The sequence below is a fragment of the Lacinutrix sp. MEBiC02595 genome, assembly GCF_053601555.1.
The window spans coordinates 1-115,343 of the sequence record NZ_JBSHNU010000124.1; the positions used below are offsets into that span (position 1 = coordinate 1).

Here is a 115,343-nt window from a genome sequence, read left to right on the forward strand (position 1 = left end):
TTGAAGCGTTCTAAGGCTTTAGTTTCAACCTTTTATAGCCTGAAGTTTTTTCCAAATTCAATGCCTGTAGTTTGGTTTTTGCGTTAAGGATAGTAGCGATATCCTTTTTGGCAGTAATGAAACGTATACTTTATAAAATAAGACTCCTTATATATAGACTACTTCTCTACTCTATATATAAGGTAACAAAAAGATATAGCGGATAGCCTGACGTTGGTTCACTCTTTAGTTAACCAACGGAACGCACTGAAAATTACAAACCAAAACGCACTCCCTTCATTATTACTCAAAAAAAGGATGCACTACTCCTATTATATAACCCATTTCAATAGCTTGGGATTTATAAATTCTAAATTTATACCTATATATATATTGTGAGTGAATTTTTATACTATTATATTTGTCACTTACATTTAATATTACACAATGATACAGATTACTTTGCCTGATGGGAGCATAAAAGCGTTTGAAGAAAACACTACTCCTATGGATGTAGCTAAAAGTATTAGCGAAGGTTTGGCTAGAAATGTTATTTCGGCTAGTTTTAACGGTACAACCCTTGAAACTTCGACCCCGTTAACCACCGATGGATCTTTGATTCTTTATACATGGAACAACGATGAAGGTAAAACGGCATTCTGGCATTCTAGTGCACACGTACTAGCGCAAGCTTTAGAGAGTCTTTATCCTGGAATAAAACTTACTATAGGTCCAGCGATTGATAATGGATTTTATTATGATGTAGATTTTGGAGAACATATTGTTTCGGAAAAAGACTTCAAGTCTATTGAAAACAAAATGATAGAGATAGCTCGTGGTAAACATGAGTTCAAAATGAGAGACGCTTCTAAAGCAGAAGCTTTAGCTTTATATAAAGGTAACGAGTACAAAACGGAATTAATAGAAAACCTAGAAGATGGTACTATTACTTTTTGTGATCATGATACATTTACGGATTTATGTCGTGGTGGACACATACCAAACACTGGAATTATAAAAGCAGTTAAAATACTTTCTGTTGCGGGTGCATATTGGAGAGGTGATGAAAAGAACAAACAACTTACACGTGTGTATGGTATTTCATTCCCAAAGCAAAAAGAACTTACTGCATATTTAGAATTATTAGAAGAAGCAAAAAAGAGAGACCATAGAAAACTGGGGAAAGAATTAGAACTTTTTACATTTTCTCAAAAAGTAGGTCAAGGATTACCATTATGGTTACCTAAAGGAGCTGCTTTAAGAGAACGTTTAGAAGATTTCTTAAAAAAGGCACAAAAGAAAGCTGGTTATGAAATGGTAATCACGCCACACATTGGTCAGAAAGAACTATATGTAACTTCTGGACACTATGAAAAATATGGTGCTGATAGTTTTCAACCAATAACGACACCTAAAGAAGGTGAAGAGTTTTTACTAAAACCAATGAATTGTCCGCATCACTGCGAGATATACAATAGCATGCAATGGTCTTATAAAGATTTACCAAAACGTTTTGCTGAATTTGGTACAGTATATAGGTACGAACAAAGTGGTGAATTACATGGTCTAACTCGCGTACGAGGTTTTACGCAAGATGATGCGCATATCTTTTGTACTCCAGATCAATTAGACAAAGAGTTTAAAGATGTAATAGATTTAGTTCTTTATGTTTTTGGTTCTTTAGGATTTGAAAACTTTACGGCACAAGTATCTTTAAGAGACCCTGAAACTCCTGAGAAGTATATTGGAAGCGATGAAAACTGGGAAAAAGCAGAGGCAGCAATATTAAATGCAGCAATAGACAAAGGTTTAAATTATGTTATAGAAACTGGCGAAGCCGCTTTTTACGGTCCGAAATTAGACTTTATGGTAAAAGATGCGCTTGGTAGACAGTGGCAATTAGGAACCATTCAAGTAGATTACAATTTACCAGAACGTTTTGAATTAACCTACAAAGGTAGTGATAACGAGCTACACAGACCGGTAATGATACATCGTGCTCCTTTTGGAAGTATGGAACGTTTTATAGCTATTTTATTAGAACATACTGCGGGTAATTTCCCACTATGGCTGATGCCAGACCAAGTAATTGTACTATCTATTAGTGAGAAATATGAAAAATACGCGAAAAAAGTTTTAAGTCTGCTAGAAAATAACGAAATTCGCGCATTGATAGACAATAGAAATGAAACGATGGGTAAAAAGATCCGAGAAGCGGAGATGAAGAAAATCCCATATATGATTATTGTTGGTGAAAATGAAGAGCAAGAAGGTAAAATCTCTGTTAGACAACATGGAGGAGAAGATTTAGGCATGATTAGTGTAGATGCATTCTCGGAAATTGTTGCGACAGAAGTAAATAAGACATTAAAACAATTTTAAAATAATAAGTTTAACTTAAATAGAAAAGTCATAGCAATACGTAGAAGAAGATCATCCTCGCCTAGAGTAATAAAAGAGGACCAACACAGAATTAACTCTAAAATTAGAGCTGAAGAAATTCGGTTAGTAGGAGATAATATTGAAGTAGGTGTATATAAAACAAAGCAAGCTTTAGCAATAGCAGACGAACAAGGTTTAGATCTTGTAGAAATCTCGCCTAAAGCAATACCACCTGTGTGTAAAGTTATGGACTACAAGAAGTTTCTTTATGAACAAAAGAAACGCGACAAAGCTTTAAAATCTAAGGCAACAAAAGTTATTATTAAAGAAATAAGATTTGGTCCTCAAACGGATGATCATGATTATGAATTTAAGAAGAAACATGCCGAAAAGTTTTTAAAGGAAGGAGCTAAATTAAAAGCTTTTGTATTCTTTAAAGGACGTTCTATAATTTTCAAAGAACAAGGACAAATTTTATTATTAAAATTAGCTCAAGATCTGGAAGAATTAGGGAAGGTAGAACAAATGCCAAGATTAGAAGGTAAACGTATGACTATGTTTATCGCTCCAAGAAAGAATAAATAGACAATAGTGTATACTATTGCATATGTGCTAAAACGAGTTTAGCATAAAAATAATAAGCGAAATTATAAAACCTAGGAAAAAAATGCCTAAAATGAAAACAAAATCTAGTGCCAAAAAGCGTTTTAAGCTTACAGGTACTGGTAAAATTAAAAGAAAGCACGCCTTTAAAAGTCACATCTTAACAAAGAAGTCTAAAAAGCGTAAGCTTAAATTAACTCATGATGGTTTAGTACATAAAGCAGATGAGAGAAACGTTAAAATCATGTTACGTATAAAGTAATATCGTTTTAATAGGTTAATACCAATTAATAACCCTGGAGTTAGGCAAACTAAAAGTGTCATTAAATTGATCGCCTACTACAAAAAACAATTAAAATTATGCCAAGATCAGTAAATTCAGTAGCAAAAAGAGCCAGAAGAAAAAAGGTTCTTAAGCAAGCAAAAGGTTACTTTGGACGTCGTAAAAACGTTTGGACAGTAGCAAAAAATGCGGTTGACAAAGCGATGCAATATTCGTATAGAGACCGTAGAGTAAAAAAGAGAACATTTCGTGCACTATGGATCACGCGTATTAACGCAGGAGCTAGAGAACATGGTTTATCTTATTCACAATTCATGGGAAAAGTAAAAGCTAACAATATCGAATTAAACCGTAAGGTTTTAGCTGATTTAGCGATGAACAGCCCAGAAGCGTTCAAAGCAATTGTAGATAAAGTAAAATAAGGCATTTGCCTAAATAATAACATATTTCGCTTATAAAGAAATCCGAATCTTCATTGATTCGGATTTTTTTTTGCCTTTTTTCAAAACTTCATAAACAATCGTATTGAAATATAATAACTATCTTTCGGTATAAAACAGCTTTCTCATGAATCGTATTTATATCCTTTCTATTCTATTACTATCCTTTACCATCACAACTTTTAGCCAAGAAGCCAAAGAGAAAGAAAAAGCCACTTGGGATGTTTCGAATCCGGAAGGTAATTGGGATTTTAAAGAAATTCCTCTTTCCACAAATGAAGGCACTTGGATGAATCTAGATGTGAGTCCGGATGGTTCTAAAATCACATTCGATTTACTTGGTGATATCTATATTATGCCTATTCAAGGAGGGAAAGCTACCATTTTAAGAGCAGGATTGCCTTTTGAGATTCAACCCCGTTTTAGTCCGGACGGCAAACAAATTTCATTTACAAGCGATGCTGGCGGCGGAGATAATATTTGGATTATGGATATAGATGGAAGCGACGCTAAACAGGTAACCAAAGAAAAATTCAGACTTCTTAATAATGCTATTTGGACTCCAGATGGCAATTATCTAATCGCAAGAAAACATTTTAGTTCGAAAAGATCTTTAGGCGCAGGAGAATTATGGATGTATCATAAATCTGGCGGAAGCGGATTGCAACTAACAAAAAAGAAGAATGACCAACAAGATGTTAATGAGCCTAGTCTGTCTTTGGATGGAAAACATTTATATTACAGTGAAGATGTTTATCCTGGCGGTTTTTTTCAGTATAACAAAGATCCTAACAAACAAATCTATGTTATAAATGCATACGATATGGAAACTGGTAAAACCGAAAGAATTACTGGTGGACCTGGTGGTGCAGCGAGACCACAAATTTCAAGAGATGATAAAAAGCTAGCTTTCGTAAAACGGGTTCGTACAAAAACAGTATTATATATTCATGATTTAGAAACTGGTGAAGAATGGCCAATTTATGATACATTAAACAAAGACCAACAAGAAGCTTGGGCTATTTTTGGTGTGTATACAAACTTTAATTGGATGCCAAATAATGAAGATATTGTGTTTTGGTCTGGTGGAAAAATAAACCGGATTAATACCAATACCTTGAAAGTTACTAGTATTCCGTTTCAAGTGGACACAACTATAAAAATTGCCAAGGCTATCGAATTTGATACACCTGTTGCACCAGATACTTTTGACGCTAAAGTGATTCGTCATTTGGTAACATCACCAGACGAAAAGACCGTTCTTTTTAATGCGCTTGGTTATTTATGGACTATGAAAATGCCAAAAGGAACTCCGAAACGACTCACTAGTGGAACCGATTTTGAGTTTGAGCCTAGCTTTTCTCCCGATGGGAAAAACATTACTTATGTTACATGGAATGATGAAAACCTAGGAACTATTCAAACCATCTCTGCAAAAGGAGGAACTCCTAAAAAATTAACTAAAGAAAAAGGCATCTATAGATCACCTGCTTATTCTGCAAATGGGAACCTTATTGTTTTCAAAAAGCAATCTGGTAATACAGCACAAGGAAGAGCTTTTACAAAAAAGGACGGCTTATATACGATGGATACCAACGGAAATAATATTCAGTTTATAACTAAAGAAGGAGATTTCCCTATTTTTAATGCAGAAGAAAACCGCGTAATGTATCAAAAAGGCGGTATGTTTTTTGGAGCCATCACCAAAGAATTAAAAAGCGTAGATTTAAATGGAAAAGACGAACGTATTTTAATAAAATCGGAACACGGAAATAGAATCGTTCCTAGTCCGGATGGAAAATGGATTGCATTTATCCATCTGCACAAAGTATATATGGCGCCAATGCCACACGCAGGTAAGACTATAGATTTAAATGATACCTCAAAATTTGTACCTATTACGCAACTTTCCAAAGATGCAGGTATCAATTTACATTGGTCTTCGGATAGTAAAAAAGTACATTGGACTTTAGGAAACACTTACTTTACTGCGGAAGCTTCGGAAGAAACCAAATTAACAGAAACAGGAATCCAAATTCCGCTTACTATAAAAACAGATAAACCAGAAGGAATAATAGCTTTGAAAGGTGCCCGAATTATTACTATGGAAGGCGATCAAGTTATTGAAAACGGAACCATTGTAATAAAGAATAATAGAATTGAAGCTATTGGAAGCGCTTCCGAAATCCCTATTCCGTCTCAGGCAAAAATTTATGACGTTACCGGAAAAACGATAATGCCAGGAATGGTAGATGTACACGCACATATTGGTGCATTCCGAGCAGGATTAACTACACAAAAGCATTGGCAATTTTATGCAAATCTAGCGTATGGTGTTACTACTTCCCATGATCCTTCTGCAAATTCGGAAACTGTTTTTGCGCTTTCCGAATTACAAAAAAATGGGACTTTAGTTGGACCACGCCTCTACTCTACTGGGTTTATATTATATGGTGCAGATGGTGATTTTAAAGCAACTATTAATAATTTAGAAGATGCGCGTTCTTCTATTCGACGCACAAAAGCATTTGGTGCATTGTCGGTTAAAAGTTATAATCAGCCAAGACGAGAACAACGTCAGCAAGTATTACAAGCCGCTCGCGAAGAAGGTATATTTGTAGTTCCTGAAGGCGGATCTACATTTTATCATAATATAACGATGATTATGGATGGCCATACTGGCGTCGAACATAATATTCCGGTTGCTCCTGTTTATAAAGATGTTTTAGAACTTTGGGGAAATAGTAATGTTGGTTATACACCAACACTTATAGTAAACTATGGCGGATTAAATGGGGAAGTATATTTCTATCAGAACACCAAGGTTTGGGAAAACGAAAAGTTACTAAAGTTTATGCCTAGGAGTATTATTGATTCTAGATCTAGACATCGTACTATGGCACCAGAAGAAGAGTACAAAAACGGTCATATTTTAGTCTCTGAAACCTGTAAAGCGCTAGCGGATGCAGGTGTAAAAGTAAATCTTGGAGCGCATGGACAGTTACAAGGTCTTGGTGCACACTGGGAATTATGGATGCTACAACAAGGTGGCATGACTAACCATGAAGCACTAAAAGCTGCAACTATACATGGTGCAGATTATTTAGGAATGCATGCAGATATTGGTTCTTTAAAACAAGGAAAGCTTGCCGATTTAATTGTGATGGAAGATAATCCGTTGGAAGATATTCGAAATTCGGAGAGTATTATTTACACCATGATTAATGGTCGTTTATACGATACGGAAACGATGGATGAAATTGGAAACTATTCTAAAAAGCGAACACCTTTTTATTGGGAAAACAACAAATACAATGCAGGTTTTCCTTGGAATGAAGATAGTGCGAGTTTTACCCGAGGTGCTTGCGGCTGTCACTTAGGCACACATTAAAAATTAATAAAACCGAATCTTAATGGATTCGGTTTTTTTTGTTATACTATAGAAAACAAATTAAACAATATATGAAGCAGGTAAAAATGGTTATTACAGATATGGATGGTACCTTATTAAACTCCAATCATGAAGTTAGCCACAGATTTTTTGATGTTTTTAAACAATTAAAAAAGCAGAACATTTTGTTTGTTGCAGCTAGCGGAAGACCTTATTATAGTATTATCACAAAACTAGCGGCTATTAAAGAAGATATTATTATTGTTGCCGAAAATGGTGGATTAGTTTTAGAGCAAGACAACTTACTTTTATCTAATGCCATTGCTAATAAAAAACTGGCTAACCTTTTTACTATTGTAAATAGCATAGAAAACACTTTCCCGATGTTTTGCACGAAACACCAAGCGTATATTAAAAGAGCTTCAGAGGATATGATTCAATTGTTTTCGGAATATTATTCGAACTATACCATTATTGATTCTATGGACGAAATTAAAGATCCCGTGATTAAAATTGCGTTGTATCATGCTACCAATTCGGAAGCGAACATTTATCCTTTTGTAAAACATTTATCTCCGGAATATAATGTTGTTGTTTCTGGTAATCATTGGGTAGATATATCGGAAGCAGAATCTAACAAAGGGCATGCTTTACGTTTTCTTCAAAAAAAGCACGATATAAGTCCGGCAGAAACGATGGCCTTTGGCGATTACAATAATGATTTTGAAATGTTACAAGGTGCAAGTTATAGTTATGCTATGGAAAATGCCCACGAAAATATTAAAGCCATTGCTAATTATCAAACTACCAATAATGATGATTTTGGTGTAGAGCGTGTTTTAGAGGAATTAGTTTCCAAAGGCAGTTAATACTACATGCCTTCCGGAAGCATGATTTCTATGTTCACAAAGATAAATACCTTGCCAAATCCCTAGGTTTAATTTTCCGTTTGTTATTGGAATTTGAACCGAAGTGCCCATTAAAGATGCTTTAATATGTGCAGGCATATCATCTACTCCTTCATACGTATGTTTGTAATAGGGCTGATTTTCTGGAACCATTTTATTGATATGGCTTTCAAAATCTAGTCGAACTGTTGGATCTGCGTTTTCGTTTATGGTTAAACTAGCGGAAGTATGCTTTATAAAAACCTGTAATTGTCCGATTTGGATTTCACTAATTTCTAAAAAAGAAGCTTCTATCTGTTCGGTGATTAGATGAAAACCTCTGGAATAGGATTGTAATTTTATTTCCTTTTGAAAAAAATGCATAAAAACGGATTGTGTTTACTATTTAGATTCTTCGGTAATCTCGTCTATTGCAAACTTAAATTCTTCCCAATTAATGAAACCATCACCATCTTTATCATATCCTTCAATAAGTTTAGAGGAAACTAATCCGCGAATAAATCCGTTAATTTCTGCTTCTTTAAGCAATTTTACGATTTCACTTTTGGAAAGTTTACCATTACTATCTTTATCAAAGAAATGAAAAGCTTCTTCTGGAGTGTTAAAATTGTTTGTAATTAGGATTTGAATTTTGTTTAAGATAATTTCTTTAGTTGCCATATTATTGTTTTTTCAAAAACAAATACTCTCTAAAAACCATGTATTGAAAAATAATATAAAACAGTGCATTAAAAATCCAAATATCAATGTATGGATTTTCATATAATACTAAATCTAAGTTTCCGAATAAAAAAATAGTTATACTACAGCATAAATATAAAATTAAACCAATGGAAAAATTAAAATAATTATGTTGTACATCTAGGTTTTTAATAATAAAAGACAAAGCATAGGCTACTAAAATTATAGATGTAGAAACAATTTCATAGATATTAAAACCCCAAAACAACTGCGGATTGGAATAATACATGCTAGCTAAAATGCATATCTGTATACCAAAAACGACAACTATTAATTGTTTCCATCTTTTTTCTTTAAAAAGCTTATAAAACAGGGCACTTAAAAAAGCGAATTGAAAAACAAAATAGAAATGCGAAATAAATAAATTCAAATTAGGATGTAGAAACCCAATAATATGGCACGTAATTTCTATTACAGACAATGCTATTAAGTATACTAAAAAGACGTTATAAACTTTCTTTCTAATAACACCATCTTTTACAAATAAAATCGTGTTACCTAATAAAAAAGCTAACCCAATCAAACTAACAAGGAAACCAAATAATAAATTCATGATCTAGGGTGTATTTTTAAGCTTTTGATTCTTATTACAGGTACGGAAAGCTATTCCGCTTTTCTGTATCCATATAAGTAAGTAGGTGGTGCAAATTTATGTAAATAAAAGAAATATACTTAAAAATATACGAATTAAAAATAAATGCACTCGAAGGCTGCATACTTAATTGTCATGTTGTGTTTGTTATATTTCTTCTATAGTTGAAGTTTTGTTAGGATTTGCGTTAAGGATTGTAGTGGCATCCTTTTTTTATGTTTGTTCCTCTATTTTGCTTGGTATTTGCAAAATAGGGGAATAATAAGTAAAAAAAGATATAACGAAAAGCCTGCCAGTTCTTGCTCTTCTTAAAAAAGAGCGAGAATAGAACGCCATTATAATATTATAAAAAAGATTAAAAAAAAACAGTGACATATATCTATGACACTGTTTAATAATATAGGGAATCACTTCAATAATTGATTATTGATTAATAGCGGATGCAAAGTTAATTGTTCTTTGCATATATCTAATTAAATAGATTTAAAGTGCAGCAGTTTGTATGTAAACGACATTTTACATTGTTTTCTAAGCACAAAAAAGGCCGTATTGCTACGACCTTTTTCTACCTACAAATGATTAATGCTATTGTTTAATCACTCTCTTCGAAATTTCCCCAAACCTCGATTTTATTTTTAACAGATAGATACCTTGACTAAAATTAGAGAGATCTAAACGATTGTTCTCTTGATTGTAATTTTTATGTAATAATGCACGCCCATTCATATCATATACCGCTACTTCAAAGTCTGTATTTAATGTGTTTGAAATAGTAAGTACTCCGTTTGTTGGATTAGGATATACACGAATGCTATTTTGCATGTCGATTTGATTAACATCTAATGTTTGACTAGCTATAACTTCATTAGAAATGGTAGAACAATTAGATTGCCCATTCAATACAACTCTAAATTTAAGCATGGTAAGTGTGTCTAAATTGTCTCCTGCAAAAGTTAAAGTCTGCGTTGTTGCACCAGAAACATCTGGATCTGTTAATGAATCATCTAATTCCATCCATCCTTCTGGAGCAGGAGAACCATCTGGTGCTTCTCCTGTTAAAGAATACTCCCATTGGTATGAAGCAACACCTGAAGCTACAATGCTAAAAGACACAGTATTATCTGTATCAGAGAATGTTTGATCTTGAGGCTGCTCTACAATCAACGCTTGTGGAAGCATTGGAGAACCCGCTAAAAAATTACCTGTTGTTCCCGTTAATGGAAAACCTATTAACGTACCACTTATTGCATTTGAAGATGCATTAGTAAGCATAGACTCTGCTGTATTATCTTGAGCATTATCTCCTTGGTTAAATGGATAATATGCAACTAAGCCAATTTCACTAGATTGTAATTCACAATACTTAAAGTGGTCAATTTGCGATGCAGTTCTTGCAACATCCCAGATTCTAACTTCGTCTATATCACCAATGAAATCTTCTGTTCTAGCATTACCGCCAATTACAAAATTAGAAGATACATTTCCAAATGCGCCATTTGCAGTTGTAGAACTTATCAAAACTCCATCCACATATATACTAACCGTAGATCCATCATAACTAGCAGCAACATGTTGCCAAGTATTGGTTATTACTGTATTAGATGCTGTAACCGTTAAAATTGAAAAACTTGGTATATTCAATGCAACAACATAGTTATTACTATCTCTTCTTAATAGCATTTGAAATTCACTATTATTTGTTGGGTAAGAATAGTTACCAACAATAGTACCTAATCCTGTATTTGATTCTGGTCTAACCCAAGCCTCAAGCGTAACAGTATCTTCTCCAACAAAATGCGTTGTTAAATGTGTACTTAAATCTACAACATCTAATCCGTCAAAATTTAAATGTGTAGCTGGTAACGGATCATTAACGGTTACAACAACCTCTTCTCGTTCACTTTCGCAACCTGCATCATTTGTACTAACTACCCAATAAGAAGTATTTCCTAATGTTGCAGTACTTGGTGTTAGTGATGCATAATCACTACCTCCTGTTGCTACTGTATACCATAATAAACCAGTACCATTAGCGGCTGTTGTAGCATTTAATGGAGTGGCTGTATCGCCTTGATTATAGATTATTGGTGTTGTAACTGTTGGTGCATCTGGTGCATTATTAATAGTTACATTAACAGCAGTTCTACTACTTTCAATACCATCTATGGTTTGAGAAACGTAATAAGTTCCTGTTGCTAATACCGTTGTTGTGCTTAAGGCTGTACTTTCTGTTTCACTAATATACCACTGTAAGTTAGTTCCTGTTGCTTCTAAATTTATAACTGTTGCTCCCACGCAATATGCTTGATCGTTGGCTGTTGGGGCATCTGGTGCTTCTATAACAAAAGTTTTAAACCATAAATCAAAACTATTAATGGTAGTTCCATCTAAACCATACAGAAGACCATCTGCATAAGCAGCACCGCTAGTTAATGCAAACCCAATTTGTGTTACTCCATCTACTGCTGTAATATATGCGGTATATAGTTGTCCAGAGGTGACATTTACTGTTGTTGAAATAGAAATTTCATATTCGGTGTCCGATACAGTAGTTAATGTAAATGCTTCCGTAGCTAAAAGTGTCCCAGAATTACCTCCTCCTTCATAAATCTTTAACTCACAAGCCAAAGGAAAACTAGGAAGATTATAATATTGAAAATTAAATTGAGATAATGTACCATCCAATCCTGCTGTAAAGCCTTGTCCCCATCCTTCACGATCAATAGCAAAAGGACTATCGGTATTCGATTGATCAAGTGTTTGCCCATAAGACATAAATTGGCATAAAAATACCAATGCAAAAAAGTAAAATTTTAATTTCATAAATAATAAATTTGTTAGGTTATTAAGGACCACAAACGTAACCTATAATCCATGAAATACAAATAACAAGGGTTGAAATACATAACTATGTATGTAAACGACTACTTAAAATATTTTGAGAAGGATCTAGACAAAGGAATTTCTAAGCCATCTATAACGACTAATGTTGCTGTAATTCGCTGTACTTTAGAGGTATTTACCACATAAGACCTATGTGTTTGCGCAAATAATTTTGCTGGCAACATTTCTAGAATAGTACTTAGGGATTTTCGTACCGTGTACCGTTTTGAAATAGTTTGAATATTTACATAATTACCATCTGCCATTATATATTTAATATCGTTATAATCTAAACTAACCGTGTCATAGCCATCTTTAAACTGAAAAGTGTGTGTTTCTTTTTTCCGAATCGCCAAACTAATAGCTGCCAGTACATCCACTTTTTTTATAGGTTTTGTTAAATAAGCTTCCGGATTGGTGCGTAATGCTTCGTTCATCAATACAAAATCATGTTGCCCAGTAATAAAAATAACCGTTGCATTATCTTTTTTAGTTTTAGATAGCTCTATTCCTGAATTTCTACCATTCAAATTAATATCCATTAAAATAATATCGGGTAAAAAGGTATTCATTTCTATTATAGCAGTCTCTTTATCATTAGCCATTTTTATATTTTTGAAGTGTTCTTCTTGTAGCATTTCGAAAATATAATCGGCAATAATAATTTCATCCTCAACGATAAGGATTTTGGTGTTTTGTAAGCTAAGCATTATTAATTTTTTTTTCCAATGAAAATTTAAATCCGGTACTGGTTTCTATTTGATATTTAACCTTTAATTGTCGGCAGAGTTTATCTATTAGTTTTGGAGCTATTGTTTTATTCATTGCGGTTTTTCCGTTATCGGAATAATTGAAATATAACACATCGTTACTATAAGTTAAATCAAAATTAATTTCTTTGTATTCCTGATAATCAAAAGCGTGCTTTATAGAGTTTATACATAATTCGGAGAGTAACAATCCTAGATACATAGCGTAATCTGTATGGATTTCTACAGACGTTATATTAAAAGTTGTTTTAATGTTATTTTCTTTAAACAAATCAAAAAAGCTAAGTTGCACATCCTTAAGATAACTACTAATATCTATTTTTCTTTTATCTTCATTTTTATACAAATGTTTATGTAAAGTAGAAATAGCCTCGACTTTGGTTAGTATGTTTTTTAGTTGAAAACTCTCTTGTCTAGATGTTTTTTTTAATTGGTTTGAAATAAGAATAACTACCAATTGTAAATTATTATTAATACGATGATTGGCTTCACTCAATAAAAACTGATTTTCTTGAGATAAAGTTTGCAGACGTTTATTGCTGTTTTTTTCTTTATTTAAAAAATAAGCGATTAAAAAAGCAACAACAATTACACATAAAAGAAGACCTACACTGACCAATAGTTTTGTTTTGTTAGTCGCTAAAGCCTTGTTTTTGTTATCTATTTCAAGCCTGTTAATTTTAATTTGATTTTCTTTATCTGTTAGTTTGTATTGCGCTTCTACATTTAATAACAATTCCTCCTTTTGTATTTCATTATACTTCGTAGTAAGTTCCAATCTGTCTTTTAAATACTCGTATGCTTTTTCAGTATTATTAAGTCTAAAATACAAGTTTTGAATATTCTCATTAAAGATTATTTCATTGTATAATAAGTTATTATTTTTAGAAAAATCTGCTGCATATAAAGCCGTTTTCAATGCTTTGTCTAATTGATTGCTTCTTGCTAAAGCCATAATATAACTTATGTAAGCATCTGCTTCCTGTTGCTCCATATTATTACTTTTTGCCAATTCAATAATTTCCTCTAAATAGCGTATTGCCGTTTTATAATCTTTTTTACGTTCATAAACACCTGCAATCTCAAGTAAAGAATAAAACACATTATCTTTGTCCTTTATTTTTTTTGATAACTCCAGTGATTTATTGGCATAAAAAAGTGTTGAATCTTGTATATGATAAAACTCTGTAAAAAGTGCTGCTTTACGATTGTAATATTTAGCTAAATAAAGATCTTCCACCTTATTCTTCTTTAAAATAAGTGCTGCTTTATCAAGCTGAGCTGCAGATTCGACTAGCATAGTTCTCTTTCTAAAAAACTCTGCCATTTTTACATGATATAAAAACTTTAACTGCTTATCATCAATATTTTTAATGCTCTCAAAAGCCTTAATGTAATAATCACTAGCTGTATCATAATCTAGTTTTAGTTTATAAACTTCTGCAAATCCTAAAAGCAAATGAATTTTCTGTTCCTCACTACTAGGTTCTATTAAGCGTTTAGCGTAATAGGTCATTGCTTCCACTAGTTTATTTTCGGAAATTAAATTTTGACCAAAATCTACAATTTCATCCTTTTGAGAAAAGGACAATTGAAACATAAGCAATGAAATATAAAGAAAAAGATATCTCATACTAGGTTTTCTGCTTCTTCTTTTTAGCTGCAGGAAAGAGTACATTATTTAAGATAAGTCTATAACCTGGTGAAGTTGGATGTAAGTCTAATTCGGTTTTAGGATCCCCAACGCGATGGGTATAATCTTCAGGATCATGACCTCCATAAAACGTAAAAAATCCTTTTCCTTTTATACCATGAATGTACTTTGCTTCGCCATTGGTTTTATTTTCCCCCATAACCAAGACGTTACTTTTAATTTCTTCGCGTGTAAAAGAAGTGGTTTGCCCCATAAAACCTTTAACCAATGCCGTGTGGTTTTGACATAACATACTTGGAATTGGATCCCATTTTGCAGAGTAATCCATCAGTGTAAAATAATCTACGGTTTTGGCTATTTTCCGTTTTTGCGTCATATCTATACTAGAAAACTCATATACATTCGGACTTTGTTCTAAGGTATAATCCTTAAAAGCAAAGGTTTTACTGTAGTCAATTTTATTTTGATAATTGGCATCGCTTCCATCGCCATCAAACATAGGCTCACAAATATCTAATCCTTGCGCAGAAAGTGCAATATCAAAACTATCTGTTGCACTACACATAGCAAACATAAATCCGCCACCAATTACATAGTCTCTTATTTTTAAGGAAACGGCTAATTTTTCTTGTGAAACTTTATCATAACCAAGTTTGGTTGCTAGTGCTTCAGCTTCCTTTTTTTCTTCAATATACCAAGCTGCAGTTTTATATGCTCTATAAAATTTACCATATTGCCCTGTAAAATCTTCATGATGTAAATGCAACCAGTCATATAATAAAAGTGCATCCCCTAAAACTTCTTCATCATAAATGGTTTCATAAGGAATTTCGGCATAGCTCAAAACCATAGTTACTGCGTCGTCCCAAGGCAATTTTCCTTTTGGACTATACACCGCAATTTTTGGTGCTTTTTCTAATACGACTGCTTCCATGTTTTTACTCGGACTACTAATTTCTTCGAGAATACTTTCCGCTTTAGCGTTCGATAATATTTCGAAAGAAACGCCTCGTATTTGACATTCTCGTTGAATTTCCTGAGTATCTGGCACAAGAAAAGATCCGCCTCGATAATTAAGAAGCCATTTTACTTTTAATTGCTTTTCTAAAGTCCAATAGGTAATTCCGTAGGCCTTTAAATGATTTTTTTGCGTCTCTGCATCCATAGGAATTAGGATGTAAGAAGCGTAAGCTTTTGTAAATAAAAGTATTAGAAATAATGTGATTATTTTTTTCATTGGAAGAAAGGTACTTAAAAATATTCCGTTTAAACCTGCATTAATACAATTTTAACCAAGTACGCATTTATACTGCATATTTAAGTAATTTGTTATAGTGTGGCATACATTCTTTTAATAGTAGTTCTAAATGTTTCGGAAAAGTTTCCGTCTTTGGTTTATAGGCCAAATACCCTGTTGATTTATGAATATTAGCATACCAATATTTTGCCCAAACACCATCTTCTGATCTAGCTCCCGCTTGCCAATACAACATATTTTCATCAAAAGGAATACCTATAAAATCGCATAAGGAGGTTAATACCTTCTTCGGATTTAATAGTACTCGTTTCGAGTCTAGCACAATTGGTTTAATGTTATTTGCTTCAAAATAATCTAATAATTCGGTGTGTTTAGCATAACCAACATCCTCCAAACTTGGGTTTTCAATCACTTTATCAAAAGACGGAAGCATTTCATGAGGATCGCGCGTTAGCATGACATGATACACATTTTCGCCTTTCATAAAATCCCTATTGACATCCAACAAATGATGTGTCATATTTTTAAAAAAGAGGACGGGACTTTCTGTATTCGTCATCATTTCTTCTATCACTTTATTACCATCCTCTTCTAAAGCATTTAAAATATCTTGGGTTCCTGGATGGTATTCTTTAGCATCTGTATTCCTTAAATAATGTGCATACAACGGTTCATCAAAAACTTTGGTGTCTTCCCTTTGCGCAAAGCTATACATTAAAGTGGTTGATATATTTCTTGGTCCAGACCACAAACAGATGCGTTTACTAGTTGCCATCTGTTACTTCTTTATCAATTAATTCATGATATAAACCACTTAATTTTCTTGTAAAATCACCATACGACTTCTCTCCTATTATTCTACCATCAATTTTGGTAACAGGCGTTAATCCTCCAAAAGTTCCAGTTACAAAAGCTTCGTCTGCACCATACACATCAAACAACGAAAAGTCCTTTTGGTGACAAGGAATATTATTTATTTTGCAAGCTTCAATAACTTTTGCTCTAGTAATACCATTCATACAGTATTGTCCGGTAGACGTATACACCTCTTCGTTTTTAATAATAAAGAAATTGGTTGCATTACAAGTTGCAACAAAACCGTTAGCATCTAGCATCAAAGCTTCGTCTGCTCCAGCTTCAATGGCTTGAATAAGCGCTTGTACTTCGTGCAGTTTACTATGGCAATTTAATCTAGGGTCTAGATAATCTGGAGATCCACGACGAACCGTACTTGTAAATAAAGTAATTCCTTTCTCTTTACTTTCTGGTGAAGCTTTTTTGTATTCTGGTAAAATAACTACATTTGGTCCAGAAATAGTTAATCTAGGATCTTGCGAAGGTGTTTTTTTTATTCCTCTAGTAATCATAATACGCACATGTACATTGTCTTGCATATTATTTCTGTTTAAGGTTTTCCATACTTCTTCAATCAACCCTTCTTTAGTAAAAGGAAATTGCATACCAACAGCTGCAGCAGATTGCCACAATCTATCTAAATGATCTGTAAGAAAAACGAGAACACCTTGATGTAAACGCAATGCTTCCCAAATGCCATCTCCAACTAGATAACCACTATCTAAAACCGAAATTTTAGCGTCTTCTCTTTGGAAGAATTCTCCGTTAATATAAATTTGAATATCTTTGTTTCTGCTGTCTTCTACAGCATTATGTGTACCATGAACCATGAACTTATTATCTTTTTAATTTTGAAAATTAAAGATAATGAAAAACGTGGTAATTCGTCTAAGAAATTAAATCAGAAATCTTTTTGGTACTAGGAAATTGCTCAAAGATAATTTTAAGAAAAACAGTAATAGGAATAGCCATTATAAGACCTGGAATTCCCCAAAGGAAACCCCAAAACATTAACATTATTAAGACAGTTATAATGTTTATAGAGAATGATTTGCCCATAAAAATTGGTTCTAAAATGGCACCAAACAATACTTGAACTCCAGTAATAGCGATTACAAAGAAAAACAAAGTACTTGTTGGATCTAACTCGATAAACGCAAAAATAGAAAGTGCAATTACCGCAATAAAGGAACCTACCATTTGTACAAAATTAATTACAAAGGCAAAAAGCCCCCAGAAAATAGGGAAACTAACATCAAAGAAATAGCAAGCCAAACCGGTACCAACTCCTGTTAAAAAGCTAACTAAAAACTTTACTTTTATAAAGGTGTTTAGTTCTTTCTGAATTTTACCATAGGCAAGTAAAGAAGTTCGTTTTTTCTTTAAAACCATTTTATTTAAAACATCTTGCATATTAATAGACTCTGCTAATAAGAGTACCACGAAGAATGCCGTCATGAGTAACATGGTTAAAAATTGGCGTAAAAAACCAACCGTTGTACCAATATTTTCTTTTTGAATAAATTGCGCTAAGATGTTTTTATCTTTTTGCATCTCTACCCCAAAAGTATTTTCTAAATATAGGGCTGCATCATTTATTTTAACTTCCGCCTTGTCAAAAAAAGCAGTATCACTCGCCATAATTTGTTTGCTAGACAATTTAATAAGCTCTACTCCCATTTTCACTCCTACAGCGATTAATAAAACGACTATAATTATGCTTAATATTTTTGGGACTCTACGTTTACCTAACCAACGCATTACTGGTAAAAACAACAATGCAATAAACATAGCAAATACCAAAGGAATAAATATAAAAGACAATACTTTTAATAGATAAAACAATATAGGTATCACTATAATTAATAGTAGTATGTTGGTAGTTCTGCGTTCGCTTAACATGTAGGTTTTTATTTTTCTATTTGATTTAGCTATTAAAAAATCAGTTTAAAATGGTACATCATTATCATCAAAATCATCTGGAGCACCAAATGCATCACTTGGTGATGGTAAATTTTCAGATTTAAAAGTATCATCATTTGCGGCTGCATTCATTTTAGAATGAAACTCAAAAGGCGAATCAAAATCGTCCAGATTATCAAACTTACCTAAGTTTCCAATAAACTTTAAACGTATATTTTCTAGTCCACCATTTCTATGCTTTGCAATAATAAATTCGGCTTGCCCTTCTGTTGGGGAGCGTTCTTCATCATCCCATTCATCAATTTTATAATATTCTGGTCTGTAAATAAAACTCACAATATCTGCATCTTGCTCAATTGCTCCAGATTCACGTAAATCGGATAGTAAAGGTCTTTTACTTCCTCCACGTGTTTCTACAGCACGCGATAGTTGTGATAAAGCAATTACCGGAATACTTAATTCTTTTGCTAATGCTTTCAAGTTTCTAGAAATCATAGAGATTTCTTGTTCCCGATTTCCACCGTGGCTACTACCACCAGTCATTAATTGCAAATAATCTACCATGATCATTTTAATACCATGTTGGGATGCTAAACGTCTTGCTTTTGCACGTAAATCGAAAATTGAAAGGGATGGCGTATCATCAATAAACAAAGGTGCTTTTTCTAAACCTTTTACTTTAACGTTTAGTTGTTCCCATTCGTGTTTTTCTAATTTCCCTGTTCTTAGTTTCTCGGAAGACAATCCCGTTTCACTAGAAATCAAACGTGTTATTAACTGTACGGAAGCCATCTCTAGAGAGAAGAACGCAACAGGTACATTTTGATCTACAGCAATATTTCTTGCCATAGATAAAGTTAATGCTGTTTTACCCATACCTGGACGAGCAGCAATAATAATTAAATCGGATGGTTGCCAACCAGAAGTAAGTTTATCTAATTTATTAAATCCAGTAGCAATACCACTTAAACCTTCTTTATTCGATATTTCTTCAATTTTCTTTTTCGCCTGAATTACTAAATCTTGCGCTGTTTCACTCGATTTTTTAATATTTCCTTGCGTTACTTCATATAGCTTCGATTCTGCTTTGTCTAATAAATCGAAAACATCTTGTGTTTCGTCATAGGCATCTTCAATGATTTCTGAAGAGATTTTTATTAAACTACGCTGAATAAATTTCTGTAAAATAATACGTGCGTGAAACTCAATATGGGCAGAAGAAGACACTTTTTGTGTCAGTGAAATTAGATAAAAATCTCCTCCAGACACATCTAGCTTTTGATTTTTCTTTAATTGGCTTGAAACGGTTAATAAGTCAATTGGTTCACTGTTTTCAAACAGTTGAAAAATAGCTTCAAAAATATGTTGATGTGCTTCTTTGTAAAAAGCATCTGCACTTAAAATATCAATAACTTCATCTACACCCTTTTTATCGATCATCATTGCCCCCAGCACAACCTCTTCTAAATCAAGAGCTTGCGGAGGAATTTTCCCTCTTTCAAGATTGATTAATGTACTCTTATCGACTGGATAGCCTTTTACTTGATTTGGTTGCTTCATGTAAGCGAATGTAAATAAATTGTTGAGATATTAGTACGTATAAAGATAGTTCAATCTTCACAGGTAGTTAACATTTTAACTGTTAATAAGTAATAAATATTGTTAATAAGCATAAAAAAAACTGAAGCGTATGACTTCAGATTTTTTCATTAAGTGGTTTTATAAGGACTAGCCTTTATAAACACCTATGTTTGAGTATTTTTCCATACGTTGATTTACTAAATCTTTTGGTGATAAGTTTTTAAGCTCTTCAAAAGTTTTAAGAATAGCAGTACTTACAGAAGAAAACGTTTTTTCTCTATCTTGATGTGCACCACCAAGTGGTTCTTTAATTATTTCATCTACAATACCAAGCTTTTTCATGTCTGTTGAAGTAAGCTTTAATGCATCTGCAGCCTGTTCTTTATATTCCCAGCTTCTCCATAAAATAGAAGAACAAGATTCTGGTGAGATTACAGAGTACCATGTATTTTCAAGCATTAGCACTTTATTTCCAACACCAATACCTAATGCTCCTCCAGAAGCACCTTCACCTATAACAATTGTTATAATTGGCACTTTTAGCCTTGTCATTTCTAGTATATTTCTAGCAATAGCTTCTCCTTGTCCACGTTCTTCTGCTTCCAAACCAGGATATGCTCCAGGAGTATCTAATAAAGTTACTACAGGAATTCCGAATTTTTCGGCAGATTTCATTAAGCGTAGTGCTTTTCTGTATCCTTCTGGATTTGCCATCCCGAAGTTTCTGTATTGTCTAGTTTTTGTATTGTATCCTTTTTGCTGACCAATAAACATAAAGCTTTGGTCTCCTATTTTACCAAGACCACCAATCATTGCCTTATCGTCTTTAAAGGTTCTATCTCCATGAAGCTCTAAAAAAGATTCGCCACAAAGTGCTTTAATATAATCTAAAGTATATGGTCTGTTAGGGTGACGTGACATTTGTACACGTTGCCATGGCGTTAGGTTTTTATATATATCCTTTTTGGTAGCTAAAAGCTTTTTCTCAATTTGCTTACAAGTTTCTGTAACATCTACATCACTTTCTGTACCAATAATTTGGCATTTTTGCAATTGATCTTCTAGCTCTTTTATAGGTAGTTCAAATTCTAAATATTCCATTTTTGAATTTAAGTTTAATTAATAGTTAGTGTGCAAAATTACGTATTTTTTTGTTTACTCTTTTATCTTCTTTGCTTTTAAAGCTTTCCAATTTTTCAAAATGCCGTTAAGTAGCACTACTCCAAGAATTAAAGATGCGCCATAATAAAAATTATTTGTCATTTTTTCTTTTTCAGGAAAAAGTAAAATGGCTAAAATAATACCGTAAATAGGTTCTAAATTATAGGTAAGAACAACAGTATATGGACTTATATATCGCATGACATGTACAGAAGCTATAAATGCATAGGCCGTACAAATAGATGCCAGAATGAATAAGTACATATAATCAGATGCTGGCAATTGAAAGAATGCAACGGAAAAACCATCATAAAAGACTAAAAGAAATATGGTTATAAAAGTGACTCCGCTTATAAACTCGTAAAACGAAATGCTTGTTGCAGAATACTTTTCTAAAAACTTTCCGTTTAGTACTGCAAATAATGAGGATAAGAATGCGGAAGTGATACCTAAAATAATTCCGGTAAGGTATTTCATTTCGCTTTGCGTGATAATGCATACTCCTAAAATTACAATAAGACCAAATACTATTTCGTACCAAATAACTTTTCGCTTATAGATTAATGGTTCAATTAATGAAGCGAAAAAAGCGCCTGTGGAAAACATGGCTAATGTTATAGAAATATTGGAAGCATCAATTGCTCCAAAAAAAGTAATCCAATGTAAAGCTATAATAACACCTGCAAAAGATAATTTTGCAATTGCGCTTAAGGAAAGTTTAATCTTCGTTTTAGAGACTGCAATGTAAACACCTACTAATATGGTTGCCATTAGCATTCTAAACCAAACTAATGGTACCGCATCCACCGTAATTAACTCGCCAAGTATGGCTGTAAATCCAGCAATAAATACGAGCACATGTAAATGCAGGTAGTTTTTTAGCTTATCGTTTAGCATTATATAATAAGTATGTAGCTAAAATACCAAATAGAATATTAGGAAACCAGACTGCTAATATTGGTGAAAAGTCGGATTGTGCCGCCATCACTCCAAAAATTTTATCAAAAAATACAAAAACCATGGCAATACAAATACCAAAGGCAAGGTTTACTCCCATTCCACCACGACGTTTTATAGAAGAAACAGCAACTGCTATAATGGTTAATATAAATACGGAAACTGGTAAACTCCACTTTCTGTATTGCACTAATTTATAGCGACCAATATTAGAAGAACCTCTTTTTTCTTCTTTTGCAATAAACTTTGTTAAATCACCATAAGTAAGAGTTTCTGCGATATATTCAACAGGAGTTAAATCTTCTAAATCAAAAGAAAACAAGGTGTCTTTTCTTCTTTCTTTTACTAAGATATCATCATGTTCTCCAATAGTTCTTTTTACATATTTAATCATTCTATATGTAGAATCTTTTTCAATAAAACGTATGTTTTGCGCTTCTATTTTATAGATCATTTTATCATTTTCAAAATGCTCTAAAGTAAAGTTATGCCCAAGTTTTTCTTTTATATTAAAACTACTTACATATATATAATCGTTGTCGTTAATCTGCCTAAACACATTTTTGGTATTTGCGGCACTTTTTCCTTTTTTAAAATATTTAAAATCAAAATCATTAAAACCTTTACTTGCTTCTGGCGCTAGATATAATCCTAAGATTAAAGCAAAGACTGCTACTATAGAAGCACCTATTAAATAAGGTCTTAAAAATCTGGTAAAGGAAACTCCGGAGCTTAAAAAGGCTACTATTTCTGTATTATTAGCTAGTTTGGAAGTAAAAAAGATAACCGATAAAAACAAAAACAATGGAAAAAGTAAATGTGCAAAATAAACGGTAAAGTCTACAAAGTAAAGTAGGACTTCGCCTAGTGGCACGTCATTTTCAAGAATTTTTCCAATTTTTTCGGCAAGGTGCACTGTTATTCCAATAGGAATAAAGAGTAGCAACATCATGAAAAATGTAGACAAATAGCGTTTTAGTATGTACCAATCAAGTATTTTCATTCTCTCCCAACCTCTCCAAAAGAAAGTGTTTTTAAGTGTTTAAATTGTTATAGACGTTTATCCATTTGTTTTACCATCATATCTTTCCAGGTTCTAAAATCCCCTGCTAATATATGTTTTCTTGCTTCACGAACCAACCACATATAAAAACCTAAATTATGAATGGTTGCTATTTGTTTTCCTAATAACTCATTCACATTAAACAAATGCTTCAAATATGCTTTACTGTATTCGGTATCTACAAAAGTAATTGCCATTTCGTCAATTGGAGAAAAATCGTCTTTCCATTTGGCGTTTTTCATATTCATTGTTCCATGCGCTGTAAACAACATACCATTTCTAGCATTACGAGTTGGCATTACACAATCAAACATATCAATACCTAAAGCAATGTTTTCCAAAATATTAATAGGTGTACCAACGCCCATTAAATAACGAGGTTTGTCTTCCGGAAGAATTTCTGTTACTACTTCTGTCATGGCGTACATTTCATCAGCTGGTTCCCCAACAGAAAGTCCGCCGATGGCATTTCCTTCTGCTCCTGCGTTTGCTATATATTCTGCCGATTGACGACGTAAATCTTTATAGGTACTTCCTTGAACTATTGGAAAAAATGTTTGTCCGTAATCATATTTTAAAGGTGTTTTCTCTAAATGGTTTATACATCTATTTAACCAACGATGCGTCATGTGCATAGAACGTTTGGCGTAGTTATAATCACAAGGATATGGTGTACACTCATCAAAAGCCATGATGATATCTGCACCAATACTTCGTTGAATTTCCATTACATTTTCTGGAGTAAACATGTGCATACTTCCATCTACATGCGATTTAAATTTAACACCTTCTTCTTTAATTTTTCTATTTGCGGAAAGAGAATACACTTGATAACCACCTGAATCTGTTAGAATATTTCTATCCCAATTCATGAACTTATGTAATCCTCCAGCTTTTTCTAAAATGGTTGTTTTTGGTCTTAAAAACAAATGATAGGTATTCCCTAAAATAATATCTGGATTAATATCGTTTTTTAACTCACGTTGATGCACTCCTTTCACAGAAGCTACCGTACCAACAGGCATAAATATTGGCGTTTCTATTACACCATGATCTGTTGTCATGACTCCTGCTCTTGCACTACTTTGTGCATCTTTTCCTTTTAATTCAAATTTCATCCTAATATATTATGAAGTGGCAAATATAATTAACTAAACAAGATACCATCTTAAACATTTAATAAAATTACAATTTACGTTACATTTCAATCTCGATTTATACCATATTAAAGGATATAAACAATTGCAAAAGAAAATAATTACTTTGTATCTTCGTTTTAACAAGAAATCACTAAAACGAATTATTATGAAAAATATCTTAATTACAAGTCTTTTGCTTTTTGCCTTTATCTTTAATTCAAGCGCACAACAAGGAACCGGATTTGGTTTAAAAGCAGGTGTAAATTACAATGCTAACGGAAAGTATGTTGCATCCATTACTTCAAACTCAGAAAATCCAGAAAGAAATGTTGGTTTTCATATTGGGGCTTTTGGTAAAGTAGGAGATAAAATATTTTTTAAACCAGAACTAGTATACACGAAAACAAAAAGTGATTACGATAGTGATGACTTTACTATGCAAAAATTAGATGCACCGCTATTAATTGGTGTTAAGTTTTTAAAGTATTTTAATGCTTTTGGAGGACCATCTTTACAGTACATTTTAGATACAGAATTTGATGGCGTTGCTATTAGCAAGGTGGAAAATGATTTTACGGTAGGTCTAAATTTTGGTTTTGGAGTAAGCTTAAATACAATAGGAATAGATTTAAGATATGAAAGAGGTTTTAGCGAAAACGAGGCTACTTTTGTTGGCAACAACGGTTTAGACGTTAGCCGAATTGATACTAGACCAGACCAACTTATATTAAGTCTTTCTATTTTATTATAATCTAAAATAGATACAACAACAAAAAGCCCACTTTTCTTTTGAAAAAGTGGGCTTTTTTATTTAAGCTGTTTTATGCTTTCTTATTCTGGATATGTATCATCTAAATAATCTGGTGTACCATTACCATTAGAATCTATAGCTCTAAAGGTTTTTAAAGTAAATCTAGCATTACTATTGCTGTAATCTATATCGATAAGCACTTCATCACTAGCTATTTGAGTACTATTATCAAAGAAATATTGCGCGTCTTCTCTTAGTGTAAATGGCATACCAGTATCATCTAAGGTATACGATTTTACTTCGATTTCATTTATAGTATTAATACCATCACCATCATCATCACCATCAAAAAAGTTAGGAGCAGTATCTCCATTTGTGTCGTCATCAAAAACATCCGAATTACCGTTTAAATCTTCTAAAAATGAAGGAATACCATCACTATCGTGATCCATTAAAACACGATCATATACGCTAAATTTAAAAATAAGCGGCGTGTAATTCGTTACATCTTCTAACACTTGGTTAAAATAAGCAAGTCCTGATGGTAAAAAAGCTGCACCAATACCATGATTATGATATGCATCCGTTCCATCTCCAACCGCACTAAAACTAGTAGCTGTTTTAAACTCAATCAAAGCTTCTTTAAAACCGGTAACAACACCTCCATTTGCTACGCTTGTTAATTCAAAATTTGTAGGATTTATTGCGTCATCAAAGACAAGTCCTTCTGTGGTACTTCCTTCATAAGTAACAAATACTTCATCTATAAAGTGTACCTCATCTCCTAGACCTTGTCTAACTTCTAAATAATACATTTTATAAAACAAACCTTCTTCAGAAGGATCTTCAACCATTTTAAACTTAAGTTCTGGTCTGTCCATTATAGGCGTTTTACTAGTATCCTCTGTAAGTGCTGTAAAAACAATTTCAAAATTATCATTTGCAGTACTACCATATGGTGCCGCAAAATCAAAATCGACATAGTTATAAAAATGCGTTTCTAAAAACGTTTCAATTTCTAATAGATCTTCTCCATACACTTCTGTTCTGTCTCTTAGTGCCACTGTATTTGTACTATCATCATCTGGAGTACAAGATGCTATTACAATTATTAATGAGAATACAATTAATGCAATTTTTCTTAATTTCATTTGTGCGTTTTATTTTTCTTGTTGCAAATGCAAAACCTCTTTTGCTTGTTTATTGGAAAACAAAAAAATAAGGTTATTTCAATATTACTTTTTTTTTGCCTGCAAGATACAATTTTAAACTAATTTTGCACAAGAACATTAACGTAGTTTTTTATAATAAATTGGATGCGAATAGATAAATTTTTGTGGTGTGTAAGATATTTTAAAACAAGAAATATAGCAACAACAGCTTGTAAAAAAGGGCACATTAAAATTAATGGAGATGCTGCAAAACCAAGTAGAGATGTTTATGCTACAGATATTGTTGAAGTACGAAAAAACCAAATCAACTATAAATTAAAAGTTAATGATATACCTCCAAATAGAGTTGGTGCAAAACTGGTAGACATTTACCGAACAGATATAACACCAAAAGAAGCTTTTGAAGCACAAGAACTTTTAAAATATTCTAAAGAGTACTACAGAAAGAGAGGAACAGGAAGACCTACTAAAAAGGACAGAAGAGATATTGAAGATTATAATGAAGAAAATGAAGATTAAAATTATTACATTTAAATAATCTCATTTATCTTTGAAAAAACAACTCTAAATTATGGTTAGCAAAAAAAACAGCATTCTAACGCACGAAGAAATAAATCATAAAATTAAGAGAATTGCTTATCAAATTTATGAAAGCAATGTTAATGAAGAAGAAGTTGTTTTGGCAGGAATAGATAGTAATGGTTATATTTTAGCGAAGAAATTAAAAACAACATTATCTAAAATATCGACAATAAAACCTATTTTATGTAAAGTTATTATAGATAAAAAAAATCCGTTAAGCAAAATCACCACTTCCATTCCAGCCACAGATTACACAAACAAATCTGTTATTTTAATAGATGATGTACTAAATAGTGGTACTACTTTGGTTTATGGTGTTAAACACTTTTTAGATGTACCATTAAAACAATTTAAAACTGCGGTATTGGTAAATAGAAATCATAAGAAGTATCCCGTAAAAGCAGATTTTAAGGGGATTTCGCTTTCTACCTCATTACACGAACATATTGATGTTGTTTTAGAAGGAAATAATTTTGAAGCTTTTCTAAAATAACTGTTCCTGAATAGATTCTAAAACTTCATTTTCTTTTTTATTCGCATCCACAGTAAATTCTGCTTGAGAATAATATGCTAGCCTTTCGAAAAGGTGCTTTCCAACAAACTCCATTAATTCTTCTTTTGTTTTAAGATGTGCTATTAGTGGTCTCTTATCTGTTTCGCGCAACACTCTTTCTACTAAGTTTGGTATGGTAACTTGTAAGTAAAGTGTTTTAATATTAGAATCGTTTAAAAGTAAACTCATGTTATTACCATAACAAGGTGTTCCTCCTCCTAAACTAATTACCGTGTTTGTTTTAGTGGCAACTAGTTGTTTTAAATAATCATGTTCTTTTTTCCGAAAATAGATTTCTCCTTTGCTCGAAAACAATTCCTTAATGGTTGCATTTTCTTCTTTTTCTATAAAATTATCTAAATCTAGAAACTCATATTCCAAAATATCTGCTATTTTCTTCCCAAAATAGGATTTTCCAGAGGCCATATACCCAAGTAAAACTATTATCATATTGACGTTATAAATTGATTATTAAAAACATACATAATTGCTTTGCAAAAAAACAAAAAAAAAATAAAAAAAATTAATTAAAAGCATTGTTTTATTAATAAAACCTTCTATATTTGCACCCTCGTTACAGCGAGCCAAAATGACCTGGTAGCTCAGTTGGTAGAGCATCTCCCTTTTAAGGAGAGGGTCCTGGGTTCGAGCCCCAGCCCGGTCACTAAAAAAGTTAAGCAAGTGCTTAGCTTTTTTTTTATGTATTTCGCTTTTTTAATTTTTCGCATGTCGCGGAATTGGTAGACGCACTACCACCTAAAAAGTATTGTTTTATTAATAAAACTTTCTATATTTGCAACTTCGTTACGGCGAAACAAGAATGACCTGGTAGCTCAGTTGGTAGAGCATCTCCCTTTTAAGGAGAGGGTCCTGGGTTCGAGCCCCAGCCCGGTCACCAATCGGAATATATTCCGAAACGTAAACCTTGATAATCATATGATTGTCAAGGTTTTTTCATTTTAGAACATCTTATTGCCTAGCCCATCGCAATCTATAAAGAGCTCCATAACCAACACGCTAACAAATCATCTAATAACTAAAAACGTATTGGGCTAATCTATTGCTGTTTTTCAACAAAATAGCGTTGTGTTTTTCTTTCATATACGTTCCTTTAGATTTTAATATCGGTGTTCCTTTCTTGTTCTATTAGTCTATTCCTCTGGTGTAATTCTAAATTACAGGATCCCTTCCTACTTCTCTAAAGCTTCTTAAGCCATTATTTCCGGATAACATAAATAACAACAATACATGTAACCATGTGGTCACATGTATTCATAAAAACCTTATATTGGTAAAATAAAGAAGATGTAATCGTAAAAACACTTCCGTATTAAAGGAAACAAATCACAACAATTAACCTAGTATTACTAAGAAATTTTATGGAACCTACTTTTTTAGAAGCAAATAATAATTTTGATTATACCTCAGACGTTATAAGGAACTTAATAGAAAAGATCCATAATGACGATTCACAAATCTCTTCCTTTGATTTTACGCTAAACGCGTATTATTACATACGAGATACTTGGCCATATAATCCATATCGATTCAGTTTAATTGAAAAAGATTGGAAAGCATCCGAAATTTGCACACGTACTTCCGGACATTGCCTAGATAAAGCGATCCTTTTAATAAGTGTTTTACGTGCTAAAAACATACCTGCACGTTTAGGTTTGGCGAAAGTAAAAAATCATATTGCTGTGGAAGATATTGTTGAAAAGTTTGGCAATGATGTATTGGTACCACATGGTTATGTTGAAATATTCTTAAACGATAAATGGGTAAAAGCAACTCCGGCTTTTAATAAAACACTATGTGAAAAATTAAATGTAGCTCCCTTAGACTTTGACGGCGTAAACGATTCTCTATTTCAACCTTTCGATAATTCGGGTAATACGGCGTTTATGGAATATTTAGAAGATTATGGAACCTTTGACCACGTACCGCTTTTATATATGTTCGATTTAATGAAGGAAACCTATCCTGCTTTACACACCAATAATATTGAATTAGGAATGGTATTAAACCTAAAGGAGTTATAATGAAAAAAGATAGAACTGCGACCGAAGCAAAAATATATGAAAGTTTTTTAAGTCTTTTGGAAGAAAAAGGACCACAAGCAGTTGGCATCAATGCCATTGCAAAAAAGGCTGGTGTTTCTAAAGAACTTATTTACCGTTATTTTGGTGGTATCCAAGGATTACTTCTACATTTAGCCCAAAAAGGCGATTTTTTCCAATCGTTATTAACCCTTCAAAATAATGATTTAGATACAGTTGCTAGCGTTAAGGAATTTGCTAAAGCAGGTACAAAAGAGCTTCGTAAAAACAAACTAACACAAGAGATATTACGTTGGCAATTGTTAGAAAACAATGATGCAACTCGTGAGTTATTCAAGTTTAGTAATCAACAAATGGATAAAGTACTCTCCATTTCAGATAAAAATAGCTCGCTTAATCATGCGCTTCAACTAATGATTGGTGGCTATGTCTATCTTACGCTCTTATCTAAATTCAATAAAACTTTTATTACTACGGATTTAACCGCTCCAGATTCTTGGGATAATTTTGATAAAGCGCTAGAAAAAACAATTGATTTATTTAACAAATAGTTTTTTGCCATCGCAAAGAAGCTATTCCTAATACTTTCCAAAATTATTTGTTTTCAAACACTTTTAAAATTTCAAATGATTTATATTTGTCCTTGGATATAGATACTATCTAATACGTTTCATGGTTAAGCTATACTGCTTAACTTTTTTTATATTAAATAGTAATGCGCACGTGGCGGAATTGGTAGACGCGCCAGCTTGAGGGGTTGGTGGACATTAGTTCGTGGAAGTTCGAATCTTCTCGTGCGCACAAATTTAATCCTTGTTTTCCTTACCGTATGAGGATTTCAAGGATTCCATCTTTAACACCTTTCTATTTTAGTAAATCATCCAGTATTTCTCTAACTTTTTCGCTATTCCAATTTGCAGCACCTTCCTTATCTATTATTATTTCCCCTTCCTTATTGATCAGAAATGTTCTAGGAATACTAGAGATTTCAAATTCTGAAGAAATACTCAAAGGCGTATACACATTAAAAGAATAGTTGTTTTTCGATACAAAGCTATTGATGACTTCCTTTTTTTCATTGGACACAAATAGAAACACCATCTTATCTTTATAAGCATCATGCAACTTTTGAAGGTTAGGCATTTCAGCAATACAAGGCGGACACCAAGTAGCCCAAAAATTGATTAAAACGACTTTGCCTTTAAAATCGTTAAAGTCCACAACATTCCCTTTTGCGTCTTGTAATTGCCAACTCGTATAGTTTATAAATACGGTATCCTCTTCTGCTTCTACCGAAGGACTAAACAAAGCCAATCCTTTATGCAACATTACTTGAATAGGTTTTCTTGTTTGCGGAAGTATCATTAGAACAATGATTACAAAAAAGAGTATATTTTTAAGTTTTAATTTATTCATATTATAAAAAAAATGAAGCGTTATTTATAAGTAAACAACGCTTCAAATCTAACAAAAAACAAGGATTAAACCTTTAATATTTTTATCTAGTTACCGATCCTGAAAGAGAAACTACAGGTCCTGCTCCCATTGCAATTGCGGTATGGTTCATTGCGTCTGCAGGAACCATGTGTGCTAATGGTTTTAATGTAAATGGTGCTGCACTGTTATCTGGGCTAGGCTCTACAGAAACAACTATTGTTGCTCCTTTTAAGTCTGTAGGAAACGTCATTCCTGCTGGTGCATTTTGTAAAAAGTCTTCTCCTGGATATCCTGGACCATTTCCAGCATCTCCTTTAAATGGAGAAGTAGCTGCGTTGTCATCTGCCATTGCAGCATCTGTAAAAGTTCCTGTACTTACTGGAGTTCCATTAATTACAGCCCAACCTTCATATTTCCATCCATCTGCAAGTGTTGGTAAGTCTAAACCAGTTACTGCTGTTCCTGAAGTATTATCTAAAAACCAAACACCGCTAGCTTCATTAGTATCATCCATATCTGTAGGCGTTGCTAAAATGTAGGTTCCTGTTGCAGAAGAAAAATCTGCTACTAAATTAGAATTTACATTTGCCGAACTTCCTGAAAAATCTCCAGCTAAAATTTTTGTTGCTGCTGGTGCAGGATCAGGATCTACTGCTGGCTCAATAGACAATACAAATGTAGTTGCCGCTGTTAATTGTGTAGCATCTACAGTAAAGGTCTTTGGAAAAATTACGTCTGTAAAAGTTCCTGTAGAAACCGGAGAACCGTCTACAATAATCCATCCTTCATAAACGAAATCGGATCCTAATGTTTCTAAACCTGCAAGGTTTAATGTTAAATCTGCTGTTGAAGGAGTGCTGTTGTTATCATCATCACTACTGCAAGAAGTGGCAAAAATCCCTAATGCCATCACTGCTAAAATTGTTTTCTTAATCATTGCTATATAATTTTTATTATTTATAGGTCAAAATTACATACCAAAACAACAATAAAATGTTAGCTAGCTAACACTACGCACTTTTTTTATACATTCTTATTTCTTTTCTATTGAAATCTAACACTTTTTCTTCTTTTAATTCATTTAAAAGAATATTCAATGTAGGTCTTGAAGTGCCTATTAACGAAGCAATATCTTTTTGGGTGTACGGATGTTTAATGACATGATCTCCTGTTTTAGGACAGTTATAACCATATTCATCACATAATTCATTTAAAAATTCTTTTAAACGCGATTTGGTATCTTTAAATAAAAGTAGCTGTAGTCTTCGTTCTAATTTCTGAAATTTAAATCCGATAAACTTATATATTTTAAAACTAAAGGTTTGATTGTCTCGCATTAAATCATGCATGGTATCTACACCAATGGGACAAATGGAAGTTAGATTATCTACCGATTGTGCAAATTCTTTTCTAGTGATTTGACCTAAAATGGCTTTTTCTCCAAATAATTCCCCACGAGTTAAAATAGCTTTGACTACCTCTTCTCCATCTTCATTGTAGTAACCAATCTTTACTTTTCCTTTTTCAATGAGATATACTTTATTGGCGGAATCTTCTTCAAAATAAATATAATCCTTCTTCTTATAAGCATCAAAATTATGATCTTTCTTATAGGTTTTGAATTTATGAGGACATAGTACTTTAAAGAGATTTACATCATCAAAAAACCAAAGTGAGTTCATATTATTTTATTTAAAGGATTTGATTAACAGTCGGGTTTTGGCATAAAAACTTACAAATACCCCAAAAAAAACTCCTAAATTACTTTAGGAGTTTTTAATACACGTATCGTATTTAAAAAAACACGTTAAGAGTTATTTTCTTTCTTAATTAAATTTAATGCAGAACCTTCATTGTACCAATCAATTTGTGGTTGGTTATAGGTGTGATCCAACATCACCATATCTTTAGATCCATCTGCGTGAACAACTTCTAATGTTAATTGTTTTCCTGGTGCAAATGCATTTAAATCTGTAAAGTTGAATGTATCATCTTCTTGAATTAAATCGTAATCTGCTTCGTTAGCAAATGTCAATCCTAACATCCCTTGTTTTTTAAGGTTTGTTTCATGAATTCTTGCAAAAGATTTCACAATAACTGCGGCAACACCTAAGTGTCTTGGTTCCATAGCAGCATGCTCACGAGAAGAACCTTCTCCGTAATTATGATCTCCTACTACAATCGTTTTAATACCAGCAGCTTTATATGCTCTTGCTACATCTGGAACGCCACCAAAATCACCAGTTAATTGATTTTTAACAAAGTTAGTTTTCTTACCGAACGCATTTACAGCACCAATTAAACAGTTGTTCGAAATATTATCTAAATGCCCTCTAAAACGTAACCAAGGTCCAGCCATAGAAATATGATCTGTAGTACATTTACCAAAAGCTTTAATTAATAGTTTCGCACCATCAATGGTATTTCCTAAAGGTGTAAATGGAGTAAGCAATTGTAAACGCTCTGAAGTTGGGCTTACCGTAACTTCAATTCCACTACCATCTGCCACTGGTTCAACAAAACCTGCATCTTCTACTGCAAATCCTTTTGGAGGTAATTCCCATCCTGTTGGCTCATCGAACATTACTTCTTGACCTTCTTCGTTAATTAATTTATCTGTTAACGGATTAAAATCTAATCTTCCTGCAATTGCAATAGCGGCAGTTATCTCTGGAGAAGCCACAAAAGCGTGCGTGTTTGGATTACCATCGGCACGTTTCGCAAAGTTTCTATTAAACGAGTGTACAATACTATTTTTTGGTGCGTTTTTAGGATCGCTATATCTCGCCCATTGCCCAATACATGGTCCGCAAGCATTCGTAAATATCTTAGCGTCTAATTTTTCAAAGATTCCTAAAATACCATCTCTAGCAGCTGTATAACGTACTTGTTCGGATCCTGGGTTAATACCAAGTTCCGCTTTCATTTTTAACCCTTTATCTAAAGCTTGTTGCGCGATAGAAGATGCTCTGGATAAATCTTCGTAAGAAGAGTTAGTACAAGAACCTATTAAACCCCATTCTACTTGTAAAGGCCAATCATTCGCTTTCGCTTTTTCATTCATTGTTTTACCAACTGGCGTGGATAAATCTGGAGTAAAAGGTCCATTTAATAATGGTCCTAATTCCGATAAGTTAATTTCAATAACTTGATCAAAGTATTGTTCTGGATTTGCATACACTTCTGCATCTCCTGTTAAATATTCTTTCACTTCATTTGCTGCATCTGCAACATCTGCTCTATCGGTAGCACGTAAATAACGTTCCATAGAGGCATCATAACCAAATGTAGATGTGGTAGCTCCTATTTCTGCTCCCATGTTACAAATCGTTCCTTTTCCTGTACAAGACATAGAGATCGCTCCTGGTCCGAAATATTCTACAATTGCACCTGTTCCTCCTTTTGCAGAAACAATACCAGCAACTTTTAAAATCACATCTTTAGGTGCTGTCCATCCCGAAAGCTTTCCGGTTAACTTCACTCCTATTAACTTAGGGAATTTAAGTTCCCAAGCCATTCCTGCCATAACATCTACAGCATCTGCTCCACCAACACCAATAGCAACCATACCTAATCCACCTGCATTTACGGTATGTGAATCGGTACCAATCATCATTCCTCCTGGAAATGCATAATTTTCAAGCACTACTTGATGAATAATACCTGCTCCTGGTTTCCAAAAACCGATTCCGTACTTATTAGAAACGGAAGCTAAAAAATCAAACACTTCACTACTTACCGAGTTTGCGTGTTTTAAATCTGTTGTTGCTCCGTCTTTCGCTTGTATTAGGTGATCACAATGTACCGTAGTTGGCACTGCTACTTGTGGTTTACCTGCTTGCATAAATTGCAATAAAGCCATTTGTGCAGTGGCATCTTGACAAGCAATACGATCTGGCGCAAAGTCTACATAATCTTTTCCTCTAGTGAATGCCTTTGTAGGACTTCCATCCCAAAGGTGATTATATAATATTTTTTCTGAAAGTGTTAACGGCTTACCAACAACTTCACGTGCTTTATCTACACGTTCTGCCATTTGAGCATAAACCTTCTTGATCATATCAATATCGAATGCCATAGTATTTTGTTTTTAATTTTATCCTACTAAGATACAAAATGTAGCATGACTTTAAAAACAGAATTAACATATAAATAATGATACTAAAATAAGTTTTTTCTATGCAGAAATTGTGCGAAATAGGAATAGTTAAATTTTTCCTTTCTGGGAAGCTTTAAAACAGAAAAAATCAAGATTTAATATTTTGGATTTGGATTGTCTTTTTATTAAAATAAATTCTAAAAACATCCTTAATGAGCTACACTTGGTATCGTTAAAGGGACATTACTCGGACGCTAGAATTAGTGCGTTAAGGATTTTATATTTCCATAACTATAAATACTCTTTTACCCTATTTTATATTTTAAAAAAAAAATCTAAAAACACCCCTAAAGTCGCCTCTAGGGGACATTACTCATACTCTAGAATTAGTGCGTTAGGGATTACTCATTTATTCTATTTTATTAAATAGGTATTCGTGAGTGTTTCACAATTGCACCGGCATCCTTTTTTTATATCTCAAAATAAATAATATGGAACTAAAAGTATACAGATTTCTTTGTTGTTCACTTCTTGCAAAGACATTAAAAAAAAGATATAGCCCTTCGACTGCACTCCGGATAAATTACAAGCCCGACCCTTGTGGTAACGCCCACATTATTTTTCTTTCCAAACGAACTAGAACGCATAAAAAAATCCCAAGCCTAAGACTCGGGATTTTGAATTATTATAATGCAATCTGTTGCTTATCGCACTAATTGTTTTGTAGAAGGCTTGAATTTTGTTAAAACAATTCCATCTACAGCAGCTTCATATTCTGCCATAGTAGGCGTTCTTCCTAAAATTGTAGATAAAACTACAACTGGCGTAGAAGACAATAAAGACTCTCCTTTTTTCTCTCCAGAATCTTTTACAACTCTACCTTGGAATAAACGTGTGGAAGTTGCCATTACGGTATCTCCTGGTGCCGCTTTTTCTTGGTTACCCATACATAGGTTACATCCTGGACGCTCTAAGTATAACATGTTTTCGTATCCGGTACGTGCTTCTCCTTTAGGTGCATTGTCATCGAACTCGAAACCGGAGTATCTTACTAATACTTCCCAGTCGCCTTCTGCTTTCAACTCATCCACAATATTATAAGTAGGAGGTGCAACTATTAAAGGAGCTTTAAATTCCACTTTACCATATTGCGCTTCCACATTTTTCAACATTTGCGCTAATATTTTCATATCTCCTTTATGCACCATACAAGAACCTACGAATCCTAAATCTACTTTTTTAGTTCCTCCATAGTAAGATAACGGTCTAATATTATCATGTGTATAACGTTTAGAAACATCATCATTATTTACATCTGGATCCGCAATCATTGGTTCCACAATTTGATCTAAATCAATAATAACTTCTGCATGATATTTTGCGTTAGCATCTGGTCTTAAAGAAGGTTTCATACCCGTTTTAAGCTCTATGATTCTAGTTTCCGCTTTATCAACTAAACCTTTAAGTACTTGTTTAGCATTGTCCATTCCTTTTTCAATCATGATCTGGATACGACCTTTTGCAATCTCTAAAGATTCAATTAAGGTATCATCTTCAGAAATACAGATAGAAGCTTTTGCTTTCATCTCTGCTGTCCAATCTGTAAAGGTAAAAGCTTCATCTGCAGTAAGTGTTCCAATGTGTACCTCAATAACACGACCTTGGAATACGTTTTCACCACCAAATTGCTTTAACATTTGTTGTTGTGTTGCGTGTACCACATCACGGAAATCCATATACGATTTCATTTCTCCTTTAAAAGTAACTTTTACAGATTCTGGAATTGGCATAGAAGCCTCACCGGTAGCCAATGCTAAGGCAACAGTTCCTGAATCTGCTCCAAAAGCAACACCTTTAGACATTCGTGTATGTGAATCTCCACCAATAATGATATCCCAATCTCCTACGGTAATATCATTTAATACTTTATGAATAACATCTGTCATTGGGAAATATTTCCCTTTAGGATCCCGACCAGTAATTAAACCAAAATCGTTCATGAAGCGCATTAATCTAGGAATATTCGCTTTAGATTTATCATCCCAAACCGAAGCGGTATGACAACCAGATTGGTACGCACCATCTACAATTGGAGAAATAACGGTAGCAGCCATCATCTCTAATTCTTGAGAAGTCATTAAACCTGTAGTGTCTTGAGAACCTACAATGTTAACCTCTGCACGAACGTAAGAACCAGCATGTAAAGTTGCTCCTGAAGTTCCTACTGCATTTTTATTAAATATTTTTTCTACTGCTGTTAAACCTTGACCTTCAATAGTCACTTCTTTAGAAGTGGCATATACTTGAGGAGCTTCAATACCTAAGGTTTTTGCCGCAAATGTTTGTAATTTTTTACCAAAAACAACAGCATAAGAACCGCCTGCTTTCATAAACTCCATTTTTTGTGGTGTAAATGCTGCAGAAATATCTTTCAATTCTTTATCGCCGTTATATAATTTTTTTTCTTTTGTATTTATGGTAAGAATTGTACCTGTATCTACAGAATACATTTCTTTTAATATTGGTTCCCCATCTTCATCACGAATCGTATTTCCTTCTGCATCTTTTTGCTGTACCCAGTTTTTAAGATCTAAACCAATACCTCCTGTTACACCAACTGTTGTTAAGAAAATTGGAGCAATACCATTAGTCCCTGCAATTACTGGAGCGAAATTAATAAATGGTACATATTGACTAAAAGGAACACCTGTCCATAAAGCCACATTATTTACACCAGACATTCTAGAAGAACCAACTCCCATGGTTCCTTTTTCTGCAATTAGCATAACACGCTTATCTGGATGTTGTTCTTTTAAAGCTAATAATTCCTTTTGCATTTCTTTATTATGCTCGAACATACATTGCCCATGTAATTCACGATCGGATCTGGAGTGCGCGTCTCCTCCTGGAGATAATAAATCGGTTGAAATATCACCAACTCCGGCAACATAAGTAACTACGTCTATTGTTTCGTCTAGCTCTGGAAGCTTTGTAAAAAACTCTGCCTTAGCATAACTTTCTATAATGTCTTTTGCTATTTCACTACCATTTTTGAATGCATCTTCTAAACGCGTAGTATCTGCTTCGTATAAGAAAACTTGTGTTTTTAAAACGGCTGCAGCTTCTTTTGCGATAGCAGCATCTGCTCCTAAAGCTAAGTCTAATAATACTTCGACGGAAGGTCCACCTTTCATGTGAGACAATTGCTCTAAAGCAAACGTAGGTGTAATTTCTTGGACTACAGATTCTCCTAAAATGATTTCTTTTAGAAACTTTGCTTTAACACCTGCAGCACTTGTGGTACCTGGTAAAACATTATAGATAAAAAAGTTTAGAGATTCTTCTCTGTCTGCATTATCGACATCTTTAATTTGAGTAATGATTTCGCTAAGTAATTCAGCTCCATCTATTGGCTTTGGATGAAGTCCTAATTCTTTACGGTCTTCAATCTCTTTAATGTAATCTTTATACGTGTTCATATAACTAGAATAATTCTTTTCAATCTTAATTAAATGGAATTTTATTTTGAGAAAATGTCATGATATTTCCAACAGATTCACCTATTTCATCAATATCTTTAACTATATCCATGACAAAACCATATTCCTTAAGATTTAGGGTTGATTGTTTTTTTTAATATCAAGCGAAATTACAAAATTTAGAAGAGTTTAAAAAATATTTAAAGATATGGGAGAATGATTAAACATAATCCAATAAAAGCACCCATTTAGGATATAGGATTGCGAATATGATAATCTGTGAGGTAAAAAATAGTAAATTAATAAATGAAACTAAAAATAATGCTAAACAAACTATTTACAACGATTCTAAATTAATATACAAGGTAAAGTTTTAGAAGGAAAGCAGGTAATATGGCACTATAAAAGAGTTATTAAATAGCATATATTAAAACAAGCTTTTAATTATTTGCTCTTCAGAGATCCCTTCTGCTTCCGCTTTATAATTTTTTATAATTCGATGACGTAAAATACTGGTAGCTACGGCTTGAACGTCTTCCATATCTGGAGAAAATTTACCATTTATAACGGCATGTGTTTTTGCTGCTAATATTAAGTTTTGAGAAGCTCTTGGTCCGGCTCCCCAATCGATATAATTTTTCACTAAATCTGCTGCTGTATCACTATTTGGTCTAGTTTTAGCCACCATTTTTACCGCATATTCTATGACATTATCTGCAACAGGAATACGACGAATAAGCTGTTGAAAACCAATAATTTCTTCCGAAGAGAACAAAGTATTCACTTTTACTTTCACATCCGACGTTGTCGCTTTTACCACTTGAACTTCCTCTTCAAAAGATGGATAGTCCAAATGTATAGCAAACATAAATCTATCTAATTGTGCTTCTGGTAACGGGTATGTTCCTTCTTGCTCAATAGGGTTTTGTGTAGCTAAAACAAAATATGGCAAACTTAATTTATAATGGTGTCCAGAAACGGTAACTGCTCTTTCTTGCATTGCTTCTAAAAGCGCTGCTTGTGTTTTTGGTGGTGTTCTATTGATTTCATCTGCTAAAATAATATTAGCAAATATTGGTCCTTTTATGAACTTGAAGTTTCTGTTTTCGTCTAGAATTTCACTACCTAATATATCGCTAGGCATTAAATCTGGTGTAAACTGTATTCTTTTAAAATCTAATCCTAACGTTTGTGCAATTGTATTTACCATTAGCGTTTTTGCCAAACCTGGTACACCAATTAGAAGCGCATGTCCTCCTGAAAATATAGCTATCAGGATTTGGTTAACGACTTCATCTTGCCCTACAATGACTTTGGCAATCTCTTGTCTTAAGTCTTTATATTTCTTTACAAATTGTTCTACAGCTGCTACGTCAGACATATTATTTCTTTAACCAGTTACTAGAAAAATCGCAATCTCTATGTGCTCCATTAATCTTAATATAGGTGTCTTGGATTTTTTCATCTTGCCATTTCTCAATAGCATTGAAACGTTTTTCTGTTAATGCAAGTTCTTTAATTTTTAAATAGTCACGTGAGTAATCTGCTTCATGCTCATCCACTCTATCTGTAACACGTAATATTTTAAACTTAACTTTTCCTGTTCTGTCTTGTTCTGTTTGCACTAAACCTACTTCGCCTTCTTTTAATTCTTGAATTAGCGTATATAATTCGGTATCAATTTTAGTTAATTCGAAATTATAATCTTGCGTTGCTGGGTTTATTAAAAATCCACCTTCGCTTCTAGTTTCTTTTTCATCACTATATTTTCTAGCTGCATCCTCAAAAGTAATCTCTCCACTTACTATTTTTTGGCGTACATCTTCTAGTGCTTCTTTAGCTTCCGTAATTGCAGATTCTGAAACTTCAGGGATAAGTAGAATATGACGAACATCAAATTCTTGTCCTCTAATTTTTTCTAATTGAATAATATGGTAACCAAAGTCGGTTTCAAAAGGGTCTGATATTTCACCTTCTTGTAATGAAAAAGCAATATCTCTAAATTCTTTTACCATTAATGGCTTTTCTCTATTTAAAGTGTATAAACCACCTTTTGCTATAGATGCTTTATCATCGGTATACAACACGACTTTAGAACGGAAACTTGCTCCATTTTCTAAAACGTCTGATTTAAATTCTTTAAGTCTGTTGATTACTTTTTGTATTTCTTCTGGCGCTATTTTTGGTTCCATTACTATTTGAGACACTTTAAGCTCTGTTCCAAATGTTGGTCTTTCGTCTACTGGTATTTTATTAAAAAAGATTCTTACTTCTTCTGGAGTAACTTCCACTTCATCAATAATGCTACCTTGCATACGTTTCGCTAGCTCGTTACTTTTATTAATCTCAAACATTTCCTCTCTAAAGCTCTTTTCGTCGTCTTTTTTGTAAAAGTCAAGAAGCTCTTGCATATCACCTCCTGTTTGCGATAAAAATTGTTGTATTTGATAATCTACATTGCTTCTTATTTCAGCATCTGAAACATCAATACTATCTTGTACTGCGTGATGCGCATATAGTTTATTTTCTAAAAGAGAACCAAATAACTGACATCTTGGAATATCATCTGTAGATACACCTTGTGCTTTCATTTGTAAAATGGTTTTATCTATATCCGATTCTAAGATAATATGTTCTCCAACAACCGCAGCTACGCCATCAATTTTTGTTGCTTGATTCGCCATAAATGACTTTACGCTATCGGTTGCAACTTCTTCCTTTATTGGATCTTCTAGGATCTCTTGAGCAGTTAATACATTGGTAATTAATACTGCTATACTTAATATAAATAGGTGTTTCAATTTATTTGTAGATTTCAAATTTCTTGTTTGTAATTGCATCTTTAGTAATATCCTTTTCTAATTCTCTTATTCTTTCTAATTTCCTTTTATTAATAACAATTTGGTCTATTGTTGGCTTTACATACTCTAAAGGAGCTGTACTGTTTTGCAATAGTACGTCATTAATTTGCATCAAATATAAACCTAATGAATCTTTGAGTTGTATAAAATTAGATTTTTTTAACAGTTCATCTTTATTATCTGTATTAATTACAGGTATTTTACGTACTATTTGATTCCATCTTATCCAAATAGAATCATTTAAGGAGTAGGATTTAAATTGAATCGATATAGAATCTAAGTCTCTTTTATCTTTTGTATCAAACCTTCTCAGTTTTTTAGCTATTTCAATGGCATCTGCTTCTTTCATTTTTTCATCCAAATTAATATAGCGAAACATAATTAGCTCTTCGTTTAATTTAAAAGCTTCTTTATTATCTTCATAATAAGCGGCAGCTTCTTCTTTGGAAACTACGGTATCTAAATCTCTATTTACTAATGCTTCTAAATAGGCTTTAGAGTATAAATCATTTTTATATTGTTCTACTAACCTATTATATTGATTCAGTTTTGTTTCGTTTAAATTCAATTTTGCTCCTTGTACTAATAATTGCTGCGTTGCCCAACCTTTAATATAATTATTTACTAAAACAATACTGTCTTCTTTAGATGCATCAGAAGAAATCAAATCTTGTATATCTTCTTTATACAAATAAGCATCTTTTACTCTGGCTACCGGAATTCTATTATCTGTTTCCTTGAAAAATTCACAAGAAAACAATAGAAATATAGCGGTAAAAAGAAATATGTAGGATTTAAATTTCAATTATTTATTTAATTTAGATTTCACTATTGTTAACACTTCTTGATTTATAGAAACGGGATACTTGTTTTTTAATTCTAGTAACCAGTTTTTTTCTTTTGCATCTTGAAAGTCGCTAGATACTTTACCTTTGGCTTCCTCCAATGTTTTGAATGCTTTTGGAAGCACTTCATTAACTTCTACTACAACAAAAGAACCATTATGATTACATACTTTGGATACGCCTTTTTTAAACGAAAAGCCTTCTGGCAATGCTTGATGCTCTGCATCCATTAATCCAGAAGTAAATATTACATGAACTTGGTCTTTAGTATTGACGGTGCTTTTTATTTCTTCAATGGTTTTTCCTTTTTTAAGTAATTTAGATACTTTATGGATATCTTTCTTTTTTGCGGAAGAAGCAACAACTGCATTTACACGCTCATTAAAAAAGTAATTCTCTTTGTTTGCAGCATAAAACGCTTGCACTGCTACTGAATCATTAGCCGCAGCTTTCCATATTTCATTGTCCATTAAATCAAACAACAACAAGCCATCGCGATATTCCCCAAGAATGTTTGCGAAATCTTCATTTTCAAATTCTAGATTTTCTTCTTGGTAAGCAAGAATACTTTCATCTAAAAAGGTAGCATACGCATTTGCTACGATATCTTTAAAAGGCAATTGTTTTACACTTTTACTTCGTTGGCTTTTAATTAAAAAGTTCGCAAAATCAGAATAGGTAAATTGCTTGTTTTCTATTTTTACAAAAGCTTTCTCTGTTTCAAAGCCTAATGGTGCTTTCCATTTACCATTATAAAATTCGGTATTTAAAATCGAAGTAAAATATGCTAAATCGGAATCTACATTAGATATTGCATAACGCTGTTTTAGCTTATTTATTCTAGAGGTACTTATTAATTTAGATCTACTATCTCGCTTTACTTTTGCCTCTAACGTAGCCTTCATATCTTCAAAAGGGGCCGTTTCTATTTTTTTAATAAGTTTCATAACGTGCCAACCAAAATCAGATTTAAATGGCGTGGTATATGTTCCTTCTTTTTCTATAGCGAAAGCTTGATCTTCAAATTCTTGAGAACGCAGCTCTCCACTAGAAAAAGGAGATAATTTCCCTCCTTTAGTGGAAGTACTTTTATCTTCAGAAAATTGTTTTGCTAAAGAGGCAAAGTCTTCTCCTTGCTGCAGTTTTTTATAGATATCTTGAATTCTACTTTCTGCATCTTCCTTTTCTAAGTTAATCATAATATGAGCAATCTCTCTTTGCCCTCTAGACTTTCGTTTATCTAAAACATGTATTATGTGATAGCCAAATTGTGTTCTAAATGGTAATGAAACCACTCCTATTTCCGTGTTAAACGCTACATTTTCAAAAGCATAAACCATTTTAAACCCAGAAAAATAACCTAAATCCTCTGCATAAACCGTTTTACCATCATGTACTTCTTTTTGCACCGCCTTATATCCTTCTTGCAATACGCGATCTCTTAACTTCAATAAATCATTATAGGCAACTAAAGTATCTTTAGGACTCGCGTTCTCATCTACTCTAATTAATATATGGCTCGCATTTACCTCGTTAGAAATACGCTCATAAGCCTCTTTAACTAATGCATCTGTAACTTTATTATCTGTCAAATAGTTTTTAGCCAGTTGGCTTTTATAATTACTTAACTCCCTTTTATATTTAGGCATGGTGTCAAAACCCAAGGTCTTTGCCTCTTTTAGTTTCAGTTTATAGTTTACAAAAAGTTTTAAATATGCATCTACATCTTTTTGAGACTCATCTTTTACTAAGTCTAAATTTTTGTTGAAAACACGAATAAATTCTGAAGCATAAACGGGTTCTTGATCTACGGTAAAAAGAACATCTTTACTTTGATCTTGTGCCTGAAAACTTATAGTAAATGCTAAAAGGAAAAGGGTTAAAAAAAATTTCATAATCTAGATAAATATATAATATATAGGTTCTTGCAAAAATAGAAATATAAACCTATTTAGCAAGCTGTATTAACAAAGCATTAGCAAGTTTACATTTATTACATTTTTTCAGGAATCACATAAAAAAGTTATAAACACGAAAACGTTATAGTAGTAAATAGCGGTTATAATATTAAACTAAAAACTGTAGCTTTATATCAAATAACAAACAAATTATGAAAACAAAACTACTTTTTATTTTAACATTACTCGTGTCGTCTTTTACTGTAAATGCGCAAGAAATTGGTTTCTTGGGTGATTTTAATGGTTGGGGAGATGATGTCAACATGACTACTACAGACAACATTAATTATACGCTGAGTACTTACTATTTACCCGATACTAGTTTAAAATTTAGACAAGACGATGATTGGGCAAATTCTTGGGGTGGAGACACATTTCCCAATGGAACATGGTCTGGCGATAACATTCCTGTAACTGCTGGATTTTACGATATTAGTATTAATATCGCAACTACAGAATACGCTTTTACCGCCGTTACACCAACAAATCAAAATGTTAGTATTATTGGAGAATTTAATTCTTGGGCAGGAGATGTTGCTTTATCTACAACAGATAACATAACGTATACTGCTACTGATGTAGCTCTAACAGCTGGAGGGTTAAAATTTAGAAGAGACGCTAATTGGTCTGTAAATTTTGGAGGAACTGCGCTAACAGGAACCGCAGTACCAGCTTCTGCAGATAACATAGCTATTCCTTCAAATGTGGATTACGATATTTCTTTTAACATTGAAACTTTAGCATATACCATTACAGAATCTTCTTTAAGTACAGATGCGTTTGAAGCAAAAAACTCCTTTAAAATCATAAAAGGACATTTACACACAAGCAAAAGTGAAAAGATATCTATTTCTATCTATACCATTAACGGACAATTAGTTCGATCTATAAAAAACTACCAAGCAGAAGGAAGTAGTACTATAGATTTAGATTTAAACAGAAGCACTTTATATTTTGTTACCATTAAAACAAATGATGGTTTACAAACTATTAAAACCATGTTCTAAACATTATAATTAAAGCATTTTTAATTTTTAAGCCATCTTTATTAGGTGGCTTTTATTTTTTACATACTTCAAAAAAACTATCTTTATAGTATATTAATCATTTCAACTTTATGAAATATACCACTGAGATTGTTATTAAAGTTCCTTTAGAAGCACTTATAAAAAAATTATTTAATGCGGACAATATGAAACATTGGCAAAAAGACCTAACAAGTTTCGAGCATGTTTCTGGAACGCCAGGAGCTATTGGTAACAAAATGAAATTAAATTATACCATAGGTAAACGTAAAATCGCACTTATTGAAACCATAACGCATACCAATTTACCGCATGAAATATGCTTGAGTTATGAAACCAAAGGAATGCATAACATACAAAAGAATACGTTCTATAAAGCCACAGAAGATCATACCAAATGGATATGTGAAAACGAGTTTTTACCAAGCTCCTTTCACTATAGAATGATGCTATTTTTTATGCCTGGCGCCTTTAAAAAACAATCTGAAAAATATTTAGTAGACTTTAAAAAATTTGCCGAAAACCAAATATCTATCCAAAATGCGTAAACTAAAACTTATCTGGGATTTTAGAGGTCCTGCTGCAGAAAAAACAGCACAACACCATGTAATCCATTTAAAAGAATACATCCAAAAACAAACCACAAATGTAGATGCAACTGGTCATGAAATTATTAACGACATGCACACTATTGCTTTTATGGTTATAAATGAAGAAGACAAAACAGTCTTTAGGGACACCTTAAAACCACACCGTGGCGAATGGGTCGATTAATTAAATAAGCGGACAAAAATTAAAGGGAGCATGTTCTATAGGAATGCATCCCTATCTATTTATTGAACAGAAAGTAATATTATTATTTAAGGTATTACAGCAACAATAGATGAAATCTATACAACACCCACAAAACGCTATTTACCAATAGCCTAACATACCCGTTCTAAATAATCAATCTAATCTTTTAAAAGGTCTAATGATTAGTCTAGCTGCTTTATCAAAGTTAATATAATTATAGGTCCAATTGAAGAAAACAATGATTCTATTTCTAAATCCCACTAAAGACATTAGGTGAACAAACATCCAAACAAACCAAGCAAAAAAGCCTGCAAATTTATAGTTACTTAAATCTACAACTGCTTTATTTCTACCAATAGTAGCCATAGAACCTTTGTCTTTATAGACAAACTTTTTTAAGGTTTCACCTTTTATTAGTCGTATTAAATTTTTACCAAGAAGTTCCCCTTGTTGTATTGCAGGTTGCGCAACTTGCGGATGCCCATTGGGATAATCTTCTGTTTTCATTAAGGCAATATCTCCTAACGCAAAAATAGACGCATAGCCATTAATCTGATTATATGCATCTACCAAATAGCGATTTGCATGTTCTGATACAACATCGGCTTTCAACCCTAAAACAGGACTTCCTGTTACTCCTGCAGCCCAAATAAGGGTTTCCGATTCAAATTTTAAATCCGAATTTGTTAGTACTGTTTTGCCATCGTAATCCTTTACAAAAGTGTTACAATGCACTTGCACTCCTAGATCTAGCAAAAATTTCGATGCTTTTTCAGAAGCATGTTCACTCATTGGAGGTAATACTCGCGCGTTACCTTCTAACAAATGAATTTGCATGTCACTCGAATTTAAATCTCTATAATCTTTGGGAAGAATATTATTTTTAAGCTCCGCAATTGCTCCTGCTAATTCTACTCCTGTTGGACCACCACCAACAATTACAAAATTTAGAAAAGCTTTTCTATCACTATTAGATTCTGAAATAGCGGCTTTCTCCAAATTTTGAAGCATTAAACTCCTTATGTCTAAAGCTTGTGGAATTGTTTTCATTGCCATACTATATTTTTCAATAGCAGCATTTCCAAAATAATTTGTTTTGGTACCTGTGGCAAGAACCAAATAATCATAACTTAAATCGCCAATATCTGTTTGAATAGATTTAATTTCTGGAAAAATTTGTTCTACTTCAGCTAACCTAAAAAAAGCATTTTCATGTTTCTTTATAATTTTCCGTAAAGGATACGCAATAGAATCTGGCTCTAATCCCGCACTAGAGACTTGGTATAATAAAGGCTGAAAAGTATGGTAATTATGTTTATCGATTAAAACAACTTGAACTTTTTTGTTTTTTAGAGACTTAGCCAGTTTAACTCCGGCAAAACCACCACCAATAATAACAATTCTAGGAATTTTGGATTCAGGAATATTCATAAATGAAGACTTAAAAATATGTAGAACAAAGATACTAAATTAGCCTCTGAAACACTATTTTTAAAGAATCTTAACATATTATGTAACATTTTAAAATTAATGCTACTTATAGTATAACTAAACCACCAAATTGAATAAAGAGTTAGAACATAGTTTTGTAGAACAGCTTGAAAAGCATCAAAACATTGTACATAAAGTTTGTAGGTTATATACCAACAATCAAGATGCACATAATGATTTGTTTCAAGAGATAACCATACAGCTTTGGCGTGCTTTCCCTAAATTTAGAGGAGACGCTAAATTTAGTACATGGATGTATCGTGTTGGATTAAACACAGCCATCACCCTTTACAGAAAAAGTAAACGCAGAGTCAACACGCAAGATTTTGACGCCGTACAGTTTAGAATCAAAGCCGATGAGTATGATGACACAGAAGAAGAACAACTAAAGCTATTATACAAAGCGGTACACCAATTAAACGACATTGAAAAAGCACTTGTCTTTTTATATTTAGAAGACAAAAACTATAAAGAAATTAGCGAAACAATGGGAATTAGTGAAGTAAATGCAAGAGTGAAAATGAACAGAGTGAAAAACAAATTAAGAACCATTTTAAATCCGTAAACCTATGGATGAATTAGAATTATTAAAAAAAGACTGGAAAAAAGAGGATACAAAACGCTATCCTAAGCTTTCCTACAATGAAATCTACAGTATGATATTGAAGAAATCTTCTTCTATTGTAAAATGGATTTTCATTATAAGCATCCTAGAGTTTGTTTTTTGGATCGCATTTTCTTTGCTTATGAAAGCAAATGGCAAAAATGACAATATTGCCGATATAGAATCTAGCACTGTATTTATAACACTTTCTATTATTTCTTATGCGGTATTGGCGTATTTCTTTTACAAGTTTTATATGAATTATAAAACAATAAACAGTACGGATAATGCAAGTATACTAATGGAAAATATATTAAAAACGAGACGTACAGTAAAGCAATATGTTGGTTTTAATTTAGCTTTTCTAATCGTTAGTTTTATAGTAATGACACCATATGTCATTAATCATGACGAACACGCCATGAGCCTTATAGAAAACGCCACTGCTAATGGTCACGTTTTTAAATTTTATGCTGGCTTAATACTAGGAATTCTATTAGTATTAATAGTTACAATAGCTGTATTATTATTATTCTACTACTTGGTATATGGAATTTTACTGAAGCGTCTAAATAGAAATTATAAAGAATTGAAGAAACTAGAGATTTAAGATTCTTCCACCTTCCATTTACGCTTCTTATTAAGTTCTTCTTGTAAAGCAAGCTCTTCTTGAGGTATTACTTTTAAAAACGAAGGATGTTGCTCTATAGCATATTCTATTTTCTCAACAATACTTGCAATACTTTCGTTTTCATAATCAATTTCCAAAGGTTGTTTAATTTCAAAAGACTGCATGATATTTTTCTTTTTAATACGCAATCCTTTTTTATCAAAGCTACGTCTAAACCCGTCAATTACTATTGGTACAACAATTGGTTTGTATTTCTTAATAATGTGTGCTGTTCCTTTTCTAATAGGTTTAAAAGGAGTTGTCGTTCCTTGCGGAAATGTAATAACCCAACCATCATCTAATGCCTTACTAATATTAGAAATATCACTCATTTTAACTTGTCTGTTGATATTTTCACCTTTTGCTCTCCAAGTACGTTCTATACTAATAGAACCAACATACGCCAATATTTTAGGCAACAAACCTGCACTCATGGTTTCTTTTGCAGCCACATAATACAAATTTAACTTAGGATTCCATAGGTACCCTATATTCTTTATAGAATCGTCCCTATTACTTAAACTAGCGTTGAATACATGAAACATAGCAACTACATCTGCAAAATACGTTTGGTGATTAGAAATAAACAATACGTTGGTATCTGGAAGGTTTTTAATAATCTCGGAACCTTCAATCTGCAGCTCATTAAAGCCACGAAAACGTCTATGAGAAATCGCTCCTAAAATACGAATCAACCACTTTTTTATAAAAAGATTATGTCCAAAAGGGTTTTTATCAAATAATCCCATAAGTATATTTTGCTATTTAATTAGATTACAAATGTAGTAAAACTAAGCATTTACAGGGCTAGTTTTAACAAGTCTTTAATTTCGCTTAGCATCATTGCGGTTGCGCCCCAAACCACATGATTATTTAAACTAAAAGCTGGAACCGCAACATCCACATTATAAGAGGTTGAAACCGTTTTAGTTATCACCCTTTGTTCATCTAAAAAATGAGCAAGCGAGACTTCAATTATAGCTTCTACTTCACTTTCTTGTTTAATAAAATGAGGCGTACTGTTACTATAACCAATAAATGGCTGCACATAAAAATTACTTGGCGGAATATATACTTGGGTTAATGCTTTAAGAGTTTCAATACTATGCATTGGCACACCTATTTCTTCTTCGGTTTCACGCAATGCAGTATGTTTTAATGAAGTATCTGCTACTTCTACTTTACCACCAGGAAAACCTACTTGCGCAGAATGTACGCCTTTATAGGTTTTTCTTAGGATTAAAACAAACTTCGTTTCTTGTGCTTCATCCGGATAAAACAGTGCTAAAACTGCAGATTGCTTGGCGTTTTTTATTTTGCCTTGCTGCTTTTGTAAAAGATCTTCCCTAAAAGGAGGAGACATTTTAAATTGCGATGCTTCGGCTGGAAGCTCTAGATTGCTTATTTTTGATGTTGCTTTTAAAAACTGATTAAAATTCATCTATGCGACTTGTATTATTATGTTTTATTTCTTTTCTATTTCTGAATTGTCAAGATAAAAAAACGGAACCAAAGAACACTTCAAAAGTAGTTCAAAATACTTCCGAAGAAAAAGAAGTGCTAGAAAAAGATTCTGTTATCCTTCCAGAAAGAGAATTTCCGTTGTTAACAGACGATAATGCAATGGAGTTCTTTTTAGAATATGAAAAGCATAACAAAGAAAACAAAGTAAGAATCACTACACAGTTTGGAGAAATAGACGTTTTACTTTTTGACAAAACGAAATTTCATCGTGCCAATTTCATCTTTTTAACCAAGCAAGGCTATTTTGATGACACACAGTTTTACAGAGTTGTCCCTAATTTTATTATTCAAGGTGGCAGCACAGATGATGCTAAAGTAAAAAACAAACGAAAACAAATTGGTAAATATTTACTACCAACAGACACCAAACGTGGCTACAAACATGATAGAGGTGTTTTAAGTATGCCAAGTGCCGCTATTGAAAATCCGCATAAACTAGCATCACCATATCAATTTTTTATTGTTCAAAGTAAAAGTGGCGCTTACCATTTAGATGGCGATTTCACCATTTTTGGTAAAGTAATTCGCGGTATGGACGTAGTAGACGAAATAGCTAAACAAGAAACGGATAACGCCGAATGGCCTTTACATAATGTATATATAAAAAAGGTAGAAATACTGGAATAATGATCTGTTTTCCAATGCGCAATCTGTATCTTTAAAATCTCAAACAAAAAAAATAAATCAAAAACCAAATCTCCTATGCGATACATAAAAGCAATAAGCGTCTGCGTTCTAATTACGTTTACCAATTGCAAACAAGAAGAAAAACAAGATGCCACAAAAATGAGTGAAAATATATTAACACAAGAATGGATTGGCCCTTATCAAGGTGTCCCTGCTTTCGATAGAATGAAAGTCACAGACATTAAAGAAGCTATAGAGATTGGTATAACCGAAAGCTTAGCAGATATTGATAAAATAGCAAACAATACAGAAGCACCAACTTTCACGAATACTATTGCAGCGTTAGAAGCTTCCGGAAAAACATTAGATAGAGTTTTTAACTACTATGGTATTTTAAGTAGTAATATGTCTTCGCCAGCATTTAGAAGCATTCAAGCAGAATTAGCTCCAGAATTATCGGAATACAGTTCTAAAATAACTCAAAACGAAAAACTTTTCCAACGTATCAAAGCGGTTTATGATGCTTCGCAAGCAGTAGCTTTAGAACCGCAAGAACAACGTGTTGTAGCGCTTACATATAAAAAGTATGAGATGAATGGCGCCAACCTAGATCCTGAAAAAAAAGAACGTTATGCTGCCATTAACAAAGAACTTTCTTCTTTATATAATACGTTTTCGGATAATGTTTTACATGACGAAGAAAATTATGTCACCTATTTAAATGCAGATCAATTAGACGGTTTATCGGATGGCTTTATAAAATCCGCAGCAAAAATAGCTACAGATAAAGGGCAAGATGGTACATACGCCATTACAAATACACGATCTTCTATGGACCCTTTTCTTACCTACGCTACCAATCGCGAATTGCGCAAGCAGGTTTGGGAAAACTATTATTCTAGAGGAGATAATGGAGATGAATATGACAACAACGCTATTATAGCACAAATATTAAAACTACGTAAAGAGCGTGTAGCATTAATGGGATATGCTAATTATGCAGCATGGCGTTTACAAGATAGAATGGCAAAAACGCCAGAAAATGCAATGGATTTAATGATGGCTGTTTGGCCTGCTGCAATTGGTAGAGTTGCAGAAGAAGTTGCAGATATGCAAACCGTTGCCAATAACAATGGCGATAATATTACTATCGAACCTTGGGATTATCGTTTTTATGCAGAGAAAGTACGTAAAAAGAAATACGATTTAGATAGTGATGAAGTAAAGCAATATTTACAATTAAATAAATTAACGGAAGCTTTATTCTTTACTGCCGAAAAGTTATTTAACTATAAATTCACTCCTGTAAAAGAAGGTACCGTTCCTGTATTTCAAGAAGATGTTCATGTTTGGGAAGTAACCGATAAAGACTCTGGGGAACATATTGGCTTATGGTATTTAGATCCTTTTGCGCGCGAAGGAAAACGCTCTGGTGCTTGGGCTACAACCTACAGAAGCTATACTAATTTTGAAGGCGAAACCAATGTACTTGCATCCAACAATTCTAACTTTGTAAAACCTGCACCAGGAGAAGCTGTGCTTGTTTCTTGGGATGACGCTACTACTTTCTTTCATGAATTCGGACATGCATTACACTTCTTTTCTTCTAACGTGAAGTATCCAACTTTAAACGGAGGCGTGAGAGATTACACCGAGTTTCAATCGCAATTATTAGAACGTTGGCTATCTACAGATCAAGTGATTAATAAATTTTTAGTCCACTATAAAACGGGAGAACCTATTCCTGCAGCACTAGTTACTAAAATTAAAAAAGCGGCTACTTTTAATCAAGGATTTGGTACCACAGAATATTTGGCTTCTGCTTTAATAGACATGAAATTACATCTTGCAGATCCAACAGATATAGATATTGATGCTTTTGAAAGAGAAACTTTAGCGGAATTAAAAATGCCAAAAGAATTACCAATGCGTCATAGAACGCCACACTTTGGACATGTTTTTTCTGGCGAAGGATATGCAACCGCGTATTATGGTTATATGTGGGCAGATGTTTTAACTAGCGATGCTTCGGAAGCTTTTGCGGAAGCTCCAGATGGTTTTTACGATAAAGAAATTGCCGACAAACTAGTGAAGTATTTATTTGCGCCTAGAAATGCAATGGATCCTGCGGAAGCATATCGATTGTTTAGAGGTCGTGATGCGAAAATGGAAGCCTTAATGAAAGACAGAGGTTTTCCGATTACGGAATAATAAAAACACATACTAAAAGTAAGATTCGGAGTCTGTTGTATTACAACGCTCCGAATTTTTCATTTTAAGGAAAATATGCTTCCTATAACTATACAGAGAAATTAGTACCGATTTTATTTCTAAATACCTTCCGTCTGTTTTTTATATAAATTAGGTAGACTAATTTTAAATTTAACGGCAATTAGCCTCACTATAATTACTACAACTCCGGCAATAACAAAAACAAAATTATTCTCTATTGGCAATTTTCGTATTAAAAAATAGGTAAGACCTCCAAGAATGCAAGCCGTGGCATAAATCTCTTTTCTAAAAATAACAGGAATTTCATTACATAAAATATCACGAATAACACCACCAAAACAAGCCGAAATAGTACCAAGTGCAATACAAATAATAGGATGCAATCCTGCTGAAAGTCCTTTTTCTATTCCAACAACGGTATATAAACCAATACCAATAGTATCAAATAAGAATAACGATGTTCTTAAGTAATTAATCTTACTTCTAAAAAGTATGGTTAAAACAGTAGTGAGTAATATCACATAGGTAAAGGTCATATCGGTCATCCAAGCAACTGGCGTTTGACCTATAAGAATATCCCGCAAAGTTCCTCCTCCTACTGCAGTTACAAATGCAATAATAAGAATCCCAAAAGGGTCCATCCTTTTATTCATAGCGATTAGAACTCCAGAAATTGCAAAAGCAATGGTTCCTAAAATGTCGATGATATAAAACATAAAGCTACTTCGAAATTTTGATTTTTAAAGGCTACAAATTTAGGGCATTTAAGTTTTAAAATACAATTCATCGGGATGAATCTACATCTCAGTAACCCTTTTTTAGAAACCTTTTTTATTTACAGCATCTTTACATGGTAACCAATAAAAATATATACCATGAACTTTTCAATGAAAAACAACAAATTAAAATCGGTAAGTAAATCCATAGTATTAATCGTATTATTTATGGCAGCCTCTTTTAGTAGTCATGCACAAAAGGAAACTACTGGAAAGACCATTACGGTTACTGTGGAAAACATTAGAAACACGAACGGAAAAGTTATTTTGTCTTTACATAATTCGGAAACTTTTATGAAAGCTAAAGGATTAGAAAGTATTACAACAAAAATAGAAGGAGACACCATTACTTTAGCCTTTGAGAATCTTACTCCTGGAGAATACGCTATCATGGCTGTCCATGACGAAAACGACAATAATCAAATGGATTTTGAACTAAACGGAATGCCTAAAGAAAACTACGGCATGTCTAATAACCCGGTTCTTTATGGTCCACCAACTTTTGAAGTTGCCAAGTTTACAGCTAAAGAAGACCTAAACATTACGATTCGTCTTTAACACCTATAAAAATAAAAAGCCACGAAACACAAAGTTTTCGCGGCTTTTTCACTAACCATCAATCAGTTATTTAGGGAATAACTATTATGTTAGACGGTTTCATTTAACCAAGCTTTCATCATCCATACTGTTTTTTCTTGTTCTGCTATAAAATCACTCATCATAGAGTTTGTTCCTTCATCATTAGCATCACCAGCTTTATCTAAAATAGCACGTTCTATTTGTAATAATTCTGCTAAAGAATCTACAATTAATTGTACTGCTTTCGTGTCTTGAGATATATTTTTTCCAACAGGGACTTTAGCATGTTTACTGTAATCTTCAAAGGTATGTAGCGGTGTTTCTCCTAAAGTTAAAATACGTTCTGCAATTTCATCTACTTTCATATTTGCATCGGTATATAACTCTTCAAATTTTACATGAAGATTAAAAAACCCGTGTCCTTTAATATTCCAATGTACACCTCTTAAGTTTTGGTAATACGTTTGAAAATTAGCTAATAAACCATTCAAATCTTGTGCTAATTCTTTAGTGATTTTAGATTCTAATCCTATACTATTTAGTGTCATAATTATTATGTTTTATTTTGTTCTACAAATTTATTGAATAATTAACGATAATCAATATAAGTTTTATTGATAGTTTTTATATTTTTATAGTCTAAATTGATACCAATGACAATTACACAATTATACTACGTTTTGGCTGTTGCCGAAAATCAGAATTTCACAAAAGCTGCTGAAAAATGTTTTGTTACACAACCAACATTAAGCATGCAAATTCAAAAGTTAGAAAGCGAATTAGACATCCTTATTTTTGACAGAAGCAAGAAACCAATAGAACTTACAAATGTTGGTAGAAAGATTGTAAACCAAGCAAAAAACATCGTTAACGAATCGTATAGAATTAAAGATATTGTAGACCAGCAAAAAGGGTTTATTGGTGGCGAATTTAAACTAGGAATTATACCTACTGTAATGCCAACATTGCTTCCTATGTTTCTAAAAACATTTATAAAGAAATACCCAAAAGTGAAGCTTATTATTGAAGAGCTTACTACCGAAGAAATTATTTATAGAATTAACGAAGGGCATCTAGATGCTGCTATTGCTGCAACTCCTTTACTAAATGAAAACATAAAAGAACGCGTTCTTTATTTTGAACCTTTTGTTGGTTACATTCCGCAAACCCACAGATTACATGCTAAAAAGAAAATTAACACTTCCGATTTAGATATTGATGATATGCTTTTATTAGAAGATGGGCATTGTTTTAGAGATGGTGTTATTAATTTATGTAAAGCTTTTAAAGACCATAAAGAAGACCAATTTCAATTAGAAAGCGGAAGCATTGAAACCCTTATAAAATTATCTAACGAAGGTTTAGGAATGACTTTATTACCATACCTGCACACTTTAGATATGCATGAAAAAGCAAAAGAAAACATACGCTATTTTAAGGATCCTTCTCCTGCTAGAGAAGTAAGTATTATATACCATAAAAGTGAACTTAAAATGCAAATCATCGAAGCTTTGCAAGAGGTTATTGCGGGAATTATTAGAGGCGCGATTGCGTTTCAAAATGTAGAAATTATTAGTCCGTTAGCTAAAAAATAACCGCTTAGTATTACTTTCGAATATAAAGCATAAAAACGGAAACCTTTTTAATATTGGTTGGCTATACAATCCACCTAACTAATCCTATTTTGAACCATGCATACTTATCTAAAATCTTTTAATCTTTTTACGGATTTAGAAATAAATGATTTTCTGAATGTAACAAAAACTACCATTCTTAAAAAAGGAGATTATTATATTAATCAAAATGAAATTTGCAAATCTTTAGCCTTTGTTAAAAACGGAATTTTCCGTTCATTCTACTTTTCAAATAATGAGGATGAAATCACCTATTGTTTCACCTTTCCAAACCATTTGCTAATGGCTTACTCTTCATTTATCTCACAAAATAAATCGGAGGAAAACATTCAAGCGCTTACAGATTCAGAAATAATTTCAATCCCGAAAGAAAGTTTAGAAGCTTTAGCTAAATCAAATACTAATTGGTTAATATTTTTAAAAATAATCGCCGAAAATGAATATGTAGAATTAGAAAAATGGATATTTAATCATCAAAAGGATAAGGCACAAAACCGTTATTTAGATTTAATAACAAAACAGCCCAAATATATTCAACAAATTCCACTTCATTATATCGCTTCCTACTTAGGTGTTACCCAAAGACATCTTAGTAGAATAAGAGCGAATATTTCTTATTAGACAAATGTCCTGCTCTTAAACTTCAAGACCTTTATAAATTTGCATATCAATTTTAAACAAAAACGATATAGCATATGAAAACAATAATTTTAATTGGAGCAAACGGAAAAATGGGGCAAGCTGCTTTAACGGGCCTTAAAAAACACAAAATCATAACAGCAGGACGATCTGCTGAAAGTTATGACTACCAAGTGGATATTACTAGCGAAGCATCTTTGAGAAGATTATTTGAAAATGTTGGACATTTTGATGCGGTTGTAAATACAGTAGGTGTTTGTGAATACGCAAATTTCATTGAAATGACCGAAGAACAATGGATGCGTACTATTTTAAGTAAAATGATGGGACAAATAAACATTGTTCGTATCGGTCAAGAATACATCGCAGACCACGGCTCATTTACATTAATCACAGGTATTTTAAATATTAAACCAATTCCTTTTGCTATAGCAGATGCAACAACAAGTGGCGCAATAGATACATTTGTTAAATGTGTTGCTCTTGAAATGCCTCGAGGTATTCGAGTAAATTCTATTAACCCAACAGTATTAGAAGAAGCTTGGGAAGTATATGGAGAAATGATGCCTGGTTTTCAACCTGTACCTGGAAGCTTGGTAGGAAAAGCTTTTGAGCGTTCTGTAGATGGATTCATCACAGGAAAAGTACTTTATGTGGACGCATAGCCATTTCAAGTATCGCCCTTTATTTCAATTAAAGGGCGATATTTACAAAGGATACTACAACCAACCTTTAAGAATCATCACATTTTCAATATGTGCAAAATGATGATTACTATGCCATGCATACATACCAATATTCTTTTTTAGAGGCACTTCTTCATGATGCTCTGGATGTATAAAAGATTTGTTTAAATCGGCATCGCTCAAACTTTTCAGCAAATACACTAATTTGGCATGTATAGCTTTTAAATGGAGTATAGACATTTCAATTGGCGCATGCTTAGCGTCGTCTAATGCTGCCCAAAGCTGTTCATAATAATATTTAATAACCGGTTTATCTTCTGTTAAAGCCCATTTAAAACGTATATAACTATGATGGTGACTATCGGAAAGATGATGAATCACTTGTCTTATCGTCCAACCTTCCAATCGATATGTGGTATCTAGTTGTTCATCATTTAAAGGTGCAACCAACTTTTCTAGCCGATTAGGAAAATCCTCTAAGACAGCAATCCATTCCTTAATATGTTGGGTTGTAATTTCTTCAGGGCAAGAAAAGGCCCCGATAGGAAACTTTAAAGATTGTAATGGATCTTTCATAATAAGTTATAATTTAGGAAATGAAAAATCAATAATACAAAAAAACTAAACTTCCTCTACTTTAAATTTGTGGTCTTTTGCAAGCGCAACAGCAGATTCAATATTCGTGAATTTTCTAATTTTAGATTTAAAAAAAAGATTTTCAAACATGGTATTTATTAAACTACTTTTTTCGTGACCAACAACATAATAACCTTGCAGATTATAACGGTTTTTAAAAAATTGGATCCAATCCGTAGCCATAACAGAATAGGAATGCACGCGATTAGAAATGTAAATTAAATCCGACCCATCTGTTCCTAAAAAAGAAGATATATCTTTAGTAACCCGCTCTGCATGTGCTTCCCAGGAAAAAATAATCCCTTCTTCAATTTCGGAAACGACAAAGCCATCGAAAATAAAAACATCTCCGAATACATAATTAAACTCTTTTAAAACTTCTGAATATAGGTTGGTTCCTTTAATACTTTCCATATTGTATAGATTTGGGGTTAATACAATTACCATGCAAAGTTATGGATTAAAATACGTTACCTAAAATATTTTAGTGCAACGGAACAAAAAGGCCTATCAACGTTAATTTTTAACGACCCTTTTATATTCGTAGGAAAAATCATGCCTTTCAACGAGTATTATTTTAACAAAAAAAATCGCCTCATTCATAATGATGAGGCGATTTTTAAATTTATTTTAGGTGCATGCTATTTCACATCCATTAACTCTACATCAAAAATTAGTGTTGCATCTGGTGGAATTACTCCGCCAGCTCCTGCGCTACCATAACCTAAATGGCTAGGAATTACAAAACGAGCTTTATCTCCAATTTTTAAAAGTTGAACTCCTTCATCCCAACCAGAAATAACTTGTCCTACTCCTAATGGAAACTCAATTGGTTCTTTTCTTTTATAAGACGAATCAAATACGGTTCCGTCTGCTAATTGTCCTTTATAGTGCACAGAAACTGTTTTTCCTTTTTCTGCTTTTGCTCCAGTACCTTCTTGTAAGATTTGGTAACGTAAACCACTTTCTGTTTTACTAAATCCAGCAGAAATTTTATCTAATGCCGCATCCTCTTTTGCTTTCGCTTTCGCTAAATTTTTCTCACGAGAACCTTCAAAAGTTCTAAATGCTTCTACTGCATTAAAAGCTTCTGCTTCTGCTCCTACTCTTACAATTTCTAAACTTTCAATAGCATCTCCTTGTGCAATTGCATCTACTATATCTTGTCCCGTTACCACTTTACCAAAAACAGTATGATTACCATCTAACCAAGGTGTTGCAATGTGTGTGATAAAAAACTGACTCCCATTTGTTCCTGGTCCTGCATTTGCCATAGATAAGATTCCTGGAGTATCATGTTTTAAATCGGCATGAAATTCATCTGCAAATTTATAACCTGGATTTCCTGTTCCTGTTCCTTGAGGACAACCTCCTTGTACCATAAAATCAGGAATTACTCTATGAAATTGTAACCCATCATAATAAGGTGTTCCTTGTGGTTTTGCATTGTTTTCTAAGTTCCCTTCTGCTAAAGCAACAAAGTTACCTACTGTTCCTGGAGTTTTCTGGTATTCTAAAGCTACTAATATTTCGCCTTTTGTTGTATTAAATTTTGCGTATAATCCGTCTTGCATCTTGTTGTTTTTTAATAAAGTGCAAAGATAGGGAATGATTTGAGATTTATGAATAACGAACAACAATTTTTGAAGAACAGCACCTACAATAGGTATCTAATTACGTCTAATTCATACGGTTATTGCAGATGCAATTCAATCTTTACGGAATATCGGTGCCATTTTACACATGGAAGACATACTCTTTTTAAATAGCCATTTTCATTATTCCTAGAACCTGTAATGCATCCAATCAAAAAGTAAATCTCGGAAGGCTTCACACAAAACACATAGCACTTTTATAAATTCATCCAAAATTTCCTTAGCTTTGAAATCAAATTAATATAATATATGGGAGTTTTTGGTAAGCTGTTTGGAGGCACAAAAAAGGAGGACAAACTAGAAGATGATAAGTACATGGAAAGCCTCATGAAATCTAGTGAAGACGTACCTTTAGGAATTTCTAGCAACAACCTAATTTATGCTGGCTATAACGAACTTGGTGGTTATTATTACTTGCAAACCTTTATCATTGGACGCCTAAAAAGCAAAACAAAGAATGGCGCTAAAATTGTAATTGAAGGCAATGATTATAGTTTAGAACTGCATTCGGATATGCCAGAACTAGAATCGGAACCTGCTAGCCCATTAGATGGTTATGTTACGAAAATTGATTTTGAGATTGAAAAAAATACTGTTGAAAAATTAAAGAGATCTACAATGAAACAACTTACACTTACTATTAAGAAAAAGGAAGTTGTTTTTACGGTATATAAGGATTCAGAGAAGGAAGAGTAGTGTCTTTTATAGACCTCTCTTCTAAAGAAAAAACACGGTGACGTGATTACCCAATACTATTTTTTAACACATGTAATCAAAAATTTTACCTAATGCCTAATGCCTAATGCCTAATGCCTAAACATACTAATTTGCAACTTCACTAATAAACTTAATTCTGTAAAGACGTAATTCTTCATCATCATAATCGCCATCAAACTCATCAATGGCAGCATCTATTTTATCGGTTTCCGACTCCATAAAATAATCATGAATCTCTTCTTGTTGGTCTTCGTCTAAAAGATCATTAATCCAATAATCGATGTTTAGCTTGGTTCCAGAAAAGACGATAGCTTCCATTTCCTTTATAAAAGCGGCCATTTCCATTCCTTTTGCCGAAGCAATATCACTTAATGGTAATTTTCTATCTACATTTTGAATAATATAAAGTTTTAAAGCAGAGTTCATTCCGGTAGACTTCACAATCATATCATCTGGTCTGATAATATCATTTTCTTCTACATAAGTCGAGATAAGTGCAATAAAGTCTTTACCATATTTTTTCGATTTTCCGTCACCAACACCATGTACATTAGAAAGTTCTTCTAAAGTAACAGGGTATTTTAAAGACATATCTTCTAAAGAAGGATCTTGAAAAATCACAAATGGAGGCACGCCTAGTTTCTTCGCATTTTTCTTTCTTAAATCTTTTAGCATTGCCATTAATACAACATCTGCTACTGCACCACTACCTTTGGCTGCTGTAACTATAGAATCATCGGATGTTTGATTAAAAACATGATCTTCGGTCATCATAAAAGACTTCGGATTCTCTATAAAATCTCGCCCAGCCTCTTTTAACATAATAACCCCATAGGTTTCTATATCTTTTTTTAATAAACCAGCCACAAGTGCTTGTCTAACTAAAGCCATCCAATAGGATTTATCATGACTACTTCCTTTACCAAAAAAGGGTTGGTCGTTTGTTTTATGTGAGTTTATTAAGGCATTTTCATTACCCGTAATCACATTTACTAAGTCTTTAGATTTGTATTTTTCATTGGTACTAGCAACAATCTCTAAAGCTAATTTTACTTGCTCTTTTGCTTCTTGTTGTTTTTTAGGATGACGTACATTATCATCTAAGTCGCCTCCTTCACCAGTTTCATTATCAAATTCTTCACCAAAATAATGAAGTATAAATTTTCTTCTAGAAATAGAAGTTTCCGCAAAAGCGACTACTTCTTGCAGTAAAGCATGACCAATTTCTTGTTCTGCAACCGGTTTTCCAGACATAAACTTCTCTAACTTTTCTATGTCTTTGTACGCATAATAAGCTAAACAGTGTCCTTCTCCTCCATCACGTCCTGCTCTTCCTGTTTCTTGGTAATAACTTTCTATACTTTTTGGGATATCATGATGTATAACAAATCGAACATCTGGCTTGTCAATTCCCATTCCAAATGCAATGGTAGCCACAACAACATCAATATCTTCCATTAAAAACATGTCTTGATGTCTCGATCTTGTTTTCGCATCTAAACCAGCATGATATGGTACTGCTTTTATTCCGTTTACTTGTAAAGCTTGCGCGAGTTCTTCCACACGTTTTCTACTTAAACAATACACAATACCAGATTTACCATCGTTTTGTTTTATAAAACGGATAATATCTGCATCTACAGTTTTAGTTTTTGGGCGTATTTCGTAATATAAATTTGGTCTATTAAAGGATGCTTTAAAAGTGGTAGCATCCGGCATACCAAGATTTTTTAATATATCTTCTTGTACTTTTGGAGTTGCGGTAGCGGTTAGACCAATAATTGGAATATTATCGCCAATACGTTGAATAATACTTTTTAGGTTTCTGTATTCTGGCCTAAAATCGTGTCCCCATTCACTTATACAATGGGCTTCATCCACCGCCATAAAAGAAATTTTAACCGAACGAAGAAACTCTACATTATCTTCTTTTGTTAAAGATTCCGGGGCTACATATAATAATTTAGTAACACCATCTGTAATATCTTGCTTTACCTGTTTTACTTCCGTTTTATTTAAGGAAGAATTTAAAACATGCGCAACGCCATCGTGTTCGGAAACACTTCGGATAGCATCCACTTGATTCTTCATCAATGCTATTAAAGGAGAAACAACTATTGCTGTTCCTTCATGCATTAAAGCGGGTAATTGGTAACACATAGACTTACCACCTCCTGTAGGCATAATAACAAATGTGTTTTTGCCAGACAAAAGACTTTTTATAACATCTTCTTGCAATCCTTTAAACTTACTAAATCCAAAATACTTTTTTAGGGAGACGTGTAAGTCCTTTTCAATAATAGACATGTATTGTTTTTAATATTAAAATTATAATAAAAATACACTAAATTCTTTTTGCTATTAATTAGTAGTGTATATAATCAACCTCATTTATTTTTCGTTAACTTTGCATCACATTTTTACTGGATACAAATTATAAGAAACTGACCAACATTAAAGATAAAAAAATCTTTATTAGCAACAACCTAAAAAACTCATAAATTTTGAGCAATACACATTCTATTATATCTACAGCCAAGCAAACTATTGAATTAGAGAGTAAAGCAATTTTAAATTTATCTAGTTTAGTTGATGATGATTTTGCAGATGCTGTGAACCTTATGTATAACGCCAAAGGTAGAATTATTATTACAGGAATTGGCAAAAGTGCAATAATTGCTACAAAAATTGTTGCTACATTAAATTCTACTGGTACACCTTCTATTTTTATGCATGCTGCAGATGCTATTCATGGTGACTTAGGATTAATCCTTCAAGATGACGTCGTTATTTGTATTTCTAAAAGTGGAAACACCCCAGAAATCAAAGTGCTTGTACCTTTAATAAAGAATGCAGGGAATAAAATGATTGCTATTACTGGTAATAAAGATTCTTTTTTAGGACTACAAGCAGACTTCATTTTAAACGCTTATGTTGAAAAAGAAGCTTGTCCAAATAATCTTGCTCCTACAACAAGTACCACTGCGCAACTCGTTCTTGGAGATGCATTAGCGGTTTGTTTATTAGAATTACGTGGTTTTTCTAGTAAAGACTTTGCTAAATACCATCCTGGAGGCGCTTTAGGTAAAAAATTATATTTACGTGTACACGATATATCTTCGGTAAATCAAAAACCAAAAGTTTCCCTAAATACAGGGATCAAACAAGTAATTGTGGAAATTACCGAAAAAATGCTTGGTGTAACTGCGGTGGTCGAAGAGGACAAAATTATAGGAATTATTACAGATGGTGATTTACGTAGAATGTTAAGTAAAGTCGACGATTTTTCTAAACTTACCGCGAAAGACATTATGAGTGAAAATCCGAAACGAATAGATGTGAATGCAATGGCTGTCGAAGCGAAGGATGTTATAGAAACCTACGGAATCTCACAAATCCTAGTCGAAGACAACGGGAAATTTGCTGGTGTTGTTCATGTGCATGATTTAATAAGAGAAGGGATTATATAATGGCAAAAAAAAATGTAAACGAGATGTCTTTTTTAGATCATCTTGAAGATTTAAGATGGCATTTAGTACGTATTAGTATTGCAGTAGTACTTTGTGGTATTGTGGCTTTTTTATTTAAAGGTTTTATTTTTGATGTTATCATTCTCGGCCCAAAAGAAATGTCTTTTCCAACCTACAGATGGCTATGCAGTGCTAGTCAGTTAATAGGTATAGAAAACTCCTCCTTTTGTGGGGAAAGTTTTCCGTTTGAAATACAAAGTAGAACTTTAGCTGGACAATTTTCTGCGCATTTATGGACTTCTGTTTATGCTGGTTTTATTGTTTCCTTTCCATATATATTATACCAACTTTGGTCTTTTATAAGCCCTGGAATGCATGTCAACGAACAGAAACATTCTAAAGGGTTCATTATTGTTTCGTCTTTTTTGTTTTTTCTAGGTGTTCTTTTTGGATATTATATAGTAACGCCATTATCCATAAACTTTTTAGGAACCTACTCGGTAAGTAAAGAAGTGCATAATGATTTCGATTTAGCAAGTTATATTGGATTGGTAAGAGCAACCGTTATCGCTTCCGGATTAATTTTTGAGCTTCCTATTATTATATACTTTTTAACCAAAGTAGGATTAGTAACGCCAGAATTCCTAAAAAAATATAGAAAATACGCTTTAGTAATTGTGCTAATATTATCTGCGATTATAACACCTCCAGATATTGCAAGTCAGATCATTGTTGCCATTCCAATATTAATACTGTATCAAGTAAGTATTTATATTTCAAAAATTGTAGTTAAAAACGAAGCTAAAAAATCTTCAGATAATAAAATAAAAAAGCATGTCTAATATAGTTACCGAATTTAATGAATATCGTTCTAAAATGAATGATAAAATTCTAGCCGATAATAATAAAGTAATCAAACGAATTTTTAATTTAGACACGAACGCTTTCGCGGAAGGTACGCTGGACAAAAAAACAAAAGAACTTTTAGGTCTTGTAGCATCTATGGTTTTACGTTGTGACGATTGTGTAAAATACCATTTAGAAGCTTGCCATAAAGAAGGATTAACCAAAGAACAAGTGGTAGAATCTTTAAGTATTGCTAATTTAGTTGGCGGTACTATTGTTATTCCGCATTTGCGAAGAGCCTACGAATATTGGGATGCTTTAGAAGAAGCTCAAGGTTAAACTTTACTTAAAGTACCTGTGTACAGACCATAGTATTTTGGTTTTCACTATTTTTAACAACAAGTAATGTATTTATAAAACGAGCATGCTAGAAAACGTATCCCCTAAAAAAGGGATTACTAACCAATAGCAGCTGACAAATAAAAACAACATGAAACTAAGAGCAGAACATTTAATGAAGTCCTATAGCGGACGAAAAGTCGTGAAAGACGTTTCTCTAGAAGTAAATCAAGGAGAAATCGTTGGTCTTTTAGGTCCTAATGGTGCAGGGAAAACAACTTCGTTTTATATGATTGTTGGACTGATTAAACCTAATGGTGGAAACATTTATTTGGAAGACACAAACATTACCAAATACCCAATGTACAAACGTGCACAAAACGGCATTGGTTATTTAGCACAAGAGGCTTCGGTTTTTAGAAAATTAAGTATTGAAGATAATATTTTAAGCGTACTACAACTTACCAAACTAAGTAAGAAAGAACAGTTGCATAAAATGGAATCTCTAATTGAAGAGTTTGGATTAGAACATATTCGTAAAAGTAGAGGTGATTTACTTTCTGGTGGGGAACGTAGACGTACCGAAATCGCCCGTGCGCTTGCTACCGATCCTAATTTTATTCTATTAGATGAACCTTTTGCAGGAGTCGATCCTGTTGCTGTAGAAGACATTCAACGCATTATAGCAAAACTAACTAAAAAGAATATTGGTATTCTGATAACAGATCACAACGTACAAGAAACACTTGCGATTACAGATAGAACCTACTTAATGTTTGAAGGTGGTATTTTAAAAGCAGGAAAACCAGAAGAACTTGCCGAAGATGAAATGGTACGTAAAGTATATCTTGGTCAGAATTTCGAACTGCGTAGAACGAAATTAGATTTCTAACAACCTAAGGCTGATTTGATTATACGTACTCTTATGGAATTGATTATTTACTCAAGATAAACCTCAAATTCTCCTACTAACCATAATTTCTATAAATTATACAGCTCTCCTCTTAAGCTTAAGAGGAGAATGAATTTGAATTTTCTTTTTTGAAAACTGGAAGAAAGAGGAGTTTGATATTTATAAAAATAGCTTCGCATTTTAAGTCAAACTCTCCGAGTTTTATTTCATAAAACACACCTCTCTTTAGCTACAGAGAGGAGCAATTAATTAGTGTTTTTGTTTTAATAGGAATAATTATACTCGTAAAAGCCTCTCCTCTTAAGCTTAAGAGGAGAATGAATTTGAATTTTATTTTTTGAAAATTGGAAGAAAGAGGAGTTTGATATTTATAAAATAGCTTCGTGTTTTATGTCAAACTCTCCGAATTTTATTTCATAAAACACACCTCTCTTTAGCTACAGAGAGAAGCAATTAATTAGTGTTTTTGTTTTAATAGGAATAATTATACTCGTAAAAGCCTCTCCTCTTAAGCTTAAGAGGAGAATGAATTTGAATTTTCTTTTTTGAAAACTGCAAGAAAGAGGAGTTTGATATTTATAAAAATAGCTTCGCATTTTAAGTCAAACTCTCTGAGTTTTATTTCATAAAACACACCTCTCTTTAGCTAAAGAGAGGAGCAATTAATTAGTGTTTTTGTTTTAATAGGAATAATTATACTCGTAAAAGCCTCTCCTCTTAAGCTTAAGAGGAGAATGAATTTAAACTTTTTTTTTTACAAAAGGAGCTTCTAAAAAATTTCGTAATTAATTGCTTCTATTCTATGGATAAGACTAATTAGCTAGGAAATATTTCAGAAGCACTTCCTATTGCTTTCCTTTTAAAATATAACTTTCTTTTTATTTTCAGAAAAAACAGCTTTTGCATTATAATTTTATATATCTTTATGATATCAAAATAATATCATTTTAAATATAATCATATGGACCAAGAAAAAATAATCAAACCAATTAATGGCTATTTCATTTTAGCAATCACTATTGCGCTAATTGTTAGTAGTATCTATTTTACGTTTACAACTGAAAATCCGGAATATGCATTATTCTTAATCGTTGCAATTATATTATTTAAAGGATTCGTTCTTGTAAACCCTAATAATTCTAGAGTTTTACTTTTATTCGGAAAATATATAGGTAGCATAAAATCAAACGGCCTTTTTTGGGTAAACCCTTTATACAGCAGAAGAACAATCTCTTTACGAGCTAGTAATTTTGACAGTGAACGTTTAAAAGTAAATGACAAATTAGGAAACCCAATAATGATAAGTACCATTTTAGTTTGGCGCGTTACAAACACCTACAAAGCGTCCTTTGATGTGGATAATTATGAAAACTTTGTTCGCGTACAAACCGATGCAGCCGTTAGAAAACTAGCGAGTATGTATCCGTATGATAATTTTGCAGATGAAGGTCATGTAGAAGATATCACCTTACGTTCTAGCGTAAATGAAGTAAGCGAAGCGCTTGAAAAAGAAATTGATGAACGCTTATCTATAGCAGGAATTGAAGTATTAGAAGCAAGAATAGGTTATTTAGCCTATGCCCAAGAAATAGCTAGTGCCATGCTTAAAAGACAACAAGCTACAGCGATAGTTGCAGCAAGACATAAGATTGTAGAAGGTGCTGTTAGTATGGTAGAAATGGCGCTTGACGAATTAGGTAAAAAGAATATTGTGGATTTAGATGATGAAAGAAAAGCAGCAATGGTAAGCAACCTTATGGTTATCCTTTGTGGAGATAAAGACGCATCTCCTGTTTTAAATACAGGTACATTAAATCAATAATCAATATATTTACAAATAAACGTATTCCGATAATTAACAATTTAAATGGCGAAGAAAAAGGCTTTTGCTTTACGAATAAATGAAGATATGATCAAAGCTATTGAAAAATGGGCTGCGGATGAATTCCGCAGCACTAATGGTCAAATAGAATGGATGCTTAATGAAAGTCTAAAAAAGGCGAAAAGAAATCCTAAAAAAAGAAACCCGGAGGAAAACGATTAAATATCCTTTGCTTCTTTTTTCTCTTGTAAGGCTTTCTCTGCCGTAAGTCGCTTTTGATATCTACCTTGCACCACATCTACAACGATCAAAATAAATAGTACAAAATAGAAGGTTGTTTTACTCATAGGTACAATTTCGTTTCCAAAAAGTTCTAAATGTGCTAAATGGCCACCTTCGGTAACTAGCATAATTCCTACTATAAATAAGATAAAAAGCCCTAATACCTCATACATTCTATTCTTAGATAAGAACGTAGAAATTTTATCTGCCATTACTAACATCAGTAATCCGCTAATAACAATGGCTATTGCCATCACAATAAATGCTGTTGTGCTACTTTCTATTTCACTAGTTAAACCAATTGCCGCTAAAATAGAATCGAAAGAAAAAACCAAATTCATAATTACAATACTTGTAATAACTGCGTTAGCAGATTTGGTACTTTTACCCGATGCCATTTCAGAAACCGTAAGTCCGGATGTAGAAATCATGTGCCATATTTCTTTAATGGCGGTATAAATAATAAATGCACCTCCAGCTAGTACTATTATACTATGCCCATTAAATGCAAAATGCACAATATTTTCAATTCCTCCTGTTAAAAAAGAAAACGGTTCTTGAAAAAAATCGATGATAGATACTAATACAAATAACAAAACAATACGTAAAACGATAGCGATAAGTATTCCTACTTTTCGTACTCGCTTTTGCTCTGCTTCCGGTGCTTTTTTAGATTCTAAAGAAATGTATAAAAGGTTATCAAATCCTAAAACAGCTTGAAGCATGATTAGCATTAATAGGGTAAAAATAATTCCAGCCATGTTTTAAATATTTTTAGCGTTTAATAATGATAAAATAATGTAAAGCAATATAATTAAGGGAATTGCGGCAAAATGTAAGACCACCAAAAACACCAAACTTAAAAGGATAAAGATATAGCGAATGGCGTTGTCTTTAAAACCATAGTTCTTAAATTTTAAAGCGAAGAGTTTTATCGTACTATTTAATAAGTAACAACTTAAGGCAGTTACTGCTAACAAAAACCATTTATTCAATATAATGGCATTCATAGCATCGCTATTTTGAAACTCTAAAATTAATGGTAAAGATATAATTAGTAAGGTATTTGCCGGTGTTGGCAAACCTTTAAAATAGGATTGTTGGTCGGAATCAATATTAAATTTTGCCAATCGATACGCAGAAGCCATAGTAATAAACAAACCTACTAATGCTAGCGGCATGATTTTAAAACTCTCCCATTGCATAAAAGAACTCCAAGAAGAAAATGATATACCAGAACCTTCACTAGCCAAAGAAAGCAACTTATACATTATAATACCAGGAACCAAACCACTAGTAACCATATCTGCCAGAGAATCTAATTGCACACCTAATTCGCTTTGTACATTTAGTTTTCTCGCGAAGAATCCGTCAAAAAAATCGAAGAATATTCCTAGAAACACGAATACTGCCGAAGCAACAAATAAATTGTTTACCGCTAATAGTACAGCAATGCTTCCGCAGAATAAATTTAATAAGGTAATAAAATTTGGAATGTAGCTTTTTAGTTGCATAATTTCATTTAAGCTGTAAAAATAACAAACTATTTTCGTCTAAAACAAAAGTTATACTATTTATACGTTGAATTTACTATAATAAAATTCCCTTTTCCCTCGCTGCTTCTATATCAAAAGCAACCATAACTTTGGCTATGCTTGATTTTTCTATTGCACATAAAGCCCAAAATCAACCATTTCTTTTTTATTATATACAAAGTATAAATAGCATCAAACAATATCTATTGCTTTTTCAAGTTTAATATGTTGAAAAATAATGGCATATTTGTAAAAAAAATATAATTGAAAAGACTACTAACTATACTACTACTAACTTTTTGTGTAACTATTTCTGCGCAAACCGTTCGAAAATATTCTAATGAATTCATGAATATTGGTGTCGATGCTGCTGCTTTAGGAATGAGCAACGCAGTAACAGCTTACTCTCATGATGTAAATTCCGGTTATTGGAATCCTGCAGGATTAGTAAATATTGAAGACAAACAATTGGCATTAATGCACTCTAGTTACTTTGCAAATATTGCTAGTTATGATTATGTTGCTTTTGCAATGCCTTTAGATAATAATAGTGCTATTGGTATTTCATTAATACGTTTTGCTGTCGATGATATTTTAAATACCACACAATTAATTGATGACGACGGAAACATAAACTATGACAGAATTAGTTTATTTTCTACCGCAGATTATGGTGTAACTTTTTCCTATTCTAGAAAGCTTCCTATTCCTGGTTTTAATTATGGAATAAATGCAAAAGTAATTCGTCGGGTTATTGGTAAATTCGCCAATTCTTGGGGATTTGGTTTAGATGCAGCAATTCAGTTTGAAACGAAGAATGAATGGAAATTCGGACTTATGGCAAGAGACATAACAACTACCTTTAATTCTTGGGCAATTGATGAAGATGAGTTTGCCAAAGTACAAGACGCAGTAGAAGGACAAAACCAAGAGTTACCAGAAACTACAGAACTTACCATACCAAAACTACAATTTGGTGTTGCCAAAAAGTTTATTTATCGTTACGATTTTTCTATTCTTGCCGAAGTGGATTTAAACATTAGATTTGAACAAAACAATGACTTAATCTCTACTTCATTTGCAAGTATTACGCCTTCTGCTGGTTTTGAAGTTGGCTATATAGACATGGTATATTTAAGAGGTGGCGTTGGGAATTTTCAAAATGAATTACAAATAGATAATTCAGAAAACTTAAGCTTTCAACCAAGTATAGGTCTTGGTTTTAAATATAAAGGCATTCAAGTAGATTATGCTTTTACAGATATTGGAGACCAAAGTGTCGCTTTATATTCTAACGTATTTTCATTAAAACTAGATTTAAGTATCTTCAGATAATTTAGTCCTTACAACATGAAAAAACGGTACCTAGTTTTATTCTTTTTCTCCTTTGTACTTACCCAAGCACAAAACACCTATGAAAACACCAAAATAAGTGTTTTAACTATAGGCCCAGGAACCTCTCTAAACGATGCGTTTGGACATAATGGGATTCGTGTAAAAACGCCATATAGTGATGTGGTGTATGACTACGGAAGGTTTCCATTTAACGATCCTAATTTCTACTTAAATTTTGCCAGAGGAAAACTGCTGTATTCCCAAGGTTTTAGTAATACATATGCGGTTATCGACTTTTATAAAAGCCAGAATAGAACGATAAGAGAACAGCTTTTAGACTTAACAACAAAGGAAAAACAAGATATACATGCTTTTCTAGAAACCAACGCATTACCAGCAAACAAAGAGTATTTATACGATTTCTTTTATGACAATTGTGCGACAAAAATTAGAGATGTAGCAGAAGAAATAACCAACAATAACATACGTTTTAATCCTATTGAAACTTTACATAAAAGCACTTTTAGAGATTTAATTCAGCAAAACTTATATTGGAATTCTTGGGGAAGCCTTGGTATTGACCTTGCATTAGGATCTATAATAGACAAAGAGGCAACGCAATACCAGTATATGTTTTTACCAAAATATATACATAGCTTTTTTGAAACTGCAACCTTAAAAAGCACGAATAAAAATCTAGTAAAAGAATCGCATATCCTTTATAATAAAACGGAAGAAAAACAACAACAAAACTTTTTCGGTAGTCCGATATTTATTTTTGGCTTGTTAGGTGCTTTCATCCTTTTTATTACCTACACCGACCATAAAAAGGAGACCCGAAGTAAATGGTTAGATTTCAGTATCTTTTTTCTTACTGGTAGTATCGGTGTCTTTATTTTATTACTGTGGTTTGCCACAGATCATACCGCAACAGCGAATAACTACAACTTACTTTGGGCTTTTGCTCTAAACGTATTGGTAATAGGTCAAACCTTAAAAGCACAACCAAAAGCCTGGTTTATTAAATACATGAAACTGCTTATTATACTCTTGAGTTTATTAGGATTTCATTGGATAACAGGCGTACAAAGATTTGCTTATGGACTTATTCCTTTGCTGATAGCTTTAGCAATTAGATATATATATCTAGTGCGCTTCTTTTCTAAAAGCAATTCGTAAACAGCTCCTCGCTTTAGCTAAAGAGAGGTGGATTTCCAATTATGGAAATTCGGAGAGTTTGGCCTAAAATGCGCAGCTATTTTAAAAATGCAAACAAGAATTCTCTATTTTTTAATTGGTATAGAATGATGAATAATATAGATTTCCACAGCTCCTCGCTTTAGCTAAAGAGAGGTGGATTTCCAGTAATGGAAATTCGGAGCGTTGGACCTAAAATGCGTAGCCATTTTCCCATCTGCATTCCGTCTTCCGTCTTCCGTCTTCCGTCTTCTAGACCAAACTACTGCCCTCTAAAAAAGATCATAGTACTCAAGGTTTTAATAATAATATTAGCATCTAAAAAGAAACTTCTGTGCTTAATATAATACAAATCATACTGCAGTTTTAATAAGCTATCATCCACACTAGAACCATATCTAACTTTTACTTGTGCCCAACCTGTAAGTCCCGGTTTCACAATATGTCTCGTTTCATAAAAAGGAATGACCTGGGATAGTTCTTCCACAAAATAAGGCCGTTCTGGTCTCGGACCAATTAAACTCATATCTCCTTTTAGAATATTAATAAATTGAGGTATTTCATCTAATCTCGATCTTCTTAAAAACTTACCAAATAAAGTGACTCTTGCATCATTTTTGGTTGCCCAGACTGCGCCATTTTTTTCCGCATCTTTTATCATGGTTCGAAACTTAATGATCTCAAAAGTATTCCCATTTTTCCCAACACGTTCTTGTAAATAAAACAAAGAACCTCTATTAGCTATTACATTCCCTAATATTATTAATGGCAAAATAACAATACCTCCCAAAATTCCCATAACAGAGAAAAACACATCAAAAAAACGATGAAAGAATTGATATAGTTTATTTTGATTACTTCTGCTAAAAGGGAAATACTTATAAAAATCTTTACCCACAAACTGAACAGGAACACGATAGGTCATGTCTTCATAAACTTGCGTATATTCTTTTATAGGAAAACCTCTTTCTAAAAGGGTTATTAAATCATGATAAATTTCTGGAGTTATCGTCTCCGAATTATAACTAGCTACAACAATTTCAGAAATATTTTCTTGTGCAATAATCTGATGTATCTCACTTGGCAGAAACTCTTTAACGCCATTAATCTTAAGGGTTTCTGTACTTTTTTCTTCACAATTAATAAAGCCTAAAATTTTATAATTAGGATCAGAACCTTTAAACGCATCTATAATTGGCTGAATATTAGAGATTTCCCCTACAATTAATGCTTTTTTATAAAATCTAGGAGAGGTTATAAAATTAATATAAGCGAGTCGCCAAACCACTAAAGCTAAATTTATAGCTAAATAAAAATAAAAAATTTGCAGTCTATTCTCTGGAAGAAAAGGTGTGAAATAAGGGGTTAACAAATAAAATAAAACCGTAACAGATGCTGTTAATACAATATTGGGAAGTACAGATTCTGGTTGACTTGCTTTTTGTAAATCGTACAACTCGAATACCGTCCCAAAAACGGTAATATATAGTGCTAATATTAAAATCCACGTCCAGTTTTCGGTAGTCATATAGAAATAGTCAAATTCAAAAAAATGACCAATACCATAAAGGGACATAAGAATAAAGACAAGATCAAAAACGCGAAGTAGTATTTTCCTTTCAGAAATATTAAAATGAATGTCTTTTTTTTTTGTCATGCAGTTAGGGAAATGATAAGGTAAAGATAATAAGTTAAGATAATTACACAAGTATTTAGGCAAGTACTTGAAACCATTTGGTTTTAATGTACTCCCAGCGGAAATCTTCCACTTTTTTTCTCGCTGTAATAGCCATTATTTTAGACTCTTCTGGTGTACTAGCAATCTTTTTTATAGCTGCTACAAAACCAGCTACATTCTCTTTTTCTACGAGCAGGCCTTCTTTGCTATTTTCTATTAAAAATGGCATTCCTCCAACGTTTGTAGAAACAACTGGCAATCCTAATGCCATAGCTTCAATTATGCTTACGGGCATATTATCAAAATTGGTAGTATTTAGAAAGATAGTATATTTTTCAGACAAGGAGATCCATTCTTTCTTGGTTAATTTACCCGTAAAAGTAACCGCTACGTTTAAGGTTTTTGCCAATTGTTTTACTTCCTGTAAAGTACCATCGCTATCGGGACCAACCATACAAAGTGTTGCTTGCAATCCTTCCTCTTGTAGACTTTTTAATATTCTAACTGCCAAACTAGGATTATATATTTTAGAAAAAGAGCGCACCCAAAGCATATCTATGGTTTCCAGATTTCGTTCTTTAAAGGCATATTTTTTAATTTCGATCGCATTCGGAATGAAATCTACATTGGTATACCCTGCATGCTTAAAAGCATCCAATAAATACAAAGAAGGGGAAATGTTTTTATACGCATTTTTAAATATTAGATTAGATAAAAACGGGCTGTTTTCCAATCTAGAAGGTAAGTTCCCGCCATGAAGTATTGGTATATATTTTAAATGCAGCACTTTACAAAGTTGACTAACAATTAAGGCATAATAAAAGTTAGTAGTGCTATAGGTATCTATAAGCACAAAATCAACTTTCTTAGATAAGCTTACACAAGACTTTACCATATCGAGCATTCTTAAAACTTTATTGGTTTGTGAAGAAGCATAATACAAAGTGTATCCTTCCTTTTCCAATAAGGTTCCTAATACCTGAATAGAAGAGATATTAGCCTTCTTGCTTTTTAAGTTGTTTCCTATGTATAGGATTTTTTTCATAAGTCACGTTTAATAATGCCAATGCATAAATAAATGCCGGAGCCGCTATTCGCATGGAGGAATGATTAATAGTAGCAAACCAAAAACCTAAAAATGCATAGAAAAAATAATTCTGTTTATTATTAGATCTAAAATATAATGGTTTAAAAATTAATATTAGTAATATGATTACACCAAACATGCCATGTTCTGCCAATAACCTACTGGTTTCACTATGTGAGGTAACTCCTTGCCCATCTTTTTCTATTCTGGCGTCTTTAGCCCTACTAGAGCCTATACCAAAAAAAGGATGCGACATAAAACCAGCTAATTCATTGGCAAACAACTCCCCTCTACCTGTAGATACATCACTTTTTTCTCTCCCTAAATGATCTTTATTAGCATAGCGCAAATCGATATAACCATCGGTTTGACTAGAGCTTACTACCCAAGTAGCTACAACAGTAAACATAAAGAGTAAACTAATTTTTACAATTTCATTTTTTCTTTTCTTAGAAACTTTTAAATAATACATCACCAAAAAAGCAAGAATAGCAATAACTGCGGTAATTACACCACCTCGACTAAAAGTAACAATAGCGCGAAAGGAAATAGCAGAAAAAATCACCAAATTTAAAGCTTTTAAACCTATCGTTGGAGATTTGGTAAATAAACGAACTGCCATAACAAACATACCGAGTCCTAATATAGTAGCTACTTGATTTGCTCCCCAGCCTCCCGATGTAGATCGATTAGACCCTGTACCGGCTAGTGCATTTCGTACTGTAGGATTATAAAAAAAGATATATATCGTATTCGAAATAATGGGCAATACCATAAATAATAATATTTTATGAAGCTGCCTAATACTCACTTTTTTATCATAACAAAAAAGAGCTGCAATCCCCAAACACACAGGTCCGCTTAATACAAATGCAATGTTAGTTCTAAAATTAGCATCAAAACTGAGAGTAGTAGAAGCTACAAATATAGAAGGCACCAAAAACATGAGATACATAAAATAGGGATATCCTTTTCCAGATAGCCCTTTATAAAACATCCCCATCACCATAAACACGATAACTAAATATTTTCCTGCCTCATAAGATATAGAACCTTTTGTCATTCGTAAAAGTATCTCGGCGCCCACAAAATAAGCACAAGCTTTTAGTACTTCAAAGGTTTTTAAATGATTTGGAGAGATTATGATTCTATATAAAAAATAACATAAAGCACTAAAAAAGTAAACCTTTGCTAAAGACTCATTAAAATAAATAAGTATCCCAATGAGTACATGTAATCCAATAGTAGCAGTATAGGTAATATTAGTCTTCAAAAAGTCACTTTAAAATTTACATAAGTTCAATGGTAAAAATAATATAACCAAACCATAAGTGAACTATATCAAGCAAGAAATAACAGGAAGGTAACGCAAGAAAATATTCTTCGATAATCATCTAAAGGAAATCGGTAATAATAGCTCTTTTGTAAAACATATAAACCAAAGTGTATTACAAAAACGGGAATATGAGGTCTAAATAATCGCAAACTAGAATCATACGTTTTATTGGAATAATTACAGATTAAAAAAGGAATAGTATCTGCATCTAGGTAATTCTTTGTGATATTAGCTTCGTCCGTTGGCTTCAAAACATTAAAAGTTTGAAAGCTTAGTTGCTTATTCGCTCTAACCAGCTCAAAGAGTTCTATTACAGATAAAGGTATCTCGTTGTTATGGAAAAATAAGGAACTGTTATACACATCAATAAGTATCCATTTATCATGTTCTGTGCTAAATATTTCGTTAAAGGAATGTCCTCCAAACTCCTTATTAAATGGTGCTCTTGTAGTTCCCCATTCACGGACTTTAACACCATTAATCACACAAAAGTTATTAAATATTTGCGCCATATCACTACAAACGCCGCCTTTACCTGCTAGCATAATTTTAAGTGCTGCGTCACTAGCTTCACTCAATCCGGGACCTCCTTTAATATTATTTTGCAACCAAACACTTAATTGTTTAACGACTTCAAAATCTGTGGATGGCATGTTATCTTTAAAGACAATAGCATTAATTTCTTTAAAAACACTGGGAATGTCATTTTCTGGATTGGATGCATTATAAGAGCAACCTTCAAGATCCTCTGCACTAGAGTTCTTAGATAGCAATTTAAAACGCGTGGTATATAGAAAATGGTGCCGTTTAAAAAACCAGGACACTTTTTTTAAAATCATTCAGATAAATTAATAGTATAGCTTACGATAAATGTAATTTTTTTTTTTTGTTAGACCTAATATTTTAAAATTAACAGGTTCAAAAGACTGAAAAACAGATAAAAAACACATTATAATAGCTCATGTACTATTCTTGTAGCATAATAAGAATAGGTGAATTTATGTATTTCCGTACCTTGGCTTTGAATCATTTTAGAAAACAGAACAGGTTGTAATTCCAAAACCTTACGAATAGAGGTTACAAGACTGTCCACCGAAATAGCATCTAATAAAAACCCATTCCTATCCGATTGCACATATTGCCCAATAGAAGACACATTAGAAACTATAGGCAAGCAGCCATAATTCATAGCTTCTGCTATTACTTTTGGAAAACCTTCGGATGCAGATGGCAGCACAATGGCATGGGATGTTTTATATATGTTATGTACATCATCACGTGACAAAAAACCATGAAACTGAAAGGGTAAACCACTATTTTTAGTGCTATCTATATATTTTTGTTTTGCTTTTCCGTCACCAACAATATGAATTGTATTAATACTACGTTTTTCTGTTTCCGATAGCATTTTAAAAGCTTCAATGAATACTCCTACTCCTTTTTCTTCTTCTAATCTTCCAACAAAACAAAAATGAAGAGACGAATTATCAAATACTTTATTCGTAATTATACTTTGTCCTAGCACTACCTCAGCATCTGTTAAGCATGGATTTTCAAAAGTAAGACATGCTTTTTGTTGATCTGCCCATACACCATTTATAGTAACCTTTCGCTTTTGCTTTTGTAATAGCCAACGCTGAAAACTATAGGCTAACGGAGCGTTTTCTTGTTTCCAATTCCCTGCATATTTAAACCATCCTTTTTTCTTACTAAAAAACACCAAATACGGAATCACAAAGACTCCTATTCCTGTTGGTGCTCGAAATTGAAAATAATCGGTTTTGGCTATTGCCTTTTTTATAATCCCAACTATTTTAGGCGCTTTATAAAGTATCGCTAGTTTATCCGTTACTTTCTGTCCGCCAACAGCTGGTAATGCGATAAACTTTATTTTACTGGAGGTATAAGGTAAGGCGCTAGGTGGCGCAGAAACTTCATGCAGCATGGCGACATGAATAATAGCATCAAAAACAGTGGTCAAATTATTTATTTCCGTAACTGTAGAGCCTAACCCAACAATGGTACCATCTGGATTTTTATAATGCTCTGTATGCGATATAATGGTTAACGTTTTCATGGTAATAGAGTAATATAACGTTTTATTATAGTGGACCAATCATGTTGTTTTGCCCATTTTTTGGCTTCCGCGGAAAACATTTCTTTAGATTGTAATATGTTCTCTATTCCTTTTTCAAACTGCATCGTATTTCCTCCATCTATTAATACACCGGAAACATTCGGTTTAATAGCATCTTCAATACCACAATTTACAGATCCTATTGCAGGAATACCTAAAGCATTTGCCTCTAAAATAGCAATACCAAAACCTTCCACATCCCCAGTTTTACTTTCGGTACTTAACATCACAAAAACATCGGTTTCTAAAAGAATTTGCTTTAAAACATCCTGGGCAACACTACCATGAAAAGTAATATGATTCGCTACGCCCAGCATTTTAGCTTCTTCAATAAAAACAGGTGCTTCTGTGGCAATACCAACACAATGATAATGCACATCCGGATACTTTTTTAAAAGTGCTGGTAATTGTTTAATCACTTGTAATTGTCCTTTTCGGGTACTCACGCGACCAACCGTTGTTAAAACAGGACTTCCTCGTAAATCGATTTCTGGAAGGTTTTCCATTTCCCAATTTTCAAGCTGAATCCCATTAGGTATAATCACAACTTCTTTATTTAAATGCAGCATGAAGCTTTTTGTATAGGTAGAAACGGCAACAATAGTATCCATTTTTTTTAAAGCCATATCTATCGACTTTCTTAATAGAACAGATTTAAAATTAACCTCAGTACCATGCACTACAGCTAAAGTATTTCTTTTTTTAAATAGATTAATAAAAGCAACATTCCAAAGGGGAAATTTACCAGTTGCTATTACATGGCTAGCATTTGAAAAACCGTTATACGTGGCAATAATACGTCGGACATACATTTTAAAACGCTGTTGGTATCGCGGGATTCTAACCACAGTAAATGGTAAGGTCTTATCAAAAACAACTTCCTCTGCACCAGATAACGAACGTTGGTCTGCAATTACAGTAACGGTATAATTTCTATTGCTTAAAGAGTTCGCTAAATGATACGCATGGTTTCCTATACCTCCGGGTTGCGGTGGAAACTCAGAAGTAACAATAAGTATGTGTTTATTTTTCAATGGTTCTTTTATTCTTAATTCTTAAAATACTGTCATTATGAGTTGGGTAGCAACGTGGCAATTCTCGATAAAAAATTGCAAAAAAAGCAATTTCACTCGAACTGACAAAGGTTTCCTTTTCACTCTTATCTCTCTTTTCTCTTTTCTACATTTTCACTTTTCACAAAGCTCCTTCCCTTCTTTTAAGGGAAGGTGGATTTGATTTCCTTAAAGAAATCAAAGACGGAAGGGTCTTTTACAACTCCTTCCAAAACCTGTTCTCGATAAAAAATTGCGAAAAAAGCAATTTCACTCGAACTGACAAAGGTTTCCTTTTCACTCTTATCTCTCTTTTCCCTTTTAACTTTTAACTTCCCTCTTCTCTATTTTCACTAATCACAAAGCTCCTTCCCTTTTTTCAAGGGAAGGTGGATTTGATTTCCTTAAAGAAATCAAAGACGGAAGGGTCTTTAAACCTCCTTCCAAAACCTGTTCTCGATAAAAAATTGCAGAAAAAGCAATTTCACTCGAACTGACAGAGGTTTCCTTTTTACTATTATCTCTCTTTTCCCTTTTAACTTTTAACTTCCCTCTTCTCTATTTTCACTTTTCACAAAGCTCCTTCCCTTCTTTTAAGGGAAGGTGGATTTGATTTCCCTAAAGAAATCAAAGACGGAAGGGTCTTTAAACCTCCTTCCAAAACCTGTTCTCGATACAAAATTGCAGAAAAAGCAATTTCACTCGAACTGACAAAGGTTTCCTTTTCACTCTTATCTCTCTTTTCACTTTTCACTTTTCACTTTTAACTTTTAACTTTTCACAAAGCTCCTTCCCTTTTTTCAAGGGAAGGTGGATTTGATTTCCTTAAAGAAATCAAAGACGGAAGGGTCTTTTACAACTCCTTCCTAAACCTGTTCTCGATACAAAATTGCAGAAAAAGCAATTTCACTCGAACTGACAGAGGTTCATTTTCACCTTTCACCTCTTCTCTATTTTCCCAAATCACTAAACTCCTTCCCTTTTTTTAAGGGAAGGTGGATTTGATTTCCCTAAAGAAATCAAAGACGGAAGGGTCTTTTCACTATTCACTTTTCACTTTTAACTTTTCACTTTTAACTTTTCACTTTCCCAACCTCGCAATCAAATCCCCTTCCTTCAACTTCTTACTAGCCAAACCCCAAGATTTAAAAACCTGATAAAAAACGATAGGTAAAATCAATATGGTTAGTAAAACACCTAATACTAACAAAGGCTTATTCTTTTTAAATTGATATGGAAAAATAGATAAAGGCACCATACGTAACATTGCTAAACGGGAAGCTTTATTCCCAAAATAGCGTCTAAAAAAGTATAACACACTAGGAATTGGTCTTGGTGCAAAAAAGTTAGAAGGCCTAAAAGCATCCCAACTTCCCATTTCACGTAAACCTCCAGTTCCTGCTTTTACATCGATACAAGATGCTATTGGATTGGATACACTTTTTATATCTTCTAAATACATGCGCATCCCAAACTCACCATCTCCCATGCGTTGTTTTTCAAATTGCCGATCAAACAATCCTACCGTTTCAAAAACACTTTTATAAAGCATAGCATTTCCGGTTGCAAATTGAGAGGCTATTGCAAAAAAGGATCTGTCTTTGGGTATTTGTTTTCCTTCCGGATAAAAAACACCTGCAGATACCTCAGCCTTAAAAAAATCCAAACACTTTAAATGACTAGAAATCCAATTAGGCGCTATACGCACATCATCTTCCGATAATGCGATTAAGGCCCCTTTCGCATTCTTAATAGCGGTATTTCTTGCCAACCAAAGTGCTTTCTCTTCTTGCCGAACTAGGTTAATATCCAGTGCATAATCGGTATAGAAATCCGGATGAAAAGGTTCGGATTGATCCACAACAATAACTTCAAAATTAGGGTAGTCTTGCTGCTCCAGATCTTTTAGCACCTCTTTTAAATAAGCATAACGATTTAGCGTAGGTATGACCACACTTACCTTTTGATTTTCTTTTATTAATGTCGATTCAAAAGCTCCCCAATCGCTATAAACAATAGGATTACTTCCTATAGAAACACGTTGTACCTGTCGCGTTTTTAACCAAGCTGTAATTTCTTTAAAAGGATTTTTAAAAGAAAAAAGACGAAGTACTAAAACATAAAAAACCCATGCTTTATTAAAATACTTACGTATAAAATGATAGTTCTCTTGTACAGACAGTTTTTCAAAAGAGGCATAGGTTGGTGCGGACCCTATATATCCTTTTTGTACTGCTTGCCAAGACAAGTCATAATCTTGCGCTAAAGCAGATGGATAAGTTGTATCTAAAGTTAACTGAGATGAAACGGATTCCGGTAAACTTTTTACAATAGGAAAAACAGAGGTATTCCCTTTTGTTAATAGTTGGAAATAATGGGTTGGTTGTAAATATTTTAAAAAGTAAAATAGCATATAAAGGAATAAAAGCAGTTTAATCTATAGTCTTTGGATGTATAATAATATTTTTTATCGATTGGTAAATTACTTCTTTATCAAAAGTTTTCACATACAAATCTCTAAAAAATTTACTAGCCAACCCTTTATTTTCCATATACTTTTCTAAATGTTTTATTAAATCGGAAACAGCATTGGGATTAAAGGTAAAACTATTAAGCGAAAATTGTTTTACATCAATAAAATCTAAGGCTCCGAATTTTTCAGACACAATAACAGGAGTTCCTAAAGCAATTGCTTCAATAAATACGAGACCAAAAGCTTCATGATAACTCGGTAATACTACCACGTCCATACTTTTATAAAAGGCAATCATTTCTGTTGTCGACAAGTTTCCTAAAAACACAACTTGGTTCTTTAACGCTAATTGATCTACCAAATGTTCTAACTGCTTTTTATACGAACCGTCACCTGCAATATACAATACTACAGATGTCTTATTTTTTAATTCATAAATGGCTTTTATAACGGTCTCATGATTTTTGTCGGAAACCAAACGACCAGGACAACCTATTTTAAAAACAGCTGTTTTTTTTAGCGCATGTACCGTTTTAGCACAAGGCGTATACTCATCAATATTAGTCCAAAAAGGAATCCTTCTAGTACATTTTACTGGCACTTTATAGACCGTATGCATTTCTTCTTGCAACCGTTTAGAGTTTGCTAACACCAAGCTTGCCATATTTAAATATATGGTCTTATTAACCACTTTAATGAAACTAGGTTTGGTATGTCCGTAAGCGGTATGAAACCATGCAATATTATCTTTTACGCCTAATAATCTACCTGCTAAAACAGCAGGATTAATATAACTGAAGTTAGAGATAAGAACATCTGGCTTTTCCTTTTTTATGAATTTATATATTTTAAAATACGTATTAAAATATCCTTCCTTTTTATCCCCATAAATACGAACGCCATTTTGCACAAAATAATCTGCTTGATGCTTTAAATAAAAATTGACAACCTCAAAACCATCCTGATGCATTTTTGCGGAAAGCTCCTGGAAAAAGTTGGAAAGCAAGCCTTTATTATAAGTATATAGGATTAAAATTTTCAATTTATTTTTCTTTAATTTTTGATTATAATTCTATATAGATTTTTAAAAATGTAAATAAACTTTTTCAAACATACTTTTATTATCCTTTTTTCTAATAAACATGGAAGACCTTTTTTTTGAAGTTCTTTTAAATCGTTAGACTCAAAAGTAACTAAAAAAAACACCTTTTTTTTTATCAAAGAAAATGGTGCTTTACATCAAAGAATCTTGGTCTCCTCTGTTTCAAAAAAACCAGATAATGTTAATTTCTCCTCCCATAATTTGCGGTTTTTCTCAAATAAAAGGATTAAATCTTCTGCATTTAATTTTTGATGAAAATCGAATAAAATAGCAGCTATATTGTCTCTATCTTTATAATCCACCCAAACTACATGTTCTTTCCAATCTATATTTTCACTTAATGGTAAATACCCATCCGTATGCACATATAAAGGAATTCTTCCCATCATAAGAGTTTCATAAAAACGAACAGAAAAATTACCAGCTCCTCGCACACATAAAACATATTGAGAAGCCAATATATTTTGATAAAACTCTTTACTTGTTTCGTCTATGGATGCTCCTTTCTCTATACCCGCGCGATACTTTTCTCTTTTAATAAAATTAGATATAACACCTTCATTAATCTCTAATTTATCTAACAAATAAGCTCGTAAAAAACTAGTTGATACAATTTTTTGTTTTTCTAAATGACTTAACCCTATTTGGGTTCTAATATTTCGGGCAAATTGCTTAAAAACCTCTTTAAAAGCATTAATTTTAGATGCATTTGCTTGTCCGCAAAAACCTACTACAGGATGCATTAAATAAGTGCTTTTAAGATAAATAGCCTCTAAATTATTCTTTGCTAAATAATCGTCCACAAAAGAAGGATATCCTTTATGCCCTTTTTGATTATTAGCAACATAACCGCCTTGCCTAAAAACTATTACATTTTTAAAAAAAGGCACTTGAATTCCAAAATCACCAGAATTTATAGACCAAACTACTTTGTTTTGCTTTTCGGCTTCTTCTATTAAAGCAATGGCAATGTTTAATTGTTTGGTTTGGGTATAATATCCCCACGACATTGGCAAGATCACTACTTGTGCCTTTGAAATAACATCAGTAAAAACAAAATCCACTTCACTTACGCCGTATAACGATTTACGTTGATCATCAGTAAAGCCATCTTTTTTTATAAATGCCTTCAACAAAGGAAACACCTCAGATCTATAAGCGCCATCATAATGACTAAATGGATAATATATTAGCATACATAAATGTTTAAAAAGAAGACTCTATTAATTTTACTTATACCCTATAGCAATTAAATGTGCTGTTTCTTGCGACGTATTTTCTACGCCTTTAGATTGTAACCTATTCATAATATTAGAAAAAATAGATTGTACCGTTTGAAATGGTCTTTTTAAACTATAACTTTTTAAACCTTGCACACGATATTTACCAGTCTTCACGCCATAATGCACATCTACTTTATCAAAATATTTTTCCAGTAAAGTTTGTAACTCTAATCGCGTATAATGCCTAACATGATCTGGATTCTTATCTGGTCCTTCATTTTTTATAAAATCGCCATTTGGCGTTGTAAAATATGCCCAACCTCCAGCTCCAATCACTTTAGCAATGTTTTTTATAAATATGTCATCTGCTTCTACATGCTCTATAACCTCAATACAAACAACCGCATCATAAGATGCATCTGGTAAAGTAGATTTTGTCATATCTTGAATCACAACATCTTTTATATTACTTCGATTTTTCTGAATCGTAGTTAGAATATCTTTGGTAAACCCTAAATTTAATTCCTCGCGAGTTCCTGCTTCTTGAGGGACATCCAACAAGGTGATTTCTGCAGGTAAATTAATGGTATATGGTGATTTGCGTCCGCCAACATCCAAAACAGAAGGTGTAGTTTCCCCATTCTTAAGGACTTTAAGTAGCCGCTTTATATCCTTGCGAACCGTAACTAAATGGGTGGTCATTATAGGAAAAGTAAACCAACGTAGGAATTCGTATTGTGTCATAATAATGTACAGATATGCTATTTGTATTCTAATGATGTTACAATAATAGATATTATGAATTAAAAAACGGTATTGTTTATGCAAAAGCTATACAGCAAAACAAAAAAGGAGGCTTTAACTTCTTAATTTTCACTATAAAAATGAACAAATGCTTCTTGTTGTTTTAGTAAACCAAACTCTTTATGCACTCTAGCAATAGCATTTTCTCTAATTTTTTGCTTTTCTGCTTCCGATAATTTTAATATTGCTTCTATTCTATTTGCTAAAAGTATTGGATTTCGTTTTGGCTCCACCCAACCTGTTTTGCCATTTAAGACATTCTCTGCCAGACCTTCTGCATTAGAAACCACACATAACAAGCCCAAAGCTTGCGCTTCTAAAACGGCATTACAAAATCCTTCTTGAATACTGTATTGCACATATATACTAGCTGCTTCTAGGTGTTTCTTTACTTCTGTTTGTGGTAATTTACCGGTAAACGTAATATGTTCTTTAAGCCCCAATTGATGTGCAGCAAAAACAAGGCGTTCTTTTTCACTTCCATCGCCTATAATGGTATAATGAAATGCAATTCCCAATTGTTTTAAAAGCGCTAAAGCTTCTAAGGTGTATACCAATCCTTTTTTCCAATGCAATCGTGCTACGGTTACTAACTCTAGCCTACTATTTTTTTCTATAGAATGATTAGGTGTGAAAAAGGAAATATCTATGGCTGGTGTAATGACTTGTATGGCATGGGAAGGAATGTTATACGATATAAGATCTTGCTTCATTTCTTGAGACAGCACATGATACCGAATATCTTTTTGAAACAACATAGTATAGCATCCCGGATGCTTTAAAGGCGACAAATACAAATCGTATCCTCTAAAGCTCACCGCCATTTTTGCTTCCATCGCAGCTGCAACATTTTCTCGCCCTACGGCTAACATACCAAATCCAAAATGCAACCAATCGACATCCGCACTAAGAAAAAACGAATTCAGAATTAACTGTTTTATATTTTTAAGAAAAGGAATACCATCCTTTTTATTTAATTGATACAGTTTTAAACTTCGCTTCGGATGGAAAAACACAGTCTTTATAATTGCTAAAAAACTATAGCCTATTTGTTTTAATTTCCCTTTACCAAAATCATTTCCGGCGACTACTTTGCAGCCAAAATGTGCATCTGCTTCGTTTAAATAATCTACAAACAAAACAACACGAAATCCATGCTCCTGCAAGCCTTTAATTTTATTTCTAAAAAAGGTTTCGGAATATCGAGGCACTGTAGATAATACAATACCAATCGCTGGTTTATCTAGGTTCTTTGCTTGCATAACTATAGGCTTTGGTATAATGCTAACATGCCTTTAACCATTTGCTTATCGCTATGTTTTTCTGCTATGGTTTGCAAAGCGTTCTGTTTTATTTTATTTTTTTCTAGGGCTGGTAAGCTATCTATCTTTAATATTTTTTGCGCTATGGCTTCTGCATTTCGTGCAGGAACTATAAATCCATTCTTGCCATCTCTAACGACTTCCTGCATACCTCCACAATCTGTAGTTAATACTATTGTTTTGTTCTGCATAGACTCTAGAACCACATTAGCAATTCCTTCTTTTACACTAGATAGTAGCAATACGTCAGAATTAAAAATGAACTCTTGCACTTTAGTGTATGGTTGTATATTTAAAAGCGTCACTTCCTCTTCTAAATTTAGATCATGAACCTGATAAGCCAATTCAATATCTTCTGTCCCTCCCACTATGGTATAATGAAAAGAGAAACCTTGGTCTTTTAACTTTTTACAAGCATCTAAAGCATAGGTATATCCTTTAATCCAATGCGGTCTTCCAATAGATATAATTTGAAAGACAGTATTTGATTCTGCCTGTTTATTCTTTGTTTGCACTTCTGCCAATCCACTATAGACTGTTGTAATTTTTTCTTTGGAAGCCCCATATTTTTCAGCCTCTAAACCTATTGCTTTGGATACCGCATGAAAGGCATTCACTTTTGGAAAGCACGCTCTATACATCGCTGCTAATTCTTGATCTGCAATTGGAGAATAATTAATATGTGCGCCACGTAAACTTAGCACGAGTTTTATTCCAAATTCTTGTACCCACATCCAATCGTTAAGTCCTTTTGCCCATTGCACATGAAAAACATCTGGTTTATGCCATAATACCGGATAGCATTTCACCTTATCTAATAGCATATTTTTAGATTGTGTTTTTAAAATACCATCTAGCTTTTGTTTCTCTTTGGACTTAAAGAAGAATAGCAAAAAACTATATTTTAATAGATGTAGAGCTTTTTGAATTCTTGTGTTTTTATAGGCAAATACAGCAACCGATTTCGGGTAAGACACTTTCTTTTTAAGAAAACCAAATAAGTATATTTCACAAGCTTCTGGAGACAAACCAATAATTAGTCTTTCTATAAAAGTAGTACTTGGGATATCTCCAGAATAAATAGCTATTTTTAATGCTTTTTTCAAAAAAGAATGGATTTAAAACCTAAAGTTAATAATCTTTTAGAGCTACAAAATATTTTCACTCCTTTTGTTGTACATCCTTTGGAAACTTATACTTAAAAAATAAGGATAATGTTAATAGCATGCTTACAGAATGCGCATAAAACACACCATCAGTGTCTTTAAATAGGGTATAAAACTCTTTCCGAATCGCGGAAGAAACAAATTGTTCGCCTTTAAAATCATGAAACAACCAATCCTGCAATGCGGCATCATTATGTTCTCCTGTAAACTGTAATTCCCAATTACGCTGTACATAAGGTACAGAAGCTGCTAAACGTTGTAGTTTATTTAGAATACGATAAGGAAGATTCCAAGGTGTTTTATTATAGGCATAATTATATAAATTAAAAGGGCGCTGTTCTTGCCAAGTTAACTTTGCTAATGCTGGCATACGGAGTTTTATATATTCTATTTGTATTTGTCTTCCTGCTAAATACTTTTCGGGAACACTACAAATAAAATCACACATTCGTGCATCGTAATACGGAAGCGTAATTGGTCTTTCCGATTGAAAAACAGACAAATTAATACTCGTCCAACGTGGCGCCCAATACAAGCTTTTAAATGCCCTTATTTGTGCATTGGCGCTATTGGGTATATGTATATCTACTAATAATTTGGTAATTCGCTTTTTAAAATACGTTATAAAATCGCCTGGAAAACCTTGGGTTTTCCATATGCGCTCTGCTAAAAGCAATCCGTCTTTTTTAACTATTTTTTTTAGTAGCATGGCTACTTGCTCCTCGGTGGAAGCATCCTCTGAAACGCCCATATCATCAAAAAGAACATCGCCCCAATGGCCTAAAGAAAATACATCGCCCATAGATGCATAGTCCTCTTTGAATGCCATTTGTCGCGGATGCGTAAATTCCGAATAACAATTATTTATTTCCGATAAGGGCTTAATAACATCCCATAAATAACCATTTGGAATTTTAAAATCTTGAAATGCAAAATCACATGTTGCTGCAATACGTTTGCTATACTTCGTTTCATCATGTCCTCCTGTAAAGGCATAACTATACGATTGTACAGGAATATTTAAATGATGTAATGCTACAGCTTGCGTTCTACTATCTAAGCCTCCAGATAAGGGTAAAATTACTTTTTTACCCGCGGTTTGTTCTTTAATAATAGTTTCAAACAAATCGGCAAATTCAGAAACTATTTGGATTAAAGGCCTTTCTTTTGGTGTATAATGCCATTTAAAATAAGACGTTTCAGAAAGTATTTTATTCGATTTTTCATCTAACACATAGTTCTTTCCCGGTTTTAAAACTTCTAATCCCTTATAGTACGTATCGGTATCTAAAAAAAACCCAGTAGCCACAAATACACAAATAGCTTCATAATCTAATGCTTGTGGCGTACCCACAAACTGCTGTTCTATTGGAATTATATCTGTAGTAATATTCATTTCACTTTACTGCTTTAAGAGTTTCAAATATAAGTCTTCATGCCGCTTAATAAAAGTCGCGATCGAAAAATGTTTTATACAATAACTACGCAAATTAACACCTAACTTTTGACGTTCTGTTTCGGGTAAATTATAGATGGTTTCTATTTTACTTGCTAGAGTTTTAACATCCGATAATGGGAAAAGTAAATCAGGGAAATCGGAAAGCACATAAGCAATACCTGGAATATTAGATCCCAAAACAGGAACTTGCATGGCCATTGCTTCTACCAAAGCCATTGGCATGCCTTCCTTTTTACTAGGTATTACATATACATCTGCTTGTGCAAATAAAGGTCTTACATCTAAATGTTTTCCTAAAAAAGAAACCTGTTTTTCTAATGCTAAATCTTTCACTAATACTTGCAGCTTCTTTACATAATCATTTCGCATATCCCCTACAATATCGAGATGAATAGGCAAATGTTTTATACTATGCATCGCATGCAAAAGAAATTCTATGTTTTTAACGGCCACCAAATTAGCTACCGTAATGATCTTAAAGTTAGTATTCTTTTTAGGGATGCCTAAACCTTCGGTATGATAATAAACCGTATCTAAGCCAAATGGAATAAGCGCTTGCCGCTTTTTCTTTGGAAAAAAAGCTTGCATTTGGGTATTCACAGTGATAATAAAAGTACTGAAATAACTTCTAATCTTCCAATGCTTATTTCCCCAAGTCATGGCTTTTTTAGTGTATATAAAAGGTATTCCTGCTAATTTACATGCCAATACTTCGGTCCAATCACTGCTATAATGCCAAGAATGCACAAGATCTACTTCTTGGGTTTTTAAAAAATTTTTAAATGGCTGTACACGTTGTATTAACGTATGGTATGGTCGTAATGCTGTTGTAAAGGGCATTATATGTATTGGCAAACCTAAAGCTGCTACTTCTTTAAAAAAAGGACCTCTATCATGATTACATACAATAGATACTTTAAAACGTTCTGGATCTAATTGGCTCGCCAAATCATAAACCACTTTACCACTTCCCGCGGTATCAAAATTAGGTATGGTATACAGTATGTGTAGTCTTTTGGGCATTTTTATTTCCTTTATTAACGTAAATATAAAGTATTGCTAAGCGTGTATCTGTTTTGGCTTAAACAAATACCTATTAATACGCACAAACTGCTTTCCTGACAGCAGATTACATGCGTAAAGTTTTAAAAGGCCATATCCTAAAACATAATTTTTAAAACTGATATATTTCTTTTCACGAAACAGGTTTAGGTTTCGATGTACCAGTTGTATATGTTCTTTGCTTTGGGAACGCTCAAAATAACGGACACACAAAAAATAATAACCAGAAACTAAAGACAATTGATGGGTATTTAAAGCATCTGTTTGTAATAATTTAGAAATAAAGATATAAACCGCATTACATACTGGAGGAACAAAGTTTTTCCGTTCCCGAATAGGATTTACGCGATAATAAAAATCAATAGGAGTATCTATAATACGATAACTAGTACTTTGCTGCAAAGCTCGAATAGCTAATTCTACATCTTGCAGTCTTTTTAATTCGGGATGGAACTGTCCTATCTTTCTAAAAAAAGAACGATCCCATAAAACACAAGACGTTTGCCATAAAAATTTTGCTGCTAGAAAATGATTTAAATAATTATCTCGAGGTGTCTTTTTAGTAATTTTTTCTCCTTTTTCATTCAAAATACCATAATTCATAAAAATAGCATAATCCGTAAATACCACTTGCCTATTCGCTACAAATGTATTTGTAATACTATCATCCGCATCTAAAAAAACCAAAGTATCACTTTTAGCCAAATCGGCACCAAGATTTCTACATACCGAAGCATTTGTTTTCTCCGTATTTAAAAGGAGTTGTACTCTATGGTTCTCGAGATTAGCACACCAAGATTTTACTTGTTTTTGTATTTCTACATCCGATGTATCATCTACAATAACCCAATCCCAGGCAGCAAGTGTTTGTTCTTGCAAACAGCGATATACTTGTTTTAACCCTTCTAAATCGTTATAATGTGGTGTTATGATACTTAAAGACATGTATGCTTATTTTTCAATAATTAAAATTAAACTAAACCTTGGTGAATAGCCCATTTTTGCCAAGCATATACATGCCATAAACCCCAAACGTCGACAGCACCTTGATCCTCAAAATAAGCATCTATACTTTTCTTTAAATAATTTAAATCTACATGCGCTGCACCATAAAATGGCCTTTCTAAAATAGTATGCACAAAATCGGTTTTCAGTTCATTATTCAACCAAGAAGGCATTGGTACAGAAAAGCCTTTCTTTTCCGTATTTACCATTTTCTCCGGAATAAAATCATATAAACTTATTTTTAATAATAATTTTGGACGATCATGACGAATGGTAAATCCGGAATCAATGCGGTTACTAAAAGCAATCATTTCTTTATCTAAAAAAGGCACACGAACTTCTAAACTATGCGCCATACTAGTTAGATCTACCTTTTTCAAAACACGTTGTAGGTGTCCGTAAAATTCATTTTTCTTTAAATACTGTAAAATCTCCGGTTTTTTATAGGAACCCTTATATGCATAAAGATTATAAACAGATGTCGTAAAATTGGTATTAGGCATAAATGCGTCAATACCACTAAAATGAACTTGTTTATTTAAAATCCAATCGGAAAAGCGTGAAAAAACCTGTAATCCCCAAGGTACTTTCTTTTTAAACCTTCTTAAAACTGGTAAAATAACTTTCCGAGACCAAAGCGGATAATCAAACCAATGTGCCTGTTGCAAGGAGGTTCTAAAACGAGGATATCCCCAAAACAGTTCATCGCCTCCATCACCAGATAGCATCACTGTAGCATTCTTTCTTGCCTTTTCACAAATCACATAGGTTGGTATAGAACTATAATCGCCAAATGGCTCTGGCATGGCTTTAAAGTGATCGTCAATAACCGCAAGTAAATCGGCTTCTTTTGCAGTAGCGGTAAGATGGTCTACCTTTAAACGAGAAGCATAAGCACTAGCGTCATCCCTTTCATCGTACTTTCCATGACCATCGATACCAAATGTAAATGCTTTTATTAATGGTTTTTCTTCTTTTGCAAATGCGGTAATTAAAGAACTATCATAACCTGAACTTAAAAAAGATCCTAAAGGCACATCCGATTGTATTTGGCTTTTAATCACATTTTGCATACAATTTTTAAATGCTGCTTTAGTAGCCATATCGGTATCTAACAATTCGCTAGACACTTCCCAAGTATAATAGTCTTCTTTTTTAATGATTTGTTTTTTTGTATAATCCCAAACCAACAATTCTCCGGGAGAAACCTGATAGATATTCTCAAAAACCGTATCTGGTGCATGCATATAACCAAGGCCAAAGAAACTTTTCATCGCCTCTGGGCGTAATGTTTTATTTACAAATACCGGATGTTTAAAAATCTGATTAAACTGCGAAGCAAAAACAATAGCATCCTTTCCTATTCCATAATACAAAGGTTTAATTCCAGAAAAATCTCGAAATAGCGTCAGTTGTTTTTCTAGAGTATCCCAAACAGCAATGGCAAACATACCATTTAGTTGTGCTGCCAATTCTCTTACTGGAATACGGTCTAGCAAATGACAAATAATCTCTGTATCTGATGAGGATCGCAAAGCAGAATTTGCGATACCATAACGCTCTTGTAAAGCTTTATAATTATATATTTCACCATTAAACACCAATGCATATCGTCCTGAAGGACTAAATATAGGTTGCTTTCCTGCTTCGGTAACATCTAAAATAGCCAAACGGTTAAAACCTAATTGACATATATCGCCCTTCCAAAGTCCTTGTTGGTCTGGCCCACGTTGCGTACTTAAATCTAATAGTGTTTTAAAAGTGTCTGCATCTAATAACGCATTTGAAATTTCTCCTAAAAATCCACACATAATTAATTACCTTCTTGAAATATAAATTCTTTTGTTTTTTTAGCTATTATGCGCCAATCATAATGTAGCGCTAGCTCGCGTTGTAAGCTACTTATTTTCCTTGAATAATTCTTATTTTCAACAAGTTCCTTTAGGTATAAAGCAGAACCTGAAATATCTGCAGTATCAAAAACAGGCAAACCACTTGTTTTTGGTATATAATCTCTTACAGCTCCTACGTCATTAACGACTAATGGGCAACCGCACGCCAAGGCTTCCAATATAGTATTAGATGCCGTGCAATCGGTTAACGATAATAAAACGGCACCAAAGGTTTGATAATAATGTAATAAATCGTCATCTGAAACGGCCTCTGTATGTATTTCTACTTGGGGTAAACCCTGATACAAAACGGCATATTCTGAGCGCATCACAACTAAAAATTCTATAGCTACTATTTTTTGCACGGCTTTTATAATCGCTATATTTCTTTGATGATCGCGATGAGAAACTCCTATAATTAAAACTTTATTCGCTCTTTTTATTTCGGGATTAAAAGTAAAATAGTCTAAATGAATGCCATGAGGAATAAAACGTATTTCGGCATTGGTATATTTTTCAAAAAAGGGTATTTGATTACTTCCCATCACTATAATCTTATCTAAAGTCCCAAGTACTTTTTTCCTAGTATAGCCCATCCGTTTTTCTAATTCGGCTGGAGGATGATGAAAAGTGGCTACTATTTTGGAAGGCTTTATATTAAAAGGAAATCGTTTTAAATACTGTAAATAATAAAAATCCATATCCCCATACAATACATGCACCGTTTTTGCTTTAAAAATTTGCTTAAGTATGCGCCATTCTTTGGCGACTGTTTCTCCCTTATAATTTTTTAACTGGGTGCGTTTTCCAAAAAAATGAGCTATTCGATACGGCATAAAAAAACCTTTTACGAGAACCTTTGGAAAGTGTAACAAATCTAAGAGACATTCATAGCCAGAATACTTACCATGTCTGGCCCATTCTTTCGTTAATACATAATGTCGATCTTTCATGAATCTTAAAAAGTAAATAAATCCTGAAAACGGATTCTAATCGTAAATATAAAATAATCAATCAAAACACATAATTTATTAGGTAAGAAATACCATTTTACAATTTTTATTTTAGATTAGCACTTCTTACATCATTACTTAATAATTTAAAATGCTATTTAACTCTATTGATTTTGCAATTTTCTTACCAGTAGTCTTTTTACTCTATTGGTTTGTAACCAATAAAAGTTTAAAACTTCAAAATGCATTTTTAGTCGTTGTTAGTTATATTTTTTATGGCTGGTGGGATTGGCGTTTTTTATCGCTTATTGCTTTTAGCACGCTGTTAGATTATGTAATAGGAAGACTTTTAGCTTCTGAAAACAAAGTTAAAAAACGTAAAGTATTACTAGGCATAAGTATCGCTGTAAACTTAGGCTTTCTAGGATTTTTTAAATATTACAACTTCTTTTTAGATAATTTTATAGAAGCATTCTCTTGGTTTGGCACACCTATTTCTGTGCGCGCTTTAAGTATTGTACTCCCCGTAGGTATAAGCTTTTATACCTTTCAAACACTAAGTTATAGCATCGATGTATATCGTAAAAAATTAGAACCTACTAAAGACATCATAGCATTTGCCGCATTTGTTAGCTTTTTTCCGCAACTAGTAGCAGGGCCAATAGAACGCGCTACCAATCTACTGCCACAATTTTATAAAAAAAGAAGCTTTAATTATTCCTTAGCGGTTGATGGACTTCGTCAAATACTTTGGGGTTTATTTAAAAAAATGGTAATTGCCGATAATTGTGCTGTTTTTGTAAATACTATTTTTGATAACAGTCAGGATTATTCCGCAAGTACTTTAGTATTAGGCGCTGTATTCTTTGCCTTCCAAATCTATGGTGATTTTTCTGGTTATTCTGATATTGCCATTGGTACTTCTAGATTGTTTGGTTTTAACTTAAAGCAAAACTTTGCTTTTCCCTATTTCTCTAGAGATATTGCCGAGTTTTGGAGACGTTGGCATATTTCGCTATCTACTTGGTTTCGCGATTATCTATATATACCTTTAGGAGGTTCTCGAGGATCTAAAGCGCAACAAATACGCAATGTTTTTATCATTTTTATTGTCAGTGGTTTTTGGCATGGTGCTAACTGGACCTTTATTGTTTGGGGAGCTTTAAACGCATTATACTTTATGCCTTTATTACTTACCAATAATAATAGAAACCATATAGAGGTGGTAGCCATAAAATCTAGATTCCCATCGATAAAAGAAAGTGTCCAGATACTCGTCACCTTTATCCTAACAACATTAGCATGGATCTTTTTTAGAGCAGAAAACATAAACCATGCGCTGCAATATATTAAAGACATTTTCGACTTAAGTATTTTTTCTATACCGCAAATAAGACCTACCGATTTATTTGTGCTTCTTTCCTTCTTTCTTAGTATAGAATGGTTGGGACGACGTAACCAGTATGCATTAGAAACTTTTGGTTTACAATGGAATCGATCGATACGAATACTATTTTATTATGTTTTAGTAATCCTCATTTTTTGGTTTAGCAGAAACGATCAAACCTTTATTTATTTTCAATTTTAAGGATGAAGTTATTTCTAAAAAAAACCACCACTTTCCTAATACTCGTAGGTATTTCTATATTAAGTGTTAGCATCCTTTTAAATATATACCTTAACAAAAAGGCCCATTTCTCTTTAGATAAAAATATAACGAGTGTAGTTTTTGGCCATTCACAACCACAAACAGCTTTTAATGATTCGTTAATTGCTAACTTTAAAAATATAGCCGAACCTGGAGAACCTTACTTGTTTACTTATATTAAAGCAAAACAAATTCTAAAAAACAATCCGCAAATTAAAAAAGTATTTATTGAATATTCTAACGTGGATATCTCCTTGGTTAAAGATAATGACATTTGGAGTGATAAACATATAAATTTACGCTACCCCATTTTTTCTGAATTAATGGATTGGCAGGAAAGAAACTTATTATTCCATAAAAATCCAAAGGCCGTTATTCAAGTACTATCAAAAACATTAAAAAGACAATTCTCTAGAATAGTAAAAAACAATTATAATTATTTACCTGCCATGGGTGGCTATAATCATCTGGATGAAAGCAAATTAGATTCTATTTTAAAAGGAAATATAAAAAAAAACAATGCAAATTATTATTTACCTTCAAAATACAACCTACTGTATTTAGACAAAATTTTATCTCTGTGTAAGGATAAACACCTCGCCGTTTATTTAATTAAAAGCCCTATGTATACGGATTCCTATTATCTAGATAATGATAATTTATTATATAAAATAAAAAATGAAAAATATAGTGATATAGAATTTTTAGATTTCACCAAATTCCCTTTATCAAATAAGGAATTTAGAGATCTAAACCACCTAAACCATAAAGGAGCAAAAAAATTCTCATTATGGTTTAATAAACTACTAAAAGATGGATTGCTTAAAAAACAAGATAAACAGGAAATAATTAACAAGAGTTTTTAGAGTTTACACAAAAAACTAAAAATCCTATAGTACTGGATTATATTGTTCAATTTTCCGCAAGCAATTTATTGGAATCCGAAAAATATCTAAATTAAAATCCAAAAGACTTCTAATAAAATGTATTAAATTCTAAACAAGAAAAACCTATCAAGAAGCTTTTCTTACTTTGCTAAATACACTTTAGTATCCGTTTTCATTTTAATGTCATTAAGAAGTTTTAAAGAGAATAAATCATTCTCATTTATATGATGCGAATCTTTTAACCACAGTTCATACTTTTTATCCCATAAGGCACCACCAAAAGTATAATCTAAATAAAACACATTTAAATTGCTTTTTGAAGAAGCTTCAAATATAGATTTTATGTTATGTATATCATTCTGGGCCTTGCTATACTCTTCATCTTCTGGTGCCGTAAACAAAATTAAAGTCACTTGATTTTCTACACACATATCAACAATAGCGTTATAATCCTTTAACAGCTTTTTATCAACCCCTGCAAGATGGTTTGGAAATAAAATTTCCATATCTTTTAAATTAAATGTATAATTTTTTATTAGTGGTGATTTAGGTTTAAATTTATTAGCATAGGATGTTCCTTTTTGATTCTGACTAGCAGATAACTTTAAACTTAAGCTAAAAGCTCTTCTAATTCCCGATGATAAGTCACCTGAATACTCAAAATAGTGTTTCCATAGTTTTGGGTCATTTACAAACAAATCACCAGCGATATTATGTAAATGGGTTCTTTCTTTATTAAATGTAAACCAAGAAACTTCTAATAAAATGAGTTGAGGCAATTTTGAGCAATTATTAAGATAGGATTCCAACGTCAATTTTGAAATCGAAATATTAGCCGACGAATAACCTAAAACAGCTACCTTATGTTGGTTATTCTCCTCGAAGGCTGTCTTATCGATTGCTGATAGTAGTTTACTATTTCCTAATGCAACAATATTAGCATCTTTTTCATAAAAGGCAGAATCAAATTCGTCGAAGTAATAATAAGATGAAGATCTAAATTGATGTTTCTGTTTTGCTAAAACAAGTAAAAGCAACACCAAAAGAAACAAAGGTATTAAGAATAATATTATTTTAGAAATATAGCTTTTCATTCGGTATGTATTCAATCATTAATTGCAGGAAAAAATAAAAGAATTAGTTTATGGAGTTATAAATTTCCTGAAGTTTTGTGACCAAAACTTTATTATCATAATTATGCACCACAAAATCACGTCCTGTTTCACCCATTTGTTTTCTAAAATCGATATCTAATATTAATTTCTCAATCACGGTAGCAAAGCCGTCTACGTCTCCTTCTTCTACAACAAAACCACTTTTATTTGGTAATAAGCCATAAGGCATCCCTCCAACATTAGAAACCACCACAGGCAATTCCATTGCTTGCGCTTCTTGTATCACTAAGCCTTGTGTTTCTGCTCTACCTGTTTCGGGATCTACTCGTCCTGGCAATAAAAAAACATCCGCTTGTTCCAAATGCTTTTTAACAATACCTTGTACTTGGCTGCCGTATAACAACACAAAATCTTGTAAATGCAAATCTTGTATGTTCTTTTTAAGCTCTTTTTTCAATAGACCATCTCCTATAAGATGTAAACGCACTTTTGCATACCCCAAATCATGTAGTTTTCTCACCATAGCAATAGCTAAATCTGGCCCTTTCAATAACATCAACTTCCCACAAAAAACAATATCAAAATAGCCGTTTTCCGTTTTTGCTTTTGTTCTTTTAAAAAAGGAAGTATCTAAACCAACAGGAAGTATATGAAAAGGCACCTTGTTCCTATTTATTTGTTGCAATAGACCTTCAAGGTATGGTGTATTCACGGTAAACGCATGTGCTTTTTCGAATAGATAACGATATTCTTTTTTGTAATCTAAAAGTTTATTTGGAAACAAATCATAGCCATGAAATGTGGTGATGAGCTTTACCGAATCTGGAATAATCTCTTTCGCTTTTACATAAGCAAGTCGGTTACCAACCATACCAAAATGGGCATGAATTAAATCGGTTTTATTATTTACTAAAAACCATTGGGCTTCAAAAAACAACTTTAGTGTATAGGCGTCTTTGCCATATTTAAAAACATTTAATGCCTTAAAAAACAAAGCCCATTTAATAGATTTAAAATTTTGAAGGCTCCAGGTAGCAAAAGCTGTAAAACGTGCCACTTTAGAAGTCGGTGGTTTCACAAAATAAGTAACGGTATTCAGCAAATCATGACGTGTAAAACTATCGTGTATTATCGATAGATCGACTTGATGATATGCATACAGACTAATTTTAAAACCTGCATCCAACAAACTATTTATCTGGTTCACAATAAAGGTTTCGGATACGGTTGGAAAATAGTTTACCACTATTGCGATATGTTTTGGTACGTCTTTCAAAACCATTAGACTTTGGTTAGCGGTTTAGATGCAATCTTATTGTACCAAGAAAACAAAGTTTCGTGATTTTTTTTATAAACACGATATTGAAACAACCGATACTTAAAATGGGTAAAATAACGAGAGGCCACCGCTTTTTGTTCCAAAGTACCAAATACTAAAGCGCCTACTTTTTTAATAGGTAAAATAGGAAATCCTTTAAATGCTTTTTTACGAAACGTTTTTGCTGTTTGCTGTTGGTCTTGTAATACATCTAAGTAGGGCCATAAAACAAAATTAGAATGTGCCATCGCTTTTCGAATACGTTTTACATATCCTAAATCCATACGTCCATCCGTCATATAATGTTTAAAATACAAGCGTTCATCAAACCACATTTTATAACCTAGTAAACGTAGAGCATAACAATACTCGGTATCGCCACCAGAGCTAAGTGTATTACCTACTCGGTCACTTAATAAATGGGTAAAACCTAGTTCTTGTAACTGCAACCAATGAACTTTACGCAACACCATACCTGCGCCATAAACACAACCTTTTTTGGTAGTAATATCACCACTTTTTTTGCCTTGTCTAGACACAGCAAAATAACGTGCTTGTTGGTCAAACCAAATTGGTTTTTCACTTTCAAAAGCAGCTTCACACCAACCACCTAAGGCCCCAATATTTGGATGTGCTTCCATAATAGTATATGCCGTTTGCACATAGGTTTCACATAACCAATTATCATCATCACACCATAAAAAAGTATCATAAGTAGCCGCTCGCATTCCTGCTTCTCTAGCATGAGAAAGTCCGGGTTGCGGTTCGTCTATAATTCTAAATACGGTAGATACACCATAAGATTGCCATAAAGCATCTGCTACTTTCTTTGTAGCATCTGTAGAGTTATTATTTACAAGTATGACTTCCCAAGCAAGTGCATTATCGACCTGCTGCTTTGCTAAATACGCTAAAGTTTCTGGTAATAGCTTTACACTATTATAGCAACATACAATAACACTAATTCCTTTCATGTTTTAAATAAATTGGTTCATCAATTAAAGATTTAAAAGCGTAGCACTACATTTCTCATAAGCTTCTTCTGCTCTAGTTAACAAATGCCTAGGCACTTCTATATTAGAGTAACTACTAGTAGCCTTTAAAACACCAGATTTTATATTCTCTAATGGATCACCAGCCCCCATTACTCCAGTATCTTTAAAAGTACTATATGTTGTTTTTAAAGGTGCTTTTAAATCTAGCCAAAGGGTTATTTTATGTAAAGTATCTTCTGGTTTTTCTACAAGATCATTAGATGGAATAAACAGAGCGCTTTGGCCTACTCTTTGCGATAATTGTTCCATTTGGCGCAATCTATTGCAGTAATAATTGGTAACTTTTTCAGCATCTTTATACCAAGTTACACCTGTTTTGTTCCCCATATTGATAATACTTTTTATTGTACTTTCCGGTTCTCTTAATAAAAATAACATTTTGGGTTTTACCTTATGAATAACAGCATCCGATATCGTAGAATTATGTAATATTTTATCGAATAAATATTTATTTCTAAGCGAACACTTTAAGTCTTTAACCAATTCAATTTGCATGTTAATAAGTGATACGTTGTCTTTGTACGACATATGAAGCTCCTTATACCCACGAACCTCTGGGTTATTCCCTAGAATATGACTTAAAACCGTAGATCGACTTCGCATATGACTTACCACAAATAGGTACTTCTTTTTACAAAAAAGTATTTCTGGATTGGCTGCTAATAAAGCTATTTTTCGGGCTTTGGTTGGTATGGACATTGGGTATTCTTTTTTGTAATACATTTTGGCTAAACTTAATATTTTACAAAAATATGTCAACCCTTAAAAAAAACATACCCTTTTCCTGTTAAACGAAAAACAATATAACCAATACAACTTTTAAAAGCACCCCAATAATCACGAAATAACAATTGTTTTTTTACTAATTCTTTAAACAAAAGTAAAAATACAGAATCATTTTCTTTTTGTGAAATTGCCCATTTAATATAGCGTTTATATCGATACAAGATAAACTGCTGTATTCTGTTTAAATCAATATCATTAATGTTTTTTATCAAAATTAAGTGCTTATCTCTAGCTGCAAAATCAGAAGCTATCTCAACTGGATTAAGCTTTATCACCTCTTTAGAAAATGAATTTGGGTGTATTCTATAATATATCAAAACATCGTTTAATAAAACTAATTTAGGACTTGCGTATAGCATTCTCAGATTAAAGTCCCAATCATCAATATTTCCAATCTGTTCATCAAATAAATATTCTTGTTCCTCTAAGAATCTACGATTCCATAAGGGACCACAAACATGAAAACTGATTTTTAAGGTAAAATAATCTTCTATTAATTTTTGCGAAAATATTTGATTTAACTCTATTAGTGCCCCTGTTGTTAGATTGATTTTTTGTGTTTTACCGATTACAACATCTATTTCATTACTAAAACCTGCTAACCACAATTCAAAAGCATTTGATTTCAATAAATCATCACTATCAAAAAAATTAATGTAATGTCCTTTGCTCTTTTCAAAACCATAATTCCTGCAACTGCAAGGTCCTTTTTGTCTATCGATTGGTCTGGTATAATACTGAAATCTATGGTCCATTTCTACAAAACACCCCATTACTTCAGCTGTGTTATCCGAACTACAATCATCTACGACTATACATTCCCAATTAGTATAAGTTTGAGCTATTATAGAATCTAATGTTTCCCCTATAATATGTGCACGATTAAAGGTAGGAATTATGATACTAATTAAAGGGTTCATTGTATTATATATGTTATTTTTTTTTAAAATAATTTAGAATTATTTTTATCTTTCTCTTTAGAATAATGACAGAGGATGATTCATTCTTTAGTTGTTTTAGAAAAAAATCACGATTAATTAATATAACTTGTGGGTAATCTTTTTTTATTTGATTGTATAAAATATCCTTCACCTTTTGAATATATATAGTATCTCTTAAATTATATTTTTGATACAAATGTTCATTAATTAAATTCCAACTATCGATTCTTTTTTGAGCTTTCTTACTGTTATTAACTAAACTTGTATTATCAGATATCTGTTTTCTATAATACACAGATCCTTCCTTATTAAATATAATTTTTTCACAGTTCAATAAAACTCTACAAAAAAATTCTCCATCTTGATTAATTACTAGCGACTCGTCCCAAAGCCCTGAAAGTGATATAATTTTTCTTTTAAGCAAATAAACATGTTGTGGAAAAAAACCTCCATTCTTAGAAAAATCATTAAACAATTCTAGTGCCTCATTATAATTATTATAATAAGGTTCATCTTCCTTTATATCTATCTTTTCTTTAAATTCAAACGTGCCCCAACGACAGGTAACAATACTACATTCATTATCTAAATACAAATTTGGAACTTGACTTTTAATTTTATTTTCAGAAATTAAATCATCACTATCTAACCAATTCACATACTCTCCTTTACTAACTTCAAACCCATAATTTCTAGCACCATTTCCTCCTGGTAAATGTGTATCTGGGCGTTTATGGTATTGAAAACGCCTATCTTTTGCAACATAGCTTTTAAGTAAAACTTCTGTACCATCTGTACTCCCATCATCTACCACAATACACTCCCAGTTTAGATACGTTTGTGCTAATACACTATCCAACGTTTCTCCAATCAAATGGGCACGATTAAAAGTGGGAATAATAATAGAAACAAGGGGTTCTGCTGACATGGTAAATATTTACGCTACCAATATACAAAGTCAGAAGAAAACGAAGGCTAAAAAGAAAAAAAAGTAGTGCAAATTCTAAAAAAACCCATGGTAGGCAATAGGTCATTAAAGTATAGAAAAAGGAAGCAAAGGCAAGGGAAGTAAAAGAAGAATAAAAAAAAATAGAATTAAGCAACCTCTGTTGCTATTTTAACCTTATTAATCATATTAAAAACATCAGAAAAAGGCAAACCCATATACACACAAAACTCACGTATAGTTAACGCTTGATGTTTGTCTTTGCCATGTACATCTTTTATAGTACGCACCAAAGTTTGAGCTGTAGTTAAAGACTTACCTAATAGGATAGCCACTTCTTTCGGATATATACATATTTGCTTCATTCCTTCTTGGGATCGTTGTGGGTATATTCTTCATTATTTGTGGAATTTTCATTGAATCACATAGTACTAAGCTAAAAAATAATTCGGTTAAAAAAAAGAGAATATTTAAAAAAACCCATGCCAAACACTAATAACAAACAACTTAACACAAATGCTATGCCTGTTTTTAGAATTATCCTACTACAAATAGTCAACAACGAGATGACCCATAGATAATCCGTAGATATTCCGTAGATACGCCGTAGATAGTCCGTGTAAACTAGTCCCCATAATACAACACACCAAAAACATAAAAAAGCATCAAAACCAACAAAAAACACACAAACAAGCTGTGCACAAGAATAAAGTACGAAGACACACAAAAAACGAGCAAACCACTCAAAACCGAAACACACATCTTAAACACCCACTACATTAGCTAACAGAAAGTTACAACAGCGCTTATTATTGATTTTTTAAGCAGGAGCTCATGTTTAAGTGCACCTTTAATAAACGGCTAGGTAACGATTAATAATGTATAACCAGTATGCACTAAAAAGTAGAAAGCATACATAAATTGTAACAAAATGGCGAAGTACAAAAGTTTATTTAAAATAGAAGGAACATTAGATGATGTAAACTTCTACAAAACAGAAGATGGGTATCGTGTACGCACCAAAGGTGGTGTAAGTAAATCACGCATACAAAAAGATCCTGCGTTTCAGAGAACGCGAGAAAACAACAGCGAGTTTGGTGCTAGTGCAACCAGTGGTAAAATACTGCGTCGTGCTATTATTGACATGCTAGCAAATGCTAAAGATAGCAAACTGGCTTCCCGCGTAACACAAGTAATGACGCAGATTAAAAATTTTGACCTTACCTCTGTTAGAGGAAAACGTAATGTGGCAGTGGGTATAGCAACACCAGATGGTAAAATACCATTAAGAGGATTTAATTTTAATAGAAAATCCAGTCTTTCCGAAGTATTATTGTCCGATTACATACTAGATACCGCTACGGGAGAGGTAGTTATCAATAATTTTATTCCCATGCAAAGGCTTGCAGTACCAGAAGGTGCTACACATGTAGAATTTACAGCTGGTTTTTTAAACCTAGATTTTGCGACAGAAGTAAAAGATTTTCAAACAAGTAATGTAGAAAATCTGCCTATTAATAGTACAGTATCTACAATTACCTTAACACCTGCAGCTCCCGCAACAGGTACAGGACAAAGTTTTTACTTGTTAAAAGTCGCTTTCTATCAAGAAATTAATAACATACAATATCCGTTAAAAAACGGCACTTTTAATGCATTGCAAATATTAGAAGTATTGTAAAGGAGATTTCTGTAGCATGAATTAAACGAGCATCTAGGCCTAGGTGTTCGTTTGTGCTATTATTTAATGGGTAGGGATTTTAATAGCACATTCTAAAATACCTTGCAAAGCAACTATATGGCGTTCCATACTAAAATGTGCTAAAATATGCTGTTTGCCAGAAGCTCCCATTTTTTCAGCATATTCTTTATCTTCTAGCAGTTGCAACATATTATTAGCCATTGCGCTAACATCATGTTCTTCACATAACAATCCGGTTTCGCCATCTACAATGACATCCGGAATCCCTGCATGGTATGTAGATATAACTGATAATCCTGAAACACTTGCTTCTAAAACAGCCAAAGGCGTCCCTTCCATATCTCCATTAGCAGCTGTTATAGAATGCTGTACAAAAGCTAAAGATTCAGTTAATAAGCTTCTATAAACTTCAGGTGCAACGATACCTAAAAACTGTACTTGATTTTCAAGCTGATAATATCTCACTAAATTCTGACACATATTTAGCAACATCCCATCTCCTGCTAATAACAACTTAGCATCTGGATGTTTATTAACGACTTCTTTAAAAGCCATAAGAGTATAATAGGGCGCTTTTTTATCGGTAAAACGACCAATACCTATAAATTGTTTTTTGGTGTACGTTGGTTGCACCGTTTCAAATTCTGGTTGTGGGCCATACACATTATACACCAGTTTTTCTTTAGGACAACCTATAGCTAACAACATCTGCTCCATCTTTCTAGAAACAGCAACGACTTTTGTCGCTAAACTAAAAACTTCTTTATAATCGTTACATGCTTTTATTACCTTATGTACACTGGCATCATAGCCATGAAAATGCACTACTACAGGCAAACCACTCGCTTTTAAAATGGATAATAAGGCATACGCATGCGTACCATACTCCACCAAAATAGCATCTACAGCATTATTTTTTAAAGAAGTAAGTACAGATTGTTCTTTTATATAAGAAAAGGAATACTTTTTTAATTTACGAATAATACGAAATCGTAATAATGCTAATTTGGAAACTATAGAAGAGACACCTTCTAATTGCATAGATCCTTTATTACCGTAATAATAAAACACATTACCCTTAAGATACTTTTTATGTGCCTGAATAAAGGTTTCAGAATATGGATTTTGATTGGGTGAAAAAATGGCAATGTTCATAAATTATTTTTTTACAATTCCATATAATCCAGTTATCATCTGCCCTTCTTTAAAAACAACTCTTTCTGGTTTATCAAGCTGAATTAAATATTTTATTACAGGCTTTAAAACATGAGATAGAAGCTTTCTTTTTTGTGAGGCCATAGGGCTACGTCTTACCCAAAGCCCTAACATTTGGGCCATAGCTGCATGCCAACCTCCTGTTGCTTTTAACGTAATATCCGTAAAGCCACTATTTTTTAAATGACGTGTTAATGAAAATGGTGTGTAACGATACTCGTCATGAGGTACTTCATGTAAATTCCATAAAAATGGCACCGTAAAAAAGAAAACACCTCCTGGTTTTAAAACGCGAAATACTTCTTTTAATACAACCTCTGGTTCTGGGCAATGCTCTAATACTTCGGTTCCAAACGCACAATCAAAACTAGCATCTTCAAATGGCATGGTGATACCATCCCAAGTGAAATCTGGTTTTACATTTTCATCATATTGCAAAGCAGACTCAATGTCTAAACCGGTATAGTTTTGAATTTTTGAATTCTCTAAAACATATTGTTTATAAGGCATCTTACCACAGCCTATATCTAATAAGTCACCTTTAAAAAATTCGAGACTTACTGCTATAGAATTAAAAATGGACCTTCTAATGGTAAAAATATCCATTGTATCAATTTTAAGCTTTATTTCTACAAAATTACTGAACATCACTTAAATAGTTTAAAAATTATTTTTGAAAAAATAGATACTTTTTTTTTAGTAGTAGGTTTTTCAAAATTAAATAGGAACCCTGGTTTATGTTTTTCTAAGGTCTGTTTATATAATTCCAGATGTGGTTGTAATAAACGATCGGTATCATTTGCAATCAAATTAATAGTTGCATTCGTGTAATGAATAAAAACGACTGGAAAATTACTATTGATTAAAACAGCATTATCTACAAGCGTTCGTTTACATTCTATCCTATTCCAATTAGAAATATTACACCCTTTATGCGCTATTATTTCCACTTGCGTTGAAAAATAAATAGGCATTAAATTCAAATAAGCTTGATCTACATAAAAACCTTCGGCCTTTTCCATTTTATAACTACAAACACTTAACCACCAATCTAAAATATTAATTGCATTTTTATTACATCCAAAAAAACCAGCATTAAAAAGACCTCCTGTAAATAAAGAATTAAAATTAGAAGCGTCTAAAAAAGGATCTTTAGAGCGCCAATGTGGAGTAATTAAAACATCTTTGCTATTAAGAGCATCAAAAAGAAAAAATGGATCACTATAAAAATATAGATCTGGATCTAAAAAAAGAACCTTTTCAAACTCCTTCTTAGTTAATAAATATTTTAAAAACAAAGGCTTTAAAGCCCATCTTAAATTACTTTCTAAATCTACTTCGTATTTATTAATTAATTGGTAATCTAAACTTAATGCGTCTCTAACTTCACCCAACTTAATAACTTCAATATTTCGGTAGGGTAATATTTCATGTACATCATCTACAACTAAAACTTTAAAATTAAATTCTACTAAAAATTCTGATAAAGAGTCATAGATCGCTTTTGCATAAAAAAAATAGTTAGATGTAATGATAGTACAAAATGTTTGGTTACTATTCATAAATATTATGTTTCGTTTTTTATTAAAAGGCTCTAAATTGTGAAATCAAAAAAAATATTCAATTAAAAATGGAGCAACATAAAGATAGTTATCTATAGCCTAATTTTGTTTTAAGCAATTGTTTAAAAGATTTAATAACATATTTAATATCAATAATATTACTTTTAAAATAAAGTTTAATAAGGTTTTTTAAATCATTTAAATTTATATTTTTTAAATTATTTAAATAATTATTGATTGCATTTTTTGTTTCAAACTCAAACTTATTCTTTTGTAAAACATTAGTATAATGTAAAATTTCAATCCTGTTAAAGATAATACGATTTCCTTTGTGTTGTTGCGTAACTCCTTCGCCATGCCTTCTATATGTGCACATAACTTGATTTAAAAATTTTATTTTTTTATTACCTAAAATTAATGGATAAAGAGTTATATCACCGCTTGCTGCTTTAGAAAACCATGTAGGCAAAGTAACATTATCATTTCTAAATACCACACTAGCAGTTGCCATAAATGGTCCATTTAACAAGTCTGCCATATTATAATCGTATTTAGTAATTAACATGTTATTCCAGCTAAATTGGCTATTAAACTCTATATTTTGCGCTGCAGTACTATTATCCCATTTTATTTTAGCTTCATGAAAACATATTCCATAATCGGGATTAGCTTCCAAAAAATCAACTTGCTTCTGTAATTTTAAAGGATCTGTCCAATAGTCATCACCATCCAAAAGAGCAATATATTTCCCTTTACAATTATTTAAAATATTGGTAAAATTATATAATCGCCCTTTTAATTCTCTGTTTTTATAATAATTATCACCAACCTCTCGCTTTAAAAGGTTAAATGTTACTTTACTATTTGTATTTTTTTTTATTACTTTTTTTATAACATCTAATGAGTTATCTGTAGAAAAATCATCTCCAATAACTACTTCAAATGCAAAATTAGTTTGTTGTTTAATTATACTCTGCATAGCTTCTTCGATATACAAACCATGATTGTAACATTGTAATCTAACACTAAGCATCATAGCCAAAAAGTTTTAAAGATGATCCAGCTATAGTATTAAATTCTTTAATTTCTAAAGCTGTTAATTTTTCTCTGTAAATACCAACATTATTTTTATCTAAGGGTTTTAATGTTTTTAATTTCCAGGCTAACGTTTCTTTAGGTTCTATTTGTTTTAAAGCATTTTCTTTATAGAATTCTAACATTTTATCTTCATAACTTAAATTAAATTTATCTAATATTTTAGAAAGCACCCCTTCTGGATTTTCTAATAAATCTTCATATCTAACCACTATATAATTTAGATTTTCTTTATAGAAACTATTTATATTTAGGTTGTTTGTTTGCCATTGTTGAGCTATTTCAGCAATAGAAAAAGGTAGATTAGGCTTATATTTATACGTATTAGAAATTTTATTAATCTCTCTATACGAGTGAACTATATCCCGACCATCTCTAATTAAATGAATTGCAAAACTATTCGGTATTATAGCATCTAATTCTTGAAGGTGATGTATATAATAATTGTTTTTATCTCCTATAAATAATGGATTCTTTCCTTCAAGACTAGCATAACTTCGGTAAACACATTGCGCCAATGCTGCGTAATTTACTGGTTGCTCTTCTTCTATACTGTTAATTATTGTTTGACTACTTACGTTCCATGTTTCAAACTTTTTGGATTGTTGTACATCTTGAACAAACGCATTAATATCTATCGCGTTTAAATTAGTAGCATTCCACGATTTATATTTAGGTTCTAGCCATAATAAAAAACCACATTCTGGAGGAACTGTTATTTGCGAATGACTATTTAGTATTAATCGCAATAAACTTGTACCCGATCTCGGATTTCCCAAAATATAAAATTGCTGAACTTTCATATATTACTTCCTATAATATTAACAATGCGTAGTACATCTTTTTCATTTAGACCAACATACAAAGGCAAACATAAAACACGTTTACTTATAGATTCAGATATTGGCATAGATTGCCCTTTTACGTACTCTAATGTATTTAAGGAAGGATAAAAATAACGTCTAGGTATTATTGATTTTTCTGCTAAAGCTTGTTTTACTTGTAACAATTGCTTTTCATCATTAAAAATCACGGGATAATAGCTATAGTTCCATGTGGTATATTTTCTAATTTTAAGTAATTGTATGTTCTTGTTTTCAAAAGCTCTATTATAAGCAGCTACTACCTGTTTACGCTCATGTAATATTACATCCATTTTTGGCAAAACAGCCAAGCCCATTGCTGCCTGTGGTTCACTCATTTTTGCATTAATCCCCAAACCATTAAAAATATCTGGACCATCATGCCCAAAATTATGATGTAAAAACATGCTTTTATAATAATTTTCTTTACAAAACAACGCACCACCTTCTCCGGTATGAAACAATTTGGTAGCATGAAAACTGCAAGTACTTACATCTCCATAATTAAAAAGCGATTCGCCTTTATACGTAACGCCAAAACAATGTGCAGCATCATAAATAACTTTTAACTGGTGCTTTTCAGCAATGGCTTCTATGACTTCTACGTTACAAGGATTACCAAATACGTGGGTAGCTAATATGGCGGAAGTTTTTGAAGTAATTGCGGCTTCAATCTTCGTTTCATCGATAGTTAAATATTCTGGATGTATATCTACAAAAACTGGTGTACATCCTTCCCAAACAATACTAGATGTGGTTGCTACATAACTAAAAGGAGTTGTTATAATTTCCCCTTTTAACGCTAAAGCTTTGATAGCAATTTGCAATGGCAAGGTACCATTAGTCATTGCAATTATATTTGGCGTTTCTAAATATGATTTTAATGCAGCCTCCAATTCTTTTACTAAAACACCTCTATTGGTCATCCATCCTGTGTCCCAAGCTCGCTCTAAAATGGCTTGGTATTCCGTTTGTGGTGGTAAGAATGTTTTGGTGACGTTTATCATAAGCTATCTTACTTTTGGTTTTGCAAAACAAATGGTTTCTTCTGCATGAATAGTATAATGCCCTATAAATATTTCATAATCTAAATTTAAATCTAAAATCCAATTCGATATTGTAGCTAAATCATGAATACTATGATATATAGCTATAGCTAGTTTGGGTCTAAACTTTTTTATAGTTTCGATAGCTCCTTCTAATGCTATTGGTTCAGCACCTTCAATATCCATTTTTATAAAATCTAGTTTATCTATTGCATGATTCTTAACAAAATCATCTATGGACACCGTTTTAGCAGTTCCTGTCTGACCTTCAAATGGTTCAAACAAGACTTTACTTCCCGGCCCATTATCTTTAAAATAAATTAAGTCGCCGCTATTATTAGAAACTGGATTAGAGATTAGTTCTATGTTTGATAGCAAATTGGGATTTAATTCTGTATTTATTTTAAATAATTTTAAGTTATCCGGAATAAACTCAAAAGAATAAACTTTTCCATTATTACCAACTTTATGTGCAAAGTATAATGCGGTATCTCCCCAACATCCGCCAATATCTAAAACCACGTCTCCTTCCTCTGCTTCAACAATTACTTCGTTTTCAATTTTATATGCATATTGCTCAATTAAAAAATCAACAGCAACTCTAGACTGCGAAAAATAAAATTGAATATCGTAACCCGCAGGATTTAAATTAAACTTATACAACATAAAGTGCATAAAGTTTGGGTCATAAGCATCGTTATAATCTGCTAATGCCTTAGCAGTCTCAATAGCTTGCCAGTAACCATCATTATTTCTTGGTAATTTCACTTTCTTAGACCCTAAAACCCTATAAGCCAATAAATCTATAAGTAAATCTCTATCTAAATTACTAATGTTATTCCAAGTATTTTCAAACTCCTTAATAAATGGATTAACTAGTTCTCTTCCTTTTTCTAGGTATTGTTTATATTCTGGATGATAATTAAGTATGTTTTTTATTAACTTTTTAAGCTTCTTCGTTAAGGTGCTTTTTGCCTCCTTTTTATATTCACCAAATCGATGTGCATCATAGTTTTCAACACCAAAATTATTGGATAAAGATTCTATTATTTTTTTATCTAATGCTTTTCTAAATAACTCCATTGGTAATTAAATATTATTTATTATTTCTGAATCTAATAAAAAGGGGGTCCACATTTGTTTGTCATGATTTATGTTTATAGTAATCACCTTGTGTATTTTATAGTAAGTATTAAAAGAAGGTTTTTCTGAAGCATTCAATGTAATATGGTAAACACCTTTAGATAAGTATACATTTTTTAATAAAAATGAAAAATTAAGATCTATATTTCTATCAATTCTTTTTAATTTCTGACCTTCTGGATATATCTCGGCTACAGCTCTTTGCTCTTTATCATAAACTACTAATGAAATAAAGGGTGTTTTCAATAAATTATGATTTTTTATTTTAAAATTTAATTGAATAGTATCTCCCCATTTTACATCGTATATATTATTTTTAAATAATACTCCTTCTACAGAAGCATCTATTAAGTTCAATGAATTATCTGTAAACACGACATCGCAATCCTCTCCTGTTAAAAATTTATTGTAATATAAGTCTATTCCTTTAGATACATTTTCGTCTTGGTATTTCGATTGTCCTTTATCCATCAAAATTACTTGAGTACAAATTCTAGATACCATAGGCATATTATGACTTACAAAAATAACTGCAGTACGTGGCAAAATGGTATCAATGGTTTTAAAACATTTTAAAATAAAACCTAAATCTCCCACCGCCAATACCTCATCAATAATCAACACATCGGGTTCCATTTGTGCGGCTACAGCAAAGCCCAAGCGCACTTTCATTCCCGAACTATAATGCTGTACCGGCATGTCTATAAATTCTTCTAGCTCTGCAAAGGCAATAATTTCTTCCAGCTTGCTATCTATCTCTTTACGCGTAAAGCCTAAAATAGCACCGTTGTTGTAAATATTTTCGCGCCCACTTAATATCGGGTTAAATCCAGCTCCTAATTCTATTAAAGCGCCTACTCTTCCTTTTATGGTTACTTTTCCAGCATCTGGGTTTATTAAGCCGTTAAGTATTTTTAATAGTGTAGATTTTCCTGCGCCATTATGCCCTATCAAACCTAAACATTCCCCACGACGGAGTTCAAAATTAATATCTTTTACTGCCCAAAATTCCTTAGGTCGCAAGGCACTATTTGCACTAGTACCACGTATACCATCTATTAAATCTTGAACACCATACCAAAGTCCAGTTTTAAGCTCTTTGCAAAACTTTTTGCTTAGTCCTTCTACGGTAACCAAAACCTCTCCTTGGGTACTTATGGTTTCTTCTTTAGACATATAACTTTATATCACACATGGTTACTATTCCTTTATTCGTAAAACGTATTTCTTCCATCTTATCTGCTTTCCTTTTCACTTTTAACTTATCACTTTCAACTTTCAACTTTTCCCTTTTCACTTTCCTCTTTTCACTTAAACCTTTAAGCACTCAAACGCTCCACAATAATAGGAATAGAAATACGATAAATAATTAAACCTAAAAACAACAAAGGAATACAAGCCAGCATTACGAACATAAAATAAGTTAGATGTACAGGTGTAAACCCAACTACTAAATCTCTAGCAGTTAATACCAATGGTGTAATAGGATTCCAGGTCATTAGCGTATGCATAATACCTGTTTTTGGTATGGCATATACTACCGGAGTAACATACATTAAAAATTGTAAGCCAAAGGTGATGATTTTCCCTATATCTTTATACAACAAACCTAATGGCGTTATAAATAAACCGAGGGTAGTACCAAACAAAACAGCACCCAAAATAGCTATTGGGAATAATAACAGGCTCCAATGAAAACCAACACCATAAATAAATACAAACAAAACCAATAAGATAATTTTAATAAAACTATCGAACAGGAGTTTATAGATACCAGAGACTATTAGCGCTTCTTTCGGGAAATTTATTTTGGTTAAAATACCTTTTGCGGCATTGGTACTTTGCATAGGGGAATTAATAGCAGCTACAATAATAGACCAAATTAAGGTTCCTGAAAAAGCATATACTGGATATGGGATTCCGGTATCCGATAAGGTTATTGTACCACTATTATTTAAAACAATCCACACCAAAGCAGTAGCTAGAGGCATTATAAATGCCCAAACAATGCCTAAATACGATTGCCGGTATTGCGCCTTAATATCGCGTTCTGCTAATTGTCTAGCTAAAAAGCGCGAAGTATAGATATCTTGAAGACTTGCTTTTAAAAGCGCGCCAACTTTTATAGTACGTTCTTTTTGGTAAACCCGAGTTTCTAAAGCCATAGGTGGTTACTAGTATAAAGGAAAAGCTCCTTTTTATTTGGTTGTCGCTAATATAAACAATGAAGTGCTAATAATGAAAAATTATGAATTGAAAAGCCTTTTTTATGCCCTGTCTATATATTCGCTGTACTGCTATTCCCAGAAAGGAATAAATAGCAATTTCACAAAGGCACTTTTTAAAGTATTTCCCACGGTGCTAAATTAATCTAAGAATAAGAAGATAGTCTTTTGGTTCTTTTACATATTAGCTATTAAACGCCTTCCATGTAATCTCTAAACCTTCACCAACCGTAAATTCAGGCGCATAGTCTAATAGTTTTTTTGCTTTAGAAATATCGGCTAAAGAATCTCTAACATCGCCTTGACGTGTAGGTCCATAAATAGCTTTTATATTGGTGTTCGCTGCTTGGTTTAAAGTATTCCATAAGTAATTCACACTAATACGCTCGTTACAAGCTATATTAAAGACTTCGTTACTTGCTGCTTTACTTGCAAACATGCCTTTTACGTTTGCTTGTACTGCATTAGCGACAAAAGTAAAGTCTCTGGTTTGCTCCCCATCACCATGAATAGTTGGTGCTTTTCCATCTTTTAATGCTTGCATAAATAACGGAATTACTGCGGCGTAGGCACCATTCGGACTTTGTTTTGGTCCGAAAATATTAAAGTAGCGAAAGCCTATTACATCGGTATTGTAGGTTTTTCCAAAAACATCAGCATATAATTCGTTTACATATTTAGTTACCGCATAAGGCGATAATGGTTTACCAATAGTTTCTTCTACTTTAGGTAATGCTTTACTATCCCCATAGGTAGAACTGGAAGCGGCATATACCATACGTTTTACAGAATCACTTTCTTTTAATGCAATCAACATATTTAAAAAACCAGATATATTCACAGCATTCGTAGTTGCTGGATCGGCTATTGAACGCGGTACAGAACCTAATGCGGCTTGATGCGAAACATAATCGATATCTAGCATCGCTTTTTTACAGGTGGCTATATCTCTAACATCCCCTTCTAATAATTCGAATGCGGGATTAGACATAAATTCCGTAAGGTTTTCTCTATAGCCATTGGAAAAATTATCTAGTACGCGCACTTTTTTTGCTCCGAATTGCAATAGATATGCAACAAGATTAGAGCCTATAAAACCTGCTCCTCCGGTGACTAAAAAATTGAAATTAGATAAATCTTGCGTATGATATGCGTTTTGGTACATGGTATTTAAATTTTATGCGTCATTGCGAGAAGCGCAGCGTCGCGGCAATCTGTTAATTATTTATCGCGATGATGAGATTACTTCACTACTTTGACTATGGTTATAACAAAGACAAACCTGCCGTCTAGCCTTCCTTGCCAGCGCGCCGGCTCACCCCTTCGCTAAAATTGTCCACAGGACTATTATTTTACGCTTGATTATCCTTTAATTAAAGGCAAGAGCTAAAAAAAACGTTATAATCTTCCGTCTACCATATCTTTAGGTAGCAAGGACTTCACATCAAAAATAACCCCGATAGGAGATTTTAATTTCTGTAAATCTAATTTTATAAATTCATTATGAGATACGGCTAAAATAATAGCATCGTAATTAGCGCTTATTTCTGTTTTAGAACACAACAAATCAAAACCATATTCGTGCTTTACTTCTTCTGCCGAAGCCCAAGGATCAAATACATCTACATCTACGTGGTAGGTTTCTAATTCCTTGAT

At 32.8% G+C, this 115,343-nt stretch carries 106 protein-coding genes and 3 tRNA genes (1 of these 109 running past the window's edge); 37 read left to right on the top strand and 72 right to left on the bottom strand.

Translation table 11 applies throughout. From position 1 onward, the window contains the following. Positions 1-426 precede the first annotated feature (426 nt). The 6 genes from thrS to ACVCZW_RS00830 all read left to right on the top strand — a co-directional run bounded on the left by thrS (position 427) and on the right by ACVCZW_RS00830 (position 7,947). Complete coding sequence (thrS, locus tag ACVCZW_RS00805) at positions 427-2,361, top strand: threonine--tRNA ligase (RefSeq protein WP_452229526.1); 1,935 nt, start codon at positions 427-429, stop codon at positions 2,359-2,361. Positions 2,362-2,430: 69 nt separating this feature from the next. Further along, entirely contained in the window at positions 2,431-2,946 is a 516-nt protein-coding gene (gene infC / locus ACVCZW_RS00810; protein ID WP_255564244.1) for a translation initiation factor IF-3, read from the top strand. 82 nt (positions 2,947-3,028) lie between these two features. Continuing rightward, the gene (gene rpmI, locus ACVCZW_RS00815) at positions 3,029-3,226 is read left to right on the top strand and encodes a 50S ribosomal protein L35 (RefSeq protein WP_055445374.1); all 198 of its coding nucleotides are present in this window, start codon (positions 3,029-3,031) and stop codon (positions 3,224-3,226) included. A gap of 98 nt (positions 3,227-3,324) precedes the next feature. Beyond that, on the top strand, positions 3,325-3,669 hold the full coding sequence (gene rplT / locus ACVCZW_RS00820; RefSeq protein WP_055445373.1) for a 50S ribosomal protein L20: 345 nt from the start codon (positions 3,325-3,327) through the stop codon (positions 3,667-3,669). Between the two features lie 145 nt (positions 3,670-3,814). Then, the gene (locus ACVCZW_RS00825; RefSeq protein WP_452231406.1) at positions 3,815-7,078 is read left to right on the top strand and encodes an amidohydrolase family protein; all 3,264 of its coding nucleotides are present in this window, start codon (positions 3,815-3,817) and stop codon (positions 7,076-7,078) included. 71 nt (positions 7,079-7,149) lie between these two features. Continuing rightward, on the top strand, positions 7,150-7,947 hold the full coding sequence (locus tag ACVCZW_RS00830) for an HAD family hydrolase (protein WP_452229524.1): 798 nt from the start codon (positions 7,150-7,152) through the stop codon (positions 7,945-7,947). Here the strand turns inward: ACVCZW_RS00830 and ACVCZW_RS00835 are convergent. From ACVCZW_RS00835 to tgt, 15 genes are all read right to left on the bottom strand, one after another. After that, positions 7,927-8,349 (bottom strand): secondary thiamine-phosphate synthase enzyme YjbQ, encoded by a 423-nt coding sequence (locus tag ACVCZW_RS00835; RefSeq protein ID WP_452229523.1) that lies wholly within the window; start codon positions 8,347-8,349, stop codon positions 7,927-7,929. The two genes, ACVCZW_RS00830 and ACVCZW_RS00835, sit on opposite strands and share 21 nt — an antisense overlap. An 18-nt stretch (positions 8,350-8,367) precedes the next feature. Continuing rightward, positions 8,368-8,646: an EF-hand domain-containing protein gene (locus ACVCZW_RS00840; protein ID WP_452229522.1), complete on the bottom strand. Its 279-nt coding sequence runs from the start codon at positions 8,644-8,646 to the stop codon at positions 8,368-8,370. 1 nt (position 8,647) lies between these two features. Further along, positions 8,648-9,280, bottom strand: a complete 633-nt coding sequence (locus ACVCZW_RS00845; protein WP_452229521.1) for a hypothetical protein — start codon at positions 9,278-9,280, stop codon at positions 8,648-8,650. A 624-nt stretch (positions 9,281-9,904) separates the two neighbouring features. After that, positions 9,905-12,142 (bottom strand): LamG-like jellyroll fold domain-containing protein, encoded by a 2,238-nt coding sequence (locus tag ACVCZW_RS00850; protein ID WP_452229520.1) that lies wholly within the window; start codon positions 12,140-12,142, stop codon positions 9,905-9,907. A 101-nt stretch (positions 12,143-12,243) separates the two neighbouring features. After that, positions 12,244-12,912, bottom strand: coding sequence for a LytR/AlgR family response regulator transcription factor (locus tag ACVCZW_RS00855; protein WP_452229519.1), 669 nt, complete (start codon positions 12,910-12,912; stop codon positions 12,244-12,246). Further along, a complete protein-coding gene (locus ACVCZW_RS00860; protein WP_452231407.1) occupies positions 12,905-14,605 on the bottom strand; it encodes a tetratricopeptide repeat-containing sensor histidine kinase in 1,701 nt (566 codons plus the stop codon). The genes ACVCZW_RS00855 and ACVCZW_RS00860 overlap by 8 nt, the downstream gene beginning before the upstream one ends. Before the next feature lies 1 nt (position 14,606). Then, entirely contained in the window at positions 14,607-15,863 is a 1,257-nt protein-coding gene (locus tag ACVCZW_RS00865; RefSeq protein ID WP_452231408.1) for an asparagine synthetase B, read from the bottom strand. Positions 15,864-15,930: 67 nt separating this feature from the next. Then, complete coding sequence (locus ACVCZW_RS00870; protein WP_452231409.1) at positions 15,931-16,659, bottom strand: sulfotransferase-like domain-containing protein; 729 nt, start codon at positions 16,657-16,659, stop codon at positions 15,931-15,933. Further along, entirely contained in the window at positions 16,649-17,569 is a 921-nt protein-coding gene (locus tag ACVCZW_RS00875; RefSeq protein WP_452229515.1) for an aminotransferase class IV, read from the bottom strand. The genes ACVCZW_RS00870 and ACVCZW_RS00875 overlap by 11 nt, the downstream gene beginning before the upstream one ends. A gap of 58 nt (positions 17,570-17,627) precedes the next feature. Beyond that, positions 17,628-18,641 carry an AI-2E family transporter gene (locus ACVCZW_RS00880; protein ID WP_452229514.1) on the bottom strand — a complete coding sequence of 338 codons (1,014 nt, stop codon included), beginning with the start codon at positions 18,639-18,641 and terminating at the stop codon, positions 17,628-17,630. A gap of 45 nt (positions 18,642-18,686) precedes the next feature. Beyond that, complete coding sequence (dnaB, locus tag ACVCZW_RS00885) at positions 18,687-20,222, bottom strand: replicative DNA helicase (RefSeq protein ID WP_452229513.1); 1,536 nt, start codon at positions 20,220-20,222, stop codon at positions 18,687-18,689. A gap of 168 nt (positions 20,223-20,390) precedes the next feature. Next, positions 20,391-21,344, bottom strand: coding sequence for an acetyl-CoA carboxylase carboxyltransferase subunit alpha (locus ACVCZW_RS00890; RefSeq protein WP_452229512.1), 954 nt, complete (start codon positions 21,342-21,344; stop codon positions 20,391-20,393). 54 nt (positions 21,345-21,398) lie between these two features. Next, complete coding sequence (locus ACVCZW_RS00895) at positions 21,399-22,301, bottom strand: DMT family transporter (RefSeq protein ID WP_452231410.1); 903 nt, start codon at positions 22,299-22,301, stop codon at positions 21,399-21,401. Further along, the gene (locus tag ACVCZW_RS00900) at positions 22,288-23,364 is read right to left on the bottom strand and encodes an LptF/LptG family permease (protein WP_452229510.1); all 1,077 of its coding nucleotides are present in this window, start codon (positions 23,362-23,364) and stop codon (positions 22,288-22,290) included. The genes ACVCZW_RS00895 and ACVCZW_RS00900 overlap by 14 nt, the downstream gene beginning before the upstream one ends. Positions 23,365-23,411: 47 nt before the next feature. Further along, positions 23,412-24,542 (bottom strand): tRNA guanosine(34) transglycosylase Tgt, encoded by a 1,131-nt coding sequence (gene tgt / locus ACVCZW_RS00905; RefSeq protein ID WP_452229509.1) that lies wholly within the window; start codon positions 24,540-24,542, stop codon positions 23,412-23,414. A gap of 187 nt (positions 24,543-24,729) precedes the next feature. On the opposite strand from tgt, the gene ACVCZW_RS00910 reads away from it, so the two are divergent. Further along, a complete protein-coding gene (locus ACVCZW_RS00910) occupies positions 24,730-25,314 on the top strand; it encodes an outer membrane beta-barrel protein (RefSeq protein WP_452229508.1) in 585 nt (194 codons plus the stop codon). Positions 25,315-25,394: 80 nt separating this feature from the next. On the opposite strand, the gene ACVCZW_RS00915 is transcribed toward ACVCZW_RS00910, so the two are convergent. Further along, positions 25,395-26,465 carry an FKBP-type peptidyl-prolyl cis-trans isomerase gene (locus tag ACVCZW_RS00915; RefSeq protein ID WP_452229507.1) on the bottom strand — a complete coding sequence of 357 codons (1,071 nt, stop codon included), beginning with the start codon at positions 26,463-26,465 and terminating at the stop codon, positions 25,395-25,397. A gap of 165 nt (positions 26,466-26,630) precedes the next feature. On the opposite strand from ACVCZW_RS00915, the gene ACVCZW_RS00920 reads away from it, so the two are divergent. Together ACVCZW_RS00920 and ACVCZW_RS00925 are read left to right on the top strand one after the other, a co-directional pair. Continuing rightward, positions 26,631-27,005 (top strand): RNA-binding S4 domain-containing protein, encoded by a 375-nt coding sequence (locus tag ACVCZW_RS00920; RefSeq protein ID WP_452229506.1) that lies wholly within the window; start codon positions 26,631-26,633, stop codon positions 27,003-27,005. 52 nt (positions 27,006-27,057) lie between these two features. Beyond that, positions 27,058-27,561, top strand: a complete 504-nt coding sequence (locus tag ACVCZW_RS00925; RefSeq protein WP_452229505.1) for a phosphoribosyltransferase family protein — start codon at positions 27,058-27,060, stop codon at positions 27,559-27,561. On the opposite strand, the gene ACVCZW_RS00930 is transcribed toward ACVCZW_RS00925, so the two are convergent. Next, a complete protein-coding gene (locus tag ACVCZW_RS00930) occupies positions 27,553-28,071 on the bottom strand; it encodes a shikimate kinase (RefSeq protein ID WP_452229504.1) in 519 nt (172 codons plus the stop codon). The genes ACVCZW_RS00925 and ACVCZW_RS00930 overlap by 9 nt on opposite strands. A gap of 141 nt (positions 28,072-28,212) precedes the next feature. Between ACVCZW_RS00930 and ACVCZW_RS00935 the strand changes: the two genes are divergently transcribed. The 5 genes from ACVCZW_RS00935 (at position 28,213) to ACVCZW_RS00955 (ending at position 30,482) form a co-directional block, all read left to right on the top strand. After that, positions 28,213-28,285: transfer RNA gene (locus ACVCZW_RS00935), tRNA-Lys, on the top strand. Between the two features lie 158 nt (positions 28,286-28,443). Next, positions 28,444-28,519 (top strand) — tRNA-Lys (locus ACVCZW_RS00940). Positions 28,520-29,000: 481 nt separating this feature from the next. Continuing rightward, positions 29,001-29,663 carry a transglutaminase-like domain-containing protein gene (locus ACVCZW_RS00945; protein ID WP_452231411.1) on the top strand — a complete coding sequence of 221 codons (663 nt, stop codon included), beginning with the start codon at positions 29,001-29,003 and terminating at the stop codon, positions 29,661-29,663. Then, a complete protein-coding gene (locus ACVCZW_RS00950; RefSeq protein ID WP_452231412.1) occupies positions 29,663-30,232 on the top strand; it encodes a TetR/AcrR family transcriptional regulator in 570 nt (189 codons plus the stop codon). Before ACVCZW_RS00945 ends, ACVCZW_RS00950 begins: the two co-directional genes overlap by 1 nt. 166 nt (positions 30,233-30,398) lie before the next feature. Continuing rightward, a tRNA-Leu gene (locus tag ACVCZW_RS00955) sits at positions 30,399-30,482 on the top strand. A 63-nt stretch (positions 30,483-30,545) separates the two neighbouring features. Here ACVCZW_RS00955 and ACVCZW_RS00960 read toward each other — a convergent pair. The 9 genes from ACVCZW_RS00960 to ACVCZW_RS01000 all read right to left on the bottom strand — a co-directional run bounded on the left by ACVCZW_RS00960 (position 30,546) and on the right by ACVCZW_RS01000 (position 44,297). Beyond that, entirely contained in the window at positions 30,546-31,097 is a 552-nt protein-coding gene (locus tag ACVCZW_RS00960) for a redoxin family protein (protein WP_452229501.1), read from the bottom strand. Positions 31,098-31,179: 82 nt separating this feature from the next. Further along, a complete protein-coding gene (locus ACVCZW_RS00965) occupies positions 31,180-32,055 on the bottom strand; it encodes an anti-sigma factor (RefSeq protein WP_452231413.1) in 876 nt (291 codons plus the stop codon). A 73-nt stretch (positions 32,056-32,128) separates the two neighbouring features. Continuing rightward, entirely contained in the window at positions 32,129-32,800 is a 672-nt protein-coding gene (locus ACVCZW_RS00970) for a Crp/Fnr family transcriptional regulator (RefSeq protein ID WP_452229499.1), read from the bottom strand. 125 nt (positions 32,801-32,925) lie between these two features. Then, a complete protein-coding gene (locus ACVCZW_RS00975; protein WP_452229498.1) occupies positions 32,926-35,196 on the bottom strand; it encodes an aconitate hydratase in 2,271 nt (756 codons plus the stop codon). Positions 35,197-35,921: 725 nt separating this feature from the next. Beyond that, positions 35,922-38,696 carry a bifunctional aconitate hydratase 2/2-methylisocitrate dehydratase gene (locus ACVCZW_RS00980; protein WP_452229497.1) on the bottom strand — a complete coding sequence of 925 codons (2,775 nt, stop codon included), beginning with the start codon at positions 38,694-38,696 and terminating at the stop codon, positions 35,922-35,924. A gap of 427 nt (positions 38,697-39,123) precedes the next feature. Beyond that, positions 39,124-40,077, bottom strand: a complete 954-nt coding sequence (locus ACVCZW_RS00985; protein ID WP_452231414.1) for an AAA family ATPase — start codon at positions 40,075-40,077, stop codon at positions 39,124-39,126. 1 nt (position 40,078) lies between these two features. After that, positions 40,079-41,536 carry a peptidylprolyl isomerase gene (locus ACVCZW_RS00990; protein ID WP_452229495.1) on the bottom strand — a complete coding sequence of 486 codons (1,458 nt, stop codon included), beginning with the start codon at positions 41,534-41,536 and terminating at the stop codon, positions 40,079-40,081. Then, positions 41,499-42,362, bottom strand: a complete 864-nt coding sequence (locus ACVCZW_RS00995; RefSeq protein WP_452229494.1) for a peptidyl-prolyl cis-trans isomerase — start codon at positions 42,360-42,362, stop codon at positions 41,499-41,501. The genes ACVCZW_RS00990 and ACVCZW_RS00995 overlap by 38 nt, the downstream gene beginning before the upstream one ends. Beyond that, positions 42,363-44,297, bottom strand: a complete 1,935-nt coding sequence (locus ACVCZW_RS01000; protein WP_452231415.1) for a peptidylprolyl isomerase — start codon at positions 44,295-44,297, stop codon at positions 42,363-42,365. It abuts the gene before it with no gap. Between the two features lie 215 nt (positions 44,298-44,512). Between ACVCZW_RS01000 and ACVCZW_RS01005 the strand changes: the two genes are divergently transcribed. From ACVCZW_RS01005 to ACVCZW_RS01015, 3 genes are all read left to right on the top strand, one after another. After that, positions 44,513-45,367 (top strand): T9SS type A sorting domain-containing protein, encoded by an 855-nt coding sequence (locus ACVCZW_RS01005; RefSeq protein ID WP_452231416.1) that lies wholly within the window; start codon positions 44,513-44,515, stop codon positions 45,365-45,367. Positions 45,368-45,477: 110 nt separating this feature from the next. Then, positions 45,478-45,933 (top strand): SRPBCC family protein, encoded by a 456-nt coding sequence (locus tag ACVCZW_RS01010; protein WP_452231417.1) that lies wholly within the window; start codon positions 45,478-45,480, stop codon positions 45,931-45,933. Continuing rightward, on the top strand, positions 45,926-46,159 hold the full coding sequence (locus tag ACVCZW_RS01015) for a hypothetical protein (protein ID WP_452229490.1): 234 nt from the start codon (positions 45,926-45,928) through the stop codon (positions 46,157-46,159). Before ACVCZW_RS01010 ends, ACVCZW_RS01015 begins: the two co-directional genes overlap by 8 nt. A 174-nt stretch (positions 46,160-46,333) precedes the next feature. On the opposite strand, the gene ACVCZW_RS01020 is transcribed toward ACVCZW_RS01015, so the two are convergent. Then, complete coding sequence (locus ACVCZW_RS01020) at positions 46,334-47,611, bottom strand: NAD(P)/FAD-dependent oxidoreductase (protein ID WP_452231418.1); 1,278 nt, start codon at positions 47,609-47,611, stop codon at positions 46,334-46,336. Between the two features lie 130 nt (positions 47,612-47,741). Here ACVCZW_RS01020 and ACVCZW_RS01025 point away from each other — a divergent pair, with 130 nt between their 5' ends. Both ACVCZW_RS01025 and ACVCZW_RS01030 read left to right on the top strand, forming a co-directional pair. Then, positions 47,742-48,236, top strand: coding sequence for an RNA polymerase sigma factor (locus tag ACVCZW_RS01025; protein ID WP_452229488.1), 495 nt, complete (start codon positions 47,742-47,744; stop codon positions 48,234-48,236). Between the two features lie 4 nt (positions 48,237-48,240). Continuing rightward, positions 48,241-48,885: a hypothetical protein gene (locus ACVCZW_RS01030; RefSeq protein WP_452229487.1), complete on the top strand. Its 645-nt coding sequence runs from the start codon at positions 48,241-48,243 to the stop codon at positions 48,883-48,885. On the opposite strand, the gene ACVCZW_RS01035 is transcribed toward ACVCZW_RS01030, so the two are convergent. Together ACVCZW_RS01035 and ACVCZW_RS01040 are read right to left on the bottom strand one after the other, a co-directional pair. Then, positions 48,882-49,694 (bottom strand): lysophospholipid acyltransferase family protein, encoded by an 813-nt coding sequence (locus ACVCZW_RS01035; protein WP_452229486.1) that lies wholly within the window; start codon positions 49,692-49,694, stop codon positions 48,882-48,884. The two genes, ACVCZW_RS01030 and ACVCZW_RS01035, sit on opposite strands and share 4 nt — an antisense overlap. A 50-nt stretch (positions 49,695-49,744) precedes the next feature. Further along, positions 49,745-50,386 (bottom strand): NUDIX hydrolase, encoded by a 642-nt coding sequence (locus ACVCZW_RS01040; protein ID WP_452229485.1) that lies wholly within the window; start codon positions 50,384-50,386, stop codon positions 49,745-49,747. A 2-nt stretch (positions 50,387-50,388) separates the two neighbouring features. Here ACVCZW_RS01040 and ACVCZW_RS01045 point away from each other — a divergent pair, with 2 nt between their 5' ends. After that, on the top strand, positions 50,389-51,096 hold the full coding sequence (locus tag ACVCZW_RS01045; RefSeq protein WP_452231419.1) for a peptidylprolyl isomerase: 708 nt from the start codon (positions 50,389-50,391) through the stop codon (positions 51,094-51,096). 75 nt (positions 51,097-51,171) lie between these two features. Next, complete coding sequence (locus ACVCZW_RS01050) at positions 51,172-53,307, top strand: M3 family metallopeptidase (protein ID WP_452231420.1); 2,136 nt, start codon at positions 51,172-51,174, stop codon at positions 53,305-53,307. 119 nt (positions 53,308-53,426) lie between these two features. On the opposite strand, the gene ACVCZW_RS01055 is transcribed toward ACVCZW_RS01050, so the two are convergent. After that, entirely contained in the window at positions 53,427-54,044 is a 618-nt protein-coding gene (locus tag ACVCZW_RS01055; RefSeq protein WP_452229482.1) for a trimeric intracellular cation channel family protein, read from the bottom strand. A gap of 171 nt (positions 54,045-54,215) precedes the next feature. On the opposite strand from ACVCZW_RS01055, the gene ACVCZW_RS01060 reads away from it, so the two are divergent. Continuing rightward, on the top strand, positions 54,216-54,662 hold the full coding sequence (locus tag ACVCZW_RS01060; protein ID WP_452231421.1) for a DUF2141 domain-containing protein: 447 nt from the start codon (positions 54,216-54,218) through the stop codon (positions 54,660-54,662). Positions 54,663-54,751: 89 nt separating this feature from the next. Here ACVCZW_RS01060 and ACVCZW_RS01065 read toward each other — a convergent pair whose 3' ends face one another. Then, entirely contained in the window at positions 54,752-55,231 is a 480-nt protein-coding gene (locus ACVCZW_RS01065) for a Dps family protein (protein WP_452229480.1), read from the bottom strand. Positions 55,232-55,336: 105 nt separating this feature from the next. Between ACVCZW_RS01065 and ACVCZW_RS01070 the strand changes: the two genes are divergently transcribed. The 3 genes from ACVCZW_RS01070 (at position 55,337) to ACVCZW_RS01080 (ending at position 57,621) form a co-directional block, all read left to right on the top strand. Continuing rightward, positions 55,337-56,278 carry a LysR substrate-binding domain-containing protein gene (locus ACVCZW_RS01070; RefSeq protein ID WP_452229479.1) on the top strand — a complete coding sequence of 314 codons (942 nt, stop codon included), beginning with the start codon at positions 55,337-55,339 and terminating at the stop codon, positions 56,276-56,278. A 96-nt stretch (positions 56,279-56,374) separates the two neighbouring features. Then, on the top strand, positions 56,375-56,938 hold the full coding sequence (locus tag ACVCZW_RS01075) for a Crp/Fnr family transcriptional regulator (RefSeq protein WP_452231422.1): 564 nt from the start codon (positions 56,375-56,377) through the stop codon (positions 56,936-56,938). Positions 56,939-57,012: 74 nt separating this feature from the next. Beyond that, positions 57,013-57,621 carry a short chain dehydrogenase gene (locus ACVCZW_RS01080; RefSeq protein ID WP_452231423.1) on the top strand — a complete coding sequence of 203 codons (609 nt, stop codon included), beginning with the start codon at positions 57,013-57,015 and terminating at the stop codon, positions 57,619-57,621. Positions 57,622-57,675: 54 nt separating this feature from the next. Here ACVCZW_RS01080 and ACVCZW_RS01085 read toward each other — a convergent pair whose 3' ends face one another. The 3 genes from ACVCZW_RS01085 to ACVCZW_RS01095 all read right to left on the bottom strand — a co-directional run bounded on the left by ACVCZW_RS01085 (position 57,676) and on the right by ACVCZW_RS01095 (position 59,852). Continuing rightward, positions 57,676-58,218, bottom strand: coding sequence for a YfiT family bacillithiol transferase (locus tag ACVCZW_RS01085; RefSeq protein WP_452229476.1), 543 nt, complete (start codon positions 58,216-58,218; stop codon positions 57,676-57,678). A gap of 45 nt (positions 58,219-58,263) precedes the next feature. Next, positions 58,264-58,692 (bottom strand): hypothetical protein, encoded by a 429-nt coding sequence (locus ACVCZW_RS01090; RefSeq protein WP_452229475.1) that lies wholly within the window; start codon positions 58,690-58,692, stop codon positions 58,264-58,266. A gap of 227 nt (positions 58,693-58,919) precedes the next feature. Beyond that, complete coding sequence (locus tag ACVCZW_RS01095) at positions 58,920-59,852, bottom strand: peptidylprolyl isomerase (RefSeq protein WP_452229474.1); 933 nt, start codon at positions 59,850-59,852, stop codon at positions 58,920-58,922. A 330-nt stretch (positions 59,853-60,182) separates the two neighbouring features. On the opposite strand from ACVCZW_RS01095, the gene ACVCZW_RS01100 reads away from it, so the two are divergent. Next, positions 60,183-60,629 (top strand): hypothetical protein, encoded by a 447-nt coding sequence (locus ACVCZW_RS01100; protein WP_452231424.1) that lies wholly within the window; start codon positions 60,183-60,185, stop codon positions 60,627-60,629. A 126-nt stretch (positions 60,630-60,755) separates the two neighbouring features. Here the strand turns inward: ACVCZW_RS01100 and ACVCZW_RS01105 are convergent, their stop codons facing one another. After that, positions 60,756-62,957 carry a RecQ family ATP-dependent DNA helicase gene (locus tag ACVCZW_RS01105; RefSeq protein WP_452229472.1) on the bottom strand — a complete coding sequence of 734 codons (2,202 nt, stop codon included), beginning with the start codon at positions 62,955-62,957 and terminating at the stop codon, positions 60,756-60,758. A gap of 197 nt (positions 62,958-63,154) precedes the next feature. Between ACVCZW_RS01105 and ACVCZW_RS01110 the strand changes: the two genes are divergently transcribed. From ACVCZW_RS01110 to ACVCZW_RS01135, 6 genes are all read left to right on the top strand, one after another. Continuing rightward, positions 63,155-64,120, top strand: a complete 966-nt coding sequence (locus ACVCZW_RS01110; RefSeq protein ID WP_452229471.1) for a KpsF/GutQ family sugar-phosphate isomerase — start codon at positions 63,155-63,157, stop codon at positions 64,118-64,120. After that, entirely contained in the window at positions 64,120-64,962 is an 843-nt protein-coding gene (tatC, locus tag ACVCZW_RS01115) for a twin-arginine translocase subunit TatC (protein ID WP_452229470.1), read from the top strand. Before ACVCZW_RS01110 ends, tatC begins: the two co-directional genes overlap by 1 nt. Beyond that, entirely contained in the window at positions 64,955-65,305 is a 351-nt protein-coding gene (locus tag ACVCZW_RS01120; protein ID WP_452229469.1) for a carboxymuconolactone decarboxylase family protein, read from the top strand. Before tatC ends, ACVCZW_RS01120 begins: the two co-directional genes overlap by 8 nt. Before the next feature lie 151 nt (positions 65,306-65,456). Beyond that, positions 65,457-66,197 (top strand): LPS export ABC transporter ATP-binding protein, encoded by a 741-nt coding sequence (gene lptB / locus ACVCZW_RS01125; protein ID WP_452229468.1) that lies wholly within the window; start codon positions 65,457-65,459, stop codon positions 66,195-66,197. Between the two features lie 982 nt (positions 66,198-67,179). Beyond that, on the top strand, positions 67,180-68,040 hold the full coding sequence (locus ACVCZW_RS01130; RefSeq protein WP_452231425.1) for an SPFH domain-containing protein: 861 nt from the start codon (positions 67,180-67,182) through the stop codon (positions 68,038-68,040). Positions 68,041-68,085: 45 nt separating this feature from the next. Continuing rightward, positions 68,086-68,262 carry an Arc family DNA binding domain-containing protein gene (locus ACVCZW_RS01135; protein ID WP_452229466.1) on the top strand — a complete coding sequence of 59 codons (177 nt, stop codon included), beginning with the start codon at positions 68,086-68,088 and terminating at the stop codon, positions 68,260-68,262. On the opposite strand, the gene ACVCZW_RS01140 is transcribed toward ACVCZW_RS01135, so the two are convergent. Both ACVCZW_RS01140 and ACVCZW_RS01145 read right to left on the bottom strand, forming a co-directional pair. Next, complete coding sequence (locus ACVCZW_RS01140; RefSeq protein ID WP_452231426.1) at positions 68,259-69,083, bottom strand: TerC family protein; 825 nt, start codon at positions 69,081-69,083, stop codon at positions 68,259-68,261. The two genes, ACVCZW_RS01135 and ACVCZW_RS01140, sit on opposite strands and share 4 nt — an antisense overlap. A gap of 3 nt (positions 69,084-69,086) precedes the next feature. Then, positions 69,087-69,836: a CDP-alcohol phosphatidyltransferase family protein gene (locus tag ACVCZW_RS01145; protein WP_452229464.1), complete on the bottom strand. Its 750-nt coding sequence runs from the start codon at positions 69,834-69,836 to the stop codon at positions 69,087-69,089. 285 nt (positions 69,837-70,121) lie between these two features. Between ACVCZW_RS01145 and ACVCZW_RS01150 the strand changes: the two genes are divergently transcribed. Beyond that, entirely contained in the window at positions 70,122-71,192 is a 1,071-nt protein-coding gene (locus ACVCZW_RS01150; protein ID WP_452229463.1) for a putative type IX sorting system protein PorV2, read from the top strand. A gap of 15 nt (positions 71,193-71,207) precedes the next feature. Next, positions 71,208-72,371 carry a lipoprotein N-acyltransferase Lnb domain-containing protein gene (locus ACVCZW_RS01155; protein ID WP_452229462.1) on the top strand — a complete coding sequence of 388 codons (1,164 nt, stop codon included), beginning with the start codon at positions 71,208-71,210 and terminating at the stop codon, positions 72,369-72,371. A gap of 280 nt (positions 72,372-72,651) precedes the next feature. Here ACVCZW_RS01155 and ACVCZW_RS01160 read toward each other — a convergent pair whose 3' ends face one another. The 17 genes from ACVCZW_RS01160 to ACVCZW_RS01240 form a co-directional block, all read right to left on the bottom strand. After that, on the bottom strand, positions 72,652-74,046 hold the full coding sequence (locus ACVCZW_RS01160; RefSeq protein WP_452231427.1) for a sugar transferase: 1,395 nt from the start codon (positions 74,044-74,046) through the stop codon (positions 72,652-72,654). Between the two features lie 55 nt (positions 74,047-74,101). After that, positions 74,102-75,112 (bottom strand): glycosyltransferase family 4 protein, encoded by a 1,011-nt coding sequence (locus ACVCZW_RS01165; protein WP_452231428.1) that lies wholly within the window; start codon positions 75,110-75,112, stop codon positions 74,102-74,104. Then, a complete protein-coding gene (locus ACVCZW_RS01170) occupies positions 75,063-76,427 on the bottom strand; it encodes an O-antigen ligase family protein (RefSeq protein ID WP_452231429.1) in 1,365 nt (454 codons plus the stop codon). Before ACVCZW_RS01170 ends, ACVCZW_RS01165 begins: the two co-directional genes overlap by 50 nt. Positions 76,428-76,495: 68 nt before the next feature. Beyond that, positions 76,496-77,329: a transglutaminase domain-containing protein gene (locus ACVCZW_RS01175; RefSeq protein ID WP_452231430.1), complete on the bottom strand. Its 834-nt coding sequence runs from the start codon at positions 77,327-77,329 to the stop codon at positions 76,496-76,498. Positions 77,330-77,439: 110 nt separating this feature from the next. Continuing rightward, the gene (locus tag ACVCZW_RS01180; RefSeq protein WP_452231431.1) at positions 77,440-78,567 is read right to left on the bottom strand and encodes a glycosyltransferase; all 1,128 of its coding nucleotides are present in this window, start codon (positions 78,565-78,567) and stop codon (positions 77,440-77,442) included. Then, entirely contained in the window at positions 78,564-79,661 is a 1,098-nt protein-coding gene (locus ACVCZW_RS01185) for a glycosyltransferase family 4 protein (RefSeq protein ID WP_452231432.1), read from the bottom strand. The genes ACVCZW_RS01180 and ACVCZW_RS01185 overlap by 4 nt, the downstream gene beginning before the upstream one ends. A gap of 1,099 nt (positions 79,662-80,760) precedes the next feature. Then, positions 80,761-82,092: a glycosyltransferase family 2 protein gene (locus ACVCZW_RS01190; protein ID WP_452231433.1), complete on the bottom strand. Its 1,332-nt coding sequence runs from the start codon at positions 82,090-82,092 to the stop codon at positions 80,761-80,763. Between the two features lie 19 nt (positions 82,093-82,111). Continuing rightward, positions 82,112-83,194 (bottom strand): glycosyltransferase family 4 protein, encoded by a 1,083-nt coding sequence (locus tag ACVCZW_RS01195; RefSeq protein ID WP_452231434.1) that lies wholly within the window; start codon positions 83,192-83,194, stop codon positions 82,112-82,114. A 197-nt stretch (positions 83,195-83,391) separates the two neighbouring features. Continuing rightward, positions 83,392-84,450 carry an exostosin domain-containing protein gene (locus ACVCZW_RS01200; protein ID WP_452231435.1) on the bottom strand — a complete coding sequence of 353 codons (1,059 nt, stop codon included), beginning with the start codon at positions 84,448-84,450 and terminating at the stop codon, positions 83,392-83,394. Between the two features lie 33 nt (positions 84,451-84,483). After that, the gene (locus tag ACVCZW_RS01205; protein ID WP_452231436.1) at positions 84,484-85,221 is read right to left on the bottom strand and encodes a class I SAM-dependent methyltransferase; all 738 of its coding nucleotides are present in this window, start codon (positions 85,219-85,221) and stop codon (positions 84,484-84,486) included. A 122-nt stretch (positions 85,222-85,343) separates the two neighbouring features. After that, a complete protein-coding gene (locus ACVCZW_RS01210) occupies positions 85,344-86,543 on the bottom strand; it encodes a glycosyltransferase family 4 protein (RefSeq protein WP_452231437.1) in 1,200 nt (399 codons plus the stop codon). Positions 86,544-86,545: 2 nt separating this feature from the next. Continuing rightward, complete coding sequence (locus ACVCZW_RS01215; RefSeq protein WP_452231438.1) at positions 86,546-87,709, bottom strand: glycosyltransferase family 4 protein; 1,164 nt, start codon at positions 87,707-87,709, stop codon at positions 86,546-86,548. Positions 87,710-87,764: 55 nt separating this feature from the next. Continuing rightward, positions 87,765-89,165 carry an asparagine synthase-related protein gene (locus ACVCZW_RS01220; RefSeq protein WP_452231439.1) on the bottom strand — a complete coding sequence of 467 codons (1,401 nt, stop codon included), beginning with the start codon at positions 89,163-89,165 and terminating at the stop codon, positions 87,765-87,767. Between the two features lie 6 nt (positions 89,166-89,171). After that, positions 89,172-90,251 carry a glycosyltransferase gene (locus ACVCZW_RS01225; protein WP_452231440.1) on the bottom strand — a complete coding sequence of 360 codons (1,080 nt, stop codon included), beginning with the start codon at positions 90,249-90,251 and terminating at the stop codon, positions 89,172-89,174. Between the two features lie 36 nt (positions 90,252-90,287). Next, positions 90,288-91,235, bottom strand: coding sequence for a glycosyltransferase family 2 protein (locus ACVCZW_RS01230; RefSeq protein ID WP_452231441.1), 948 nt, complete (start codon positions 91,233-91,235; stop codon positions 90,288-90,290). A gap of 26 nt (positions 91,236-91,261) precedes the next feature. Beyond that, complete coding sequence (asnB, locus tag ACVCZW_RS01235; protein WP_452231442.1) at positions 91,262-93,106, bottom strand: asparagine synthase (glutamine-hydrolyzing); 1,845 nt, start codon at positions 93,104-93,106, stop codon at positions 91,262-91,264. 2 nt (positions 93,107-93,108) lie between these two features. Then, positions 93,109-94,140, bottom strand: coding sequence for a glycosyltransferase family 4 protein (locus ACVCZW_RS01240; protein WP_452231443.1), 1,032 nt, complete (start codon positions 94,138-94,140; stop codon positions 93,109-93,111). Positions 94,141-94,291: 151 nt separating this feature from the next. Between ACVCZW_RS01240 and ACVCZW_RS01245 the strand changes: the two genes are divergently transcribed. Together ACVCZW_RS01245 and ACVCZW_RS01250 are read left to right on the top strand one after the other, a co-directional pair. Beyond that, on the top strand, positions 94,292-95,728 hold the full coding sequence (locus ACVCZW_RS01245) for an MBOAT family O-acyltransferase (RefSeq protein ID WP_452231444.1): 1,437 nt from the start codon (positions 94,292-94,294) through the stop codon (positions 95,726-95,728). Between the two features lie 2 nt (positions 95,729-95,730). After that, positions 95,731-96,654 carry a hypothetical protein gene (locus tag ACVCZW_RS01250; protein ID WP_452231445.1) on the top strand — a complete coding sequence of 308 codons (924 nt, stop codon included), beginning with the start codon at positions 95,731-95,733 and terminating at the stop codon, positions 96,652-96,654. Between the two features lie 161 nt (positions 96,655-96,815). Here the strand turns inward: ACVCZW_RS01250 and ACVCZW_RS01255 are convergent, their stop codons facing one another. From ACVCZW_RS01255 to ACVCZW_RS01285, 7 genes are all read right to left on the bottom strand, one after another. Next, entirely contained in the window at positions 96,816-97,769 is a 954-nt protein-coding gene (locus tag ACVCZW_RS01255; protein WP_452231446.1) for a hypothetical protein, read from the bottom strand. A 43-nt stretch (positions 97,770-97,812) separates the two neighbouring features. Beyond that, entirely contained in the window at positions 97,813-99,072 is a 1,260-nt protein-coding gene (locus tag ACVCZW_RS01260; protein WP_452231447.1) for a glycosyltransferase, read from the bottom strand. Then, the gene (locus ACVCZW_RS01265) at positions 99,072-100,082 is read right to left on the bottom strand and encodes a glycosyltransferase (protein ID WP_452231448.1); all 1,011 of its coding nucleotides are present in this window, start codon (positions 100,080-100,082) and stop codon (positions 99,072-99,074) included. The genes ACVCZW_RS01260 and ACVCZW_RS01265 overlap by 1 nt, the downstream gene beginning before the upstream one ends. Positions 100,083-100,106: 24 nt before the next feature. Further along, positions 100,107-100,886, bottom strand: coding sequence for a sulfotransferase family protein (locus tag ACVCZW_RS01270; RefSeq protein WP_452231449.1), 780 nt, complete (start codon positions 100,884-100,886; stop codon positions 100,107-100,109). Positions 100,887-100,918: 32 nt separating this feature from the next. Then, positions 100,919-101,869, bottom strand: coding sequence for a glycosyltransferase family 2 protein (locus ACVCZW_RS01275; protein ID WP_452231450.1), 951 nt, complete (start codon positions 101,867-101,869; stop codon positions 100,919-100,921). A gap of 13 nt (positions 101,870-101,882) precedes the next feature. Further along, positions 101,883-102,818, bottom strand: coding sequence for a glycosyltransferase family 2 protein (locus tag ACVCZW_RS01280; RefSeq protein ID WP_452231451.1), 936 nt, complete (start codon positions 102,816-102,818; stop codon positions 101,883-101,885). A 167-nt stretch (positions 102,819-102,985) separates the two neighbouring features. After that, positions 102,986-103,201: a hypothetical protein gene (locus tag ACVCZW_RS01285; RefSeq protein WP_452231452.1), complete on the bottom strand. Its 216-nt coding sequence runs from the start codon at positions 103,199-103,201 to the stop codon at positions 102,986-102,988. Between the two features lie 566 nt (positions 103,202-103,767). Between ACVCZW_RS01285 and ACVCZW_RS01290 the strand changes: the two genes are divergently transcribed. Further along, a complete protein-coding gene (locus ACVCZW_RS01290; protein ID WP_452231453.1) occupies positions 103,768-104,517 on the top strand; it encodes a hypothetical protein in 750 nt (249 codons plus the stop codon). A gap of 63 nt (positions 104,518-104,580) precedes the next feature. Here ACVCZW_RS01290 and ACVCZW_RS01295 read toward each other — a convergent pair whose 3' ends face one another. The 11 genes from ACVCZW_RS01295 to ACVCZW_RS01345 all read right to left on the bottom strand — a co-directional run. Continuing rightward, entirely contained in the window at positions 104,581-105,693 is a 1,113-nt protein-coding gene (locus ACVCZW_RS01295) for a glycosyltransferase (RefSeq protein ID WP_452231454.1), read from the bottom strand. Between the two features lie 3 nt (positions 105,694-105,696). Further along, on the bottom strand, positions 105,697-106,359 hold the full coding sequence (locus ACVCZW_RS01300) for a class I SAM-dependent methyltransferase (protein ID WP_452231455.1): 663 nt from the start codon (positions 106,357-106,359) through the stop codon (positions 105,697-105,699). A gap of 41 nt (positions 106,360-106,400) precedes the next feature. Then, positions 106,401-107,315: a hypothetical protein gene (locus ACVCZW_RS01305; RefSeq protein ID WP_452231456.1), complete on the bottom strand. Its 915-nt coding sequence runs from the start codon at positions 107,313-107,315 to the stop codon at positions 106,401-106,403. A gap of 88 nt (positions 107,316-107,403) precedes the next feature. Next, positions 107,404-108,351, bottom strand: a complete 948-nt coding sequence (locus ACVCZW_RS01310; RefSeq protein ID WP_452231457.1) for a glycosyltransferase family 2 protein — start codon at positions 108,349-108,351, stop codon at positions 107,404-107,406. Next, a complete protein-coding gene (locus tag ACVCZW_RS01315) occupies positions 108,341-109,213 on the bottom strand; it encodes a sulfotransferase family protein (RefSeq protein WP_452231458.1) in 873 nt (290 codons plus the stop codon). Before ACVCZW_RS01315 ends, ACVCZW_RS01310 begins: the two co-directional genes overlap by 11 nt. Further along, on the bottom strand, positions 109,210-110,280 hold the full coding sequence (locus tag ACVCZW_RS01320; RefSeq protein ID WP_452231459.1) for a DegT/DnrJ/EryC1/StrS family aminotransferase: 1,071 nt from the start codon (positions 110,278-110,280) through the stop codon (positions 109,210-109,212). The genes ACVCZW_RS01315 and ACVCZW_RS01320 overlap by 4 nt, the downstream gene beginning before the upstream one ends. A 3-nt stretch (positions 110,281-110,283) precedes the next feature. Then, the gene (locus tag ACVCZW_RS01325) at positions 110,284-111,402 is read right to left on the bottom strand and encodes an FkbM family methyltransferase (protein WP_452231460.1); all 1,119 of its coding nucleotides are present in this window, start codon (positions 111,400-111,402) and stop codon (positions 110,284-110,286) included. A 6-nt stretch (positions 111,403-111,408) separates the two neighbouring features. Next, positions 111,409-112,638, bottom strand: a complete 1,230-nt coding sequence (locus ACVCZW_RS01330; protein ID WP_452231461.1) for an ABC transporter ATP-binding protein — start codon at positions 112,636-112,638, stop codon at positions 111,409-111,411. 143 nt (positions 112,639-112,781) lie between these two features. Further along, on the bottom strand, positions 112,782-113,627 hold the full coding sequence (locus tag ACVCZW_RS01335; RefSeq protein ID WP_452231462.1) for an ABC transporter permease: 846 nt from the start codon (positions 113,625-113,627) through the stop codon (positions 112,782-112,784). Between the two features lie 244 nt (positions 113,628-113,871). Continuing rightward, entirely contained in the window at positions 113,872-114,852 is a 981-nt protein-coding gene (locus tag ACVCZW_RS01340) for an SDR family oxidoreductase (protein ID WP_452231463.1), read from the bottom strand. Between the two features lie 233 nt (positions 114,853-115,085). Further along, positions 115,086-115,343, bottom strand: partial view of a nucleotide sugar dehydrogenase gene (locus ACVCZW_RS01345; RefSeq protein WP_452231464.1) — the final stretch only. 1,032 nt of this gene lie beyond the right edge of the window; the window shows 258 of its 1,290 coding nt (coding positions 1,033-1,290); its start codon lies beyond the right edge, outside the window; it ends in the stop codon at positions 115,086-115,088.

Bases quoted from the DNA above. Each gene is read 5' to 3' on its own strand.
- ACVCZW_RS01255 (WP_452231446.1), bottom strand. From the start codon at position 97,769: ATGAAAAGCTATATTTCTAAAATAATATTATTCTTAATACCTTTGTTT.
- ACVCZW_RS01165 (WP_452231428.1), bottom strand. From the start codon at position 75,112: ATGAAAAAAATCCTATACATAGGAAACAACTTAAAAAGCAAGAAGGCT.
- ACVCZW_RS01260 (WP_452231447.1), bottom strand. From the start codon at position 99,072: ATGGTTTTGAAAGACGTACCAAAACATATCGCAATAGTGGTAAACTAT.
- ACVCZW_RS00840 (WP_452229522.1), bottom strand. From the start codon at position 8,646: ATGGCAACTAAAGAAATTATCTTAAACAAAATTCAAATCCTAATTACA.
- ACVCZW_RS01200 (WP_452231435.1), bottom strand. From the start codon at position 84,450: ATGCTAATATATTATCCATTTAGTCATTATGATGGCGCTTATAGATCT.
- ACVCZW_RS01060 (WP_452231421.1), top strand. From the start codon at position 54,216: ATGAAAAACAACAAATTAAAATCGGTAAGTAAATCCATAGTATTAATC.
- ACVCZW_RS01090 (WP_452229475.1), bottom strand. From the start codon at position 58,692: ATGGAAAGTATTAAAGGAACCAACCTATATTCAGAAGTTTTAAAAGAG.
- ACVCZW_RS00945 (WP_452231411.1), top strand. From the start codon at position 29,001: ATGGAACCTACTTTTTTAGAAGCAAATAATAATTTTGATTATACCTCA.
- ACVCZW_RS01190 (WP_452231433.1), bottom strand. From the start codon at position 82,092: ATGCTATTTTACTTTTTAAAATATTTACAACCAACCCATTATTTCCAA.
- ACVCZW_RS00895 (WP_452231410.1), bottom strand. From the start codon at position 22,301: ATGCTAAACGATAAGCTAAAAAACTACCTGCATTTACATGTGCTCGTA.
- ACVCZW_RS01070 (WP_452229479.1), top strand. From the start codon at position 55,337: ATGACAATTACACAATTATACTACGTTTTGGCTGTTGCCGAAAATCAG.
- ACVCZW_RS01050 (WP_452231420.1), top strand. From the start codon at position 51,172: ATGCGATACATAAAAGCAATAAGCGTCTGCGTTCTAATTACGTTTACC.
- ACVCZW_RS01300 (WP_452231455.1), bottom strand. From the start codon at position 106,359: ATGGATATTTTTACCATTAGAAGGTCCATTTTTAATTCTATAGCAGTA.
- ACVCZW_RS01210 (WP_452231437.1), bottom strand. From the start codon at position 86,543: ATGCAAGCAAAGAACCTAGATAAACCAGCGATTGGTATTGTATTATCT.
- tatC (WP_452229470.1), top strand. From the start codon at position 64,120: ATGGCAAAAAAAAATGTAAACGAGATGTCTTTTTTAGATCATCTTGAA.
- ACVCZW_RS00930 (WP_452229504.1), bottom strand. From the start codon at position 28,071: ATGATAATAGTTTTACTTGGGTATATGGCCTCTGGAAAATCCTATTTT.
- ACVCZW_RS01330 (WP_452231461.1), bottom strand. From the start codon at position 112,638: ATGTCTAAAGAAGAAACCATAAGTACCCAAGGAGAGGTTTTGGTTACC.
- ACVCZW_RS01265 (WP_452231448.1), bottom strand. From the start codon at position 100,082: ATGAAAGGAATTAGTGTTATTGTATGTTGCTATAATAGTGTAAAGCTA.
- ACVCZW_RS01245 (WP_452231444.1), top strand. From the start codon at position 94,292: ATGCTATTTAACTCTATTGATTTTGCAATTTTCTTACCAGTAGTCTTT.
- ACVCZW_RS01000 (WP_452231415.1), bottom strand. From the start codon at position 44,297: ATGAAATTTTTTTTAACCCTTTTCCTTTTAGCATTTACTATAAGTTTT.
- ACVCZW_RS01270 (WP_452231449.1), bottom strand. From the start codon at position 100,886: ATGTATTACAAAAAAGAATACCCAATGTCCATACCAACCAAAGCCCGA.
- ACVCZW_RS01340 (WP_452231463.1), bottom strand. From the start codon at position 114,852: ATGTACCAAAACGCATATCATACGCAAGATTTATCTAATTTCAATTTT.
- ACVCZW_RS01320 (WP_452231459.1), bottom strand. From the start codon at position 110,280: ATGATAAACGTCACCAAAACATTCTTACCACCACAAACGGAATACCAA.
- ACVCZW_RS00990 (WP_452229495.1), bottom strand. From the start codon at position 41,536: ATGCAATTACAAACAAGAAATTTGAAATCTACAAATAAATTGAAACAC.
- ACVCZW_RS01295 (WP_452231454.1), bottom strand. From the start codon at position 105,693: ATGAACATTGCCATTTTTTCACCCAATCAAAATCCATATTCTGAAACC.
- ACVCZW_RS00980 (WP_452229497.1), bottom strand. From the start codon at position 38,696: ATGAACACGTATAAAGATTACATTAAAGAGATTGAAGACCGTAAAGAA.
- ACVCZW_RS01225 (WP_452231440.1), bottom strand. From the start codon at position 90,251: ATGCCCAAAAGACTACACATACTGTATACCATACCTAATTTTGATACC.
- ACVCZW_RS00950 (WP_452231412.1), top strand. From the start codon at position 29,663: ATGAAAAAAGATAGAACTGCGACCGAAGCAAAAATATATGAAAGTTTT.
- ACVCZW_RS01065 (WP_452229480.1), bottom strand. From the start codon at position 55,231: ATGACACTAAATAGTATAGGATTAGAATCTAAAATCACTAAAGAATTA.
- ACVCZW_RS01285 (WP_452231452.1), bottom strand. From the start codon at position 103,201: ATGAAGCAAATATGTATATATCCGAAAGAAGTGGCTATCCTATTAGGT.
- ACVCZW_RS00900 (WP_452229510.1), bottom strand. From the start codon at position 23,364: ATGAAAATACTTGATTGGTACATACTAAAACGCTATTTGTCTACATTT.
- ACVCZW_RS00830 (WP_452229524.1), top strand. From the start codon at position 7,150: ATGAAGCAGGTAAAAATGGTTATTACAGATATGGATGGTACCTTATTA.
- ACVCZW_RS01290 (WP_452231453.1), top strand. From the start codon at position 103,768: ATGGCGAAGTACAAAAGTTTATTTAAAATAGAAGGAACATTAGATGAT.
- lptB (WP_452229468.1), top strand. From the start codon at position 65,457: ATGAAACTAAGAGCAGAACATTTAATGAAGTCCTATAGCGGACGAAAA.
- ACVCZW_RS00880 (WP_452229514.1), bottom strand. From the start codon at position 18,641: ATGTTAAGCGAACGCAGAACTACCAACATACTACTATTAATTATAGTG.
- ACVCZW_RS01325 (WP_452231460.1), bottom strand. From the start codon at position 111,402: ATGGAGTTATTTAGAAAAGCATTAGATAAAAAAATAATAGAATCTTTA.
- dnaB (WP_452229513.1), bottom strand. From the start codon at position 20,222: ATGAAGCAACCAAATCAAGTAAAAGGCTATCCAGTCGATAAGAGTACA.
- ACVCZW_RS01175 (WP_452231430.1), bottom strand. From the start codon at position 77,329: ATGATTTTAAAAAAAGTGTCCTGGTTTTTTAAACGGCACCATTTTCTA.
- ACVCZW_RS01085 (WP_452229476.1), bottom strand. From the start codon at position 58,218: ATGAAAGATCCATTACAATCTTTAAAGTTTCCTATCGGGGCCTTTTCT.
- ACVCZW_RS00965 (WP_452231413.1), bottom strand. From the start codon at position 32,055: ATGATTAAGAAAACAATTTTAGCAGTGATGGCATTAGGGATTTTTGCC.
- ACVCZW_RS00825 (WP_452231406.1), top strand. From the start codon at position 3,815: ATGAATCGTATTTATATCCTTTCTATTCTATTACTATCCTTTACCATC.
- ACVCZW_RS01100 (WP_452231424.1), top strand. From the start codon at position 60,183: ATGGGAGTTTTTGGTAAGCTGTTTGGAGGCACAAAAAAGGAGGACAAA.
- ACVCZW_RS01205 (WP_452231436.1), bottom strand. From the start codon at position 85,221: ATGACACAATACGAATTCCTACGTTGGTTTACTTTTCCTATAATGACC.
- ACVCZW_RS01005 (WP_452231416.1), top strand. From the start codon at position 44,513: ATGAAAACAAAACTACTTTTTATTTTAACATTACTCGTGTCGTCTTTT.
- ACVCZW_RS00925 (WP_452229505.1), top strand. From the start codon at position 27,058: ATGGTTAGCAAAAAAAACAGCATTCTAACGCACGAAGAAATAAATCAT.
- ACVCZW_RS01055 (WP_452229482.1), bottom strand. From the start codon at position 54,044: ATGTTTTATATCATCGACATTTTAGGAACCATTGCTTTTGCAATTTCT.
- ACVCZW_RS00910 (WP_452229508.1), top strand. From the start codon at position 24,730: ATGAAAAATATCTTAATTACAAGTCTTTTGCTTTTTGCCTTTATCTTT.
- ACVCZW_RS01315 (WP_452231458.1), bottom strand. From the start codon at position 109,213: ATGAAAGTTCAGCAATTTTATATTTTGGGAAATCCGAGATCGGGTACA.
- ACVCZW_RS01080 (WP_452231423.1), top strand. From the start codon at position 57,013: ATGAAAACAATAATTTTAATTGGAGCAAACGGAAAAATGGGGCAAGCT.
- ACVCZW_RS01120 (WP_452229469.1), top strand. From the start codon at position 64,955: ATGTCTAATATAGTTACCGAATTTAATGAATATCGTTCTAAAATGAAT.
- rplT (WP_055445373.1), top strand. From the start codon at position 3,325: ATGCCAAGATCAGTAAATTCAGTAGCAAAAAGAGCCAGAAGAAAAAAG.
- ACVCZW_RS00835 (WP_452229523.1), bottom strand. From the start codon at position 8,349: ATGCATTTTTTTCAAAAGGAAATAAAATTACAATCCTATTCCAGAGGT.
- ACVCZW_RS00860 (WP_452231407.1), bottom strand. From the start codon at position 14,605: ATGAGATATCTTTTTCTTTATATTTCATTGCTTATGTTTCAATTGTCC.
- ACVCZW_RS00870 (WP_452231409.1), bottom strand. From the start codon at position 16,659: ATGGCAACTAGTAAACGCATCTGTTTGTGGTCTGGACCAAGAAATATA.
- ACVCZW_RS01240 (WP_452231443.1), bottom strand. From the start codon at position 94,140: ATGAAAGATCGACATTATGTATTAACGAAAGAATGGGCCAGACATGGT.
- ACVCZW_RS00850 (WP_452229520.1), bottom strand. From the start codon at position 12,142: ATGAAATTAAAATTTTACTTTTTTGCATTGGTATTTTTATGCCAATTT.
- tgt (WP_452229509.1), bottom strand. From the start codon at position 24,542: ATGAAATTTGAATTAAAAGGAAAAGATGCACAAAGTAGTGCAAGAGCA.
- ACVCZW_RS00875 (WP_452229515.1), bottom strand. From the start codon at position 17,569: ATGGTTCATGGTACACATAATGCTGTAGAAGACAGCAGAAACAAAGAT.
- ACVCZW_RS01145 (WP_452229464.1), bottom strand. From the start codon at position 69,836: ATGCAACTAAAAAGCTACATTCCAAATTTTATTACCTTATTAAATTTA.
- ACVCZW_RS01250 (WP_452231445.1), top strand. From the start codon at position 95,731: ATGAAGTTATTTCTAAAAAAAACCACCACTTTCCTAATACTCGTAGGT.
- ACVCZW_RS01095 (WP_452229474.1), bottom strand. From the start codon at position 59,852: ATGCAAGACGGATTATACGCAAAATTTAATACAACAAAAGGCGAAATA.
- ACVCZW_RS00845 (WP_452229521.1), bottom strand. From the start codon at position 9,280: ATGAATTTATTATTTGGTTTCCTTGTTAGTTTGATTGGGTTAGCTTTT.
- asnB (WP_452231442.1), bottom strand. From the start codon at position 93,106: ATGTGTGGATTTTTAGGAGAAATTTCAAATGCGTTATTAGATGCAGAC.
- ACVCZW_RS00915 (WP_452229507.1), bottom strand. From the start codon at position 26,465: ATGAAATTAAGAAAAATTGCATTAATTGTATTCTCATTAATAATTGTA.
- ACVCZW_RS01275 (WP_452231450.1), bottom strand. From the start codon at position 101,869: ATGAACCCTTTAATTAGTATCATAATTCCTACCTTTAATCGTGCACAT.
- ACVCZW_RS00920 (WP_452229506.1), top strand. From the start codon at position 26,631: ATGCGAATAGATAAATTTTTGTGGTGTGTAAGATATTTTAAAACAAGA.
- ACVCZW_RS00975 (WP_452229498.1), bottom strand. From the start codon at position 35,196: ATGGCATTCGATATTGATATGATCAAGAAGGTTTATGCTCAAATGGCA.
- ACVCZW_RS01030 (WP_452229487.1), top strand. From the start codon at position 48,241: ATGGATGAATTAGAATTATTAAAAAAAGACTGGAAAAAAGAGGATACA.
- thrS (WP_452229526.1), top strand. From the start codon at position 427: ATGATACAGATTACTTTGCCTGATGGGAGCATAAAAGCGTTTGAAGAA.
- ACVCZW_RS01045 (WP_452231419.1), top strand. From the start codon at position 50,389: ATGCGACTTGTATTATTATGTTTTATTTCTTTTCTATTTCTGAATTGT.
- ACVCZW_RS01155 (WP_452229462.1), top strand. From the start codon at position 71,208: ATGAAAAAACGGTACCTAGTTTTATTCTTTTTCTCCTTTGTACTTACC.
- ACVCZW_RS00985 (WP_452231414.1), bottom strand. From the start codon at position 40,077: ATGTCTGACGTAGCAGCTGTAGAACAATTTGTAAAGAAATATAAAGAC.
- ACVCZW_RS00855 (WP_452229519.1), bottom strand. From the start codon at position 12,912: ATGCTTAGCTTACAAAACACCAAAATCCTTATCGTTGAGGATGAAATT.
- ACVCZW_RS01140 (WP_452231426.1), bottom strand. From the start codon at position 69,083: ATGGCTGGAATTATTTTTACCCTATTAATGCTAATCATGCTTCAAGCT.
- ACVCZW_RS01010 (WP_452231417.1), top strand. From the start codon at position 45,478: ATGAAATATACCACTGAGATTGTTATTAAAGTTCCTTTAGAAGCACTT.
- ACVCZW_RS01280 (WP_452231451.1), bottom strand. From the start codon at position 102,818: ATGTCAGCAGAACCCCTTGTTTCTATTATTATTCCCACTTTTAATCGT.
- ACVCZW_RS00970 (WP_452229499.1), bottom strand. From the start codon at position 32,800: ATGAACTCACTTTGGTTTTTTGATGATGTAAATCTCTTTAAAGTACTA.
- ACVCZW_RS01040 (WP_452229485.1), bottom strand. From the start codon at position 50,386: ATGAATTTTAATCAGTTTTTAAAAGCAACATCAAAAATAAGCAATCTA.
- ACVCZW_RS01305 (WP_452231456.1), bottom strand. From the start codon at position 107,315: ATGAATAGTAACCAAACATTTTGTACTATCATTACATCTAACTATTTT.
- ACVCZW_RS01130 (WP_452231425.1), top strand. From the start codon at position 67,180: ATGGACCAAGAAAAAATAATCAAACCAATTAATGGCTATTTCATTTTA.
- ACVCZW_RS00890 (WP_452229512.1), bottom strand. From the start codon at position 21,344: ATGGAATATTTAGAATTTGAACTACCTATAAAAGAGCTAGAAGATCAA.
- ACVCZW_RS01015 (WP_452229490.1), top strand. From the start codon at position 45,926: ATGCGTAAACTAAAACTTATCTGGGATTTTAGAGGTCCTGCTGCAGAA.
- ACVCZW_RS01135 (WP_452229466.1), top strand. From the start codon at position 68,086: ATGGCGAAGAAAAAGGCTTTTGCTTTACGAATAAATGAAGATATGATC.
- ACVCZW_RS01335 (WP_452231462.1), bottom strand. From the start codon at position 113,627: ATGGCTTTAGAAACTCGGGTTTACCAAAAAGAACGTACTATAAAAGTT.
- ACVCZW_RS01310 (WP_452231457.1), bottom strand. From the start codon at position 108,351: ATGATGCTTAGTGTTAGATTACAATGTTACAATCATGGTTTGTATATC.
- ACVCZW_RS01035 (WP_452229486.1), bottom strand. From the start codon at position 49,694: ATGGGATTATTTGATAAAAACCCTTTTGGACATAATCTTTTTATAAAA.
- ACVCZW_RS01105 (WP_452229472.1), bottom strand. From the start codon at position 62,957: ATGTCTATTATTGAAAAGGACTTACACGTCTCCCTAAAAAAGTATTTT.
- rpmI (WP_055445374.1), top strand. From the start codon at position 3,029: ATGCCTAAAATGAAAACAAAATCTAGTGCCAAAAAGCGTTTTAAGCTT.
- ACVCZW_RS01230 (WP_452231441.1), bottom strand. From the start codon at position 91,235: ATGTCTTTAAGTATCATAACACCACATTATAACGATTTAGAAGGGTTA.
- ACVCZW_RS01075 (WP_452231422.1), top strand. From the start codon at position 56,375: ATGCATACTTATCTAAAATCTTTTAATCTTTTTACGGATTTAGAAATA.
- ACVCZW_RS01020 (WP_452231418.1), bottom strand. From the start codon at position 47,611: ATGAATATTCCTGAATCCAAAATTCCTAGAATTGTTATTATTGGTGGT.
- ACVCZW_RS00865 (WP_452231408.1), bottom strand. From the start codon at position 15,863: ATGAAAAAAATAATCACATTATTTCTAATACTTTTATTTACAAAAGCT.
- ACVCZW_RS01160 (WP_452231427.1), bottom strand. From the start codon at position 74,046: ATGACAAAAAAAAAAGACATTCATTTTAATATTTCTGAAAGGAAAATA.
- ACVCZW_RS00960 (WP_452229501.1), bottom strand. From the start codon at position 31,097: ATGAATAAATTAAAACTTAAAAATATACTCTTTTTTGTAATCATTGTT.
- ACVCZW_RS01220 (WP_452231439.1), bottom strand. From the start codon at position 89,165: ATGAATATTACTACAGATATAATTCCAATAGAACAGCAGTTTGTGGGT.
- ACVCZW_RS01180 (WP_452231431.1), bottom strand. From the start codon at position 78,567: ATGAAAACGTTAACCATTATATCGCATACAGAGCATTATAAAAATCCA.